The 115,343-nt window shown below is 60.4% G+C and carries 102 protein-coding genes and 1 tRNA gene (1 of these 103 cut by a window edge); 42 read left to right on the top strand and 61 right to left on the bottom strand.

Translation table 11 applies throughout. The features are described from left to right. The 5 genes from pssA to ilvB form a co-directional block, all read right to left on the bottom strand. Window positions 1-149 carry the beginning of a CDP-diacylglycerol--serine O-phosphatidyltransferase gene (gene pssA / locus HQL98_01905; GenBank protein ID MBF0270816.1) on the bottom strand. 589 nt of this gene lie to the left of the window's left edge, so only the first 149 of its 738 coding nucleotides appear in the window; it begins with the start codon at window positions 147-149; the stop codon falls past the left edge of the window. A 119-nt stretch (window positions 150-268) separates the two neighbouring features. Further along, a complete protein-coding gene (locus HQL98_01910; protein ID MBF0270817.1) occupies window positions 269-907 on the bottom strand; it encodes a phosphatidylserine decarboxylase family protein in 639 nt (212 codons plus the stop codon). A gap of 158 nt (window positions 908-1,065) precedes the next feature. Next, window positions 1,066-2,082 (bottom strand): ketol-acid reductoisomerase, encoded by a 1,017-nt coding sequence (ilvC, locus tag HQL98_01915; protein MBF0270818.1) that lies wholly within the window; start codon window positions 2,080-2,082, stop codon window positions 1,066-1,068. 90 nt (window positions 2,083-2,172) lie between these two features. Next, window positions 2,173-2,679 (bottom strand): acetolactate synthase small subunit, encoded by a 507-nt coding sequence (gene ilvN, locus HQL98_01920; protein ID MBF0270819.1) that lies wholly within the window; start codon window positions 2,677-2,679, stop codon window positions 2,173-2,175. A 51-nt stretch (window positions 2,680-2,730) separates the two neighbouring features. Further along, a complete protein-coding gene (gene ilvB / locus HQL98_01925) occupies window positions 2,731-4,422 on the bottom strand; it encodes a biosynthetic-type acetolactate synthase large subunit (protein MBF0270820.1) in 1,692 nt (563 codons plus the stop codon). Window positions 4,423-4,790: 368 nt separating this feature from the next. On the opposite strand from ilvB, the gene HQL98_01930 reads away from it, so the two are divergent. The 10 genes from HQL98_01930 (at window position 4,791) to HQL98_01975 (ending at window position 17,136) form a co-directional block, all read left to right on the top strand. Continuing rightward, window positions 4,791-6,272 carry a dynamin family protein gene (locus HQL98_01930; protein ID MBF0270821.1) on the top strand — a complete coding sequence of 494 codons (1,482 nt, stop codon included), beginning with the start codon at window positions 4,791-4,793 and terminating at the stop codon, window positions 6,270-6,272. A 136-nt stretch (window positions 6,273-6,408) separates the two neighbouring features. Continuing rightward, window positions 6,409-9,099 carry a PAS domain S-box protein gene (locus tag HQL98_01935; GenBank protein ID MBF0270822.1) on the top strand — a complete coding sequence of 897 codons (2,691 nt, stop codon included), beginning with the start codon at window positions 6,409-6,411 and terminating at the stop codon, window positions 9,097-9,099. 119 nt (window positions 9,100-9,218) lie between these two features. After that, entirely contained in the window at window positions 9,219-10,514 is a 1,296-nt protein-coding gene (gene purD, locus HQL98_01940; GenBank protein ID MBF0270823.1) for a phosphoribosylamine--glycine ligase, read from the top strand. A 16-nt stretch (window positions 10,515-10,530) separates the two neighbouring features. Continuing rightward, entirely contained in the window at window positions 10,531-11,055 is a 525-nt protein-coding gene (gene purE / locus HQL98_01945) for a 5-(carboxyamino)imidazole ribonucleotide mutase (GenBank protein MBF0270824.1), read from the top strand. Window positions 11,056-11,145: 90 nt separating this feature from the next. Then, window positions 11,146-11,748 carry a threonylcarbamoyl-AMP synthase gene (locus tag HQL98_01950; GenBank protein ID MBF0270825.1) on the top strand — a complete coding sequence of 201 codons (603 nt, stop codon included), beginning with the start codon at window positions 11,146-11,148 and terminating at the stop codon, window positions 11,746-11,748. Beyond that, window positions 11,745-12,161 (top strand): nucleotidyltransferase substrate binding protein, encoded by a 417-nt coding sequence (locus HQL98_01955; GenBank protein ID MBF0270826.1) that lies wholly within the window; start codon window positions 11,745-11,747, stop codon window positions 12,159-12,161. The genes HQL98_01950 and HQL98_01955 overlap by 4 nt, the downstream gene beginning before the upstream one ends. Next, on the top strand, window positions 12,158-12,499 hold the full coding sequence (locus HQL98_01960) for a nucleotidyltransferase domain-containing protein (protein ID MBF0270827.1): 342 nt from the start codon (window positions 12,158-12,160) through the stop codon (window positions 12,497-12,499). Before HQL98_01955 ends, HQL98_01960 begins: the two co-directional genes overlap by 4 nt. 121 nt (window positions 12,500-12,620) lie before the next feature. Beyond that, window positions 12,621-14,462 carry a diguanylate cyclase gene (locus HQL98_01965; GenBank protein MBF0270828.1) on the top strand — a complete coding sequence of 614 codons (1,842 nt, stop codon included), beginning with the start codon at window positions 12,621-12,623 and terminating at the stop codon, window positions 14,460-14,462. Between the two features lie 130 nt (window positions 14,463-14,592). Continuing rightward, window positions 14,593-15,519: an SPASM domain-containing protein gene (locus HQL98_01970; GenBank protein ID MBF0270829.1), complete on the top strand. Its 927-nt coding sequence runs from the start codon at window positions 14,593-14,595 to the stop codon at window positions 15,517-15,519. Between the two features lie 36 nt (window positions 15,520-15,555). Then, entirely contained in the window at window positions 15,556-17,136 is a 1,581-nt protein-coding gene (locus tag HQL98_01975) for a B12-binding domain-containing radical SAM protein (GenBank protein MBF0270830.1), read from the top strand. An 82-nt stretch (window positions 17,137-17,218) separates the two neighbouring features. On the opposite strand, the gene glmS is transcribed toward HQL98_01975, so the two are convergent. From glmS to atpH, 7 genes are all read right to left on the bottom strand, one after another. Then, window positions 17,219-19,048, bottom strand: a complete 1,830-nt coding sequence (gene glmS, locus HQL98_01980) for a glutamine--fructose-6-phosphate transaminase (isomerizing) (GenBank protein MBF0270831.1) — start codon at window positions 19,046-19,048, stop codon at window positions 17,219-17,221. Between the two features lie 80 nt (window positions 19,049-19,128). Beyond that, a complete protein-coding gene (gene glmU, locus HQL98_01985) occupies window positions 19,129-20,505 on the bottom strand; it encodes a bifunctional UDP-N-acetylglucosamine diphosphorylase/glucosamine-1-phosphate N-acetyltransferase GlmU (protein MBF0270832.1) in 1,377 nt (458 codons plus the stop codon). A gap of 47 nt (window positions 20,506-20,552) precedes the next feature. Beyond that, the gene (atpC, locus tag HQL98_01990) at window positions 20,553-20,966 is read right to left on the bottom strand and encodes an ATP synthase F1 subunit epsilon (protein MBF0270833.1); all 414 of its coding nucleotides are present in this window, start codon (window positions 20,964-20,966) and stop codon (window positions 20,553-20,555) included. Between the two features lie 12 nt (window positions 20,967-20,978). Further along, the gene (atpD, locus tag HQL98_01995; protein ID MBF0270834.1) at window positions 20,979-22,400 is read right to left on the bottom strand and encodes a F0F1 ATP synthase subunit beta; all 1,422 of its coding nucleotides are present in this window, start codon (window positions 22,398-22,400) and stop codon (window positions 20,979-20,981) included. A 79-nt stretch (window positions 22,401-22,479) separates the two neighbouring features. Beyond that, window positions 22,480-23,370, bottom strand: a complete 891-nt coding sequence (locus HQL98_02000; protein ID MBF0270835.1) for a F0F1 ATP synthase subunit gamma — start codon at window positions 23,368-23,370, stop codon at window positions 22,480-22,482. Window positions 23,371-23,390: 20 nt separating this feature from the next. After that, window positions 23,391-24,926, bottom strand: a complete 1,536-nt coding sequence (locus HQL98_02005) for a F0F1 ATP synthase subunit alpha (protein ID MBF0270836.1) — start codon at window positions 24,924-24,926, stop codon at window positions 23,391-23,393. 6 nt (window positions 24,927-24,932) lie between these two features. Further along, complete coding sequence (gene atpH / locus HQL98_02010; GenBank protein MBF0270837.1) at window positions 24,933-25,472, bottom strand: ATP synthase F1 subunit delta; 540 nt, start codon at window positions 25,470-25,472, stop codon at window positions 24,933-24,935. A 242-nt stretch (window positions 25,473-25,714) separates the two neighbouring features. Between atpH and HQL98_02015 the strand changes: the two genes are divergently transcribed. Further along, window positions 25,715-26,182: an FxsA family protein gene (locus HQL98_02015; GenBank protein ID MBF0270838.1), complete on the top strand. Its 468-nt coding sequence runs from the start codon at window positions 25,715-25,717 to the stop codon at window positions 26,180-26,182. Window positions 26,183-26,257: 75 nt separating this feature from the next. Further along, window positions 26,258-27,364, top strand: coding sequence for a hypothetical protein (locus HQL98_02020; protein MBF0270839.1), 1,107 nt, complete (start codon window positions 26,258-26,260; stop codon window positions 27,362-27,364). A gap of 8 nt (window positions 27,365-27,372) precedes the next feature. Here HQL98_02020 and HQL98_02025 read toward each other — a convergent pair whose 3' ends face one another. From HQL98_02025 to HQL98_02050, 6 genes are all read right to left on the bottom strand, one after another. Continuing rightward, window positions 27,373-28,653 (bottom strand): DUF4325 domain-containing protein, encoded by a 1,281-nt coding sequence (locus tag HQL98_02025; GenBank protein ID MBF0270840.1) that lies wholly within the window; start codon window positions 28,651-28,653, stop codon window positions 27,373-27,375. Between the two features lie 61 nt (window positions 28,654-28,714). Continuing rightward, a complete protein-coding gene (locus HQL98_02030; protein ID MBF0270841.1) occupies window positions 28,715-29,011 on the bottom strand; it encodes a hypothetical protein in 297 nt (98 codons plus the stop codon). Beyond that, the gene (gene alaS, locus HQL98_02035) at window positions 29,008-31,662 is read right to left on the bottom strand and encodes an alanine--tRNA ligase (protein ID MBF0270842.1); all 2,655 of its coding nucleotides are present in this window, start codon (window positions 31,660-31,662) and stop codon (window positions 29,008-29,010) included. Before alaS ends, HQL98_02030 begins: the two co-directional genes overlap by 4 nt. 63 nt (window positions 31,663-31,725) lie before the next feature. Beyond that, window positions 31,726-32,187, bottom strand: a complete 462-nt coding sequence (locus HQL98_02040) for a regulatory protein RecX (protein ID MBF0270843.1) — start codon at window positions 32,185-32,187, stop codon at window positions 31,726-31,728. Between the two features lie 17 nt (window positions 32,188-32,204). Next, window positions 32,205-33,275: a flagellar biosynthesis protein FlhB gene (flhB, locus tag HQL98_02045; GenBank protein ID MBF0270844.1), complete on the bottom strand. Its 1,071-nt coding sequence runs from the start codon at window positions 33,273-33,275 to the stop codon at window positions 32,205-32,207. 248 nt (window positions 33,276-33,523) lie between these two features. Beyond that, on the bottom strand, window positions 33,524-34,066 hold the full coding sequence (locus HQL98_02050) for a YbhB/YbcL family Raf kinase inhibitor-like protein (GenBank protein ID MBF0270845.1): 543 nt from the start codon (window positions 34,064-34,066) through the stop codon (window positions 33,524-33,526). Between the two features lie 153 nt (window positions 34,067-34,219). On the opposite strand from HQL98_02050, the gene larE reads away from it, so the two are divergent. Further along, the gene (gene larE, locus HQL98_02055) at window positions 34,220-35,056 is read left to right on the top strand and encodes an ATP-dependent sacrificial sulfur transferase LarE (protein ID MBF0270846.1); all 837 of its coding nucleotides are present in this window, start codon (window positions 34,220-34,222) and stop codon (window positions 35,054-35,056) included. A gap of 15 nt (window positions 35,057-35,071) precedes the next feature. Here larE and HQL98_02060 read toward each other — a convergent pair whose 3' ends face one another. Both HQL98_02060 and HQL98_02065 read right to left on the bottom strand, forming a co-directional pair. Further along, complete coding sequence (locus HQL98_02060; protein ID MBF0270847.1) at window positions 35,072-35,749, bottom strand: TSCPD domain-containing protein; 678 nt, start codon at window positions 35,747-35,749, stop codon at window positions 35,072-35,074. Window positions 35,750-36,042: 293 nt separating this feature from the next. Further along, entirely contained in the window at window positions 36,043-38,169 is a 2,127-nt protein-coding gene (locus HQL98_02065; GenBank protein MBF0270848.1) for an adenosylcobalamin-dependent ribonucleoside-diphosphate reductase, read from the bottom strand. Window positions 38,170-38,524: 355 nt separating this feature from the next. Between HQL98_02065 and HQL98_02070 the strand changes: the two genes are divergently transcribed. Continuing rightward, on the top strand, window positions 38,525-39,190 hold the full coding sequence (locus HQL98_02070) for a rhodanese-like domain-containing protein (protein ID MBF0270849.1): 666 nt from the start codon (window positions 38,525-38,527) through the stop codon (window positions 39,188-39,190). A gap of 189 nt (window positions 39,191-39,379) precedes the next feature. On the opposite strand, the gene HQL98_02075 is transcribed toward HQL98_02070, so the two are convergent. The 3 genes from HQL98_02075 to HQL98_02085 are packed head-to-tail and all read right to left on the bottom strand — an operon-like array spanning window position 39,380 to window position 45,629. Next, entirely contained in the window at window positions 39,380-40,063 is a 684-nt protein-coding gene (locus HQL98_02075; protein MBF0270850.1) for a hypothetical protein, read from the bottom strand. Window positions 40,064-40,101: 38 nt separating this feature from the next. After that, complete coding sequence (locus HQL98_02080; GenBank protein ID MBF0270851.1) at window positions 40,102-41,346, bottom strand: glyceraldehyde-3-phosphate dehydrogenase; 1,245 nt, start codon at window positions 41,344-41,346, stop codon at window positions 40,102-40,104. 26 nt (window positions 41,347-41,372) lie between these two features. Then, window positions 41,373-45,629 (bottom strand): phosphoenolpyruvate synthase, encoded by a 4,257-nt coding sequence (locus HQL98_02085; protein ID MBF0270852.1) that lies wholly within the window; start codon window positions 45,627-45,629, stop codon window positions 41,373-41,375. A 208-nt stretch (window positions 45,630-45,837) separates the two neighbouring features. Between HQL98_02085 and HQL98_02090 the strand changes: the two genes are divergently transcribed. From HQL98_02090 to HQL98_02100, 3 genes are read left to right on the top strand one after another with little or no spacing between them, the layout of a single operon-like run. Continuing rightward, complete coding sequence (locus tag HQL98_02090; GenBank protein ID MBF0270853.1) at window positions 45,838-46,266, top strand: type II toxin-antitoxin system RatA family toxin; 429 nt, start codon at window positions 45,838-45,840, stop codon at window positions 46,264-46,266. Window positions 46,267-46,297: 31 nt separating this feature from the next. Further along, window positions 46,298-46,729 (top strand): type II toxin-antitoxin system RatA family toxin, encoded by a 432-nt coding sequence (locus HQL98_02095; GenBank protein MBF0270854.1) that lies wholly within the window; start codon window positions 46,298-46,300, stop codon window positions 46,727-46,729. Further along, window positions 46,726-47,724 (top strand): DsbA family protein, encoded by a 999-nt coding sequence (locus HQL98_02100; GenBank protein MBF0270855.1) that lies wholly within the window; start codon window positions 46,726-46,728, stop codon window positions 47,722-47,724. The genes HQL98_02095 and HQL98_02100 overlap by 4 nt, the downstream gene beginning before the upstream one ends. A 238-nt stretch (window positions 47,725-47,962) precedes the next feature. Here the strand turns inward: HQL98_02100 and HQL98_02105 are convergent, their stop codons facing one another. The 9 genes from HQL98_02105 to HQL98_02145 all read right to left on the bottom strand — a co-directional run bounded on the left by HQL98_02105 (window position 47,963) and on the right by HQL98_02145 (window position 56,502). After that, the gene (locus HQL98_02105) at window positions 47,963-48,424 is read right to left on the bottom strand and encodes a tRNA (cytidine(34)-2'-O)-methyltransferase (GenBank protein ID MBF0270856.1); all 462 of its coding nucleotides are present in this window, start codon (window positions 48,422-48,424) and stop codon (window positions 47,963-47,965) included. A gap of 332 nt (window positions 48,425-48,756) precedes the next feature. After that, window positions 48,757-48,832 (bottom strand) — tRNA-Asn (locus HQL98_02110). Window positions 48,833-48,913: 81 nt separating this feature from the next. Next, window positions 48,914-50,353: a sigma-54-dependent Fis family transcriptional regulator gene (locus HQL98_02115; protein ID MBF0270857.1), complete on the bottom strand. Its 1,440-nt coding sequence runs from the start codon at window positions 50,351-50,353 to the stop codon at window positions 48,914-48,916. Then, window positions 50,350-51,546: a PAS domain-containing protein gene (locus HQL98_02120; GenBank protein MBF0270858.1), complete on the bottom strand. Its 1,197-nt coding sequence runs from the start codon at window positions 51,544-51,546 to the stop codon at window positions 50,350-50,352. Before HQL98_02120 ends, HQL98_02115 begins: the two co-directional genes overlap by 4 nt. A gap of 16 nt (window positions 51,547-51,562) precedes the next feature. Further along, window positions 51,563-52,300 (bottom strand): hypothetical protein, encoded by a 738-nt coding sequence (locus HQL98_02125; GenBank protein MBF0270859.1) that lies wholly within the window; start codon window positions 52,298-52,300, stop codon window positions 51,563-51,565. Window positions 52,301-52,321: 21 nt separating this feature from the next. Further along, the gene (locus tag HQL98_02130; protein MBF0270860.1) at window positions 52,322-53,533 is read right to left on the bottom strand and encodes an NnrS family protein; all 1,212 of its coding nucleotides are present in this window, start codon (window positions 53,531-53,533) and stop codon (window positions 52,322-52,324) included. Window positions 53,534-53,625: 92 nt separating this feature from the next. Then, entirely contained in the window at window positions 53,626-53,859 is a 234-nt protein-coding gene (locus HQL98_02135) for a hypothetical protein (GenBank protein ID MBF0270861.1), read from the bottom strand. A 506-nt stretch (window positions 53,860-54,365) separates the two neighbouring features. Further along, window positions 54,366-55,847 carry a putative DNA binding domain-containing protein gene (locus HQL98_02140; GenBank protein ID MBF0270862.1) on the bottom strand — a complete coding sequence of 494 codons (1,482 nt, stop codon included), beginning with the start codon at window positions 55,845-55,847 and terminating at the stop codon, window positions 54,366-54,368. Then, window positions 55,843-56,502, bottom strand: coding sequence for a ribonuclease D (locus HQL98_02145; protein MBF0270863.1), 660 nt, complete (start codon window positions 56,500-56,502; stop codon window positions 55,843-55,845). The genes HQL98_02140 and HQL98_02145 overlap by 5 nt, the downstream gene beginning before the upstream one ends. A 138-nt stretch (window positions 56,503-56,640) precedes the next feature. Here HQL98_02145 and HQL98_02150 point away from each other — a divergent pair, with 138 nt between their 5' ends. Continuing rightward, window positions 56,641-57,930, top strand: a complete 1,290-nt coding sequence (locus tag HQL98_02150; GenBank protein MBF0270864.1) for a hypothetical protein — start codon at window positions 56,641-56,643, stop codon at window positions 57,928-57,930. 46 nt (window positions 57,931-57,976) lie between these two features. Here HQL98_02150 and HQL98_02155 read toward each other — a convergent pair whose 3' ends face one another. Further along, a complete protein-coding gene (locus HQL98_02155; GenBank protein MBF0270865.1) occupies window positions 57,977-58,777 on the bottom strand; it encodes a tryptophan synthase subunit alpha in 801 nt (266 codons plus the stop codon). Between the two features lie 8 nt (window positions 58,778-58,785). After that, the gene (trpB, locus tag HQL98_02160) at window positions 58,786-60,018 is read right to left on the bottom strand and encodes a tryptophan synthase subunit beta (GenBank protein ID MBF0270866.1); all 1,233 of its coding nucleotides are present in this window, start codon (window positions 60,016-60,018) and stop codon (window positions 58,786-58,788) included. 96 nt (window positions 60,019-60,114) lie between these two features. Here trpB and HQL98_02165 point away from each other — a divergent pair, with 96 nt between their 5' ends. Further along, window positions 60,115-60,816: a M48 family metallopeptidase gene (locus HQL98_02165; protein MBF0270867.1), complete on the top strand. Its 702-nt coding sequence runs from the start codon at window positions 60,115-60,117 to the stop codon at window positions 60,814-60,816. Here HQL98_02165 and HQL98_02170 read toward each other — a convergent pair. Further along, window positions 60,811-61,359, bottom strand: a complete 549-nt coding sequence (locus HQL98_02170) for a hypothetical protein (GenBank protein ID MBF0270868.1) — start codon at window positions 61,357-61,359, stop codon at window positions 60,811-60,813. The two genes, HQL98_02165 and HQL98_02170, sit on opposite strands and share 6 nt — an antisense overlap. Then, window positions 61,356-62,753: an ATP-binding protein gene (locus HQL98_02175; protein ID MBF0270869.1), complete on the bottom strand. Its 1,398-nt coding sequence runs from the start codon at window positions 62,751-62,753 to the stop codon at window positions 61,356-61,358. Before HQL98_02175 ends, HQL98_02170 begins: the two co-directional genes overlap by 4 nt. A gap of 129 nt (window positions 62,754-62,882) precedes the next feature. On the opposite strand from HQL98_02175, the gene HQL98_02180 reads away from it, so the two are divergent. The 8 genes from HQL98_02180 to HQL98_02215 all read left to right on the top strand — a co-directional run bounded on the left by HQL98_02180 (window position 62,883) and on the right by HQL98_02215 (window position 71,831). Then, the gene (locus HQL98_02180) at window positions 62,883-64,094 is read left to right on the top strand and encodes a TIGR03087 family PEP-CTERM/XrtA system glycosyltransferase (protein MBF0270870.1); all 1,212 of its coding nucleotides are present in this window, start codon (window positions 62,883-62,885) and stop codon (window positions 64,092-64,094) included. Between the two features lie 3 nt (window positions 64,095-64,097). Further along, window positions 64,098-65,210, top strand: a complete 1,113-nt coding sequence (locus HQL98_02185; protein MBF0270871.1) for a TIGR03088 family PEP-CTERM/XrtA system glycosyltransferase — start codon at window positions 64,098-64,100, stop codon at window positions 65,208-65,210. Window positions 65,211-65,316: 106 nt separating this feature from the next. Further along, on the top strand, window positions 65,317-65,826 hold the full coding sequence (locus tag HQL98_02190) for a hypothetical protein (protein MBF0270872.1): 510 nt from the start codon (window positions 65,317-65,319) through the stop codon (window positions 65,824-65,826). Further along, window positions 65,823-66,116 (top strand): HPr-rel-A system PqqD family peptide chaperone, encoded by a 294-nt coding sequence (locus tag HQL98_02195; GenBank protein MBF0270873.1) that lies wholly within the window; start codon window positions 65,823-65,825, stop codon window positions 66,114-66,116. The genes HQL98_02190 and HQL98_02195 overlap by 4 nt, the downstream gene beginning before the upstream one ends. Beyond that, the gene (locus tag HQL98_02200; protein MBF0270874.1) at window positions 66,113-67,039 is read left to right on the top strand and encodes an HprK-related kinase A; all 927 of its coding nucleotides are present in this window, start codon (window positions 66,113-66,115) and stop codon (window positions 67,037-67,039) included. Before HQL98_02195 ends, HQL98_02200 begins: the two co-directional genes overlap by 4 nt. After that, window positions 67,036-68,160, top strand: a complete 1,125-nt coding sequence (locus tag HQL98_02205; GenBank protein MBF0270875.1) for a nucleotidyltransferase family protein — start codon at window positions 67,036-67,038, stop codon at window positions 68,158-68,160. The genes HQL98_02200 and HQL98_02205 overlap by 4 nt, the downstream gene beginning before the upstream one ends. Further along, window positions 68,135-70,042: an amidotransferase 1, exosortase A system-associated gene (locus tag HQL98_02210; protein ID MBF0270876.1), complete on the top strand. Its 1,908-nt coding sequence runs from the start codon at window positions 68,135-68,137 to the stop codon at window positions 70,040-70,042. The genes HQL98_02205 and HQL98_02210 overlap by 26 nt, the downstream gene beginning before the upstream one ends. Window positions 70,043-70,157: 115 nt before the next feature. Continuing rightward, the gene (locus tag HQL98_02215) at window positions 70,158-71,831 is read left to right on the top strand and encodes a GGDEF domain-containing protein (GenBank protein MBF0270877.1); all 1,674 of its coding nucleotides are present in this window, start codon (window positions 70,158-70,160) and stop codon (window positions 71,829-71,831) included. A gap of 11 nt (window positions 71,832-71,842) precedes the next feature. Here the strand turns inward: HQL98_02215 and HQL98_02220 are convergent, their stop codons facing one another. Next, window positions 71,843-72,415 carry a DUF1804 family protein gene (locus HQL98_02220; GenBank protein ID MBF0270878.1) on the bottom strand — a complete coding sequence of 191 codons (573 nt, stop codon included), beginning with the start codon at window positions 72,413-72,415 and terminating at the stop codon, window positions 71,843-71,845. Between the two features lie 324 nt (window positions 72,416-72,739). Between HQL98_02220 and HQL98_02225 the strand changes: the two genes are divergently transcribed. Next, the gene (locus HQL98_02225; GenBank protein ID MBF0270879.1) at window positions 72,740-73,387 is read left to right on the top strand and encodes a hypothetical protein; all 648 of its coding nucleotides are present in this window, start codon (window positions 72,740-72,742) and stop codon (window positions 73,385-73,387) included. Between the two features lie 39 nt (window positions 73,388-73,426). On the opposite strand, the gene HQL98_02230 is transcribed toward HQL98_02225, so the two are convergent. Beyond that, window positions 73,427-73,795, bottom strand: a complete 369-nt coding sequence (locus HQL98_02230) for a hypothetical protein (GenBank protein MBF0270880.1) — start codon at window positions 73,793-73,795, stop codon at window positions 73,427-73,429. Continuing rightward, entirely contained in the window at window positions 73,795-74,364 is a 570-nt protein-coding gene (locus tag HQL98_02235; protein ID MBF0270881.1) for a host-nuclease inhibitor Gam family protein, read from the bottom strand. Before HQL98_02235 ends, HQL98_02230 begins: the two co-directional genes overlap by 1 nt. Window positions 74,365-74,593: 229 nt before the next feature. Between HQL98_02235 and HQL98_02240 the strand changes: the two genes are divergently transcribed. After that, window positions 74,594-75,193, top strand: a complete 600-nt coding sequence (locus HQL98_02240; GenBank protein MBF0270882.1) for a helix-turn-helix transcriptional regulator — start codon at window positions 74,594-74,596, stop codon at window positions 75,191-75,193. 79 nt (window positions 75,194-75,272) lie between these two features. On the opposite strand, the gene HQL98_02245 is transcribed toward HQL98_02240, so the two are convergent. Then, window positions 75,273-75,563: a septum formation initiator family protein gene (locus HQL98_02245; GenBank protein MBF0270883.1), complete on the bottom strand. Its 291-nt coding sequence runs from the start codon at window positions 75,561-75,563 to the stop codon at window positions 75,273-75,275. A 54-nt stretch (window positions 75,564-75,617) separates the two neighbouring features. On the opposite strand from HQL98_02245, the gene pyrE reads away from it, so the two are divergent. Beyond that, window positions 75,618-76,274: an orotate phosphoribosyltransferase gene (pyrE, locus tag HQL98_02250; protein MBF0270884.1), complete on the top strand. Its 657-nt coding sequence runs from the start codon at window positions 75,618-75,620 to the stop codon at window positions 76,272-76,274. A gap of 7 nt (window positions 76,275-76,281) precedes the next feature. Here the strand turns inward: pyrE and HQL98_02255 are convergent, their stop codons facing one another. Next, window positions 76,282-76,776 carry a hypothetical protein gene (locus HQL98_02255; protein ID MBF0270885.1) on the bottom strand — a complete coding sequence of 165 codons (495 nt, stop codon included), beginning with the start codon at window positions 76,774-76,776 and terminating at the stop codon, window positions 76,282-76,284. 224 nt (window positions 76,777-77,000) lie between these two features. Here HQL98_02255 and metH point away from each other — a divergent pair, with 224 nt between their 5' ends. Then, a complete protein-coding gene (metH, locus tag HQL98_02260) occupies window positions 77,001-80,711 on the top strand; it encodes a methionine synthase (GenBank protein MBF0270886.1) in 3,711 nt (1,236 codons plus the stop codon). A gap of 196 nt (window positions 80,712-80,907) precedes the next feature. Here the strand turns inward: metH and HQL98_02265 are convergent, their stop codons facing one another. Beyond that, on the bottom strand, window positions 80,908-81,705 hold the full coding sequence (locus HQL98_02265; protein ID MBF0270887.1) for a sulfite exporter TauE/SafE family protein: 798 nt from the start codon (window positions 81,703-81,705) through the stop codon (window positions 80,908-80,910). 206 nt (window positions 81,706-81,911) lie between these two features. On the opposite strand from HQL98_02265, the gene htpX reads away from it, so the two are divergent. From htpX to rsmB, 3 genes are read left to right on the top strand one after another with little or no spacing between them, the layout of a single operon-like run. Then, window positions 81,912-82,766 carry a zinc metalloprotease HtpX gene (gene htpX / locus HQL98_02270; GenBank protein MBF0270888.1) on the top strand — a complete coding sequence of 285 codons (855 nt, stop codon included), beginning with the start codon at window positions 81,912-81,914 and terminating at the stop codon, window positions 82,764-82,766. Continuing rightward, the gene (locus tag HQL98_02275; GenBank protein ID MBF0270889.1) at window positions 82,763-83,419 is read left to right on the top strand and encodes a ribulose-phosphate 3-epimerase; all 657 of its coding nucleotides are present in this window, start codon (window positions 82,763-82,765) and stop codon (window positions 83,417-83,419) included. Before htpX ends, HQL98_02275 begins: the two co-directional genes overlap by 4 nt. After that, window positions 83,416-84,870, top strand: a complete 1,455-nt coding sequence (rsmB, locus tag HQL98_02280) for a 16S rRNA (cytosine(967)-C(5))-methyltransferase RsmB (GenBank protein MBF0270890.1) — start codon at window positions 83,416-83,418, stop codon at window positions 84,868-84,870. Before HQL98_02275 ends, rsmB begins: the two co-directional genes overlap by 4 nt. A 160-nt stretch (window positions 84,871-85,030) precedes the next feature. On the opposite strand, the gene HQL98_02285 is transcribed toward rsmB, so the two are convergent. From HQL98_02285 to HQL98_02370, 18 genes are all read right to left on the bottom strand, one after another. Next, window positions 85,031-85,402 carry a hypothetical protein gene (locus HQL98_02285; protein ID MBF0270891.1) on the bottom strand — a complete coding sequence of 124 codons (372 nt, stop codon included), beginning with the start codon at window positions 85,400-85,402 and terminating at the stop codon, window positions 85,031-85,033. A 132-nt stretch (window positions 85,403-85,534) separates the two neighbouring features. Next, window positions 85,535-87,610, bottom strand: a complete 2,076-nt coding sequence (gene pnp, locus HQL98_02290) for a polyribonucleotide nucleotidyltransferase (protein ID MBF0270892.1) — start codon at window positions 87,608-87,610, stop codon at window positions 85,535-85,537. A gap of 139 nt (window positions 87,611-87,749) precedes the next feature. Continuing rightward, window positions 87,750-88,019 carry a 30S ribosomal protein S15 gene (rpsO, locus tag HQL98_02295; GenBank protein MBF0270893.1) on the bottom strand — a complete coding sequence of 90 codons (270 nt, stop codon included), beginning with the start codon at window positions 88,017-88,019 and terminating at the stop codon, window positions 87,750-87,752. 46 nt (window positions 88,020-88,065) lie between these two features. Further along, window positions 88,066-88,998 (bottom strand): tRNA pseudouridine(55) synthase TruB, encoded by a 933-nt coding sequence (gene truB, locus HQL98_02300; protein ID MBF0270894.1) that lies wholly within the window; start codon window positions 88,996-88,998, stop codon window positions 88,066-88,068. A 6-nt stretch (window positions 88,999-89,004) separates the two neighbouring features. Continuing rightward, the gene (gene rbfA, locus HQL98_02305) at window positions 89,005-89,388 is read right to left on the bottom strand and encodes a 30S ribosome-binding factor RbfA (GenBank protein MBF0270895.1); all 384 of its coding nucleotides are present in this window, start codon (window positions 89,386-89,388) and stop codon (window positions 89,005-89,007) included. Continuing rightward, window positions 89,385-89,672 (bottom strand): DUF503 domain-containing protein, encoded by a 288-nt coding sequence (locus HQL98_02310; GenBank protein MBF0270896.1) that lies wholly within the window; start codon window positions 89,670-89,672, stop codon window positions 89,385-89,387. The genes rbfA and HQL98_02310 overlap by 4 nt, the downstream gene beginning before the upstream one ends. 46 nt (window positions 89,673-89,718) lie before the next feature. Next, window positions 89,719-92,763 (bottom strand): translation initiation factor IF-2, encoded by a 3,045-nt coding sequence (gene infB, locus HQL98_02315; GenBank protein MBF0270897.1) that lies wholly within the window; start codon window positions 92,761-92,763, stop codon window positions 89,719-89,721. Window positions 92,764-92,835: 72 nt separating this feature from the next. Further along, complete coding sequence (locus HQL98_02320) at window positions 92,836-93,516, bottom strand: DUF448 domain-containing protein (GenBank protein ID MBF0270898.1); 681 nt, start codon at window positions 93,514-93,516, stop codon at window positions 92,836-92,838. 1 nt (window position 93,517) lies between these two features. Continuing rightward, window positions 93,518-95,020 carry a transcription termination/antitermination protein NusA gene (gene nusA, locus HQL98_02325; GenBank protein ID MBF0270899.1) on the bottom strand — a complete coding sequence of 501 codons (1,503 nt, stop codon included), beginning with the start codon at window positions 95,018-95,020 and terminating at the stop codon, window positions 93,518-93,520. Between the two features lie 21 nt (window positions 95,021-95,041). After that, on the bottom strand, window positions 95,042-95,722 hold the full coding sequence (locus HQL98_02330) for a ribosome maturation factor RimP (protein ID MBF0270900.1): 681 nt from the start codon (window positions 95,720-95,722) through the stop codon (window positions 95,042-95,044). Between the two features lie 76 nt (window positions 95,723-95,798). Next, window positions 95,799-96,098, bottom strand: coding sequence for a nucleotidyltransferase domain-containing protein (locus HQL98_02335; protein MBF0270901.1), 300 nt, complete (start codon window positions 96,096-96,098; stop codon window positions 95,799-95,801). Further along, window positions 96,095-96,508 carry a nucleotidyltransferase substrate binding protein gene (locus HQL98_02340; protein MBF0270902.1) on the bottom strand — a complete coding sequence of 138 codons (414 nt, stop codon included), beginning with the start codon at window positions 96,506-96,508 and terminating at the stop codon, window positions 96,095-96,097. Before HQL98_02340 ends, HQL98_02335 begins: the two co-directional genes overlap by 4 nt. Window positions 96,509-96,534: 26 nt before the next feature. Beyond that, complete coding sequence (locus tag HQL98_02345; GenBank protein ID MBF0270903.1) at window positions 96,535-97,959, bottom strand: amidophosphoribosyltransferase; 1,425 nt, start codon at window positions 97,957-97,959, stop codon at window positions 96,535-96,537. 290 nt (window positions 97,960-98,249) lie between these two features. Next, on the bottom strand, window positions 98,250-99,623 hold the full coding sequence (radA, locus tag HQL98_02350; protein MBF0270904.1) for a DNA repair protein RadA: 1,374 nt from the start codon (window positions 99,621-99,623) through the stop codon (window positions 98,250-98,252). A gap of 14 nt (window positions 99,624-99,637) precedes the next feature. Continuing rightward, window positions 99,638-100,168, bottom strand: a complete 531-nt coding sequence (locus HQL98_02355; protein ID MBF0270905.1) for a hypothetical protein — start codon at window positions 100,166-100,168, stop codon at window positions 99,638-99,640. An 8-nt stretch (window positions 100,169-100,176) separates the two neighbouring features. Further along, window positions 100,177-100,995 (bottom strand): TerB family tellurite resistance protein, encoded by an 819-nt coding sequence (locus HQL98_02360; GenBank protein ID MBF0270906.1) that lies wholly within the window; start codon window positions 100,993-100,995, stop codon window positions 100,177-100,179. A 101-nt stretch (window positions 100,996-101,096) separates the two neighbouring features. Further along, on the bottom strand, window positions 101,097-101,675 hold the full coding sequence (locus HQL98_02365; protein MBF0270907.1) for a TerD family protein: 579 nt from the start codon (window positions 101,673-101,675) through the stop codon (window positions 101,097-101,099). Window positions 101,676-101,720: 45 nt separating this feature from the next. After that, window positions 101,721-102,314, bottom strand: coding sequence for a TerD family protein (locus tag HQL98_02370; GenBank protein MBF0270908.1), 594 nt, complete (start codon window positions 102,312-102,314; stop codon window positions 101,721-101,723). Between the two features lie 196 nt (window positions 102,315-102,510). Between HQL98_02370 and HQL98_02375 the strand changes: the two genes are divergently transcribed. From HQL98_02375 to HQL98_02410, 8 genes are all read left to right on the top strand, one after another. Further along, on the top strand, window positions 102,511-104,100 hold the full coding sequence (locus HQL98_02375) for a 2,3-bisphosphoglycerate-independent phosphoglycerate mutase (GenBank protein MBF0270909.1): 1,590 nt from the start codon (window positions 102,511-102,513) through the stop codon (window positions 104,098-104,100). Then, the gene (locus tag HQL98_02380; protein MBF0270910.1) at window positions 104,097-105,284 is read left to right on the top strand and encodes a peptidoglycan DD-metalloendopeptidase family protein; all 1,188 of its coding nucleotides are present in this window, start codon (window positions 104,097-104,099) and stop codon (window positions 105,282-105,284) included. Before HQL98_02375 ends, HQL98_02380 begins: the two co-directional genes overlap by 4 nt. A 102-nt stretch (window positions 105,285-105,386) precedes the next feature. Beyond that, on the top strand, window positions 105,387-106,931 hold the full coding sequence (locus HQL98_02385) for a PDZ domain-containing protein (GenBank protein MBF0270911.1): 1,545 nt from the start codon (window positions 105,387-105,389) through the stop codon (window positions 106,929-106,931). Further along, entirely contained in the window at window positions 106,928-110,026 is a 3,099-nt protein-coding gene (locus HQL98_02390) for a divergent polysaccharide deacetylase family protein (GenBank protein ID MBF0270912.1), read from the top strand. The genes HQL98_02385 and HQL98_02390 overlap by 4 nt, the downstream gene beginning before the upstream one ends. 16 nt (window positions 110,027-110,042) lie before the next feature. Further along, on the top strand, window positions 110,043-111,335 hold the full coding sequence (locus tag HQL98_02395; protein ID MBF0270913.1) for a diguanylate cyclase: 1,293 nt from the start codon (window positions 110,043-110,045) through the stop codon (window positions 111,333-111,335). 13 nt (window positions 111,336-111,348) lie between these two features. Next, window positions 111,349-112,692: a diguanylate cyclase gene (locus HQL98_02400; GenBank protein MBF0270914.1), complete on the top strand. Its 1,344-nt coding sequence runs from the start codon at window positions 111,349-111,351 to the stop codon at window positions 112,690-112,692. A gap of 25 nt (window positions 112,693-112,717) precedes the next feature. After that, complete coding sequence (locus HQL98_02405) at window positions 112,718-113,758, top strand: AAA family ATPase (protein ID MBF0270915.1); 1,041 nt, start codon at window positions 112,718-112,720, stop codon at window positions 113,756-113,758. After that, entirely contained in the window at window positions 113,755-114,285 is a 531-nt protein-coding gene (locus HQL98_02410) for a hypothetical protein (GenBank protein MBF0270916.1), read from the top strand. Before HQL98_02405 ends, HQL98_02410 begins: the two co-directional genes overlap by 4 nt. 15 nt (window positions 114,286-114,300) lie before the next feature. Here the strand turns inward: HQL98_02410 and HQL98_02415 are convergent, their stop codons facing one another. Next, window positions 114,301-115,221 (bottom strand): diguanylate cyclase, encoded by a 921-nt coding sequence (locus HQL98_02415; protein MBF0270917.1) that lies wholly within the window; start codon window positions 115,219-115,221, stop codon window positions 114,301-114,303. Window positions 115,222-115,343: the final 122 nt, after the last annotated feature.

The following is a 115,343-nucleotide window of genomic DNA, read 5'->3' on the forward strand; positions in this document are numbered from 1 at the left end:
TACTCCTTGCCGAACGCCGAAGTGGCGTTCATGGCCCGGGCCACGCGACCGTCCAGGCCATCGAACACCCCGGCCACCAGGATGGCCAAGGCGCCGTTCTTGTAGTCTCCGGTCAAAGCCGCCATGATGGCGTAAAATCCGAAGAACATCCCGCCGGTGGTCAACAGACACGGAAAGATGAAAGCCCCTTTTTTCTGGGGGGGGGTGGTTTTGATTTCGCTCACGTTCGCTATGCTCCCCACGGATCACGTTGCCAAAGAGACAAAGTCTACAACCGGGCGATCACCGTCTCCCCGGCCCGGGTCTGATCTCCCAGAACCGGCTCGATCCGGGCCGAAAGCGGCAGATAGACATCCACCCGCGAGCCAAAACGGATCAGTCCGAACCGTTGTCCCGCCGGCATGGCGTCTCCGGGTTTGAGGTAACAGACAATGCGCCGAGCCACCAGACCCGCCACCTGCACGAACGAAATCCGTTCCCCCGCGGCGGTCACGACACACACCTCCATGCGTTCGTTTTCCACCGAGGCCTTATCCAGCGCCGCGTTCAAAAACTTGCCCGGATGATAGGCCACCTGTTCCACCCGACCCGCGATGGGAAAGCGGTTCACATGCACGCTGAAGACATTCATGAAGATCGAAAACTTGCGCGCCGGCAATCCCGACAACGGCGCGATGGTCTCTTCGATGGCCACCACCTTGCCATCCGCCGGGGCGATCACCAAGCCATCCCCGCTGGGGGTTTGCCGTTCCGGATCCCGGAAGAACCACACGCACCACCCGGCTAAAATCCACAACACGGCCTGGAGGGGACGATAGGGCAGCCAGGCGGTTCCGGCCAGGGCCACCAGTACGAATATCCCGATAAACGGCAGACCTTCCTTGGCCACCGGCGAACGCATCGCCATAACGATCTCCTTGATATTGCTTAAACTATTGAAAGAAGAGAGGGGGTCTGGGGGATTCATCCCCCAGGGTTTTGATTTTTTGTTTTTAAAAGACAAAAAGCAAAGTCCTGGGGGGATGAATCCCCCCAGACCCCTCTCTTTTTTTTTACCAGTGGTCCTTAGTTTCTGGACTTGTCCACCAATTTGCCCTTGCGGATCCAGGGCATCATGTCACGCAGGCCCGCACCCACCTGCTCGATCTGGTGTTCGGTCCCACGCCGGCGCAACGCCTGAAAACGGGGCCGACCCGCCATGTTCTCCACAATCCACTCCCGGGCGAATTCACCGGTCTGGATCTCGTCGAGAATCTTTTTCATCTCCTGCTTGGTCCGCGCATCCACCACCCGCGGACCACGGGTCAAATCCCCGTACTCGGCGGTGTTGGAGATGGAATAACGCATATTGGCGATACCGCCTTCGTAGATCAGATCCACGATCAGCTTGGTTTCGTGCAGACACTCGAAATAAGCCATCTCCGGCGCATATCCCGCTTCCACCAAAGTCTCGAAACCCGCCTGGATCAAAGCGGTGACACCCCCGCACAACACCGCCTGTTCACCGAACAAATCGGTTTCGGTCTCTTCGCGGAACGAAGTCTCGATGATCCCCGCCCGCCCGCCGCCATTGGCCGAGGCATAAGCCAACGCAATGGCCTTGGCCTTGCCGGTGGCGTCTTGATGAATGGCGATGAGACTGGGCACCCCACCACCTTTCAGGTATTCGGCGCGCACCAGATGGCCGGGGCCTTTGGGGGCCACCAGAAACACATCCACACCCTTGGGAGGATCGATCTGACCGAAATGAATGTTGAAACCATGGGCAAACACCAGCGCGGCGCCGGTCTTGAGACGGGGAGCGACCTCTTCGCGCCAGACACGGGCCTGATGCTCGTCCGGAACCAGGATCATCACCACGTCGGCTCCGGCCACGGCCTCGGAGACCTCCTTGACCTTCAGGCCGGCGGCTTCGGCCTTGGCCCAGGAAGAAGAACCGCTCCGCAAACCCACGGTGACATCCACCCCGGAGTCCTTGAGGTTCTGGGAGTGGGCATGGCCCTGGGAGCCGTAACCGACAATCGCCACCTTGCGGGAGCGGATCTCGTTCAAATCGGCGTCACTGTCGTAATAGACTTTCATGGATGCTTTCCTGATGGATGATTAAGTTCTCAAGCGCGCGCACGCGCCACGACCCGAAACCCACTATGATGGCGGCAAATCCGCCCCGATTCAAGGATGGCTCGCTTTGTTGACCATGCCTTTTTCGCCCCGGGACAAGGCGACCAGCCCGGTGCGCACCATTTCCGTCACCCCCAGGGGGGTCAACAGGGCCAGACAGGCATCCAGCTTGCTGCTGTCGCCGGTGACCTCGATCATGAAAGAAGATGTGGTGGCATCCACCACCCGGGAACGGAAGATGTCGGCGATGCGCAACACCTCGGCCCGGGTATCCCGGTCCGTGGCCACCTTGACGAGCATTAGTTCCCGTTCCACATGGGGCCCTTCGGTCAAATCCGCGACCTGGATCACCGGCACCAGTTTGTTGAGCTGCTTCAAGATCTGCTCGATGATCCCTTCCTCACCCCGTGTGACCAGGGTGATCCGGGAGGTCTCCCCATCCCCGACCGGGGCGACGGTCAACGTCTCGATGTTGAATCCCCGCGCGGAAAACAATCCCACCACACGGGACAAAACTCCGGATTCGTTTTCCACCAATACTGAAATGACGTGGCGCATCGCGCTCTCCTGGCAAACTTTCTGGTTCAATACCGATCAAACCATTTGATTTCAGATCAAGATCATCTCACTCAACCCCGCCCCGGCGGGCACCATGGGATAGACGTTGGCCTCCCGGTTGACATGGAAGTCCATGATCACGGTACCCGGATACGCCAGTCCCTTTTCCAAGGTGGCGGTCACGTCGGCCACCTTGTCGCAGCGCAGACCCAGCGCGCCGTAGGCTTCGGCCAGCTTGACGAAATCCGGGGTCACGTCCATGTCGGACTCGGCGTAGCGGCGTTGATAGAAGAACTCCTGCCACTGGCGCACCATGCCCAGATAGCCATTGTTCAGGATCACCACCTTCACCGGCAGGTGATACTGGAGGCAGGTGGCGAACTCCTGGATATTCATCTGGAGGGAGCCTTCGCCGGTGATCACCACCACCTGGGCGTCGGGCATGGCCACCTGGGCGCCCATGCCGGCGGGCAGACCATAACCCATGGTGCCCAGTCCACCGGAGGTGAGCCAGCGCCGTGGCTTCTGGAAGCCGTAGAACTGGGCGGCCCACATCTGATGCTGTCCCACGTCGGTGGCGATGATGGCTTCGCCCTTGGTGACGGTGTGCAGACATTGCAGCACATATTGAGGCTCGATCACATCCGGCCCCTGGGTGTAGCGCAGACACTCCCGCTTGCGCCAGCCGTTGATATCCTCCCACCAATCGGAGACATCCGGTCTGGCGGACTGGAATTCCGGAGCGTGTACCAGTTCGTTGAGCTGACCCAGCACCTGTTTGACATCCCCCACGATGGGCAGATCCACCTTGACGTTCTTGGAGATGGAGGTGGGATCCACGTCGATGTGGATGATGGTGGCATGGGGGGCGAAGACCGAAATCTTGCCGGTCACCCGATCGTCGAAACGGGCGCCGATGGCCACCAGCAGGTCGCAATGGGAGACCGCCATGTTGGCTTCGTAGGTGCCATGCATGCCCAGCATGCCGATGAAACGCTCATCCGCCGCCGGGAAGGAACCGAGGCCCATCAGGGTGTTGGTGACCGGGAATCCCAGCCCTTCCACCAGACGGAACAGCTCGTCGGAGGCATTGGACAGCACCGCACCGCCGCCCACGTACAGCACCGGCTTTTTGGCCTGCTGGAGCATGCGGGCGCCCCGGCGGATCTGGCCGATGTGACCGATCTGGGTGGGACGATAGGAACGGATTTTCGGTTCGGCGGCGGAGTGGACATATTCCGCCTCGGCCACGGTCACGTCCTTGGGGATGTCCACCAGCACCGGACCGGGACGACCGGTGCGGGCGATGTAGTGGGCCTCCCGCAGCACCCGCGCCAGATCGTTGACATCCCGCACCAGGAAGTTGTGTTTGGTGCAAGAGCGGGTGATACCCACGGTATCCGCCTCCTGGAAGGCGTCGTTGCCGATGAGGGCCACCGGCACCTGTCCGGAGATGCACAACAAGGGAATGGAGTCCATGTGGGCCGTGGCCAGACCGGTGACGGCGTTGGTGGCTCCGGGGCCGGAGGTGACGATGGCCACTCCCACCCGTCCGGTAACCCGCGCGTAGCCGTCGGCGGCGTGGACCGCGCCCTGCTCGTGGCGGGTGAGATAGTGATGGATTCGATGTTTGTTTTTATACAATTCGTCATAGATGTACAATACGGTCCCGCCGGGGTAGCCGAACAGGGTATCGACCCCCAAATCCAACAGGGTTTGAATGACGATTTGCGCGCCCGTCATTTTCACGTTCGTTCACTCCTTGAATTGCAGGAAAGATGTTCCCCTGATGCCTGTGACATGAAAAGAAACTATGAAGTTCCGCGCCATCCGTGTCAACCGACGTGTAAAAAATTTACCGCGACACCCGGCACAAAGGCCACACCACCAACTCCGCTACGCCATGCCCGCCAGGGAAACGCCCCATCCCTCGGGGCGGGATGGTGGCGAATGGTCAATGTGTTGGCAACCATGGCTTTTCACCCTGTTTTGGTCTACAAATGCATACCAAGACATACAGCGCGTCCCCCCCTCCCGCACCGGTTCGAGGGGCATGTTATCATGGACGAAGCCTTTGGCGTAACTTAATCATTTCGGATCGGAGTGAGTTCATGTTCAACAATGCCAGCAGTCAGGTGGATCGCCGTCTCAACAGCCTTGAAGCCCATCTCCAACAAGAAAATCCAGTGCTGCTTCAGGTGGTCCAAAGTTTCCGGGAACTGGACAAGGTAGCCTACCGCATGGGACTGCTCAGTCGGGACGACTCTTTCGCGACCCGCGTGCCCTGGTGGCCGATGGTGTCGATCCTGGGTACTTTTTCTTCCGGGAAATCGAGCTTCATCAACAGCTTCGTCGGACAAAAGCTCCAACGCACCGGCAATCAGGCGGTGGACGACAAGTTCACGGTGATCTGCTACAGCAAGGAAGAACAGGTGCGCACCCTCCCCGGACTGGCCCTGGACGCAGACCCCCGCTTTCCCTTCTACCAGATCAGCCAGCAGATCGAACACGTGGTCAAAGGCGAAGGCAAACGCATCGACGCCTATCTGCAACTCAAAACCTGCATGACCGAAAAACTGCGGGGCAAAATCCTGATCGACTCCCCCGGCTTCGACGCCGACGCCCAGCGCACCTCCACCCTGCGCATCACCGAACACATCATGAACCTATCGGATCTGGTGCTGGTCTTCTTCGACGCCCGCCATCCGGAACCCGGCGCCATGAAAGATACCCTGGACCATCTGGTCAAGAATACCATCAACCGTTCCGATTCCAACAAGTTTCTGTTCATCCTCAACCAGGTGGACTGCACGGTGCGGGAAGACAACCTGGAAGATGTCACCGCCGCCTGGCAGCGCTCCCTGGCCCAGTCGGGTCTGACCGCCGGTCATTTCTATCAGATCTACAATCTCGACGCCGCCATGCCCATCGATGACGCCACCCTCAAGGCCCGCTACGAAAACAAACGCGAAGAGGACATGAACGAAATCGACGAACGCATCCGGCGCGTGGAGGTGGAACGGGTCTATCGCATCATCGGCGTGCTGGAACACACCGCCAAACTCATGATGAATCAGGTCGCGCCCCTGACCCGGGGTCTGCTGCAACGCTGGCGCAAATACACCCTGGTGCTGGACGCGGTGCTGATCGGACTGCTGGCCATGGGGGTCACCGCCTTGATCTCCGCGGGACTGCCGGTCAGTTCCTGGCTCGACATCAACGCCTGGGCCACCCAGCCCACCTGGATCCAGGTGGTGGCGGGCACCCTGGCGGTGGCCGGGGTCTCCACGGTGGGTTTCTTGCATCTGATGCTGCGCAAATTCACCGCCAATCTGCTCATCAGGCGTCTTGACAAAGAGATCCCGGAAACCGACTTGCAAGAATATGTCCGCAACGCCTTCCGCAAGAATACCCATCCCCTGCGTCCCCTGCTCCACGCCCAACCCGCCGGATGGGGCAGACTGGCCCAGATGCGCATCGAAAAGGTGCTCAAACACACCGACACCTACGTGCAAAACCTCAACGACCAGTTCACCAACCCCTCGGGTCGCGCGGATGCTTCCAATCCCACGATCCAACCGGAAACGAAATAACACCCAAGGGTATTCTTATCGCAGATCACGACCGCCAACCTTGCAAGATTCCAAAGATGGCGGTCGTGATCCAGACTTGACGACGGCGTGACGGTTTTCGATGCTCAACCGAATCCCTTTGACCTGGAAAGCCCTCGTGGCCACGGTTTTGGTGGCCACCGCCACCTGGAACCTCCTGGATGTCATTCAAACCGATCATCTGCGCGCCATTTTCCAATCCCGACTCTCCGCGGTCCTCGGAGAAAAAGCCTCGGCCAACCGGATTCTCTTCGACAACCACATACGCGCCTATCACCAATCGGTCCGGCTGCTGGCCGCCCAGAAAAACTTTCTCGACTATATCGCCGAATGGTCCACCGGGGATGAATCGGTCCCCCGTCTGCTCCACCACGACCGTCCCCCCTCGTGGCTGCCCCGGGCCTCGGTGTTGCGGGGATTCACCCCCTTGCCGATTCTGCTGCTGCTGGATCAAAACGGCACGGTACGGGAGATCTATCAGGGACAGACCGCTCCACCCCCGGCGGCCCTGCTGGAACCCACACCGCTGCTCATGGAGTTGAGCCACAATCAGACCTTTCTCACCGCCATCGCCGACGCCCCCTATCTGATCACCTCGGAAACGATCCTCGACAAACAGGGAGACCCCAAGGCCACCCTTATGCTGGCCGCGCCGCTGAACGACGAATTCCTCTCCCGGTTTCAAGGTCCGGTGGGACGCTATACCGGTCTGGTGGCCCTGCTGGAAGGCGAAAACCAGACCATCATCGCCAGCAATCAACCGGATGTACTCCCTTCGGGGGTGCCTTTGGCCAAGACCTCGGAACGGTTTCTGGTTTCGGGTCATTCGTTCTTCGATTACGGCTCTTCGGATCTGCTGTTGCAACTGGTCACCTTAGAGTCCACCGAAACCCTGGAATCCCTGTTGCGTTCGATCCTGTCCACCGAGCGGCGCCAACGGTTCATCACCGCGGCGGCCCTGATCATCTCCTGTCTGCTGATCATGCTCTGGATCACCCGCAACATCGAACAGATCACCAGAGACATCGTGGATTTCTCCCGCAACGTCCTGGACTCCAAAACCCGGGACACCCATCCCCATCAGGATGAATTGCAAACCCTGCGCACCCGCTTCGTCCAGTTCACCGAAGAGATCATCTCCACCCGCGACACCCTCAAAACCGAACTCGAAGAGCGCAAACGCATCGAAAGCGCCATCCGCAAGCTCTCCCGCGCCGTGGAACAAAGCCCGGCTGCGGTGATGATCACCAATCCCCAGGGGCTGATCGAATACGTCAATCCCCAGTTCACCATCTTGACCGGTTATGCGTCCGAAGAGAGCCTGGGACGGGATCCGGGCTTCCTGAAATCCGGCAAGACCCCGGCGACCACCTACAAAAACCTCTGGGAGACCATCTCCGCCGGTCAGGTGTGGCGCGGGGAACTTCACAACCGGCGCAAGGACGGCACCACCTATTGGGAATTGAACGCCATCTCCACCATTCACGACCGGGAGCTGGGCACCACCCACTATGTGGCCATCAAGGAGGATGTCTCCTTGCGCATCGAGATGGAAAAAGCCCTGGAACAGGCCCGAGCCGCCGCCGAAGCGGCCATTCAGGTCAAAAACGACTTCATGGCCAACATCAGCCACGAACTGCGCACCCCTTTGAACACCATCATCGGCTGCGCCAATCTGGTGCTGGAAAAAACCTGCGGCGAACTCAACAAAACGCAGCGCAAATACCTCAAGGAGGTGCTCACCGGCGCGGATCGCCTCACGGTGATGATCGACGACCTGCTGGACATCTCCCGGGTGGACACCAAACAGTTCATCCTCGAAAAGCAGATGTTCGAGCTGCGGGGACTGGTGGAAGGGGCGGCGGCCATGGTGGTGGCCGAAGCCCGGGCCAAATCCCTGGATTTTTCCTGCCACATCCACCCGGACGCCCCGGCCCGGTTGCGGGGGGATCCGGTGCGGCTGCGGCACGCGTTGTTGCATCTGCTGGGCAATGCCATCAAGTTCACCCCCCACGGCAAGGTGAGCTTGAGCGTGGATCCGGCCCCGGCTCCGGCGGATGGGGGCACCATCATCGTCACCATCGCCGACACCGGCATCGGCATTCCGGAAGAGTTGCACACCACCATTTTCGACCCCTTCACCCAGGCCGACTCCTCCTTGTCCCGCCCCTACGGCGGATCCGGACTGGGATTGGCCATCACCAAGCGCATCATCGAACTGATGGGGGGCAACATACGGGTCTCCAGCCGGGTGAACGAAGGCAGTATTTTCGTCATCACCTTGCCTTTGGAAATCCCCAGACAGGATCTGCCGGCCCTGGTGGATCCGAGCCTGACCCCGGCCAGCTTCCTGCCGGGTCGCAAGGCGCTGGTGGCGGGCAAACATCCGGTCAACCGATTGATCCTGAAAAAACTGCTGCTGGCACGGGGCATGGAGGTGATCGAGGCCAGTCAATGTCAGGTGGTGGAGGCCATGGCCGAAGAGACCGGCCCGGCGGAGTTCGATCTGATCTGTCTGGACTGCTCCCTCTCCCCCACCGGCGGCGTGGAGGAGACCCGACGCCTGCGGGCCATTCCCGGCATGGCCACGGCACCGCTTCTGCTGTTCGGCGGCGACGATCTACGGGTGCCCGGCGATCCCCCGGCGATCCAGATCCTGCCCAAGCCGATCCGCCGTTCCCAGGTGTATCAGGCGATCAATCTGGCCTTCAAGCTCCCCCTGGATGACACCACGGATCCCCTGCCCCCGGTCAACGGCGCAACAGAACCCGGAGAAACCGGCGACCCCGGAGAAACCGGCAACGCCTGAAGACAAAGACTGGACTTCCTGGATTGATTTTGCTTCAATTTCAGATCCACTTCCCAACGCCGCTTCCAAAAAGCACGCGGGAGGCGTTCCAACCGAGAAGAGGGCCACGAATCATGGGCATGAAAGTATTGCTGGTCGGTAGTGGTGGCAGGGAACACGCCCTGGCGTGGAAAATCGCCCAATCCCCGCTGGTGGAAACACTCTGGTGCGCGCCGGGCAATCCGGGCATCGCGGCCCACGCGATCTGCGTGAACATCCAGGCCGACGCCCTGGAAGCACTGGTGGCCTTCGCGGTGGATCAGGCCATCGATCTGGTGGTGATCGGCCCCGAAGCCCCCTTGACCCTGGGATTGGCCGACTTGCTGCACGGAGTGGGCATTGCGGCCTTCGGCCCTTCCAAAGCGGCGGCGGCCCTGGAAGGCTCCAAGGCCTTCATGAAGGATCTGCTCGCCCGTCACGCCATTCCCACCGCCGCCTATCGCACCTTCCGGGATCCGGAAGCGGCCTGGGCCTATATCCAGGCACAAGGCGCGCCCATCGTGCTCAAGACCTCGGGCTTGGCCGCGGGCAAGGGGGCCATCGTCTGCCAGACCCTGGCAGAAGCCAAAGAGGCCCTGGAGCGCATCATGATCCAGCGGGAGTTCGGATCCGCCGGCGACGAAATGGTGGTGGAAGGATTCTTGCGGGGGGAAGAGGCGTCGCTGCTGGCCTTCGTGGACGGGGAACGGGTGATCCCATTGGCAGGCGCCCAGGACCACAAGGCGATCCGGGACGGGGATACCGGTCCCAACACCGGCGGCATGGGGGCCTACTCCCCGGCCCCGGCCCTGACCGACGCCCTGGTGAACCGGGCGGTGGAGGAGATCATCCTGCCCACGGTGCGGGCCATGGCCGCCGAGGGTTATCCCTACCGGGGGATCCTCTACGCGGGCCTGATGATCGACGGGGATGACCTGCAAACCCTGGAATACAACGTGCGCTTCGGCGACCCGGAGTGTCAGCCGCTGCTGATGCGCATGCGTTCGGACATCGTGCCCTTCCTGATGGCCTGCGCCACCGGATCCCTGGCCGGCATGGCCATCGACTGGGATCCCCGCGCCGCCTTGTGCGTGGTCATGGCGGCGGAGGGCTATCCGGGCCACTATCCCAAGGGCGATGCGATCCAGGGACTGGATCAGGCCGCCGGGTTGGCTGGCGCATCCGCCGACAGCATGGTCTTTCACGCCGGCACCCGCCTGGAAAACAATCAAGTGGTCACCGCCGGAGGACGGGTGCTGGGGGTCACGGCCCTGGGACAAGGCGTGGCCGAGGCCCAACGCCGGGCCTATGAGGTGGTGCGGAGAATATCCTGGAAAGGGGTCCAGTTCCGCAGTGACATTGGCTATCGGGCCGTGGCCCGGGAACAGCAAGCTTGAGGGCAACAAAAGAAACATGAACGCAGCGACTACCCCTCTGGTGGGGATTCTGATGGGATCCGACTCGGACTGGGAGGTGATGAAGGAGGCGGGCAAGGTGCTGCGCGACTTCGGCATTCCGTTTGAAATGAGCGTCACCTCCGCCCACCGCACCCCGGAACGCACCCACGACTACGCCCATTCCGCCTCTCAACGGGGGGTGCGGGTGTTGATCGTCGGGGCCGGAGCCGCCGCCCATCTGGCCGGGGTGGTGGCCTCCATCACCGATCTGCCGGTGATCGGCGTGCCCCTGTCGGCCACGGAACTGCAAGGCATGGACGCCCTGCTGGCCACGGTGCAGATGCCCGGAGGCATCCCGGTGGCCACCATGGCCATCGGCAAGGCCGGCGCCAAAAACGCGGCCCTGCTGGCGGCGCGAATTCTGGCCCTCTCCGATCCGGTTCTGGCGGAACGCTATCAGGCTTTCAAAAACCAAATGGCCGCCGAAGTGACCGCCAAACACGACGCCTTGCAAAACCGCTTGAAAGAAATCCATTTTTGAAAAAAAAGAGGGGGTCTAGGGGATTCATCCCCCAGGGTTTTGACTTTCAAACCTAACATTTCCAATTTGATCACATCATCAGATCGCGCCATGCTCGACGCCATCGCCGCCTTGCACCAAGGAGAGGTGATCGGTCTGCCCACCGAAACCCTGTTCGGTCTGGCAGCCGACCCTTGGCACCCGGAAGCCGTGGCCCGTTTGACCCGCCTGAAGGCCCGCCCCACAGACAAGGGCTTCATCCTGCTGGTGGCCAGACAAGAAGATCTGGCCTCCCTGGTGGAACCCCCCTCCCCGTTGGCGCGCTCCCTCATGGCCCGATTCTGGCCCGGCCCCCTGACCCTGGTGCTGCCGGCGCGTTCCGGCCTGCCCGACCCCATCACCGGAGGCAGTGGATCTGTGGCGGTGCGTCACTCGCCGGCCCCGGCGGTGCAAGAACTGCTCGCCCTGTGGCGTGGTCCCCTCATCTCCACCAGCGCCAACCGCGCCGGAGAGCCTCCCCCGGCCACCTCCCAAGAGGTGCGGGAGATCTGGCATTCCGAGGGGATGCTGGTCCTCGACGGCACCATCCGCCCCGACGCCCTCCCTTCCACCCTGCTCAAAATCACCGCAAACCGGGCCACGCTGTTGCGCCACGGCGCCATCCCGCTGGAACAACTGCGGTCCTGGATTCCCGACCTGGAGGAGGCGGTGTGATCGACCATGAACAATTCCGCCTCGCGCTGATCCATCTGGAAAAACAGCTCATCAACCATCTGCATCTGCCCGACGATCAACCACCACTGATCCGGGAGGCGGTGGCCGAATCGGTGATTCACCGCTTTGAAACCTGTTACGACGCCTTGTGGAAGGTGCTGAAACGCCATTTGCATGAAGAACTCGGCGTGCCGGACGTGCCCAACAGTCCCAAACCGATCTTGCGATTGGCCCATAAAAACGCCCTGCTCCCCTCTCCGATCGAGCAGTGGCTGCGCTACGCCGATGCCCGCACCGCCACCTCCCATGATTACAGTGATACCAAGGCCCAACACGCCCTCACCCTGACCGGGCCGTTCCTGCGGGATGCCATCCGTCTTTACCAGACCCTAAGCGGACAAACCTGGAGATGACCACCAGCACCGCACCCCGCCTGGATCTGACCCACGACCAGCGCACCTTGCTGTTGAGCCTGCTGGCGCAGCATCTGCCCGGCGTCGAGGTCTGGGCCCACGGCTCCCGGGTCCAAAACCGGACCCGTCCCCACTCCGATCTGGATTTGATCCTCTTTGCCCAGCCGGAACAATACGATGCCGTCTCCCGCCTGATCGAAGCCTGCGAGGAGAGCCAACGGCCCTTTCGCGTCGATGCTTTGATCTGGGACCACCTGCCCCCGCGCTTCCACCCGCCGATCCTGGCCCGACACGTCATCCTGCAATCCGGATCCTCTCCCACACTGAAAAATCTGTAGAACAAACCCGGAAAAAACATTGAATTCCGGGAGTCCCACATGGCACATTATCCGCATATTGGACAACAGGCGTACAGTTGATGCCAGTTTTTCAAGAACGACCGCCATCCCAGGGTATCACATGTCGATTCCGCTGCCTCCGTCACACGCCCCGCACCCCCAGGAACCCGACGAATCGGCGCTGGAACACGCCATCAGGGTCGCCGATCACGTCTGGTGGGTGGGTCATCATTTTGTCGATGATCCGTTTCAATGCCATCCCTATCTGATCGAGCACGGGGATCAATCGGTGCTGCTGGATCCCGGATCGGTGCTCACCTTTCCCACCACGTTGCGAAAAATCCAGGAGGTGGTACCCCTCTCCGCGATCCGCTACATCATCTGTCACCATCAGGATCCGGACATCACCGGCATTTTGCCCCATCTCGACACCCTGATCACCCGGGATGACGCGGTGATCCTCAGCCACTGGCGCGCCAATGCCCTGATCAAACACCTCGGACTCCAACACCTGCCCCTGGTGTGCGTGGAGGAAATGGGCTGGAAACTGGATCTGGGGGGACGGTTGCTGCAATTCGTATTCACGCCGTATCTGCACTTCAGCGGCGCGTTCTGCACCTTTGATCCGGCCACCGGCACCTTGTTTTCCAGCGATCTGTTCGGGGGACTGTCCAGGGATACCCCTTTGTTCGCCCAGGACGAACAGGCCTTCGAGGCGATCCAGTTCTTTCACGAACACTACATGCCCAGCCAGGAGATTCTGCGCCACGGCTTGGCCAACCTGGAAACCCTCCCCATCCGCCTGATCGCCCCCCAACACGGCTCCTTGATTCCGGAGCATCTGGTCTCTTTTGTCTTCGACCGTCTCAAGAATCTGGATTGTGGACTGTTTCTGCTCACCCGCACCAATTCCAACTTTCAGCGGCTGTCCAATCTCAACCGCATGCTGCGGGAGATGATGCAAACCCTGATGGTCCAACGGGACTTCAGCGCCGTATCCAACCGCATTCTGGAACTGGCCAAACCCTTGATCCCGGTGATCGGACTGGAGTTCTACGCCCAGACGGAATCCGGGGATACCCTGTATCTGGCCCCGGAAAACAACTATCGGGGCACCCTGGTGGCCGCGATCCCCGCGGAGTGTCGGGTTTTTCTGGGCATGTCGCGTCACCATTGGCAGCAGGATCATGTGGGGCCCTATCTGGTGGCCCCCTATCCCGGCAGCTCCCTCGCGCCAAGCAGAGAACCCATCGAACAGGGATTGATCCTGCCCCTGTTTTCGCCCCAGAACGACTTGGTGCAGGCCGTGGTGCTGTTCCGTCTGGCGGAAAAACTGGTGATCGATGACGAAATGGCCAATATCCTCACCCAGTTGAGCATTCCCCTGGGGGTGGCCGTGGAGCGGGAAATCATCCTGCACATCATGGACCTGGAAAAGAAAAAAGCCTACGAACGTTCCATCCGGGATCCTTTGACCGGACTGTTCACCCGCTATTACATGCAAGAGGCGATGAATCGGCTCTGTCGCATCCACGACCGGGATCCCCACGCCTCCATTGCCCTGCTGGCCTTCGACATCGACCATTTCAAATCGGTCAACGACACCTATGGTCACGCCATGGGGGATGTCACCTTGAAAAAGGTGGCCAACATTCTCATCGACAGCATTCGGAGCGTGGATGTGCCGGTGCGGCTGGGGGGAGAGGAGTTCGTGATCTTTCTCATCGGCGCCCCGGAACACGTTTGCCTCGCGGTGGCGGAACGGATCCGGATGCGGGTGTCGCAACTCACCTTCGCGCCTCCGATGCACGAACGCACCATCACCATCAGTTGCGGCATTGCCCACCGCCAGACCGACGAAGCCATCGCCCACACCATGGAACGGGCCGATCTGGCCTTGTATCAAGCCAAAACCACCGGACGCAACAAAGTGGTGGTGGATCACATCGCTGCCTTGTCATAATCGACAACAGGCCGCATCATGAACACACCCGAGGGCACCTTGTGCCGGTTGCCCCAACCTTTGACCAACACGCCCACTCCCCAGGCAACGGGATACCTCACGCCACCTCACTCCTTGGAAAAGCCCGGCCATGTTGCAAAAATTGCGCAATCTGTTCCGTTCCCAACCCGCCCCCCCACGGGCCACCGCTTCCCTGGACCAGGCCATCCCCCTTCTCAAGGAACGGCTGCAACGACAAGAACCTTTTCAGCCCCGCATCATTCAGTTGGAAACCCGCTCCCGCTGCACCGGCCACTGTTCCTTTTGTCTGGCCTCGGTGGGCCGGGATCCCCGACCGGATCTGCTGATGAGCGAGACTCTGTTCGACAAAATCCTGGGGGAACTGGTCCAATGGGAATTCGTCAATCGTTTGTCCTTGTACAACAACAACGAACCCCTCATGGACAAACGCATCACGGATTGGCTGCGCAAGGCCAGAAAGGCCCTGCCCCTGGCCTATCTGGAGCTGAAATCCAATGGCACCATCCTCTCCATGGACAAGATCATCGACCTGTTCGACGCGGGTCTGGACATGCTCTACATCAACGATTACCGGGACGCGGAAGCCTTCGCCAAAGGGGAACACCGTCCCAATGTGGCCCGCATCTTGAAAGAACTGGAAGCCAGCCGCCGCTTCAAGGGTCACTTTGAGCGCAACCATCATTTCCGACGGGTGATCGTCTCCTTGCGCAAGCAGGAAGAACACCTCAACACCCGGGCCGGCAGTTCCCCCAACCGGGATCCCCTGCCCGCGCCCTTGAACCTGCCCTGTCTGCGCCCCTTTGAACAACTGGCCATCAATCCCGCCGGACTGGTGACCCTGTGTTGCGACGATCTGCTGTTCCAGGAGCCTCTGGGGGACTTGAACCAGCAAACCCTGCCGGAAATCTGGCTTTCCAGCCCCTACGACCGGCTGCGCCTAGCCCTGCTGGAGGGCCAACGGGGCGTAAGGGTCACTTGCTCTCACTGTGATTTTCGGGGATACTCCCACGAAATGCTGGCGGAATTGGGTGTCTGACCTCAAGCATTCCCTCCCGCAACGGTAAACATAACCATGGATATACTGCTCCTCAATCCCGAATACCGCACCCGCAACAACTATCCCTGGGGCATTCTCAATGTGGCCAGCCACCTCAAACGGGTGGAAGGGTGCGACGTGCGACTGATCGACGCCTCCCTGGACGGGGCCGATGCGGCCATGCGTCAGACGCTGGCCCTGCTGCCCCGGGTGGATGTGGTGGGAGTGGGGGCGATGTCCATCGATACCCCGTGGCTGAAAACCGTGGTGGATACAATCAAGGCGGAAAAGCCCTCCTGCCATGTCGTGGTGGGGGGTCCCCATGCCATGCTCTGCCCGGAACAGACCTGCGCTTATCCCAACATCGATTCCGTGGTCTACGGCGAAGGGGAAGCGGCCACCGCCGCCTTGCTGCGGGAACTGTCCAGCGAACAGCACGATCTGGTACGGGTGCCCGGCCTCATCCATAAAAAAAACGGCGCACTGATCCGCAATCCAGCCGCGCCACCCGCCGGATTTTGCGATACCGCCTATGAACTCCTGGACGAACGCATTCAGGAGACCTTTGCCGATTACATTCAAGTGTTCGCCGGTCGCGGCTGCTCCTACAAGTGTTCTTTCTGCTTCAACTCCATCTGCGGCCTGAAAAAAGAAGAACGCCCCATGCCAGAAATCATGGAGGAGATCCGCGTCCTGAAACAGACTTACGGCATCAAGACCATCTATTTCCGGGACGAAAACTTCTTCTCCGACAAGAAACGCGTCCTGGAGATGATCCGGTTGTATCGGGAGGGGGGATTCGATTTCCGCTGGCGGGCGCTGTGCCGGGCCAACTACTTTCACAAAAACTATATCGGCGAATCCCTGTTGCGGGAAATGGCGGGAATCGGCTGCGAATGTCTCAAGTTCGGCTTTGAATCCGGTTCCGAACGGATGCTCAAGGCCATCAAGAAAGGCATCAAACTGCAAAGCATCCACACCACCATCCAGGCTTTCACCCGCGTGCCGGAAGTCTCGCTGGTGACCAACTTCCTGATCGGCATGCCCGGCGAAACCCTCGAAGACTACAAACAGACCCTGGCCATGGTGGAATGGATCTACGACGTGCTGCCCTCCGCGGAAATCGTCGGTCCCCACTACTATCGCATCTATCCGGGGGGAGAGTTGTACAATCAGATCGTCCAGATGGGCTACGCCTCCCCCGACAGTCTGGAGGGATGGGTGGCCCGTTACGAAGATCCGGACAACCGGGGTCAGGCGGAAGGATTCGCGGATTTAGGGTTGAACTATCCCTGGATCGATCCGCGGTATCTGGACATCGCCCAGAACGCCCACTACATGGCCAAACTGGCCAACAAACGCCAGTTGCTGGAATGGCCCCTCTACAAACGCATCCTGATGTGGCCGTTTTATTTCTCATCCCGCATGCGCATGCGTCATGGATGGTTCAAAGGGCTGCTGTGGGAAATCACCCTGGCCCGCAAGCTCGAAAAATTCTCCATCTGGACCCTGCTGGCGGACAATGCCCTCTACGCCCGCCTGCAAGGAGCCGGATGGTATCAAAGCCTCAAAAAAACCCGTGGATTTCGTTATATGGTCAGCCGGGTGTTTCAGTGAGGGGAGGGGAACAAAAAAACGCGCACGTCAGATCCCCTGATCGGATCATGGCGTGCGCGTTTTTTTAAATCGCGGATCCTGCCTACTCCACCGTCACACTCTTGGCCAGATTGCGGGGTTGATCCACGTCGGTCCCCTTCAGAACCGCGATGTGATAGGCCAAAAGCTGCAACGGTACCACATACAGAATCGGTGCGGCCAACATGCCGCACTCCGGCATGGAGATGACATAATCGGCCTTGAACGGGGTCTCCTCGGGACCGGTGGTGCCGGTGATCACCACCAGACGCCCCCCTCTGGCCCGCGCCTCTTCCAGATTGCTCACCAGTTTGTCGAACAACGGATCCCGCGGGGCCACGGCGACCACCGGCAGATGGGCGTCGATCAAGGCGATGGGACCATGTTTCATTTCGCCGGCAGCGTAACCTTCGGCGTGGATGTAGGAGATTTCCTTGAGCTTCAAGGCCCCTTCCAACGCAATGGGATAACAGGTGCCCCGCCCCATGAACAAAAATCCCTTGGCATTCATGAAACGACCGGCAATACGATGCAGGAAGGCATCGTGGAGCAGTACCTGTTCCAGCCGGGCCGGCAGTCGCGTCAACTCCTCGACACTCTTTTGCTCCTCCTCCCGATCCAGACGACCCTGGGCCTTGGCCAAGGCCAGCGCCAGACAGGCCAGCACCATCAGTTGCGTGGTGAAGGCCTTGGTGGAAGCCACACCGATCTCCGGACCGGCCTGGGTATAAAGCACGCCATCGGCCTCCCGGGCGATGGAGGATTCGGGCACGTTGACGATGGCCAGCACCTTTTGTCCCTGGGCCCGGCAAAACCGCAACGCCGCCAGGGTATCGGCGGTCTCACCGCTTTGGGAGATGACCACGGTCACCGCGTCCGGCAAAGACGGGGGTTCCCGATAACGGAATTCGGAGGCGATGTTGACCGTCACCGGCAGACGGGCGAGACGCTCGATCCAGTAGCCGGCCACCATTCCCGAATGATAGGAGGTGCCGCAGGCGATGATGTTGACCGCCTTCACCGCGCTCAGATCCAGTTCCCCGTCCAGGTCGTGGAGATCCACCTTCTGATCCGCCGCGTTGATCAACCCCTTGAGGGTCTCCCCCAGCACGGTGGGCTGTTCAAAAATCTCTTTTTGCATGAAGTGGCGATAGGGCCATTTGTCCGTCAGGTCGGCGCTCACATGGGACAGCTTGACCGCCCGATCCACCTGCAACCCGTTCAGATCGGTGATCCGAACCGACGTGCGGGTCAACACCGCCAGATCGTCATCGTTCAGATAGATCATGCGACGGGTGTAGGGAACCAGCGGGGTGGCGTCGGAGGCGATAAAGTTCTCCCCCTCCCCGACCCCCAGAATCAACGGACTGCCGCGACGCACCGCAATCAGCAAGTCGCAGCCCCGGATCAGGATACCCAGGGCATAAGCGCCTTGCAAACGGCGGATGGCGGCACGCACCGCATCCGCCGGCTCCAGGCCCCGGTCCAGTTCCTGATCGATCAGATAGGGAATCACCTCGGTATCGGTATCCGACGCAAACACCACCCCCTGAGCGGTCAACTCCCGGCGCAACTCCTGGTAATTTTCGATGATGCCGTTGTGCACCACGGCGGTACGGCGGGACATGTGGGGATGGGCGTTTTGTTCCGTGGGGGGGCCGTGGGTGGCCCAACGGGTATGACCGATGCCCACCAGACCGGTACGAGGGGTCTCCGCCAGCCGTGTTTCCAGATGGACCAGTTTGCCTTTGGAGCGGGTGATCTGGATCTCCCCATCCCGGCTCAAGATGGCGATACCCGCCGAATCATAGCCCCGATACTCCAGCCGCTTGAGACCTTCCACTAAAATGGGCGTGGCGTTGCGTTCACCAATGACACCGATAATGCCGCACATGGCTTCTCTCCCCTGTCGAACAATGAACAAAAAAAGAGGGGAACCCCCTCTTTTATTTTCAAGCGTCTCAAAAAAACGTATCAGGAACGGGGCTTTCTCTTTTCCGACCAGCCCATGACATGAGTCTGATGGGAACGTGAGATGGCCAGGGAATCAGCGGGCACATCCTTGGTCACCGTGGTGCCCGCGCCGATGGTGGCCCCGGTTCCCACCTGCACCGGTGCGACGAACTGCACATCCGATCCCACGAACACATGATCGCCGATCACGGTACGGTGTTTATGCACCCCATCGTAATTGCAAGTGATGGTGCCCGCGCCGACATTGACCCCGCTGCCCACCTGGGCATCGCCGATATAGCTCAGATGGTTGATCTTGGAACCCGCCCCGATGACGGACTTTTTGATCTCGCAGAAGTTGCCCACCTTGACCTTGCGGGCCAGACGGCTTCCGGGTCGCAGACGGGCATAAGGACCGATATCACAATCCGCCTCGATATCAGCCCCATCCAGATGGGAAAAAGAAAGAATCCGGCAATCCGCGCCGATCACGCTCTCCTGGATGTGACAATACGGGCCAATGGCGCACCCTGGTCCCACCACGGTTCCGGGGCCCAGCACCACATGAGGCTCGATGACCGTATCCATGCCGATGACCGCATCCGCCGCCACCCAACACGACGCCGGATCCACGAAGGTCACCCCTTGGTTCATCCAGTGGGCAATGCGCCGATCCCGGAAGGCCCGTTCCAACTCGGCGAGTTGGGCCCGGTCATTGACCCCGGAAAGGGCCAAGGCATCCTCGAACAGCAGCGCCGAAGCGCCACCCGAGGCGATGGCCATGGGCACAATATCCGGCAGATAGTATTCGTTCTGAGCGTTGTCGTTACCGAGAGCGCCGATCCAGGCGGGCAGTCGCTCCAGGGAGACACAATAAAAGCCGCTGTTGACTTCACGAATGGTCCGCTCTGGAGGCGAAGCATCCTTGTGTTCGACGATGCGCGACAGCGTTCCTGCCGCATCCCGCACCACGCGACCGTATCCGGCGGGATTGTCCAGCAGGGTGGACAGCACCGTCAACGCCACGCCCTGGCTGCGGTGATGGGTCAGCAAAGTTTCCAGAATCGGGGTGGTGATCAGGGGATGGTCGCCGTTGAGAATCAGCAACTCGCCGGTGAGGTTGTGCAGCACCGGCAGAGCGCACTGGACCGCGTGTCCCGTGCCCTTGCGTTCGTACTGCCGGACCCAGTGGATATCCGGAGCGGCCAGACTTTGTTCCACGGCCTCGGCCTGGAAACCGGTGACCACGATGATGCGTTCGGGCCTGAGCCCCCGGACAGCCTGAAGGATATGCCACAACAAGGGACGACCGGCCAGGGAATGGAGCACCTTGGGAAGACGGGAGCGCATCCGGGTTCCCTGACCAGCGGCCAAGACCAAGACAGTACAGCGGTTCATGGACACCAAGCTCCCCTGTTGTTGTCAGCCAATCATCGACAGGGGGACTAGGCCTTCTGCCTGTGGAGAAGTTCCAGACAGGCTTGAGCAAAATCGATACGGGATTGCCAATAAGCGGTGACGGACTCATCCACCCCCGCGGCAGCCATATGGTTCTGGGCCTCGGAGCGTTCGAGTTTGATGGCTGGCTCGGAGATCTGCTCCCGGGAGAGCGCCCGTTCGGTGAGGATGGTCACCTTTTCGGGCATGACATCGGCAAAACCACCCGCCACGACGAAATGCTTGGCGTCATCCCCATCGCCCACCGTGAGAATGCCGGGCTTGAGCAGGGTCACGAACGGGGCGTGACCCGCCATGACCCCGAAATATCCCTCGGCTCCCGGGGCGGTGACCAACAGGGACTCCTCGGAGAACAACAGCGCCTCCGGGGTGACGAGTTCCATTTGAATGACGATGGACATGGAATCTCCCTATTACTGCTTGGCCAAGCGACGGCCTTTCTCGATGGCGCTGTCGATATCGCCCACCATGTAGAAGGCAGCCTCGGGCAGGCTATCGTGTTTGCCTTCGATGATTTCCTTGAAGCCCCGGACCGTCTCTTTGAGGGAGACATAGACGCCCTTCTGACCGGTGAAGGCCTCGGCGACATGGAAGGACTGGGAGAGGAAGCGCTGAATCTTGCGCGCCCGGAAAACCGTGAGCTTGTCTTCCTCGGAGAGTTCGTCCATGCCCAGGATGGCGATGATGTCCTGGAGGGATTTATAGGTTTGCAGCACGCGTTGGACTTCACGGGCGACGGTGTAGTGTTCCAGTCCCACCACTTGGGGATCGAGCATCCGGGAGGTGGAGTCCAGGGGATCCACCGCCGGATAGATGCCGATTTCGGCGATCTGACGGGAGAGCACGGTGGTGGCGTCCAGATGGGAGAACGCGGTGGCCGGAGCCGGGTCGGTCAAGTCGTCCGCCGGCACGTAGATGGCCTGCACCGAGGTGATGGACCCGCTGGTGGTGGAGGTGATCCGCTCCTGCAAGGCCCCCATGTCGGTGGCCAGGGTGGGCTGATAACCCACGGCGGAGGGGATGCGACCCAACAGGGCCGACACTTCGGAACCCGCCTGGGTGAAACGGAAAATGTTGTCGATGAACAACAACACGTCCTGTTTGGCCACGTCGCGGAAATACTCGGCCACGGTCAATCCGGTGAGGGCGACGCGGGCACGGGCTCCGGGGGGCTCGTTCATCTGGCCGTAGACCAACGCGGCTTTGGAATTCTTGTAATCGTGGGGATCGATCACCTTGGAGGCGATCATTTCGTGGTAGAGGTCGTTGCCCTCGCGGGTCCGCTCACCCACCCCGGCGAAGACCGAATACCCACCATGTCCCATGGCCACGTTGTTGATCAATTCCATGATCAACACGGTCTTGCCCACGCCGGCACCGCCGAAGAGGCCGATCTTGCCACCCTTGGCATAGGGGGCGAGGAGATCCACCACCTTGATGCCGGTTTCGAGGATTTCGGACTCGGTAGACTGTTCGGCAAACGTGGGAGCCGAGCGGTGCATGGAAAAGGTCTGTCCGGTATTGATCGGGCCGAGTTGATCCTGGGGATCACCCACCACGTTCATGATGCGGCCCAAGGTGGCCTCGCCGACCGGAACCTGGATCGGGGCACCGGTGTCCACAACCTCTTGACCGCGCACCATACCATCGGTGGAGTGCATGGAGATGGTCCGAACCGTATTTTCGCCCAGATGCTGGGAGACTTCCAACACCAGACGACCTTCCTTCTCCCGCTCCATGTGCAGGGCGTTGAGAATGGCTGGAAGTTCGCCGTCGAAGCGGACATCCACCACTGGCCCGACCACCTGAATCACCCGTCCTACATTTTTGCTCATTGATCGCTCCGTCTTGCGCTTGAATGGATCGCCGTGCCCGCGCCGTCCGTCGCGGTCGCGGTGGGAGTATGCTGGATAATCATCCCTTCAAAGATTCAGACCCGCCGATGATTTCCATCAGTTCGGTGGTGATGGCGGCCTGGCGCGTTCTGTTGTATTTGATACTGAGTTTTTTCAACATTTCTCCGGCGTTACGCACGGCATTGTCCATGGCGGTCATGCGGGCGGCGTGTTCGGCGGCATTGGATTCAGCCAACGCCTGAAACACCTGCACCGCGATGTTCCGGGGCAGCAGGGCGGCCAGGACGGTCTCCTCGTCGGGCTCGAAGAGGGGACTTGCCACCGCATCCCCCGTATCGGAGGTATCCACGGAATCCACCGGGGCCGGGATGAGCTGCCGCCAGGTGAGTTCCTGAGTCATGGCCGACTTGAAGGCATTGTAAAGCAAATGACACTCGTCGAACAAACCGGCCTCGAAATCCGAAAGCAGCTTGTTGGCCACGATCCGTTCCGCAGACTCGAAGGTGAGCTGACGGGTCAACCCCACATGGACATCCCGGGTCATGGCGCCGTATTGACGCTTCAAGACATCGTGGGCCTTGCGACCGACAAAGGTCAAGGAGACGGTATGTCCCTGCTGGGTCAGTTGAGCAATCCGGGCCCGTGTGGCCCGGATGATGCCGCTGTTGAAGCTGCCGCACAATCCCCGATCCGCCGTATAGACCACCAACTGGATCTTTCTCGGTCCTTCCGGAGGACGGGCGAGGAGCGGTGGAGCGTTTTCCGCCGGGATCAAGGTTGCCAGCCCCTGGATCATGGCACGGATACGGATGCTGTAGGGTCGGGTGGCCAGAGCGCGTTCCTGGGAACGGCGCAGCTTGGCAGCCGAGACCATTTTCATGGCCTTGGTGATCTGCCGGGTATTGTTGACCGACCGAATCCGGTTGCGGAGACTCTTGAGATTGGCCATGCGCCCGCCCCTTTATCGTGTCAGACCTGCGCCCGTTCCACGAACCCGGCAATGCAGCGGGTCAGGACCGAGGTCAGGTTCTCTTCCATCTCCTTGGAGAGTTTTTCCTCCTTTTTGATGGTTTCCAGGATGGCCTTCTGCTGGTTACGCATGTGATCCAGGATGGCCTGTTCCGCCTCCGTGATCTTTTTGACTTCGACCGCGTCCAGCAAACCACGGGTACCGGCGAACAGCACCACCGCCTGCTCTTCCATGGAGAGAGGCTGATACTGGGCTTGTTTCAGCAGTTCCATGAGCCGCTCGCCCCGGTGCAGCAACTTCTGGGTGGAGGCGTCCAGGTCCGAGCCGAACTGGGCGAAAGCCGCCATTTCCCGGTACTGGGCCAGATCGAGACGCAAGGAACCGGCCACCTGTTTGGTGGCTTTCACCTGGGCCGAACCACCCACCCGGGAGACCGACAGACCCACGGAGATGGCGGGACGCATGCCGGAGTAGAAGAGTTCCGATTCCAAAAAGATCTGGCCATCGGTGATGGAGATCACGTTGGTCGGGATGTAGGCCGACACGTCACCGCCCTGGGTTTCGATGATGGGCAGGGCCGTGAGCGAACCGGCGCCATTGGCATCATTGAATTTGCAGGCCCGTTCCAGCAAACGCGAATGGATGTAGAACACGTCGCCCGGATAGGCCTCGCGTCCCGGAGGACGGCGCAGGATCAAGGACATCTGACGATAGGCCACCGCCTGTTTGGACAGATCGTCGTAAACGATCAGGGCGTGCATGCCGTTGTCGCGGAAATATTCACCCATGGCGCACCCGGAATAGGGGGCGAGGAACTGCATGGGCGCCGGATCCGAAGCGGTGGCCGCCACCACGATGGTATAGGCCAGGGCGCCGTGTTTTTCCAAGGTTTTGACCACCTTGGCCACGGTGGAACGCTTCTGGCCGATGGCCACGTAGACGCAATAGACCGGTTTGTCGGTCTGATGGGTGCGCTGCTGATTGATGATGGCGTCGATGGCCACGGCGGTTTTGCCGGTCTGACGGTCGCCGATGATCAATTCCCGCTGTCCCCGTCCGATGGGCACCAGGGCGTCGAGGGCCTTCAAGCCAGTGTAGAGGGGTTCGTGAACCGATTTCCGGGGAATGATACCCGGCGCCACCACCTCGACCAGGGAACGATGGGGGGTATTGATGGCACCCTTGCCGTCGATGGGCACTCCCAGAGCATCGACCACGCGACCCAGCAACGCCTTGCCCACGGGCACGTCCACGATTCGCTGGGTACGCTTGACCGTGCTGCCTTCCTTGATGTTGCGGTCGTCGCCAAAGATCACGACACCGACATTGTCCTCTTCCAGATTGAGGGCCATGCCTTGCGTGCCATCCTGGAAGACGACCATCTCGCTGGCCATGACTTTGTCGAGTCCGTGGACACGGGCAATACCGTCTCCCACAGCGATCACCTGTCCCACCTCGGAGACCTCGGCCTCAATGCCGTAGTTGGCGATCTGTTTTTTCAGGATTCCACTGATTTCGGCGACGCTGATCTGCATCGGCTGTTATCCTCTCAATTGTGCTTTTAGCCGGTTCAAATGGTTGCGTACGGAGTAATCCATCATCAGGCTTCCGATTCGCACTACGATGCCGCCAAGAAGATCGGGATCCACTCGGCTCTCCAAACGGACCTTTTTGCCCGTCAATCTGGAAAGCGTGGTTTGCAGATCCTTGGCTTGGTGGGTGTCCAGGGGCGTGGCCGACTGGAGTTCGACGGTGATGCGTCCGCCACGGGCTTCCATTTCCTGATGATACGCGTCGGCAATGGAATCAACAATGTCCATCCGCCGTTTGTCCACGAGCAGCTTCAGAAAATTGCCCAGGATGCGGACCGGGGCCGCATGGGTGATGAAGGCATCCAGAGCGGCATGCTTGTGTGACGCGGATGCCGTCGGACTGGTGAGAAGAAGACGCAAGTCGGGAGTGGCGTTCAAAGTCTGCACAAAGTGTGCGAGACTCTCGCCTACGGTTTCCAATTGTTTTTCTTCGGAAGCCAGAGCCGCCAAAGCGGTTGCGTATCTTTTGGTCAAGGCAGAATTCAACACGTTGGTTCCTCAAACTATTGAATATTTTGGTTGGAAAAATCGTATTGCCTCGAATGCAGGATTGAATACCATACCTTGGCGAGCGGTTCAACGGTTTCCGATGGATCGAATGTCGATTTCGCACATGCAGCAAAAAATTCGTCTGCCGTGGCGCCAAAATGGCCTTCCGGTGTACTCTAGTAGCCCTGTTGCCCAAAGTCACCTTATGAGCTTGGCCCACTCTTTGGAGCCGGAATACGATTATGATGCACATCCCGATTTTGTTGTTCGTGATTCTGCCCTTTGTCGAGATCTGGCTGCTGATCTGGGTGGGCCATACCATCGGCGGCGGTCTGGTTTTTGTGTCGATTCTGGCCTCTGCCCTGCTGGGGGTGCAAATGATGCGCCACGCCGGCACCAGCACCCTGGCGTCTGCCCGGGAACACCTGATCCGGGGAGAGATCCCCGGCGAGGCGCTCCTGGATGGAGCCATGCGTCTGCTGGGGGGGGTGCTGCTGATCTTTCCCGGCTATTTAACCGACCTGATCGCCATGCCCCTGATTCTGCCTGTCACCCGCGCCGGGTTGCGCCGCTGGATTCTGTCGCTGCTGGAACGCCGCTTTTACGCCCCCCCGACCCATCCGGACCCGGCATCCGTGATCATCGAGGGGGAGGTGCTGTCCCATTCGGAGCCATCCCCGCGCCCGACGGACACACATCATTCTTCATAACGGACGCACCGGCAACACCCCACGGCACGTGGGTTACCCTCTTTAACCCCCGCAGAAGCAACGGAAATCCAATCCATGGCGTCAAACCCAAAAAGAGTCTGGTGTGCGGTATCGGGGCACGGGTTTGGACACTGGGCGCAATTGGGACCGGTGATCAAGGCGCTCCTGGACCAAAAAGCCGATCTGACGATTCATGTCACCGGGGGCGTGCCCAGTCGCCTGATCGCCAACACCCTCCAGCACCCCTTCACCCACGATCCCCGCAACCGGGATGTGGGGCTGGTTCAGCCCGATCCGCTGCGGGTCGACCTCAACGGCACCACCCATGCCCTCCACGCCCTCCACCACCCGTGGTCCCGGCGCGTGGCCGAAGAACAACAACTCATGAAAGCATGGCGACCGGACCTGATCCTGGGCAATATCCCCTATCTGCCCATGGAGGCGGGAAACCGTCTGGGAATCCCCACCGTAGCCCTCACCTCCCTCACCTGGGATCAGGTGCTGATAGCCTACTATCCCCCGGACGATCCGCAAGCCGCCGACTGGATTGGCACCATGCAAGCCGCCTACCGGCGCACCACCCTGGCCCTGCGCATCACCCCGCCCTTGCCGGTTCACCCGTTTGCCGAAACCCTCACCATCCCCCCCATCACCACGCTAGGCACCCGCCGCCCCGTGGCGCTGCGGGAAGCCCTGGGGATCGACCCTGGGGACTCCCGACCTCTGGTGCTGGTCACTCTGGGTGGCATTCCGGCAGACAGTCTGCCCATCGCCGCCCTGACCATCCAGGCAGATTATCACTGGCTGGTGGACCAACCCCTCGCTCCGGACGCCGCCCCCCATCTCCACGCCTTGCAGCGGGTGGAAAGCTGGCCTTTCGCCGATCTGACCGCCTCGGTGGAGGCCATTGTCAGCAAACCCGGCTATGGCATGGCCATCTCGGCCACGGCCAATCGCGTGCCGTTTTTGTATGTGCGCCGGGGCACCTTTCCCGACGAACGCCCCATCGCCCAGTGGTGCGCCCGGCATGGCCGCGCCGCGGAAATCACTCCGGAAGCCTTCCGATCCGGCGCGTTCACCGCCCAACTCGCCACCCTGCTCCAACACCCGGCCCCCCCGGCCCCCGAGGTCAACGGGGCGACGGTCGCGGCGGAGTTGCTGGAGAAACGGTTTCTCGGATAACCCGCATCTCAATCCCCCTCCGAATCCGGAACATTCTCATCGATGATGAAATCGATGGTCTCACGGATCGCCGTGGTGGTGTTGCGGAACTTGAGTCGCTTGAACGCCTTGATCCCCAACTCCCGCACCACCTCGGCCAACAGGGCGTTCAGAAAACTGTGGGGCGCGGACTCTACGTCGGCAAAATCAAAAATGACCACCTTGCCCTCGCGGGTCGCGGGCAAAAGTCGCCGGTTGCGGAATTGAATGGCCTCCTGCTTGTCTTCGGCGTACCGCCCGAAATAGTTGCTGAACTGGATAGGGTACTCATTGGAGACGCCATTGACCGGTCCATTGCCGCCTTCTTTCGCCGCCGCTTCCCGGAATTCACTCATCATGCGTTGCAGGCTCAGATTTTCCGAAAAATGACCCAACCGCAGCAGAATCAGCACAACCGTACCCGGCCAGAAAAATCCCAGCGTGCGTTTCGTCACATCCATGGGCGAAACGTGAACCAATCCATTCCCGGATAACAAATACATATCCGCATGCAACTTGCGGATGATATTGCTGGAAATGAACAGACCCACTCCCGCATTGTTCTTGGCATCATAGGGACGATTCATCCCGAATGTGCCAGACACTTGAGGCTTCAACGCATATTCAATGGCGCTGGCATGATCCTCGAATGCGGGATAGGTCTGCTCCAGATGTTTCTTGATTCCGATCCCGAGATCGGCAATGACACAATGCAATTCATTGCGATCCTTGTACCAGGTCAACTGGACGATGGAAGGAATGGTACGCACCCTGTGACCGGTTCGATTGGCAAGGCTGAAGGGTCCATGCTCAATAGTATTGTACAACAATTCCGAAACAATGTATCTTAGAGTGTTCTCATATTCAATATTGAAACCTTTCAAATAACTTCCGATGCTGGACATGGCCAGAAGAAAATCTCTCTGATTGCGAATAGCGATCAAAGGTTTGAATGGATCCCCTCTGAAATTCTCATTTTCATTATACAAGACTTGCGACCACCCGCGCGCGCCCATGAGTGACCACATATGTCCAGGCGTCCCTTTGATGAATTGGGATTGGATGGTCAGCTTCTTTCCAAGCAGTTTCTGTTTCCAGATGTAGGGCACAAGCAGGGCAAGCGACTGATAATTCGCTTTGCGACAGGTATCCAGATCAACCACCAACTCGTGGTCCGGAAATTCCCACACAAAGCGACTCAGGACCGCATCAAAATCGACAATTCCTTGATTCCTGAACGAAAAATATTCAGGAAGTTTCAAGATCTGCATTCTTTATCCCGCGCTTGGCGATTGCCTGTCATAGACAATCGCCAAACGGCCTCCTCATGATTCAATCCTCGATGATATCCCCGCGCATCGCATCCTTGTGCGCCACGGGCAACACCCCTTCGTCGCCGTCATCTGGATTGTAAAACGCCCGCACCGAGCCGACCCGGCCCATGGAGTTGAACAGCGAATTCCACCCCTTCACATACATGGGACACTCGTCATTGAAACAAACGAACATGAAATCACTGACAAATCCCATTCCGTCCCCACAGAAATTATGTCCGGCGGCAGCCCATTTCCGCATGGCCACACCACAATGGGGACAGTCGTACTGGGTGGCTCCAATCACCTTGCTCATACCAATTTCTCCTCGATCCAGGCCGTAGCCACGGCCAATGCCTCATTGAGCGCCTCGGGACGGGTACCGCCCCCCATCGCCATATCCGGACGGCCTCCTCCCTTGCCACCCACCACAGGAGCCACGGCCTGCATCCACTCTCCGGCCTTGCAACGCCCCGTCATATCCTTGGTGACCCCGGCCAACAAGCTCACCTTGCCCTCTTCGGGCAGTCCCAGAAAAATCGCGCCGGAACCAAGCTTATCCCGGATCCGATCCGCCAGATCCCGCAACCCCTTGGCATCCACCCCGGAAACCCCGGCCACCAAGTAGCGCAGGCCACCCTTTTCTCGGACACGACCCAGCAACTCGTCCACCGTGGAACCGGCCAGGGCGGATTTGGATTTCTCCAGTTCCCGCTCCAACTCGGCGCGTCGGGTCAGGAGTTTCTCCACACCCGCCAGCGCCTCGGCAGGGGGCAGTTTCAACAAGCCCGCCACCCGTTGCAACAGCCGGGCATCCGTCAGAAAGCTCTGTCTGGCCCGCTCGCCGCACACCGCCTCCAAACGTCGCACCCCCGCCGCCACCGCCGCCTCGGAGACGATGCGCATCAGGCCGATATCCCCGGTGCGGGCCACATGGGTGCCGCCACACAACTCCAACGACGGCCCCAGCCGCACCACCCGCACCCGATCCCCGTATTTTTCGCCGAACAGGGCCATGGCTCCGGCGCGGATCGCCTCATCCGGGGTCATCACCTCCGTGATCTGGGCCGCATTGTCCAGAATCGCCCCGTTCACCAGGGATTCGACCCGTTCCAGCTCTTCGGGGGTCACCGCCTGATAGTGGGAGAAGTCGAAACGCAACCGCTCCGGTCCCACCTGGGATCCGGCCTGTTTCACATGCTCGCCCAGCACCTGCTTGAGGGCCCAGTGCAGCAGATGGGTGGCGGAGTGGTGCCAACGCACCGCGCGCCGCCGGGTTGCGTCCACGGTCAAAGTGACCGCATCCCCCACCGCCAAGGTGCCCGAGGCCACCCGCACCTGATGCACGATCAGATCCGCCACAGGCCGACGGGTATCCGTCACCTCGCAACGGGTCTCCCCGGCCACGATCCAGCCCGCATCCCCCACCTGTCCCCCGGATTCGCCATAAAAGGGGGTCTGATCACACACCACTCCCCCCTCCTCGCCAGCATTCAGGGACAACACCAATCCCCGCCCGCTCACCAGCGCCCGCACCCGGGCCGTGGCGCTCTCGTCCCCGTAACCCACGAAGGAGACCGCTCCCCCATCGGCCAGAATTTCGTGATAAACCGCCGCGATCCCCTCATCCCCGGAGCCGGACCAAGCGGCCCGGGCCATGGCCTTCTGACGGGCCATGCGTTGCTCGAACCCTTCCATGTCCAGTTCGATGCCCCGATCCCGCAGAATGTCGGCGGTCAGATCCACCGGGAAGCCGTAGGTGTCGTAGAGGGTGAACACCACCTCCCCATCCAGACGATCCCCGGCCTTGAGGGTGGCGGTGGCCCCATCCAGGAGCTTCATGCCGGAACCCAGGGTGGTGACGAAACGACGCTCCTCGTTTTCCACCACCGTGCTGATCGCCTGTTGCTGGGCGACCAGTTCCGGGTAGACCCGACCCATCTTGTCCACCAGGGTCGGCACCAGACGAAACAGAAACGGCTCCTCCGTGCCCAACAGCCGACCATGACGCATGGCCCGACGCATGATGCGCCGCAGCACATACCCCCGTCCCTCGTTGGAGGGCAACACCCCGTCGGCGATCAGAAAACCCACCGCCCGGATGTGATCGGCGATCACCTGCAACGAGATGGTCTCCCGGGACATCCCTCCCCCGCTGTCCGTGGCACGGGTCACATCCGGCTGTCCGGTCCAACGGGCCGCCGCCTGCATCAAAGGCTGGAACAGATCCGAATCGTAGTTGTTGGTGCGTCCCTGCAACACCACGGCGAGCCGTTCCAGACCCGCTCCGGTATCGATGCAGGGTCTGGGCAAGGGGGTCAGGGTGCCGTCGGCGCTGCGGTCGTATTGCATGAAGACCAGATTCCAGATCTCCACGAAGCGGTCCCCGTCCTGATCCGGGGTGCCGGGGGGGCCACCGGGAATGGCGGGTCCGTGATCATAGAAGATTTCGGAACAGGGACCGCAGGGACCAGTCGGACCCATGGACCAAAAATTGTCGCTGGTGGCGATACGGATGATCCGCTCCGCGGGCAGTCCGAGGGTGTTGTGCCAGATGTCGTAGGCTTCCTGATCTTCGGCGTAGACCGTCACCAGCAGCCGATCGAGGGGCAGACCCAGTTCACGGGTCACGAACTCCCAGGCCAGAGGGATGGCCTGCTCCTTGAAATAATCCCCGAAGGAGAAATTTCCCAGCATCTCGAAAAAGGTGTGATGGCGCGCGGTGCGACCCACGTTTTCCAGATCGTTGTGTTTGCCCCCGGCGCGCACGCATTTTTGCACACTCACCGCTCTGGGATTGACACGACGCTCCCGACCGAGAAACACCCCCTTGAACTGGTTCATGCCCGCGTTGGTGAACAGCAGGGTGGGATCGTTGTCGGGCACCAGACTGGAGGAGGTTACCGCCTCATGTCCCTTGCTTTGGAAAAACGACACAAAACGGTCGCGAATGTCATCAGCCGTCATGATCACCTCGATGCGGCCCGCGCCGTCCATGCGGAGCGGGCTTGATAAAAGATATCCTGAAAATCAATGAATGCCTCCATCCAGGGCAGCCTGGATCACCTCCGGATCAAATCCCCGCCGCGCCAGAAACGCATAACGTCTGCGGCGTTCCCGAAAATCCGACGGTTCCCATACACCCTCCGCGCCATAGTGGCGACGCAACGCCTCTTTGGCCCGCGATACCGAATCCGATTCCTCTCCGGCCTCCCGCAACGCCTGGGTGACAAGCGCCGCGTCCAGACCCAAAGAGCGCAATTCGGCCCGGATCCGCCCTTCTCCCCATCCCCGTTCCAGCCGCACCCGCACCCGGGAGGCGGCGAAGGCCGAATCGTTCAGATAACCCAACTCCCGACAGCGGGCCAACACGCCGTTTATCTGCGCTTCGGTGGCGCCCTGACTTTTCAGTCGCCAAGCCAACTCCTGCTCTCCATAGCTGCGCCGGGCCAGCCAGCGGAGCGCCTGGGCATAACAGGTTTCAGCCGTCATGCCTTCCGCGGTCTCCATCACCGCCGCATGCCCCGCAGACCGTACACATAGGCCAGCACCTCGGCCACGGCCTTGAACAGCTCATGGGGAATCGCCCGATCCAGATCCACATCCTTGAACAAGGTACGCGCCAATGGTGGATTCTCGACAATCGGCACCCGATTGCCCCGGGCGGTTTCCCGGATCCGTTCGGCCACCCGCCCCCGACCTTTGGCGATCAGCTTGGGAGCGGCCATCTTGCCCTGCTGATACAGCAAGGCCACCGCCACATGGGTCGGGTTGGTGATCACCACATCCGCCTTGGGCACTTCGGCCATCATGCGTCGCTGGGCCATCTCCCGCTGGATCTGGCGAATGCGGCTTTTGACCAGCGGATCGCCTTCCATCTGTTTGAGCTCATCCTTGACCTCCTGCTTGGTCATGCGCAAGGCTTTGGTATGCTCGAACTTCTGGTAGATGTAATCGAACAGCGCAAAGGCCAAAAAAGCCAGAGTCACTTTCCACAACACAGCCAGGGAGTCTTTTCCCAAGGCCATGGTCACCTGCTCGATGGAGGTGGCCGTCCAGCCCATAATCTCCGGCAGACTCCCGCTGATGGACTGGTAGACCACCAGGGAAATGATGGACATCTTGAGGACGGACTTGAACAGATCCACCAAAGAACGGGTGGAAAACAAACGCTTGAGTCCGGTCCAGGGATTGAGCTTGGAAAATTTTGGGGTCAGGGGTTCCAGGCTGAACAAAAATCCGTGCTGAACCACCGAACCGAAAAACGCCATCGCAACAAAGACCAACAAGAACGGCGCCATATCCACAAGCATACTCAGCAAGACCCCGTCCATCAACACCGCGACCCCCTGTTCGGTCAAGTCGTCGCTGATGGCTCCGCCCAGAAAAAACCGCATTTTCTCCTGAAGGGCATTCCAGAACGCCCCGCCGTGAAAATAAAAGACCCCCGTGGCCCCGAGCAGCAACAAAGCGGTGCCCACTTCCCGGGAGTTGGCCACCTGTCCCTTGTTGCGGGCATCCCCCAGCCGCTTGCCCGTGGGGTCTTCGGTCTTGGAATCGTTGTCGGCGTCTTCGGCCATGACGCGGCGTCTCCCTCGAACGCGGCCCAACCATTAAGAGAAACCTTTCATCCTTTCGACACGGTTGCTGCCCTTAAAATAACCAGCAGACCCGTGTCCAGCGGATTATTGTAACTCCTTTGCCGCATTATCGAAAGGGCAGCCGTCCAGCCATCTTGCAAAACCCGATCCCCGGCACCCCGGCTGATCACATCCAGCGCAACGGTACCGCGAATCGGGTCAGCCCCCGTGACGTGATCCGGTTTTGATCAGCGCCCGTAATGGCCTGTGAGTCTGGCATGGGCCAACGAGTTGGCATTCACCAGATAGCCCACCAGGGAGGCGGTGGCTCCCGACGGGACCTCCAACTTTTCGACCTTGAGGGCATGCAGGGTGAAATGATACGGGTGTTGGCCATGTCCCACCGGAGGACAGGGACCGCCCCAACCCGGCGCTCCGAAGTCGGTTCCACTCTGTTTGGCGCCCGGAACCATGGCGGAGCCATCCCCCTTGCCCGCACCCTGGGGCAAGGCCGTCACCGAGGCCGGCAGGTCATACACCACCCAATGCCACCATCCGGCCCCGCCCGTGGGGGCGTTCGGATCATGGACCAGCAGGGCGAAACTTTTGGTCTCCGGAGGTGCGCCCTTCCAGGCCAAAGCCGGGGAGATGTTCCCGCCGTCGCAGCCAAATCCCTTGAAAATAAACTTCTGGTCAAAAGTCCCCCCGTCTGGCAGGTCGGCGCTGGTCAATTCCATGGCTCCGGCCCCGCCGACCATTCCCCACACCAGACCCGACACCATCCACCCCATCCACCACTTTTTCATGCCGCTCTCCTTGGTTTTCGATTCCTGACGATTCGGTCACCCAGCCCCCAGGCTGCTTCCACCCCATGAAAAATATGGTACACTCAACCGAATGTACACGCCATCCACAACCCGAACGGCCACTTTTCGCGTGCAGCCATGACCGAATCCGACTCCGATCACACCCACCGCAAATATCTGGCCCTTCAGGAACACCTGAAAACCCTGGGAACGGTTCTGGTGGCCTTTTCCGGCGGGGTGGACAGCACCTTCTTGGTGCGGGCCGTGCAGGAGGCGGGAATCGCCCATCTGGCGGTCACGGCCCGTTCCCCCACCATGCCGGCGCGGGATCTGGCGGATGTCCTGAATCTGGTGCAACAGTGGAATGTCCAGCATCGACTGATCGACAGCGACGAAATCAACGATCCGAACTTCGCACGCAACGCGCCGGATCGCTGTTTCCACTGCAAAAGTGATCTGTTTGGACGATTGACCGAACTGGCCAAAGAGGAAGGATATGCCCACGTTCTCGACGGCAGCACCACCGACGACTTGAACGATTACCGACCCGGCATGCAGGCCAAAAAACGCTTCGGGGTCTCAAGCCCCCTGCTGGAAGCCGGACTGACCAAAGCGGAAATCCGTCAACTCTCCCAAAAAAAGGGGCTGACGACCTGGAACAAGCCCGCCTCCCCCTGTCTGTCGTCGCGGATTGTCTACGGCGAACCGATCCGGGTGGAGTCCCTGCGCATGGTGGAACAGGCGGAAAACGGTCTGCGCGCCCTGGGATTCACCACGCTGCGGGTACGCAAACAAGGTGAGACCGCCCGCATCGAACTCACCGAACCGGAGATGTCCCGACTGTTGGAGACAGGCTTGCGCCAGCAGGTGAGTCAAATCGTGCGCGCCTGCGGTTTTCAGTTCGTCACCCTGGATCTGGAAGGGTTCCAGAGTGGCAAACTCAACCGTTCCCTTCCGGTGATATCGGCGGGATAGCCGGTTTCCCCCGGATCAGCCGCACTTGGAATAGCCGCACTCCAGACAGGTATCGCAGCCGTCGAGACGGGTCACGGAAAGCTGACCGCATTTGGGACACTGGGCATTGCCCAATCCACCCCGTTCCACCACCGCCTGACGCTTGGCCGCCAATTCCGGGGATATTTCAGGGGGTTGCATCATGCCGATTTTCATCAAATGGCGTTCGATGCACTCGCCGATCTCCGCCACCAGACTGGGCATATACTTGCCGCCGGGCTTGAAATAGCCACCTCTGGGATCGAAAACCGAACGCATCTCCTCCACCAGAAACGTGGCGTCCCCCCCATGCCGAAACACGGCGGACATCACCCGGGTCAGGGCCACGATCCAGGCAAAGTTGTCCATGTTCTTGGAATTGATAAAAATCTCAAATGGACGCCTTCTGCCGTTGACCACAATATCGTTGATGGTCACGTAAAAGGCATGCTCGAACAGCGGCGTCTTGATCTTGTAGGTGCTTCCCTCCAGATCCTCCGGGCGTCGCAGCACCGGCTGCAACTGGATCACCTCCGCCATCGGCTTGGAGGCCTGGGTGGTGGGTTCGGGTTCCGGCTCGGGGGCGGGCGCCGGGGTCGGTGTCGAAACCGCCTCCTCATTTTTTTTGGCCGCCACCTCGAATCCCACAATCTTTTTCTGGATCTTGACCGTCATCGAAAATTCCTCGTCAAAAATACCCACGCCAAGCCACACCGGATTCCTGAAATCGACCGGCAGGGCTCTTCCGCCCGATTGTCGACCAGATCACAGCAAGATTTACGCCGGAACGCGCCACGTTAACCCGTGCCCCAAACAATCAAACCATTGAAAAACAAAGAAGGGGTCTGGGGAATTCTTTCCCCAGGAATTTGAATTTAATCTTTAAAAAACAATTTTTTCTTTTAAAGTCAAATTCCTGGGGGATGAATCCCCCAGACCCCCTCTTTTTTTTCAATAGTGGGTGCAACTTACAGCTTGCCGTAATAGCCCTCCTTCAAGGCATCATAGAGATTGGCGGCGGTGTGCAGTTCGCCGTCGTACTCCACCTCCTCATCCCCCCGCAGTTCCACGGTTTCACCGTTTTCCAACGTAAAACGATAGGTGGTGTTGGCCAGATCCTGATTCTTGACCAAAACCCCCTGAAACGCCTCGGGATTGAAACGGAACGTGGTGCAACCCTTCAAGCCGCTCTCATAAGCTTTGAGATAGATATCCTTGAAGCGGTCAAACGGAAAATCCGTCGGCACGTTGATGGTCTTGGAGATGGACGAATCGATCCATTTCTGGGCGGCGGCCTGAATTTCCACATGATCTTCCGGCGCGATGGCGCTGGCATCCACGAAATTCTCCGGCAGTCGCGCCGCCTCATCGTTGACATACGGATCCGCCAACGGATTGATCAAGGTGCGATAGGCGAGCAACTCATAGGAGAAGACATCGATTTTTTCTTTGGTTTTTCTCCCCGCCACAATCACATTGCGGGAATATTTATGGGAAAAACTCGGCTCGATGCCATTGGAACAGTTGTTGCCCAGGGACAAGGCGATGGTCCCGGTGGGGGCGATGGAGGTGTGATGGGTGAAACGACAGCCGTGTTCGGCAATCCGCTGACGCAACGCCGCCGGAAACTGGGCCATGTAATGGCTGTATTGGGCCAGCAACACCCGCCCCGGCACCCGATCCCCCACACGAATGCCATCCTTGACCATATGGGGACGCTTGGCCATCATCACCTCGTCCACGGTGAACAACTCCTCCATGATCGGGGCCGGACCCTTTTCCAGCGCCAACTCCACCCCGGCCTCCCAACCGACGATGGCCATCTCCCGGGCCACCTGCTCGGTGAAACGGACCGACGCCCCATCCCCATAGATCATGTTCAACATCACGATGGCCGAACCCAATCCCATGAAGCCCATGCCATGACGCCGCTTGTGGGCGATTTCGGCGGCCTGGGGGGCCAAAGGCAGACCGTGGATCTCCACCACGTTGTCGAGCATGCGGGTGAACACCCGCACCACCTCCCGAAACCGGGGCCAGTCGAACCCGGCCTGGGGGGTGAAGGGATGATCCACGAACCGGGTCAGGTTGATCGAACCCAGCAGACAGGCTCCATGGGGGGGCAAAGGCTGTTCGCCACACGGATTGGTGGAACGGATCTCCTCGCAAAACCAGTTGTTGTTCATCTCGTTGACCTTGTCGATGAGAATGAACCCCGGTTCGGCGTAGTCGTAGGTGGAGGTCATGATCAGATCCCACAACCGCCTGGCGGGCAGCCGGCGATAGACCCGACAGGCCACCTCTCCCCGATCGTTGGTGCGGTAGGGCGGAGTGGTCACCGGCCAGGGGCGATAGACCAGCTTCACCTGCGGATCCTCCAGTTCGCTGGGATTGGCGGGAAAGATCAAATCCCACTCCCGATCCTGTTTCACCGCCTCGATGAACGGCGCGGTGATCAGACAGGAGAGATTGAACTGACGCAAACGGCCATCCTCCCGCTTGGCGCGGATGAAATCCAGCACGTCGGGATGGGAGATGTCGAAAGTGGCCATCTGGGCCCCCCGTCGTCCCCCCGCCGAGGAGATGGTCTTGCACATGGCGTCGAAGATATCCATGAACGACAACGGCCCCGAGGTGCTGGAGCCGGCCCCGGCCACATAGGCCCCCCGGGGACGCAGGGTGGAAAACTCATAGCCGATGCCGCATCCGGCCTTGAGGGTCAAACCCGCCTCCCGCACCATGTCGAGGATATCCACCATGGAGTCCCGGACCGTCCCGGACACGGTACAATTGATGGTGCTGGTGGCCGGTTTGTGGGCGCCGGCTCCGGCGTTGGAGACGATCCGCCCTCCCGGAATCGCCCCCTGCCGCAAGGCGTCGAGGAATTGCGCCTCCCACCGGCCCCGACTCTCCGGACTCTCCACGCTGGCCAAGGTCGCGGCCACCCGTTGCCAGGTCTCCTCCACAGAGGCATCCACCGGCTCGCCGCTGGAACGCTTCAGGCGATATTTGCTGTCCCAGATGGACAACGAAGCAGGTTGCATGGCGATCCCTTCCCGGGAAACCCCATGATTGTCGGCAGCACGATTGGACATAAGACCATCCTTAAGAGAATAATAATATTCTGACATTCTAAAACCACTAACAAACGGAATGCTTCTCAGCCTATCATCAAACCCGCCCCATGGGACAAGAGAACCCTTGCAGGCCAGAAGCCATCAGTCCATGCCCCCCTGGACAGAAATACCGCAAACGGGGGCAACGATTCCTCCCCTTATGGGAAACATCCATTTTGAAACATACCTTTGTATTAACGAAAATCACGCAAACCGATCAATTTTTAATTGCATCCAAGAAAACTGATGGTACCATACAATCTTTCGATAAATAAACTCCCGGTTCCCCAGCGACCCTGCCGCACTCCAAACATCAAGAAGGAAACGCCCAGAAATGAACATGCCCCACATCATGAAGTTACTGTTCGTGGTTATGGCACTGGTGCTGGTCTCCCCACAAGCAGGCGAGGCAGGGCCTGTCAACATCACCAAGGATCTGGCCAAGTTCACGGTTCAGCACGGCAAACAGCAGGTGACGGTCCAACGCAACCAGGATACCCGTGCGGTCATCGAACCGGATTTCGCCAAGACCTCCCGCAACTGTCCGCCGTTTTGCATTCAGTCCATCGATGCGGCCCCCGGGGTCAAGACCATCGGCGAGTTGGAACTGATCCAGTTCATGATGCAGGAAGTCAACAAGGGGACCGGTCTGCTGATCGACGCCCGCACCCCGGACTGGCACGCCCAGGGCGTGATTCCCGGTTCGATCAACATCCCCTACACGGAACTGGCCCCCTCTTTGGGCTCCAATCCCATCGAAACCGAAAACGCGCTGAAACGAACCGGAGCCGTCCACTCTCCGGACGGGGGATGGGATTTCACCAAGGCGAAAAAACTGGCCATTTGGTGCAACGGTCCCTGGTGCGGACAATCCCACGCGGCCATCCAGGGTCTGATGGAGCTGAACTATCCCGCCGACAAGGTCTTTTACTACCGGGGAGGTATGCAGATGTGGAAAATGTTCGGCTTCCCGGTGGTACCGCCAGCCGACGAAAAATGATCCGCAACCGGATCCGGCGCGCCGACGAAACACTGACGCCTCCGCCAGGGCGCATCAACGCATCAAACAAAACCCGTACCAAAAGCAAAAATCTCCCCCCGGGACGACAGACCCAGGGGGAGACTTATCCCGAACAGGGAAGCCGGCGCCAAGCGACGCCCAAACCAACCGGACTCCCCCGCACCACGCTCACCACAACTCCACAGCCCCCTCCTCCTGAAGGCGGGGATCCCGCAATCCGCCGGGAAGCTGCAATTTACGCCGTTCCCCCTCCCGCAGTTCCAGACAGGGATAACGGCCATACATTTTTTCCAAGGACTCGATCACCCGCTCCTCGGCGGAAAAAATGCGCACCGCCCACGCCAACTCCCACAACCGCCAATACTCCTGACGGCATGAACTCTGACGCCGCCGGGACTCTCCGGCCAAGGCGCAACGGGATTCCAGACTGAGCATGTCCCGGGAGAGCTGATCCACCGCATCCGACTGGGCGATCAGGTGTTCGGCGGCCCGGGCCTTGGGCTCCCGTTCCTTCATGGCCTGAATGGTGTGCAGCAAAGCCTGTTTCACGAAGGGACCGAAAGGCTCCACGGCCAGACGGGCATCGTTGGTCGCCTCTCCGAGCTGACGGCGGGCATCGATGAACCGCTCCAGCCCGATGTTGCCGAACACCTCGCACAACGGATGAAACAGCCCCCGTTCCGCCAGTTCCATCATCACCCGCACCGCGGGATCCTGATGCAAGGAGACAGGCAACACCCCGACCAGGGACTTGCCGCACACAATGTCGTAACGCAACGACCCATCCCCCCTCATGAGCGGTGCCAGTTCCACCGGCACCGTTTCACCCGCGTCTCCTTGCGCTGCTTCCATGTTCAACCCTCCCTCTTGAAAGTGCGGATTGCCGGTATTCAAATCATCTGGCTGGCGACATGATCCGTCAAGTCTCCCAGCATGTTGGCGTAGCTGCCCAATTCGTTGTCATACCATCCATAGACCACCACCTGGGTCACCGGAGCCTCCAGGGTATGTCTGGGGAGGCTGGCCAGCATTTCCAGGATCTCCGGCGACAGACCCGGCACCCGATCCAGATTCAGCCGGATGAAGGCGGTACGGGTATGGGTCTCCTGACCTTCGATCACCGTGGCCGCCTTGGGAAAACCGATCATGTCCGACGAGACGTTTTGCATCTCCGAATAGGCCAGATAGTTCCGGTACGCCCCCTGGGCGGCCTCCTGGTAGATGCCGTTGATGTCGGAGCGGTTGATGGGACGCTCCCGGCTTTCGGACTGGAGATTCAAGGTGAGGATGGTCAGGGAGCCGGTGGTGGTGGGGACACGGACCGATTCGGCCATGAAACCCACATCCCCCATTTCCGGCAATACCAGCCGCAACGCCTTGGCCGCGCCGGTGGTGGTCAGGATGATGTTGTTCATGATGCTGCGGCTTTTGCGCAGATCCTTGGCTCCCGCCGCCGGCACCGCGTCCAGCACGGTCTGACTGCTGGTGGAGGCGTGGACCGTCACCATGGAGGCGGACAGAATCCGGTCCACCCCGAAATGATCCATGATCGGCTTCATCATGAACGAAAGACAGGTAGTGGTACACGAAGCCGCCGAAATCAAGGCGTGACGGGCGGGATCATAGGCCTCTTCGTTGATGCCCATCACCGTGGTCACGGCGTCGTCGGGCATACCGAGTCCCTGGCTTTTCACCTTGAAGGGCGCGGACAGCACCACCTTGCGGGCGCCCGCCTGCAGATGACCCCGCAACGCCCCTTCCGGCGCGTCGAAAGAGCGGGTGGGATCGATGAACACGCCGGTGCAATCCACCACCAGTTGCACATCGTTTTCCCGCCAGGCAATCTCTCTGGGGTTGCGTCCGGCCCGCAGAAACCGTACCGGCACGCCGTCGATGGTCATGGTTCCGGTGGCCTCATCGAGATTCTCGATGACCCGTTGGCCGCGCACACCGTGCAGATACTGGGTCAAGCGACCATACGTGCTGTCCTTTTCGACCGTTTCCGCCAGATCTTGAAGATTTGCGCCCACTTCGCGGCCCAGATTGACCACGATTCCGGAAAAGCGCTTGCGCGCCACATGGGTCCACAAGGAGAGCTTGCCGATGCGACCCATGCCATTGATACCCAATTTCATGACTGATTCTCCCGATAAGAATTGACTCACAAACCCACATCACCCGCCCAGACCGTGGCCACCGGATGCCACCCCTTGTACAACAACCCCCGGTTGCCGTCGATGCTGATGGGGTCTCCATATTGAATGACTTCGCCATCGATTTCGCAGCGGCTGGAACTTTCCCGCACCACCAGCAACTCGCATCCCACCACACAGGTCTTCTCCAGACGGGCCGCGACGATGGCCGCGTGGGAGGTCTGGCCGCCCCGGGCGGTCAACAGGCCATCCGCGGTGGAGATCTCCCGTATATCCTCCGGCACCGTATCATAACGGATCAGGATCAAAGGCGCATCCGGATCCTTGGCGTGCATGCGTTCGATCTCTTGCATGTTGAACACCGCCAATCCGCACAGCACGCCGCCGCTGGCGCCGATCCCCTGGGTCAGCAGGCTGGAGCGCAGCTCCGGGGAGTCCAGAAACACCGCCCGCACCGCGTTGCGTCCCTTGGCGGTGACCATATCCCGGGTCTGGAGGAAAAAAAGATTTTCCACCCCCGGACCATCAAATGTAAACTCCATTTCCTGATGGTTCCAGCCCCTCTGGAGGATCAACCTTCTCGCAGCGCAACGCAAGGCGTCATAAATCTCCGGGAATCGGGTTTCCAGACAGGTTTCCGGATCCCGGCGGTCATAACGGCACTGTTCCAAGGAGATGGCATCCGTGGAGACCAATCCACCCACGATATCCTCCCCCTGATCCCCGGTGGCGTAATCCCCCCACAACACCACCCGATCCAGTTTGCGGTGGGGATGGGCGGTGAAAAACACGCCGGAGCCGGATTGACGATGTAAATTGCCGTAGACCATGCGTTGCAGCACCACGGCGGTACCCCAGTCGTCGGAGATGTTCATGATGCGCCGGTACTCTCTGGCCTTGGGGAGGTTCCAGGAGTCCATCACCTGATTGATGGCGGCCTGCAACTGTTCCCAGGGATCTTCCGGGATCTCGATGCCGATCCGGCGGGAGGTGCGGTGGTATTCCCGGGCCAGATCGGCCATTTGTTCCGGGGTGAACTCCCGTTTCTTGCGCACCCCGCAACGCCGTTTGGCCTGACGCATCAAGTCGGTGAACAATCCCCGGTTGACATCGAAGGTCATGCTCCAGGACTGGACGAAGCGCCGATAGTTGTCCCAGGCGAAAAAGGCATTGCCCGACCACTCCGCCAACCCCTGGACGATGGATTCGTTGATGCCCACGTTGTGGATGGTCTGCATCATGCCCGGCATGGAGATCAACGCGCCGCTGCGCACCGACAGCAGCAGGGGATTGCACTCCCCGCCGAAGCGCAGACCGGTCTCTTCTTCGATGTCGTGGACCCGTTCCCGCAGACGCTGGGTGAAGTCCCGACCCGCCAGGGAATACGAACGCACCACCTCTTGACAGCGGAAATATTCGGTGGTGGTGATCACGCCGGCGGGCACCGGCAGACCCATGGCGGCCAGTTCGGTGAGGTTGAATCCCTTGTTGCCCAGATGGATCAGATCCCGCACCCGGGGATCCGGATCGTGGATGGGACAAAACAGCTTGGCCGGGTCATAGGTCATCAACTTGTTCATCAACTCGCCGGGCAGTTTCCCCTCCTGGCGGGTCAGAATGCGTAGAATGCGCGACACGAAACGATCGAATGCCTGCAAGCCGAAGGTTTCGGCGATCAGATCCCGCATGAAGGATTCGGTGATCCGTTCCAGGGTGACCGCGCCTTCGGCATCTTTCAAGGCGGCATAACGGGGCACCATGGCCAGATCCGGAATCATGGGCACGATCACCGCCAGATTGTCCCGGTGGTGGATCACGTAGTAGGCGTGGATGATCTCCTTGATGGCGTCGGAGAAGTTGCGGAAGATGTCCAGGTACTGGTGAAAGGAGAACTGGTTGAGCTCCAGAAAACGCATCAGCACCGCCCGCAGGTTTTCCAGCCGCCGCGAGGAGACCCCATCCAGTTCCAAGGCCCGCAGATAAAACTGCATGTACTTGTCGATCCTGAAAAAGGCCGCCCGGGTGATGAACCCTTCCGGGATCCGGTCCACCAGCCGTTCCAGGTGGACATTGGCCATATCCTCCAGTCGGAACAGCAACGACAGGGAGTCGAACTTGCGTTCCTGGTAGCGTCCGTAGACCGAGGGGATATCCACGGCGATGTGGCGCTTTTGATAGATCTCCTCCATGGCCGGAAAGGTTTCCCGGCTCAAGATCACCAGTTTCAAGGATTCCATGGCCCCCAGCAGGGCGTTGAGCCGGATGTCGTCCCGGGTTTCGCCGGCTTCCAGCACCTCCGCCAGCCGCTCCATGCCCTCGATTTCCGACTCTCCGGCCTTGCGCACCAGGGCCAGCACCCCGTGACGGCTGGGATGGTATTTGTGATCGAGCAGGCGATACAGACGGGTCAGCAGGAACACCCGACGCCGTTCTCCCTCCGGGGTGTCGGTCAACTCCAGGATGGTGCGTTCGATGGTCTCCAGGGGCAGGGTGAGCAGACTGGCGGGATCCTCGATGGCCAGGGTCAAGAAGAGATGGCGCGTCACCTGGTGAACCCCGTCGAACCAGGGTCCGGGGGCCTGGATCGCCTCCAGGGCCGGGGCGGAGACCAGTCCCGCCAGACGCGACTTCTCCCCGGAACGCCAAAAGTCCAGAATGGCCCGCACCAGATCCACCATCAGGTTGGTGCTTTCCACGTGGCAGGCCTTGCGCAGGAAGTGGATCAGCCGATCCTGACGTTTGGACAGTTCATCGAGTTCGGTGGAGACCACCCGCAATTCGCCTTCGGCACCGATTTCGTTGTAATAGACCGGCAGCAGACGGGCAAACTGCTTGACCAGATTGAACACCGGGGCCACATCCCCGTTGAGCAGGCGGGTGACCTCCTTCTGGAACAGGTCCGTATCCCGGATCAAGGTGCCGGAGAGCTTGAGATTGATGATCAGGGCCGACAGCAGGGTGGAGCACCATCTGGGGTTCAAGTTGATCAGGTTGAGCCAGACGCGGATGTTGTTCAGGTGGGCGGGATTGCAGATGGGTTGCCAATCGCTGCCCACCCCGGTGACGGAACGGTATTGAAAGCCGAAGCGGACCGCCTGTTCCAGAAAGGCTTCCACCAGTCGGCTGTTGTCCCGCTTGAACACCTCGATGCCCAGCGCCTCGATGCACTGCAAGGCGGTGTGGGGATATTTGACCACATTGGCCTTGAGAAAGGCGAAGGTCTTGAGAAACGACTCCCGCAGCTCCTCATAACTTTGTTTGAGTTCCACCAGATGGGCCAAAGCGCGATTGATCTCCCGCAAGGTCTCCTCGTGGATCATGGAAAGTCCATCGGTCTCCAGGATGTGGAACAGAAAGCGCAGTTTGCGTCCTTCGGCGAGTTGTTCGGAGTCGGTGGTGTGTTCCACGCCGATCTGGAAGCGTCCCAGGGCGTCCGCCGCCTCCCGGTAGCCCCGCACGATATCGAGATAGGAGGGCAACAGGGCCAGTCGGGCGATCAGGGAGGCATCCGGCTGCTCTTTGGCCAGGGTGTACAGCTCCTCGCGGGCGGTACGCAGGGCGCGATGGGAAATGGCGTCGCATTCGTGATGCCCCCGCACCGTGTACCAGAGGGGATCGGCCTGGTCGAGCCACAGATCATAGGTGGCCGAAAGGGAACGGATGGCCAGCAATCGGCACAATTCGGAGTCGAAGGGCACGGCCCGGTCATTGGCCAAGGCCCGTTCCAACAGACGGATCAGGGTGCGTCTCAGGGGGTGATGGCTTTGGGAGAGGATCAGCAGGCGATCCGTGGAGAGTCCCGCCAGTCTGGCGAGCATGCGGTTCATGGCCGGGGCGTACTCGGAGAACCGTTCCGGCGCGATCAGGTTGGCCTGTTTTTCCAGATAGGCGGTCAGTCCGTCGAAGGCCATGCGGGTGACGTTGGGCTTGTTGACCTCCTCCACCGCCTGCAAAAAAAACTCCCCGAACAAAGAAAAGCTCTCCGGACCCCGGGGATGGGTGCTGTAGCGAATGGCGTTCTTGAGGACGAACCCCTTGAGTTCCGGAAGAATCAGCAGCCAGTTGCGAAACGGATGGTTGAGTTCCCGCAACAGCCGTTCCAGATCCTTGAGGATCCCGGCAAACCCCTGAACCACCTCCAGCAGCAGGCTGAACCGGGGATCGATGACCACCCGATCCACCGCCGTGAGGGCGAGATTGGCGCGCAGGGCATTGGATTCCGGCCAGGATTGACCAGCCGTATCCTGTCGGGTCACCATGGTCATCTCCCCGACTCCGCAAGGAGTGGCTGGAAGAACGGGAATTTCCTTTTCATAACGCCTCCGAGTTGTCATACTTGACGGTGGTGGCTGTAATCGCGGTCACCGGCAGGGTGGTTCGGCTTTGGGAACATCATGGATCTTTTTTCTGGAGCGAGCATATTGGAATCTCCCCTCAACCACAACTCGGATCCCGGAAAATCGGTGTCAAGCCATGCCCCGCATACGCATCAGTGAAACGGTCCGTTTTGCCCCGGAGCAAATGTACGCCCTGGTGGTGGATGTGGAGCGGTATCCGGATTTTCTCCCCTGGTGCGCCACAACCCGGGTCTGGGACCGGACCCCCACTCAGTTCATGGCCGAAATGACGGTCTCTTTCAAGGGCATCCGGGAGACCTTCCGCACTCTGGACATCGTGGATCCGGGCAAACGCATCGAAATCAACCTCAAGGATGGACCTTTCAAATATCTGGCCAGCATTTGGACCTTCGCGCCGGACCCCAAGGGAACCCGAGTGGATTTTTTCATCGATTTCAGCTTTCAGAGCCGCATGAAGGAAATGATCATGGGGCCGGTCTTTTCCGAAGCCTCCAGACGCATGCTTGAGGCCTTCAAAGCCCGTGCGGCTGTCGTTTACCGTTAACCCTTCCAGCCCATAAAGATCCACGACGCTCATGGCCCGACATACTTCCACCACCCTGGTCCCGTTCACGCCGGAACAGATGTACACTCTGGTCGCGGACATGAACCGTTACCCCGAGTTTATTCCCTGGATTGTCAAATCCCGCAAATACGATGAACGCGATGATCATTTTATGTCAGAAATGACTTTCGCCTTCAAGGGGTTGCGAGAAACCTTCCACACCGAGGACCGGATCGTGCCCAACGAGCGGATCACGATTCAACTGGTATCCGGTCCTTTCCGCGATCTGGAGAGCGAGTGGCGTTTCTCGCCGGCGGACGAGGGGACGCGGATTGATTTTTTCATTGCCTTTTCATTCAAGAACCGTCTGTTGGATTTGACCCTCGGACCTTTGTTCGGGGAGGCCTCCAAGCGGATGGTGGAAGCATTCAAACAACGAGCCATGGAGATCTATCGGAAATGAACCTCTTGAAAAGTCGTATCCACCCACGTTGGTCTTTGGCGCCTTTGGGAGCGGTGTGTCTGATGCTGCTCGCGCCGGCGGTCCAGGCCGAACCTGTGGCCAAGGTGGGGAGTTGGTCGCTCTCCTTGGAGGAGGTGGATCGCGCTCTGGCTGTCAAGATTCACGAGTTGCGGGAGACCAAGATCCGGGAGATGGTTTTGGAGCACATTCTCACGGTGAAGGGTGCGGCGGACAAGGTCGCGCCGGAGCAGGTGGTGGAGAAGTTGATGGGCAACGTGCCCGCGCCGAGCGACGCCGAGGTGAAAGCGTTCATCGAGAAAAACAAGGATCAGTTGCCCAACAACGGTGCCGGTTTGGAAGAGCAGGTCAAGGAGCATCTGTTGGACGAGGCCAAGAAGGAGGCCGAGGGCAAGGTTCTGAGCAAATTGTTGCAGCAGTATGAGCCGGAGATTCTGCTCAAGGCGCCGCGTTTCACGGTGACGGGGCCGGAGGATTTATCCAAGGGTGATGTGAAGGCGCCGATCACCATCATTGAGTTTTCCGATTTCGAGTGTCCTTATTGTCGGCGTGCGCAAGCCACCTTGAAAAAGGTGCAGGAAGCGTATGGTGACAAGATCCGGATGGTCTTCCGTCATTATCCGTTGCCGTTCCACACCAAGGCGCCCAAGGCTTCGGAAGCGGCCCAGTGTGCGGCGGATCAGGGCAAGTTCTGGCCCATGCATGATTTGTTGTTCGAGGACAAGACCAATCTGGACGTTCCGGATCTCAAGAAGGCGGCCAAGAGTGTCGGGTTGGATCAAGCGGCGTTTGACAAGTGTTTGGAGAGTGGCAAGCACAATGCGCGGATCACCACGGATTTGACCGAGGGCAAGAAGTTGGGTGTCACGGGTACGCCGACCTTTTTCATCAATGGGGTGCGGGTGGTGGGAGCTCAGCCTTTTGACAAGTTCAAGAGTGTGATCGACGAAGAATTAAAAGAAAAAGAGAAAAAGTAAGCACTTACTATTGAAAAAAAAGAGCGGGTCTGGGAGATTCCTCTCCCAGGGTTTTGCCTTTGCCTTTCAAGCGCGCTTTACAAACAAGCTTTTTTCGCGCCGTTTGCGAAAAAAGCGCAGCGCGCAGCCTTGGCGGCATCCGTTTTTCGCTTTTTGAAAAACGGATGCCGCGTATCGCCAAATCCCAAACCGCCCCCCAAAAAACCGCCCCCAAAACCCACCAATCCCCCGCTCCCTCTCACACCAGCCCCCCAAACCCCACCTGCCTGGAAGCCTCATACAATACCACCGCCACACTCTGAGCCAGATTCAAACTCCGCGCCCTGGGATGCATGGGAATGCGCAACAGACGGTCAGGAAACGCCGCCAGCAACTCCGGCGGCAAACCGCTCCCCTCGGAACCAAACAAAAACCAATCCCCCGGTGCAAACGCATACTCCACATGAGTCCGGGTCGCCTTGGTGGTGGCCGCAAACAGGCGTGCGTCCGGAGGCAATTGCCCCTGAAAGCCACTCCAGTCGTTCCAGCGTCGCACCGTGGCCCACTCCCGGTAGTCCATGCCCGCACGCCGCACCCCCGCCGCGTCCAGACGAAATCCCAAGGGGCCAATCAAATGCAACTCCGCCCCCGCCGCCGCGCAGGTACGCAACACCGCTCCGGCGTTCTGGGGTATTTCGGGTTGGTGCAGGACGATACGCAAGGGTAACACAGGCGGATCCAGAATCGTTGAGGGGGATGGAGGCCAGGAAGTTCGCACGCTTTGGTTGGGGGGCAAGGTACGGTCTGGTCTGTTTTTCAAAAAACGAAAAACAGACCAGACCTGCAAGGCTGCGCGCTGCGCTTTTTTCGCAAACGGCGCGAAAAAAGCTTGTTTGTAAAGCGCGCTTGAAAAGCAAAGGCAAAACCCTGGGAGAGGAATCTCCCAGACCCGCTCTTTTTTTTTAATAGTTTTAACAGGTTTAACAGGTTAATAGTTGGAAAATGGACAAAAAAAAGCACTCGACCGAATGGGCCAAGTGCTTTTTTTGAATCTGGCTCCCCGGCCCGGACTCGAACCAGGGACAAGGTGGTTAACAGCCACCTGCTCTACCAACTGAGCTACCGGGGAATGAGCTCGAAAAAATAATGGATCACGCAGTGCAAGTCAAGCACTATTTTCAAAAGGATTCATTTTTGATCCGCAAACGCCTCACTCCTCCAACTCCTCCTTCTTCTTGCGCAACCGCTGATTCAACGCCTGACGGGAAATCCCAAGAAAATTGGCCGCCACCCCCTGATTGCCTCCCGCACGCCGCATGGACTCGACAATCAAATCAAACTCCACCTCCTTCAACGTAGGCAAACGACCCGTCACCCCGCGAAACCATCCACTCCCCTCCATCACCATCGGCTCGGAAACCAACGCCACACCCCCCACATTGGCCCGAATCGACTTGCGCAACGCCTCCATGGGCAAAACCTCCCCCGGACCAGCCCGCGCCACCGCATCAAAAATCATGGCGCGCAACTGCCGGGCATTGCCCGGATAATGCCCCGAAGCCAACAAGGCAAACAAACCAGCCGGAGTCTCGGGAATCTCCCGACCCAGACTCTGAGCCGCCTCGGCCAGAAAATGACGCGCCAAAGGCACGATATCCTCCAACCGCTCCCGCAACGACGGCACCTCGATCCGATGCACCTGCAACCGGAAATACAAATCCGAACGAAACCGCCCCTCGGCCATCATCCCTTCCAGATCCCGATGGGTGGCACACAAAATCCGGGCATCGCTGACCCGCGGCACGTCGGAACCCAAAGGATAATATTTCCGCTCCTGCAACAGACGCAACAACTTCACCTGGGAACCCTGCCCCAGATCACCGATCTCGTCCAGAAACAACGTCCCCCGGGTCGCCTTGGCGATCAATCCGGTACGGTTCTCCTCGGCCCCCGAATAGGCCCCCTTCTTGTGACCGAACAAGGTATCGGAAAACAACGCGTCATCCAACCCGGCAGCGTTGACCGGTACCAATTCTCCACTCCGACCACTGACCCGATGGATCGCCTCGGCGATCAACTCCTTGCCCACCCCGGTCTCACCGGTGATCAACACCGGCTCGGTGGTGGGCGCGATGGACTCCACATACTGAAAGACCGCCCGCATCTTGGGACTGACCGTCACAATGGATGCAAATGCGTCGGCATGCTCCAACCGTCCGGAAAGCAACGAACGCTTCAACGCCCCCACCTGACGCCGCAAGCCCCGCCACTCCAACGCCTTGCGCACACACGCCACAAACCGGTTCTCCTCCACCGGCTTCACCAGAAAATCAAAAGCCCCATCCTTCATGCACCCGACCGCCGTGGATACCTCGTCGGTGGCGGTCATCACGATCACCGGCGTCTCGGGATGACGCTGCACAAGACGCGGCAACAACACATCCCCGGACAAATGCGGCATGACCAGATCCAACACCACGGCACAAACCTCCTGCCGCTCCATCAAAGGCAACAACGCACGACTGTCTTCCAACGTGACAATCCGCCCCACCCCGGCGCCACGCAACACAAAAGAGGCGGATATCAGGATCGACGGATCATCGTCCACCAAAACGATCAAAGGCTCTTCCGGCAAGGCGAGGGCGTTCATGGGACAGCTCCGGGAGGACGATGACGGGGCAGATGGATCGTGACCGTGGTGCCCTGGTCCGCGTTGGCGGCAAAATGAATCGTGCCACCATGATTGCGCACAATCAACGCCGAAATGGACAACCCCAGTCCCGTACCCCCGTTGGCCCCACGGGTGGTGAAAAACGGCTCGGTCAACTGGGATAAATGCTCGGGGGCGATGCCGCTCCCCTGATCTGCCACCGTGACCACCACCCGCTCCGCATCCGGCGCGTCGTTTTCCAAACCGGCGCGAATCCGTACCTGACGACTCCGCGCCGGCAACGACTGCAACGCGTTGAGAATCACATTGATGAACACCTGCTCCAACTGACGGGAGTTGCCCTGCACCGTCACCCCGCCCTTGACGCACCACAACTCACAATGATCCGTATGCTTGCGGATCTTGTGGTTGAGGATCATCAACGCCGCCTGCAACGGTTCCTGAAGGTCGAAAACTTCGTGCAGACTCTCTGCATCCCGTCGCGCCAGATGTTTGAGATTCTCGACAATGCTTTTGACCCGCAACGTGTTGAGACGAATCTCCTCGATCAAGCCGGGCAAGGCGGCGCGGGCCTCGTCAAAAGGCAACCCCCCCAGGGCATACTCCCCGTTGTTCAGACGATACTCGTCGAGAATCGGCGTGGCGTCTTGCCAGCTTCGGGCCAGCAACGAGGCGTTGAACAGGATGGCATTGTTGGGATTGTTGATTTCGTGAGCAATGCTGGTGGCCAACACGCCGATGGTGGCGAGTCGGGCATGACGGATCGTCCGGGCCTGGAGAATGCGCGCCTCGGTGACTTCGGTGGCGATGATCAACGCCTCGTCCACCCGCTGCCGACCCGGACGGGGAATCAAACGCATCTCCCACCAGACCGCGTCCTCGGTGGGGTATTGAAACCGGCTCCCCTCACCGGCACGAAACGCCCCCCGAATGGCCCGACGAAACCAGGGACGCACCAACAGCGGCACCAGCAGCGTGACATCCCGTCCGATCATCTCCGCCGGAGCAGGACCATTCATGGGACGACTCATGAACAAAATACGGCGCTTGCGATCCACAGTCAGGATCACATCCGGGGAATCCTGAAAAATATGCTCCGGTTGTTTGCCCCCCCGCGGAGACTTCCGTTTGCCGGAAGCGTCTCCCCCCGGATGACGCGCCCCCGGTTTCATGATCGGCTCTCCCCGCCTATTCCCCGACCGGAGGCTTCAACAGCGTGAACAGATGAGCCGTCTGCCAAGCCCGCTCGGCGTTCAGGGTGGCCGCGGAGACACCATTGGCGGTACGCTCCGCGTCCCGGGGATGAATCCCCTGCGCCTTGGCCTCGGCCATGGCGCTCTCCCAGGCCGCCGCGGCCAGGGCCGAACGGGCCGATCCCGCAGCCGCCCAGGCAGCCATGCCCGCGCTGTTCCAGGCAAGCGCGCCATAAGCGGCAATGGCCGCATCCCGGGCCGCCCCGTCCACCAGACGGGAGGCACTCCAGGCGCCGGCGGCGATCCATTGGGCCTCCGCCACATTCCCGCTGTTTTCCAGCAGTTCCCGGGCCTTGGCCAACGCCTCACCCACCCGGGTCTCTTCAGGCAGCGCCATTTCCAACACCGGCAAGGCGCGCTCCGCGCACACCACCGCGAACTCCCGCGCCACGGTCGGGTTCCATCCTTCCATGGGATGGACCAGCCGGGCCTCCTGGAAGATCTGATACTGCCCGGAAAGAAACGACTTGCCCCTGCCTTCGGCCACCCAGATCACCGGCCCGAGCCACTCCACCAGATCCGCGGCGCGACACAGATGATAGCCGCGCACACACGGCGACAATCCACCATGGACAACCGGCATCCAGGAGCCGTCGGTATTCCAGCGACCCGACCCCCCGTGACAACAGACGCCATCGTCCCCCAAAACTTTATAGTATACCTGATCGCTCATGAGCATTCACCTTGATCCGGATCATCCGGCCTGGCCATCCGGTCGCGGCGCGGACAGAATGGGTAAAATGATCCTGCAGAATAACAGATAAGCAACGATCCACAACCCCCCGGCAAGCCAAATCCCGGTTTCGGGCGCCCCGGACACCCAAAAAACCCGCGCCAGAGCGGCTCCGGTCATGATCAGGAACGCCCCAGTCAAAACCCGGGATGGATTATTCAAGGGACGACCGGTATGGGCCAACGCGATGCGGGCCATGATCCCCAGGGTGAACAGTCCCATGGCGCCGACCGTCAAGGCGTGTACGGCGGTGGTGTCGTTCAACAGACCGGTGAGCCGGGCCACACCCCGCAACAGCAATCCCGCCACCAACCAAAGGTATCCCAGATGCAACACCCAAAGCAATGGTGTTCCGAGGGTCTTGTGTCCATGCCAGCGGGCCAGACGCACCCCCTGCACGCTTCCGGCGGCCAGAAAGATCCAGCCTGCGCCGTTTTCGACGGGCCAGAACAGATCCGCCAGCACCACCAGGGTCAGGGTAACGGCTCCAGCGATTTCCAAAGGGGGGGAAATGGCGAAAGAGGGATCCTCGCCACGGGCTTTCAGGGCGTCCCGGGTGAACATGGGCATGATGTGGCCACCGGTCATGGCCAGAAAGAAAACGATGGCATTCACCCCGAGCATCACCCCGGTCCGGGCGCTCTCCCGGGTCCAGGCCAACGCTTCCAGATGGGTCAGCAGGTCACCGACAGCCATCAGCGCCACCAGCACCGGAAAAATGCGATGGACCCGATTGCCGGTAAACCACAAGGTGGGCGTCAGGAAATAAAGAAAACCGGCAAAAAAACCCACATCGGCCACAGCCTGGACCCAGGGAGGGAGGCAGCAACCCAGGAGCGCGGCCCCCCGCCCCAGCAGCCAAGCGATGACCAACGCATTCAGGGGCAATCCGGTCAAAGGAGGAGTTTTCGACCATACTGGCGTGGCGGAGAGCAGAAAACCCGCCGCCGCCGCGGACGTGAAGCCGAACAGCATCTCATGGCCATGCAGCTGGATCACGGACCAGGGGCTGTGCAGAGGGATCCACCCGGCCAGAAAGGCCAACCAAGCGGCCATGGCCGTCACGGACCAGATTCCGGCCAGGGTGAAAAAAATCCGGAACCCCTGGAGCAACAGGATCCCCAAGGGGGTCATGGGTTCCGTTCCACCGGCCAGACGGGGAAAAAGTTTCAAGCATCTCTCCCACGTGGGTCATTTTTGCCCGGGAAACCCGGCATATCATTCCAGGGGTCCGGAAGGTCATCCGGTAGCCCCCGTTGGAACGATCAGGCCGCGGTATTCATGGAGAGACGTTGCTGGGCCGCTGCGGAGAGGGTGACCCGATAGGCCGAGGAACGCACCTGGGAAACCACGGGATCACCGATGCTCGCGCCACTCTTTTCCCCCCGGCTCTGGGCTGCGACGGTTCTGGCTTCCTTTTCGCGGTTTTGTTGTTGCAGTTGGGTGGCGGTTTGCACGGCCCGTTGAATCAAGAATCCGGCGGCGCTCAGAATGTCCATGGTGCGACTCCTCACGATCAGGAGGTTGGGTTTCAAGTTCACCATCGGCCCGGAAAATCCGACGACCGATGGATATACTCAAAGCAACATGCATGCCAATGGAGATTCCAACCAAACATTCACTGCAAACAACCCGACTTGACAAGAATGCGGCAGATGGGGTTGTCAAAATTCCAAGATCACACCTGGACCCCCATACCCGCCATCCGCACAACGCCAAAACCACACCAGGCGCAACCAATCAAAACCCGATCAAGAAAAAATCCCGCTCCAGATCAAAAGCATCTATTTGATATCAAAACAATAAACATACACATATGCCATCCTGCCCGCACGTCAATCAAAACCCGATCAAGAAATATCCAACCAAGCAGGCGATCGGGACGGAGGCCATGACGCTTTTTGAAATCCCAAACAGCCCGGTTGCCATCACCAACCGCCCGGACAGCCCACTTCCCAACGCAACCCTAAAAACGCCATCACAACCCGCACCAGAAATCGGCATATTATGCCCACCAGGCCGGAACATATCCGGCTCTGGGGTGCTCGGGATCAGCCGGCTTGATCAGTCCGGCCGCCAAGGCTTTCTGGAGCACCCCGGATGCCATGGCGGCATTCTTCTTGTCGATGCCAAACCGCTCACACAAGGTGGCGTTCTTCATGCGATCACCGCTGAGACACTTCAATACGGCATGGTGATAACAGGCCCGAATCCGTTCATCCTGGGTCATGTCGGCAAAAGAACGCGGTCCATAAAGAACGACCTGCATGGAATCCTCGCCGACACGAAACAATGGCGGCGGCAATTGAAACAGCTCGACTTGCGCGATCACCTTGTCCAAACCACTCCCCTGCTCCTCGCACAGACGCATGCGACGCATCAAGGCAGCCAAACTCTCGTTCCGGGATCTGGGAGGCAGATCAATCATGCGATCGGCTTGCATGAGCGGCTTGCCCGGATTGGTGATTTCGATTCGATCCGAAAACAACTCAATCGACGGTCCGGTTCCACTCACGGTCATGTCTTGGTGGATCAAGGCGTTCACCAGCAATTCCCGGATGGCCAACGCGGGAAACAAAGGATGCTCCTCCCGAAATGCCTGACCGATATGCTCGTTTTGGGGCAGCAATCCATTAAGGTATCCTACCCACTCCTCAAAACCGGCCGCATAACCCTGAATCCAATCCCGCCTGTGGGTGACGGTCCTGGTTCTGTCACGCCCGTCATACGCCACGAAACGCACCGCTTTGCGCGCCAACGAAGGATCGAATTTCCTCATATCCCGTGCAAACAGAATAGCACCAAGATTGGTGATATTCCAACGCGCGCCCGCATCCCGACCGATCAGGCGATCGGCTTCCAATCGCTCTAAGATTCCAGCGCGACTGTCTGGACGCGGTTGACCGGTCAATTGCAGGTATTTGGAATCATCCAGAAGATCCAGAACCTCCTCAGACGTGACATACCCTTGAGCCATCCCATGCTCCCAGGTATATGGACGCAAACGCTCAATCAAGGCGTGATAATGAACCGGATGATCCGTCAGATTCGTCGTGGCGCTGCCGATACGAATAAAAGGTGTCCCTTTGAACATCACCGGGGCCAGCAAAGCGGGCGGGATCTCCAGAATGACCACCCGTCCATCCGGATGGTCCACAACCCGAAACTGAAAAGCGACACTGGACTGCAACGCCTGATTCAGCCAAATCGCCAGCCCCTGGTTGCCCACCTTGCCACCATCGGGATCAAACGCAGAACCCACCACCCGATGGGTTGAATCGTCGATTCCCCACAGCACATAAGCGCGCTCCCGATCCTCCAGCCGACAGGAGTTGGCAAGAGCGGAGGCAAGCCTGCCGATCATCTCGGGATGGGTATTGTCCTGCTTGAATTCGACCCAGGGGGTTTCGTTCGGCAAGGCCCGCAGATCGTTGATCAGGTCGATGTCACGTTCCCGACCCGCGTCTGGCCTGTTTGCGTTTTCAATGGTGGGCAAAAATATCCTCCTCCTCCCAGCCCGCCAGATCCAACGCCACCCGCTGGGGCAGAAAACGCATGCAGGCCAAGGCCAGTTCCAGCCGGCCTTCCCGTTGCAGCATGGCCTCCAGACGCGCCTTGAGGGCCACCAGATGGATCACATCCGACGCGGCGTAGGCGATCTGTTTGTCCGACAGGTGTTCGGCGGCCCAGTCCGAGGATTGTTGTTCCTTGTTCATCTCGATGCCGAGCAGCTCGGAGGCCAAATCCTTGAGGCCGTGACGATCCGTGAAAGTGCGGGTCAGCCGCGAGGCGATCTTGGTGCAAAAGACCGGTTGGATCTCCACCCCCAGCCAATGTTTCACAGCGGCCACGTCGAAACGGGCGAAATGGGCAATTTTTTCCACCCGGTCGGACTCCAAAACCTCCTTGAGGCGCGGCGCCTGGAAAGAACGGGTCTGCACCAGGGTGATCACTCCCGCCTCGTTGCACATCTGCACCAGACACAGACGATCCCGCCGGGTTTTCAATCCCATGGTTTCGGTGTCGATGGCCAGATAACGGCTCTCCAGGTAACAACGTTGACGCTCGGGATCCAGATCATCGAGCAATACCACGGCCTGGCCGGGCAACGGACCCGCATTCGGGGCGTGTTGGGTGGTCATGTGATTCAAGCTCCGTGGAAAAAATGATGGAGTGGGTATCCTCGGGAAACGATATGATGTTAGAATAACGCAAGCGGTTGGTCGGAATCCAGGTGTGCGTGTCAAAATTTGCAAATCAAAAAAAGAGGATACGACAAAATGGCGGAACGGGATCTTTACACAAACGAACAGTTGGCGAAAATCCGCGCAACCTTGTCGGACGCCTTGGGAGACAACGCGCGTCAAGCCCTGGACAACCTGGACCATCGCTTCGTCGCAGCCAGCGACACACCCGTCAACGCCCCGAACCAAAAAGGCGGCACCGGGGGACGGCGAGGCGGAGGCATGTCCTCCGACTACGAAGAGGAAAAAAAACCCTCCGTGGATGTGGAAGGGGTGATCCAGGAAGGCCGCCTGAAAAAAATGCTCGAAACCCTGGGAAAAATCCAGGAGGAACCGGCTCAGGTACGCACCATGGTCGCCGAAATTCTGCGTCACAAGGAAGTCAAAGCCTTCCACATGGTGGACGCCATGTCCAAAGTGACCAACGATGTGGAACTGGTCAACGCCCTGGCCCATGGCATCGTCTCCCACAAGGGGGTCAATCCGCTGATCGACGGTCTGCGTCACGCCACCATCAGCCCGGAAGCGATGAAATCACTGGCCATGGGCGTGGCGGAACAAGGCACCATCAACCATGTGATCCGGGCCATCGCCACGGCGCCCCCCAACCAGCCCGAGGCGGAAATCATCTGGGCCATGGAAGTGATGGGACGCGGCACCATGGAACAAATGCTCGAAGCCATCAAGCTCATGGCCAACGACTCCCCGGGCACCACCATTCTGGCCACCGGAATCGTCAACCGCAAAGAAATCGCCATCGAACCCCTGGTTCGTTCCCTCACGGCCACCAAGGGCAACGCCAAAGCCACGGCGATCCTGGCCGTGGCCCTCACCAAACTGGCGGATACCGCCTCCCTGGTGACCCTGCTGGAAAAATATGTCACCGACGACACCGACGCCGGCGAAATCCTGACCGCCAAACTGGTACAACGCAGCCTGGACGAAAAAGACAAAAACCGTCCCAAACTCATGGCCAAGGCCGCCCGCATGATGCGCGCCAACTCCATGGCCGGAAAAATCCTCACTTGGGGCATTGTCCAGCAGGGGGATCCCATGCAACTGGAGGCCTCCTACCAACGCATCAACCACCCTGTCGGCAAACAGATTCTGGCCTGCGGCATCGCCAAGAAGCTGTCGGCCATTCAGGCTCTGCGGCTGCTGGGGGGGGATTATTTCAAGCTCTCGAAGATGCAGGCCACGGCGGACACGGCCATACGCGAGGCCAAACAACGCTACGAGTGGATCATCTACAACATGCTCGGCGAAGTGCCGGAGTCGCAAAAACCGGCCATGTCGGCCCGGGAAGCCCTGGCCAAGGGGTTGTAAGGCCATCCAGACTCTCTGCTGGGCAAGTCTCGGCCCGCGGACGGTCTCACCCCGAACGCAACCCCTTGAAAAAATCACCGACCGCCTCGGCTCCGTCTTGCAGATGGATCTCCAAGGCGGCGGTGCCGACCACGGCAATCTCCGCCTGACCCGTCAGGGAACGAACATCCTCCGGGGTACGCACTCCGAATCCCACCGCCAGAGGGGCGGTGGTGGCCATGCGGCAACGCCCCAGAAAATGATTCAATGCGCTGTTGAAATCGGTACGGGTACCCGTCACCCCCTTGCGGGCCACGCAATAACACAGCCCTGCGGCCCATTGACCGATCTGGTTCAACCGTTCATCCGTGGAGGTGGGGGTGAACAACTGGATCCAGTCCAAAGACTCCAGACGACACCAAGCCATGGGTTCCGCGGCCTCCTGGGGGGGCCAGTCCGGAATGATCAATCCCCGCGCCCCCAGTTCGGCGGCCCGCCGGATGAACCGTTCCACCCCGTAGGCCATGAGAATATTCCCATAGGTCATGATCAAAAACGCCACATCAGGATGACGCTGCACGCATTCGGCGGCGAAGGCCAATCCTTCGGCCACCTGAAAGCCCTGATCCAAGGCCGCCTGATTGGCGCGGGCAATGACCGGTCCATCGGCGATGGGTTCGGAAAAGGGGATTTGCAGCTCCATCAATTCCACCCCTGCGGCGGCCATGGCATCGATCACCCGCCGGTTTTCGTCCAGGGAGGGATAACCCAGCACCAGATGGGACATGAGCAGAATGGGCAGTTGCCCGTCGGCGGTCCGCCGGGCAAGGCGCTGACGGATGAAGGGTTCCAGGGTGGTATGAGACATCCGGGTGTTCACTCCTCGATGGTGGAATAGCTGGCAGCCTTGTGACGGATGAAGCGGCGCCAACCCGGATCGTCGAGGGCGTCGGCGATGGTGAAGATGTCCTTGTCGCCCCGTCCGGAAAGATTGATGATCACCACCGCCTCATCCGGCAGGGTGGGCAGTTCCTTGAGGGCCTGGGCCACCGCATGACTGGACTCCAAAGCCGGAATCAGCCCTTCGGCCCGCATCAACTCTTGCAACGCGGCCACCACTTCGACGTCGGTGGCCGCCTCGAAGCGTACCCGGCCCGTGGTGTGCAGATGGGCCAGAATCGGCGAGACGCCCACATAGTCCAGACCCGCGGCCACGGAGTGGGTATCGCGCATCTGGCCATCGGCGTTCTGGAGGAAGAAGGTCTTGTAACCCTGGGCCATGCCGACGGTGCCCGCCCCGGAAGCCAGACGGGCGGCGTGACGACCGGTTGCCAGTCCCTGTCCACCGGCCTCGACTCCCACCAAGTTGACCTCCGGATGGTCCAAAAACCCCTGAAAGATCCCCATGGCATTGGAGCCGCCCCCGACGCAGGCATAGACATGGGTGGGCAGACGCCCTTCGGCGGCCAGGATCTGACCGCGGGCTTCGCTGCCGATGATGGATTGAAACCAGGAGACCATGGCGGGAAACGGATGGGCGCCGCAGGCGGTGCCGAGCAGATAATGGGTATCGTCCATACTGCCGACCCAATCCCGCAACGCCTCGTTGACCGCGTCCTTGAGGGTTTGGGAACCCGAGGTGACCGGCACCACCTTGGCGCCAAGCCGTTCCATCCAGAAGACGTTGGAACGTTGTCGTTCCACATCCTCGGCCCCCATGTAGATCACGCAGTCGAAGCCCATGCGGGCGGCCATGGTGGCGGTGGCCATGCCGTGTTGACCGGCTCCGGTTTCGGCGATGACCCGACGTTTGCCCATGCGTTTCATGAGCAGTCCCTGGCCCATGACGTTGTTGGCCTTGTGGGCGCCGGTCTGGTTGAGGTCTTCGCGTTTGATGTAGACCCGCCGTCCATACCGTTGCGACAGGTTCTCCGCGAAGGTCAACGGCGTGGGGCGTCCCGAGTAGTTTTCCATGAGGCGGACGTAGGCGTTCCAGAACTCCGGATCCCCCCGGGCCGCTTCGTAGGCCGTGGTCAGACGCTGAAACGTCTCGTGGAGGATTTCCGGGATAAAAGCCCCGCCGAAGTCGCCAAAATAGCCGGTTTTCATGCATTGCTCCCAAGTGACACGTCACGCCGAGTGGGCTACTATAGCGGTTCGACGGTTGGTGCGGAAGTGTTCCAGAACGGTGGACGACATAAATCCATGGCCCCTGCAACCGGCATCCTGCATCTTGGCGACCACGCCATGCCCTACACCCTGGTGCGCCATCCCCTGCGCACGCGCCTGAGTCTGCGCGTGACCGCCGCGGGTGTCATCGAGGCCCGCGCCCCGTTACGCATGGGCACGCCCCTGGTGGAGCGGTTCATTCGGGAGCAGGCCGACTGGCTGCTGTCCACCCGGCATGCGGCCCTGGAAAAACGTCCCGCCTTGGCGGACGGCGCCCTGTTGACCCTGCTGAACGAACAACTGACCCTGCGGGTGGTCGCCGACGGCACCCGGGTGCGACGGGCAGGCTCCATCCTGCACGTCCCCGCCCCCCTGACCCCGGACGGGCTGGAGGCCACCTTGGAACGGTGGTATCGCCAACAGGCCCATACCCATCTGACCACCCGTCTGCGCCTCTGGGCCGAGGGGATGGGGGTCACGGTCCACAAACTGACCATTCGCGGCCAATCCACCCGCTGGGGAAGCTGTTCGTCCAAAGGGGCCATCAGTCTCAACTGGCAATTGATGCTGCTGCCCGCCCGGGTGGTGGACTACGTGATCGTCCATGAACTGTGCCACCGCCACGAGATGAACCACTCCCCGGCCTTCTGGGCCAGGGTGGGAGCGGTGCTGCCGGAGTATGAACGGTTGCGGGGGGAGCTGAAGCGGGCACGGATTGGGCATCATCAGATCTTATAAGAGCTTTTTGATTGCAACCCGCTCACCAGACTGTGTACACTCGATTTCTCTATATTCTTGAGGAGTATGATTGGGTTTTCGAGGTGTTGCGACAAGAGGCCGTGTCGGCTTTTTAGGAAGAAGTGGTTCCCTTGCCAAACAAAAGACAACGAATCTCCTCTTCAGACCATCCAGAACCGATGCATCATAAAACCGCTTTAAAATACAATGGCAATAGTCTAAAAAACAGGATGAACTTACAAATTTATTCACAATATCACCATTATCAAAAGATGTCGATTTCAATTCGACAAAAACCAAATAATCTTCTCCATTATAAGTTGTCATAATAACAGCATCACAAACTTTCTGATGAGTACCATCCAACAGATATTGGGTAAATCTTTTGCCAACATCTGCAAAAAACAGAATCGACTCATCGGTCTGCAAACCTTCAATAACTACCTTTTTCATCAGAGTTGATACATCCATTTCAAACACTTCAAGGCAACGTTGATGCGCTCGCTCAATCTTGCAGATTTTACCAAGAGCCTCAAATTTCATGCGAGATCCACTCCAAATTCCAGGATTTCCTCCTGAATTCGGTTCATCTTCAAAATGCTTTCATCAAAATCTTTCACCTCAATACCAAGCATCGCGCTGACATCAGCAGCAGTAAAGGTATTCACACGACTTCTTTTAGAATTACCCGGTAGCAACGTCAATGCCGGACCGGCATTGTAAACCCGTATCTGATCCACAGATAAAAGCTCATCGCGATGATAACCATGTTTCGTCATCACCAGCACCCGCAACGACTCTTCAAGATGATTCATCATGATCAATGTATTCAACTCCTTAATCAAATAATCACTGTGCGTGGTCACGAATACCTTGATCCCGCAATTCACGAGGCGCACAAACAAACGCGCCAACAGACGCTGATTTTCGGGATGAAGATTGATTTCCGGCTCGTCCACCATAAGCATTTCACCAGGCTGGGCCAAATGGCGCAAATACAGGCCAATGGAAAGCAGGGATCGAACCGCGCTGGAGCTTTCGTTCATAGTCAATCGGCTGGCACGATTTTTCTGCGGCACAAAGTATAATTCGCTTGACACGACACGATACTCACCACCAATCAACGCATGAAAATCCGCCAACAGATCAGGATGCTTCTCTACCAAAAAACTGTCATTCTTGACAATACTCTCAAAATCTCTTGTAAAATCGACATTATCTGTAACCGGAAATGGATAATAATTATACGCTTTCTTCATCAATTCAAACACATCCAAATCCTTTCCCATATTACCCATCTGTTCCAAAAGCCGATTGCGGGCAAAATCCAACTCTCTCAAGAAAATGGCCGCCCCGGTTCGTTCCGCACTGGCCATGAAGACCGATGGCAACACAGGAGAAAGAAACAGATCCAACAGCGCATCGTTGATCATGCCCTGCATCGCTTGAACAGAAATAGTTTTCTGCTCCCCTTCTTGCAACCAGAAAATCTCAAGAGTGGTTTCATTGGACTTTTTCCAAAAACGGATCAAATCTTTCGTACTGGATTTAAAATTTTTCTCAAAGGCCCGGTCCAACCGGATTGCACTCTCCGCAATCTCCAACCTAAACTGAGAACCTAAAAAACGCTCAGGACGAGAAGCAAAGACCTTGTGAAGACTGTTCGAATAACCCTGGCATCCATTCTGAATCGCCACTCCGACATTTTTACTGATCTTCTGCAAATCAATCTTTGTTGAACCTTGCTTCATTAACAAATCGATATGACGCGTGTCGAAGGTTATTTTTATGAATTGGCGCCACAGTTTCAGAAATCCATAGAAAGCATAGACCGCATAGGTCTTCCCTGTATTGTTCTTTCCACAAATAATGGTCAGATCGCCAATCTCAAAATCAGCAATTTTCAGCACACCCAAATCATTCAAAAAAATCTTCATGGCGCATCACCCCTGCAAATCAACCATTACCCAGGAAACCAGTATAATAAAACAAGAAAGCCATGTCCACACAAACTCTTGAAGACCACCCCTTCCCCCCACCGGATTTTTTGGGCAAACTCTGTCGTCATGGACGATCTGCTCTTTCTGGCCCACCGCATCCCCTATCCGCCGCGCAAGGGGGACAAGATCCGCTCGTATCATCTGTTGCGGGCGCTGTCTGCGCGCTATCGGGTGCATCTGGGGGCCTTCGTGGACGACGCCGCGGATGAAACCCACGCCGCCACCGTGGCCGGAATGTGTCGCGGGGAGACCCGACTGGTGCGGCTGGATCCCTGGCGGGCCAAACTGCGCGCCCTGCGGGGCCTGGTGACCGGCGAGGCGCTGACGCTGCCCTACTATGACCATCCCGACATGCGGGGCTGGGTGGCGGAGATGCTTCACAGGCATCCGATCCGTCGGGTGGTGGTCTATTCGGCGGCCCCGGCCCAGTTCGTGGAGGAGATCGATCCGACCATCCGCCGGGTGATGGATTTCGTGGATGTGGACTCGGCCAAATGGGCCCAGTACGCCAAACGACGCTCCGGGCTGGCCCGCTGGCTCTACCGACGGGAGGCCCGCACCCTGCTGGCAGCCGAACAGGCCATCACCGCCCGTTTCGATGCCGTCCTCTTTGTCAGCGAGCCGGAAGCCGGACTGTTCCGGGAACAGGCTCCCGAGTACGCCGCGAAGATCGGATTCTGGGAAAACGGCGTGGATCTGGACTATTTTTCCCCGGACACACCCTATCCGGATCCCTACCAGCCCGGCGATCTGCCTCTGGTCTTCACCGGGGCCATGGACTACTGGCCCAATGTGGACGCGGTGTGCTGGTTCGCCCGCGAGGTGTTCGCCCCCCTGACGCGCACCCTGCCCCGGGCCCGTTTCGTGATCGTGGGAGGACGCCCCACTCCGGAGGTGATGCAGTTGCAATCCATTCCGGGCGTAACGGTCACGGGCAATGTGCCGGATGTGCGCCCCTGGATCTTCTGGGCCAAAGCGGCGGTGGCCCCCCTGCGCATCGCCCAGGGAATCCAGAACAAAGTGCTGGAAGCCATGGCCCTGGGCAAACCGGTGCTGGCCACCTCCAAGGCCATGGAGGGGATCCGTCACGATCCGCCCCTGGCCCGCTGGGTGGCGGACACGCCGGAAGCGCTCCGGGCCAAAGCCGCGGATCTGCTCTCCGGCGGGGACGAAGACGGCACCCATCCTCCCTGCGGTCCCCTCGGACGGGAAACGATGCAACGCAACTACCACTGGGAACACAATCTGGCCCGCGCCCTGGCCGCGGTGGCGGGTTGAGCCGTGCGCATCGCCCATCTGGTCCATCGCCTCGACATCGGCGGACTGGAGACCGTGGTGGCCAATCTGGTCAACGGTCTGCCACAGGAGCGGTTCGAGCACGCAGTGATCAGCCTGACGGAAATCACCTCCTTTCGCCATCGGATCCACCATCCCCGGGTCACGTTTCACGCCCTGCATAAAAAACCGGGAAAGGATCTGGCGGTTTGGGTCCGGCTCTGGCGGTTTTTGAGGGCGTGGCGACCGGATCTGGTCCACGCCTGCAATCTCGCCACGTTGGAAGCGGCCATTCCCGCCCGACTGGCGGGAGTACCCGGTTTCATCCACGCCGAACATGGCCGCGACACCCACGATCCGGATGGCACCAAAGCCAAATATCTGCTGCTGCGCCGCCTGCTCACCCCCTGGGTGGATGCCTTTGTGCCGGTCTCCGGGGATCTGGAACGCTGGATGCGTCACACGGTCAAAATTCCCCCCCGCAAGATCCATCCGATTCTCAACGGGGTGCCGCTGCCCCCGCCCCGACCGGATCAGCCGGAAGAGACCCGCTCCGGCCCTTTCACCATCGGCACCGTGGGACGGATGTGGCCCATCAAGGATCATCTCAACCTGATGAGGGCCTTTCAGCGGTTGTGTCAACGTCTGCCTGAAGCGCCGGTGCGTCTGGTGATCGTGGGGGATGGTCCGGAACGTCCGGCGGTGGAAGCCCTGGCCGCCCGCTGCCACCTGACGGATCGGTTGCAAATCACCGGCTGGCAAACCGACGTGCTGCCCTTTTTGCATGGCTTCGACCTGTTCGTCCTGCCCTCCAAGGCGGAAGGAACCCCCTTGACCCTGCTGGAAGCCATGGCGGTGGCGCTGCCGGTGGTGGCCACCCGGGTGGGGGGGGTGCCGGATCTGGTGATCGAAAACCACACCGGCCATCTCGTCCCCCCCAACGACCCGGAGGCCCTGGCGGAAGCGATGCTGGACTATCTTTTGCATCCGACCCAAGGCCGCCTCCATGGCTTGGCCGGACGCCAACGGGTGGCCACCCGCTTCTCCCTGGAAGGGATGATCGGGGCCTATCAAAAATTGTTCGAGGGGTTCCTGGTTACGAAAGATCAAGATTCTTGACAATTCTCTTTTTGATTTTTACCGTCGGTGGGGCTATTCTCAAAAGAACCCTGAACCATCCCGCATGAACCCATTGTCGCTGCCCGCACGGGCAGGAGAGTTTGACATGTCCCAATCTTCCGACCCGATCCCGCACAGCCCGCCACCCGAGGGCGCGGATCCGGATGCCAACGCGGCAAACCAGACCCCTCCCGGTGATCTCCGGCGACGGCGTTTGCTCAAGGGGCTGATCGGTGTCGGGGTCTCGGTTCCGGTCATTCTCACGCTGCAACGGGATGCCCTGGCCAAATTCGGCAGTCAGCAGGCCTGCATGGACGAAATGCCCGATGCCACCACCATCGGCGACCCCTGCCAATCCGCCGCGGATGACTGGATCCGGGCCAGTCGCAGCACCTTTTTCGACTATACCAACCAAACCGGCGTCCTCACCGGCGGCTCCGGCGGAACCAGCGATCAGTGTCTGGTCTATTTCGATCCGGACAACGGCTGGTTCGACCACACCGCCAGCGCCACCAACTCCTATGGCAAAACCGCCGGATACAAGGCGGTCACAAGCTCTTGTTGGTTCTCTTTCCACAACTCGGGCAACACCTCCGGCATCACAGGGCATCCTTGAACACCCCATTCAACGCGCCGTGGCGTTGGATGGCTCCCCACGCCGCCCATTGGCTCCGGGAGCCGTTCGGAACAAGCCATCTGCTGTTCAATCCCGCCTCCAACGAAACCCATATTCTCAACGACTTGGCCATTGCCACCTTGGAACAGTTGCAGCAGGCGCCGGCGAACGGGTCGGAACTCCTGGAACGCCTCGGCCTCGACCCGCAGGATCCACAGACCATCCAACCCTACGCCCGCCTGTTGCGGGATCTGGATCTGCTCGGTTTGATCATCCCCGTGGACTCATGAGAATTGGTGACCTGACCCCGGATGCACTGGCCCATCGGCTCCTCACAACCGGAGTGCGTTGGCAGGCCGGACCGTTCGTGACCCGGCTCCACAGCGACGCCCGGGATTTTTTCGATCCGTTTCACCGGTTGTATGGCGCCCATCGTCTGGTGGAAGCCGACTCCGGCGAGGTCACGGATTTTCACATCGGTCTGCGGCGCAGTCGGGGGGTGCGCCGCTGGTGGCGTCCCCAGGTCTTCTTCGATTTGGATGGCCCCACGGAACTGGCTCCCTTTCCCCTGGATCACGCCCTGCCCCTGTTCGAATGGGGCTTCAACTACGGCATCGCCCGTCGCTCCAATCAATATCTGATGCTCCATTCGGCGGTGGTGGCCCGGGGGGATCGGGCGTTGATCCTGCCGGGTCTGCCGGGATCCGGCAAAAGCACCTTGTGCGCGGCGCTGGTCTCCCGGGGATGGCGGCTGTTTTCCGACGAGTTCGCCCTGGTGCGTCCCGAAACCGGCAGGGTCCATCCGTTGCCCCGTCCCATCGCCTTGAAAAACGCCTCCATCGGCGTCATTCGCGCTTTCAACCCCGAGGCGCTCATCGGCCCGGAGTTTCCCAAAACCCGCAAGGGACGCGTGGCCCACATGCAACCTCCGGCAGCCAGCGTCCACGCGGAAATGGAAACCGCCCGCCCCACCTGGGTGATCACCCCGAAATTCCAACCCCTGGCCCCGGCGGAACTGGATCCCATGGCGTCGGATCACGGTTTCATGCGTCTGGCGAGCCACTCCTTCAACTACGAGCTGCTGGGGGCGCGGGGATTTGCCACCGTGGCGGCGCTGACCCGGGCCTGTCGATTTTTCGAGCTGACCTATGGGGATCTCGCCGAAGCCGTGGCCCTGCTGGATGCACAGACCCTCCCCGGAGAGACCCCATGACCATCGATGGACACCCTCCGGCGGAATGGCTGTTGCGGGCATGGCGCACGCCCGGCTCTTTGGCCGCCATGGGGGTGGAAACCCAGGATCTGGTGCTGCGTCTGGCTCGACGCAGCGGTCTGCTGGCCGGATTGGGTGCCAGGATGGAACAAAGGGCCAATCTGGAAACCCTCCCCCCCCGGATCCGGGATATCTTTGAAGGGGCGCGGGTGATCGGGGCGGATCGGGAGCGGTCGGTGCGCTGGGAGGTCAACCGCATCCAGCGGGCCTTTCACGGCAGCGGATTGCCGGTGATCCTGCTCAAAGGAGCGGCCTATCATCTGCGGGAGCTGCCCATGGCCAAAGGCCGACTCACCGCCGATGTGGACATTTTGCTTCCGGAAACCGATCTGCCCCTGGCGGAACAACGGCTGCGGGCCCACGGTTGGGTCACGGCCACCCAGGATGCCTACGATCAACGCTATTATCGGGAGTGGATGCACGAACTGCCCCCCATGCGTCATCGGCTGCGTCTGAGCGAACTGGATCTGCATCACGCCATTCTGCCTCGCACCGCCCGACTCCATCCGGACTCCGCCCGACTCTTCGAACGGGTGCAACCCGTGGCGGATCACCCCGGAGTCTGGACCCTGTGCCCGGAGGATCTGGTGCTGCACGCGGTGGTGCATCAGTTCCACGACGGGGATTTCAGCCGCATGGGGCTGCGGGATCTGTTGGATCTGGATGGGCTGTTGGACTACTATGGCCAACAGGAGGGATTCTGGGAGCGGCTGGTGTCCCGGGCGGTGGTGCTGAATCTGACCCGCCCTCTGGATCACGCCCTGCGTTGCGCGGCGCGATTGTGCCACACCCCGGTTCCGGATGGGGTGCTGTGGGCGGCGCGTCAGGCTTCTCCGGCCTCCTGGCCGGTGCGATTCCTGCTGGATCCCCTGGTGAAACAGACCATCCTGCCCCGCCACCCGGATCAACGCCGATCCGATCCCTTCACGGCCCTGGCGGCATGGTGCCTGTACATCCGTTCCCACTGGCTGCGGATGCCCCCTCAACTTCTGCTTCCCCATCTGGCCCGCAAATGGGCCAGACGATGGCATCCCGATGTGTGGCATCGCCGGACTGTTTGATCGGGTCGCGACGCGACCCCTGGACGCGGCCCGTCTGGACCGCATGAACCACGCCCACAGCCACCGGGGTCCGGATGGCGCGGGGAGCTGGAGCGGACCCGGTGTGGGTCTGGCCCATCGACGACTGGCGATCATCGACCTGGAAGGCGGCAGGCAACCCTTGACCAACGAAGACGGCTCGGCATGGCTGGTCTTCAACGGAGAGATCTACAATTTCCAGGAACTGCGCCAGGAACTGCTCCACCTCGGACACCGGTTCACCACCCGCTCGGATTCGGAGGTGATTCTGCACGCCTGGGAGTCCTGGGGGGTGAACTGTGTGCAGCGACTGCGGGGCATGTTCGCCTTCGCGGTGTGGGATCAGGCCAGTCACAGCCTGTTTCTGGCCCGGGACCGCCTGGGGATGAAACCCCTGTACTACGCCGAACTGGCGGACGGCTGGGTGGGCTTCGCCTCGGAACTGGGGGGCCTCACCGCCGCGAGCGATACCCGGCGGCCTTTGTCCATGCCGGCGGTGGAAAGTTTTTTCGCCCTGGGCTACGTGCCGGATCCCCTCACGATCTATCCGGGCATCCACAAGCTTCCCCCCGCCTGTCATTTGTGGATCCGCAACGGCGCCCCCCTGCCCCAGCCGGCGCGTTACTGGGAACCGCGTTTCGAGTGTGATCCCGCTTCCCGTCTCACCCCGGAAAGCGCGGCCCGAGAACTGCTGGAACGATTGCGGGAGTCGGTGCGGTCGCATCTGGTTTCGGATGTGCCGGTGGCCACCTTTTTATCCGGCGGGATCGACTCGTCGGCGGTTTCGGCCCTGATGGCCCAGGCCTCCGCCACCCCCCCGGAAGCCTGTACCGTCTCTTTCGCCGATCCCCGCCACGACGAAAGCGGCTACGCCACCCTGGTGGCCCAACGTCACGGCCTGCGCCATCATCTGTCGCAAGCCGACCCGGCCCGCTTCGATCTGCTGGACCGGCTGGCGCGTCACTTCGGGGAACCCTTCGCCGATCCTTCCGCGCTGCCCACTTGGCTGGTGTGCGCTCTGGCCCGTCAACACGCCAAGGTGGTCCTCTCCGGGGATGGGGGGGACGAAAACCTCGCCGGTTACAGCCGCTATCGTTTTCTCATGGCCGAAGAGGCCATTCGCAGCCGTCTGCCTCTGGGGCTGCGACGGTTGATCTTCGGTCTGCCGGGGCGCTGGTATCCCAAACTGGATCGGGCGCCCCGCTGGCTGAGGGCCCGTTCGACCCTGCGCTCGTTGGGCAAGGGGTGGGTGGAGGCGGCCTTCCAGTCGGTGGAAATCCTGCCGGAAGATCTGCGCCGGGAGCTGTTCAGCCCCCAGGCCCGACGGGAGTTGCAAGGCTTTCGCGCCGAGGAGACCTGGCATCAATACGCCGAAAACGCCCCGGAACACCCCTTGTCCCGGTTGCAGTATCTGGACCTCAAGGGATTTCTGGCCGGACGGGTGCTGGTGAAGGTGGATCGCACCAGCATGGCCCATGGCCTGGAAGTCCGGGCGCCGCTGCTGGACTATCCCCTGGTGGAGTGGCTGGCCAGCCTGCCGCCCGAATGGAAACTGCATCACGGGGTGGGCAAACATCTGTTCAAGGAGGCGCTGCGTCCCTTGCTGCCTGCGGAGATTCTGTTCCGACCCAAGCAGGGCTTCAATCTCCCCCTGGCCACTTGGCTGCGGGGGCCGTTGGCCCAACCGCTGCGGGAACGGCTGCTGGGACCGACCCTGGCGGCCACAGGGTTGTTCGAGCCCAAAACCTTGCGGCGACTGGTGACCAGCCATCTATCCGGCAGTCATGACTTCTCCGCTCCGCTCTGGGCGCTACTGATGTTTGAATCGTTCACGCGCCAGCACACACACAACAACCAATATTAACACTCATTCACACATTATTTTACGCGCAGTTTTCTTGCAAACCCTCCCCAAAGCACGTATCCTCCTTCGGGTTTGCATGCCAGTCACTCTGAACGGGAGGGGGAATCGTTCCAGCATGGACGAGGCGGAGATAGGCATTCCAACATCCATTCCAATCACGACAGGATCCCGCATTCTGCGCGGACGCAGCCTGTTGTTTCCAATCGTGGGACTGTTGATTCTGACGGTCCTGGTCACCATGGGTGTGGGATATTTCATCAATTATCCCTTCCTCTACGAATCCTTGCACAACAAAGCCCGCATCGAAAACGAGGCCCGGGCCGCCCAGATCGGCTTTCATGTGGATCACGAGGCCGGGGGGCTGATGCAACTGGCCCATGTGGTCTCCCGGGATGGAGAACTGCAAGAAGCCCTCACCCTCCACGCCCAGGACTTCAACCGTCTGATGCGCAAAGTGCTGTTTCTGGCCGAAACCATTCATGGGGTGGATCTGGTCGGGGTGATCGATCCGGAGGGCAAAACCCTGTTCAGCACCGAAGGCTCGGACACGGACGACGCCTTCCCCAAAGAAACCCTGCAAAAAAGCCTCAAAAGCGGTGGCCATCTGCTGGCCACCACCATCAACCAACGCTGGTCCATCGTGGCCATGACCCCCATCATGGTGCAACGCAAAACCGTTGGCATTCTGCTGTTGGGTCGCTGGATCCATCCGGATCTGGCGCGACGCTCCAGCACCGAAGGCTCGGTCAATATCGCCATCGGCGGACCAGCCGACATGCTGGCCAGCACCTTGGACGCCACGGAATGGCCGGTCCCGGATCCCGCCCGGATCCGCACCTGCCTGAATACCACCACCCCCATCACCCAACTGATCGAAGAGTATCGGGGACTCTACTACTCCCCCATGCTGATCGTGGGCAAACCCTTCTGTCTGATCCTGCCTCTGGATACCGGTTCCATCCGCATCACCTTGCAAGATCACGGGGTGCGTCTGGCCTGGTCCTCCCTGATCATCATTTTGATGATTCTGGCCTTGGGATTGACCGTCCACTTCCTGATTTTGCAACCCCTGAACCGCCTGCGCAACAAGGCGTTGATCCTGGTGGAGGTGTGCTCCAACCAGAAATTGCAGGTTCCCCAGTTGGTCAACGTGGAAAAAGGCAACGAAATCCAAATCCTCGATCAAGCCTTCGAGACCGCATCCACCGCCATCTACTCCTACATCGGAGAGTTGCACCACCAAAAGGAACGTTTCGAGGACATGGCCATCCGGGATCCCCTCACGGGTCTGGGCAACCGGAGACTGTTCACCCAACTGGTGGAAAAATCCCTGGCCGTCTGTCATCGCTATCAGCGGCGCATGGCGGTGATGTATCTGGATCTGGATCATTTCAAGCCGGTCAACGACACCCTGGGACACGACATCGGCGATCTGTTGCTCAAGGAGGTTTCCGGTCGACTGAAGCACGCCCTGCGGGATTCCGATGTGGTGTTTCGTTTGGGCGGGGACGAATTCGCCGCCTTGTTGCCGGAGTGCGCCGAAGGGGAGACCGCCCGTCTGCTGGGAGAGCGACTCATTCAGGATGTGGCGCGTCCGTATCTGCTCAAGGGACATGATTGTGTCATCGGGGTCAGTGTGGGGGTTTCCATCTATCCGGATCACGCCACCACACTGGAAACCTTGCTCAAACACGCCGACGTGGCGTTGTATGCCGCCAAGGAGGCAGGACGGGGTGTCTGCCGTCTGCACGGCGACCCCCCCAACCAATCCCCCACCAGCCACCACTAAAAAAAGGGGGGTCACCCCTTATCCATCTCCCGCACCAGTTCCGCGCCGAAAGGCTCCAAAATCTCCACCAGCACGCCGAGATGCTCCGGATACCGCAGCCGGACAAATTCGGCCTGACGCTCCAAAACCCAACGGGCCACCGCCAGACGTGACAACTCCGGACTGGCCTTGCCCAGGGCGCGCAAGGTGCGGTCCAGGGCCTGGGAGAGTCGGGACAAGGCTTCCACCCGTTCCAACGGCTTGACCTCTCCCCCCTTCACCGCCTCCACCGCCTCTTTGTGCAATCCCAAATAATCCTCCAGCAAGGCGCTCACCAGCCGCTCCCGCCGATTGCCCACCAGGCAGGCCGCCGCCTGATCCCATGGCCCGGAAGACGGGTTCACCTCCCAGTCCACACCCTGTTCCCGATCCCCGGCACGCCACCGGCGGGCGGTGCTTTCGGCAATGCCATGTTCCCGCGCCGCCTTGGCCAGATTGCCGCCGTTGTCCCGGTAGGCCATGCGCACGGCATGACGCATCGTCTCGCCGGATCCTGAACTTCTGATTTCGTCCGCGACATTTTCAACACAGGTATTATTTTTCATGGATCCTGTTCCGTATCAAGGTCATTTACAGTCTCCTCTGCACGATAAATCCTTGATGATCCTATGAAAAAAAATACCCGCCCAAAAGGTGAAGGAGTTCGGCGCGCCATCCCCCCCACGCAAGAATCCGTGTCTTTTGCAACAAACCCCGTTACCTTTCAACACAATCTTATGCTATTCTAAAAAAGCATCTTCAATCGGTCTGTCAACCGCGTCCCACCACCGTTCACGACAGCATCAACCCGCTGTCAAACTCCGGAGGAACGTTCGCGACCTGAAACGACCGCAACACACAGTGATCCGGCACCACGGGGTGGAACGACAATGGCAACCAGTGAAAATGGCAAGAAAATCGGCATCATGGGTGCCGACAAGGATGGATGCGAAATCCTGGAACTCTTCTCCCATAACAAAAGCGTGGAAATCCTGTTCGTGGCCGATACCGACTCTGCGGCACCGGGCTTGGCCATGGCCAAAAAACTGGGCATCAAAACCTTGACCAAGCCCGAGGTCGCCTTGAAAAATTTCAAAACCGACCTGATCATCGACTGCACAGGCTCCCCGGAAACCCTGCGCATGATCACCGATCTGGTTGGGCAAGCCGGTGTCATCCCCGGTTCCGTGATGCTGATGCTGCACAAGGTCTTCAGCGAACAACGGGGTCAGGCCAATCATCAGGTTTTCTCCGATCTGGCCGGTGTCCGCCAGGAGATCGACCGCAACACCCGTGACGTTTCCAAAACCCTGCACGGCATCGAAAAAATCTCCAACGAACTGGAAGTCTTGGCCATCAATGCCGGCATTCAGGCCTCCCGGGCCGGCGAGTTCGGCAAGGGGTTCGCGGTGGTGGCGGGGGAAGTCAAAAGCACCGCCCGGGTGGCGCGGGATCTGGCCGGAGACATCGACCGGGTCATCAGCGAAATCTCTTCCATGTCCAAAAAGATCGATCAATCCCTCAAGAAAGTGCTGTGAGTACGGATCACGGCCCCTTGCTTTCAGGCAGGGGCCTGGTCACGCCACACTGGACAAAATCGCGTAGATCTGACGCTCGGTGAGGGCATTGTCCCGCGCCAACTGTCGCACCCCCGTACCCGCGTCGTAGCGTCGGACGATCTCCCGGTTGCGGGTACGGCGCAACAGTTCCGCGGCCCGCACCACGGTCAAGGTTTCCCCGCCGAAATGATGGGACAGTCTGCGGGCCTGTTCAAATCCCAGCATGGTCACCAGTTTGTGTTGCACCCGCAGTTTGCGCGGCACGAAAATCCGGGTGCCCCCGCAGGCATTCACCAACTGCAACGCTCCTTCCCGCCCGATCACCTCGGCGATCTCCTCCAAAGAACCCGGCAGATCCTCTTTCAAGATCAACTCCAGACCACTCATCACGCCACCTCCTCCACGCCGACCGCTGACGAGCCTGTTCCTGGCAGATCCATTTCCGGATTCAGGCTTTCCATTTTGAGTTCGTACCAGAACAGATCCTTTTCCACCCGACGCACGCCCAGCACTCCCAGGCGTTCATCGGTCCAAGCGCGCATCGCCTCCCGGTTGACATCCTCTCTGACCCGGATTCCCTCCACCACGCCCAATTCCTTGATCCTGCCCAAAACCTGTGCCCAGGTACCCCGGCCTTGGGGTTTCAATTCGCTGGATTTGCGAAAGCCCAGCACGCCAAATGACAATTCGATTCCCCGTCGTTTGGCGAACAGTGCTTCCTTGTTGAATTCGGCGAAGGCCAGCAGTCCATTGGCCAGGGATTCCAGACGGGCGCGACGGGGCGCGGAAAAGGCCGCCGCCGACCGTTTGATCCGATCGATACTGGCGTTCATATCCGCCTCGATGGCGTCGATGCTGCGTTTGAGTTGCGCGATCTCCCCCAGCACCCCATTGGCTTCCTTCAGATCCCGCACCACCACAAGGTTGTCCGGTTTGCTGCGTTTGCTGACTGTCATCCTCGCCTCCTGTCCTTGATTGGTTCGGTTTTTGATTAATCCCTGCCAGAAATACTCGGATTTTGCATGCGCATTGTCAAGAAAAAAGATTTAAAAAATTACTGTTGCTTACAATCATGAATCATTTATAATCCTTATTGAATTGCATGACAGGCATTATTGAAATATAAGATGTTCAACCCGCAGGATACCAGAGTTCGGTTTTTGATTTTCAGCGAGGAGCGCAGCCATGAACCACAAACAATCCATCCCCGGATTCACCCAACGTCTGTTGTCGCTGATCGGCAACGATCCCCCTTATGCCTGGGCGATTCGCATGGGTATTCCCAAGGCCACCATGCATGGGTTGTTACGGCAGGCATCCCCTTCCACGGCCACGTTGTTGAGGATTGCGGAGGGGACGGATGTTTCCATCAATTGGCTTTTGACCGGACGGGAGCGGGTGTCGGGGGGATCGAGGGGGAGGGTCGAAGCGGTGGAGGAGTCGGAAAGATGGTTGGCGCCGGAGATTTGGGGGGAGGAGGAAGGGGCGGATGGGGGATCGATGCCGGGTATGTGGGTGATGGTGGATGGGGATGGCATGGAGCCGTTGTTGCGTTGCGGGGATTGGATGCGGGTGGATCCGCGGGAGAATGCGGTTGGCGGGGATGGGATTTATCTGTTGGAGGTGGAGGGGAAGAGGATTCCCAAGCGGTTGCAGCGGGGGTTGGGTGGGGAGGTGCGGGTGGGGTGTGACAATCCGGCTTATGAGGATGTTGTCATACCTCCGGAACGGCGGTCACAACTGGTGATTATCGGTCGTGTGGTCTGGATCAGTCGCAGAATTTGAAGTCAGGAAAAAATCCCGAGTCAATCGCCCCTCCACTATTGGAGGCTGTCGTCAAAACGGGGATGGGAATTGGGAAAATTCAATTGGGAACAATAAAAATAATCTCATCAGGATACACCAAACCCAAATCACGACGCGCCACCCCCTCAACCGCCGTGGGATCCTTCTCCAAAAGCCGAATCTCCTCCTTCAACTCATGAATGCGATTCTCCACCTCGTTGACCTCCGAACGCACGGAAATCAACTCCTTCTCCGTCTGCCGCCACCGCACCAACCCCTGCCCGCCAAACCATAACAAATACTGCGCCCAGGCATTGGCCACCAAAAGCGCCAAACCCAACAACACCCCCTTGGATGTTCCCTGACTCATGTCGTACACTCCCTCACATCATCCACCAACCACCATTCCAAGAATGAACCGATCATGACCATCGAACACACCACCACCGCCGAAAAATTTCTCGACTTCGCCATCCAGGCCGATGTGCTGCGCTTCGGCACCTTCCAAACCAAAGCCGGACGATCCAGCCCCTATTTTTTCAACGCGGGACTCTTCCACGATGGACGCCTGCTGGCCCAACTGGGCAGCTTCTACGCCGAAACCCTCATGAACGCTCAAACCCCGTTCGATATGCTCTTCGGCCCGGCCTACAAAGGCATCCCCCTGGCAGCGGCCACAGCCATCAGCCTGGCACGGGATCATGACAAAAACCTGCCCTTTGCCTACAACCGCAAGGAAACCAAAGACCATGGCGAAGGGGGCAACATTATCGGCGCACCGCTGCAAGGCAAGGTGCTGATCGTGGATGATGTCATCAGCGCCGGAACCTCGATCCGCGAATCGGTGGAGTGGATCCAACAGGCCAAAGCCACCCTGGCGGGCGTGGTGATCGCCCTGGACCGACAAGAACGTGGCACCGGCTCCACCAGCGCCACACAGGAAATTCAAACCACCTATCAGGTTCCGGTCATCGCCATCGCCCGACTGGAAGACCTGATCCGGCTGCTGGCGCGCAAACCCGATCACACACAACAACTGCAATCGATTCTGTCCTACCGGGAACAGTGGGGTGTGGCCTGAGACGCCCTCAACGGCAACCGCGCAACGCCGCCACAGCCTTGCCGCTCCCCTTCAAGGGGACGGCAAAATCAAAGGTCTTGGTACCGTTGGAAAAACTGATACGCATCTCGCCCCGCTTCTGGATCATGGCCAAAAGCTCCTGGGTATCCTCCAGATACTGCCATCGCCAATAGCTGTCCTTGGCATCGGCGTCCGGGACGAAAGGTATGCTGCGCGGCTTGCTGTTGTCGAAGGAGATCAACACTTTGTCACGTGCCAATCCCACTTTTTCACGTTCCGTGAACAGCTCGCCGTAATAATCCTCGGAAGGAAACAAAGCCAAGATCGCCTGATGATCCCGTTCGTTCTTGGCCAGCAGGATCTCCAGCTTGCAAGCCCCCTCGACCTTGCGCACCGTGAACCGACCGTTCTTGTAGACCTCCTTGTAGGAGTTCTCTGCGCCATGGCCCGTCCATGGTAATAAAAGAATCAACGCCGCCGCGAAAATCCGGGAAACCCCCATGCCACCGACCTCCTTTCAACCCGCGATGAACGCCCAGGCGCTACGCCATGAGCCCGCTCTGCCCGACGATCCATGATGCCGTTTTCGACGCGACACGATTCCACGTCCAGGCGTCACCAAAGACATTCGCCCGTCAGGGCAACTGGCGGTGACCAGCTAATCATGATAGAAAGATACGTTTTTCACAAGGCCCAGATCACCAAAAAAGCAAAAAAGGAAACACCATGGCCACGAACCGTTCCGCGCTTTTCCAGAAACAGATGCAACAACGCATCCTGGTACTGGATGGCGCCATGGGCACCATGATCCAGGGTCACGACTTGAGCGAAACCGATTTTCGCGGCAGTCGCTTCTCCGCGTACCCCTCGGAACTCAAAGGCAACAACGATCTGCTCTGCCTGACCCGACCGGATGTAATCCAGGGCATCCATGCCGCCTACCTGGACGCCGGAGCCGATCTCCTGGAAACCAATTCGTTCAACGCCAACGCCATCTCCCTGAACGATTACGGCATGTCGGAGTTGGCCTTCGAGATCAATCTCGCCGCCGCGCGTCTGGCCCGGGAAGCCGCCGACCGGGCCACGGCAGTCACCCCCGACCGCCCCCGCTTCGTGGCGGGAATTCTCGGTCCCACCAACCGCACCGCCTCGATTTCGCCGGATGTCAACCAGCCGGGATACCGCAACGTCACCTTTCGGGAACTGGTCAGCGCCTACGACACCGCCATCCGGGGACTGGTGGAAGGGGGCGTGGACGCGCTGATGGTGGAAACGGTCTTCGACGCCCTCAACTGCAAGGCGGCGCTGTTTGCCATTCTGGCCTTCAACGAGGGACGGGCCGATCCATTGCCCATCATGATCTCCGGCACCATCTCCGACCGCAGTGGCCGGATCCTCTCGGGTCAGACCATGGAGGCGTTCGTCCACGCCACCGCCCACGCCAATCCGGTGACCATGGGACTCAACTGCGCCCTGGGAGCCGAACAACTCCGACCCCATCTGGCCAATCTGGCCCGGGTTTCCGACGCCTGGATCTCGATTCATCCCAACGCCGGCCTGCCCAACGAAATGGGCGGCTACGACGAAACCCCGGCAGCCATGGCGGCCACCATCCGGGAGTTCGCCCAGGCGGGATGGATCAATCTGGCGGGCGGCTGCTGTGGCACCTCGCCGGCATTCATCCGCGCCATCGCCGAGGCCGTGGCGGATCTGCCCCCCCGTGTGCGTCCCACCCCTTCCCGGTTATGTCGGCTCTCCGGCCTGGAGCCTTTGGAAATCGGCGGAGAGGAGACCTTGTTCGTCAACGTGGGGGAGCGCACCAATGTCTCCGGATCCCGCAAGTTCGCCCGTCTGATCCGGGACGGCAACGACGAAGAGGCGGTGGAAGTGGCCCGCCAACAGGTGGAAGACGGCGCGCAGATCATCGATGTCAACATGGATGACGCCATGCTGGACGCTCCGGCGGCCATGACCCGTTTTCTCAACCGTCTGGCGGCGGAACCCGACATCTGTCGCGTGCCGGTGATGATCGACTCCTCCCGCTGGGAGGCCATCGAGGCGGGATTGCAGTGTCTGCAAGGCCGTGGGGTGGTCAACTCCTTGAGTCTCAAGGAAGGAGAGGAACGTTTCCTGGAACAGGCCCGCCTCACCAAAAAATATGGCGCCGCCGCCGTGGTCATGGCCTTCGACGAACAGGGTCAGGCCGACACCCTGGAGCGGCGTGTGGCCATCTGTCGTCGCGCCCACGATCTGTTGATCACCCAGGCGGGCTTTCGGCCCGAAGAGATCATCTTCGATCCCAATATTTTTGCCGTGGGCACGGGCATTCCGGCCCATGACCGGTACGCGGTGGACTACATCGAGGCGGTACGCCGCATCAAGACCGAGATGCCGGGGGTGTTGACCAGTGGCGGCGTGAGCAATGTCTCGTTTTCCTTCCGGGGCAACGAGGTGATCCGGGAGGCGATGCATGCGGTATTTCTGTATCACGCGGTGGCCGCCGGGTTGGACATGGGGATCGTCAACGCCGGGCAACTGGCGATTCTCGAAGAGATCGAGCCGGAGTTGAAAAGCCGCGTCGAGGATTTATTGCTGGCCCGACGGGAGGACGCCTCCGAGCGGTTGCTGGAACTGGCCCAGGGTCTGAAAGAGCGGGAGAGCGGCGGCACCCGGGAGCGGATCGAAGAGCAGGCTTGGCGCGAACTGCCGGTGACGGAGCGGTTGATTCACGCCATGGTCAAGGGGTTGGACGCGTTCATCGAGGCGGATGTGGAAGAAGCGCGTTTGGCGATCGCCGATCCTCTGGCCGTGGTGGAAGGGCCGCTGATGGCGGGCATGAACCGGGTGGGAGAGTTGTTCGGCGCGGGCAAGATGTTTTTGCCCCAGGTGGTGAAAAGCGCACGGGTGATGAAAAAGGCGGTGGCCCATCTCACCCCGTACATCGAGGCGGCCAAAAGGGCGGGGGGCGCCACGGCGACCGCCAAGGGACGGATTCTGCTGGCCACGGTCAAAGGGGATGTCCACGACATCGGCAAGAACATCGTCAAGGTGGTGTTGCAGTGCAACCATTACGAGGTGATCGACGCCGGAGTGATGGTGCCGGGGGAAGTGATTCTCGATCAGGCCCGGGAGCATGGGGTGGACATCATCGGTCTGTCGGGTCTGATCACCCCTTCTTTGGAGCAGATGGCCCTGATCGCCACCGAAATGGAGCGGCGGGGGTTGAAGCTGCCCTTGATGGTGGGCGGTGCAACCACGTCACCGTTGCATGCGGCGGTCAAGATCGCGCCCCACTATTCCGGGGCGGTGATTCAGGCGCGGGACGCCTCCCAGGCCGCTTCGGTGGCGGCCCGTCTGCTGCATCCGGAAAAGTGTCTCGCCTTCGTGGCCGAGGTGCGGGCCCAGCAGGCGGAGTTGCGTGAACAGTACCGGCAGAAGAAGAGTCCCCGCGCCATTTTGCCGTTGAGTGTGGCCCGGGAGCGTCGTTTTGTGTGGAACTGGCAAAAAAATCCTCCGGTTCCGGCCCGATTTTACGGAGTGCGGGTGATTGCGGATCAGCCCCTTGAGGATTTGGTGCCGTTCATCGATTGGACGCCCTTTTTTCAGGTTTGGGATCTGCCGGGGCGTTTTCCCGACATTCTCAACCATCCGGAGCGTGGAGAGGAGGCCAGAAAGCTCTTCGAGGATGCGCAACGGAGTCTGGAGGGGATTTTGACCCATCGAACCATTCGCGCCAGTGGCGTTTTTGGACTTTTCAGGGCCAACGTGCTGGAAAACGAAACCATCGCCCTTTACGGGGAGGATGCCGCCGACGGACCGCTGGGGGTGGTGCGCATGGTGCGTCAGCAGGCGGCGCGTGCCGAGGGTCAGCCGCAGCTCTCTTTGGCGGATTTCATCGCCCCGCGAGAAAGCGGAATCCAAGACACGTTGGGTCTGTTTGCCGTGACCGCCGGGTTGGGATTGGATGAGGTGGCGAATCGGTTGGAGGCGAGCGGGGACGATTACGAATCCATCATGCTCAAGGCGTTGGCGGATCGGTTGGCCGAGGCGTTCGCCGAGCAGTTGCATCAGCGGGTACGGCGGGAGTTCTGGGGGTATGCGGCGGATGAGGCGTTGACCCATGCGGAGTTGATCCGGGAGAAATATCGGGGCATTCGTCCGGCTCCGGGCTATCCCGCCTGTCCGGATCATGGGCAAAAGAGGGTGATTTTCGATTTGTTGAATGTGGAGGCTGAAACCGGGATCCGCTTGACCGAGAGTTTTGCCATGCATCCAGGGGCGGCGGTGAGTGGTTTTTATTTCGCCCATCCGGAGGCGGATTATTTCCGGGCGGACGGGTTGGGGCGGGATCAGATCGTCGCGTATGCGCAAGCGTCAAACGAGGACGTGTCACAGGTCGAAATGCGACTGGTGAATCATCTGGGATACGCCCCCTGACACGTGCCACGCTCCACACGCCCCCACCATTGAAAAAAAAGCGGGGGTCTGGGGAATTCCTCCCCCAGGAATGTGACTTTCGCCTTTGACTGTCGCGCACTTTTACAAAAATCAAAATATTAACGTCAAAATCCTGGGGAAGGAATTCCCCAGACCCCTTCTTTTTTTCAATGGGTGTCGGGTCCGGAGAACATCTTCAGCGCCACAACAGCTTGACCCCGACGATCAACAAGAAAAAACCAAATCCCTTCTTCAACCGCGCCGGATCCAACGCATGCGCCAAATGCACCCCAACCGGGGTGGTCACCAACGTCCCCGCCACAATCCCCAAAAACGCCACCGGCACCAAAAACCCCAAAGATCCCTCCGGCAACGACGGATCATGCCACCCGGCCTGAATGAATCCCAAACTCCCGGCCAACGCCAAAGGCACCCCAATGGCCGAAGACGTACCGACCGCCTCTTGCATGGAAATCCCGGAAAGCAACGTCAAAGCCGGCACCGACAACGTTCCCCCCCCAATCCCGAACAGACTGCTCAATCCTCCGATTCCCACCCCGATCCAAGGCGCCACCGATTCCGAAAGCGCCACCCTCTCCACTTCCCCCCCATTCCGGGAACGGAGCATCTTCAACCCGACGAAAATCTCGAACAGACCAAAAAGCATAATCAAAATCTTGCCGGACATGGCCGCCGCCAACTGGGAGCCAAGCCACGCTCCCAACAAACAACCTGGGGTATACTGACGCACCAATCGCCAATGCACCGCACCACGCCGATGATGACCCCAGGTGGACGACACATTGGTGATCACAATGGTCGCCAACGACGTACCCACCGCCAACTGCATGGAGATGACCGGATTGATACCATCCAGATAAAACAAGAACAACAAAACCGGCACAATCAAGATCCCCCCGCCCACACCGAACATGCCGGCGATCACCCCCGAGGCCAACCCGCACACCACAGAACCCAAAAAAAGAAAAGACATGGCACAATCCGCAACCATCCAAGGGTGAACACGAACACCCGAAAATTCTATCCCATTCTTTCCACCGGAACCATTGCCATTCGACAAAAAAAGAGCCACGCTCCCGGTTGAACTTCCCGATCATGCGCCTTATCTATTGAAACGACACCAACCCAAAAAGAGCGGCCCCAATCGCCCTCCACAGCCCCCCAGGAGGAAAGACCACCATGCATACTCTGCGCTTTCTTCTCTTGATGGCAGGACTCACCGGCCTGTTTCTCGCCATCGGTCAAATCATCGGCGGTCACAACGGCATGCTGATGGCCCTGCTGCTCGCGGCGGGAATGAATTTCTGGGCCTGGTGGAACTCGGATCAGGCGGTTTTGTCCATGTACAACGCCATGGAGGTCGGCCCCCAACAGGCCCCGGAACTGTATGGCATCGTCCGGGAACTGGCACGCCGTGGCAATCTGCCCATGCCCCGGGTCTACATCATCGACGACCCCTCCCCCAACGCCTTCGCCACCGGACGGGATCCGGAACACGCCGCCGTCGCGGCCACGACCGGCATCCTCAGCATTCTCAACCGGGAAGAACTGGCCGGAGTGATGGCCCATGAACTGGCTCACGTGCAACACCGGGATATCCTGATCGGCACCGTCACCGCCACTCTGGCGGGAGCCATCACCACCCTGGCCAATTTTGCCGGACTCTTCTCCTCGGGCCGCTCCGAAGACGGAGAAAGCGAAGGTCGCGGCTGGATCGGTGAAATCCTGATGCTGATTTTGGCGCCACTGGCGGCCATGCTGATTCAGATGGCGGTCTCCCGCTCCCGCGAGTACGGCGCGGACGAAGGCGGCGCCCAACTGTGCGGCAATCCCTTGTGGCTGGCTTCGGCCCTGCACAAACTGGAAATCGGCAGCCAACGGATTCCTTTGAACGGTGCGGAGGAAAATCCGGCCACTGCCCATCTGTTCATCGTCTCGCCCCTTTCCGGTGGTCTGGTGGCGGGACTCTTTTCCACCCATCCTCCGATGGAGGAACGCATCGCGCGTCTGCAAAGAATGGCCCACTCCCGATGATCAAAATCGCTCCTTCGATTCTTTCCGCCGACTTCTCCCGTCTGGGTGAAGAGATCCGCGCCGTGGAACAAGCCGGCGCGGATTACATTCATGTGGATGTCATGGATGGACACTTCGTGCCCAATCTCACCATCGGACCTCTGGTGGTCGAGGCCATTGGCCGGGTGGCCACCCAACCTCTGGATGTCCACCTGATGATTTCTCCGGTGGATGTATACATTCCGGCCTTTGTCAAAGCCGGAGCCAACATTCTCACGGTCCACGCCGAAGCCACCCTCCACCTGGATCGCACCTTGAACCTGATCCGCGAATCCGGTTGCAAGGTGGGACTGGCTCTCAATCCGGCCACGCCCCTGTGCAATCTCGGCAACGTGCTGCATCTGCTGGACATGGTGGTGCTGATGAGCGTCAATCCCGGCTTCGGCGGCCAATCCTTCATTCCCCACGCCCTCAACCGCATCCAGACCGTGCGCCGCATGATCACCGACCGGGGATTGAACATCGAACTGGAGGTGGATGGCGGCATCAAACCCGACAACATCCACGCCGCCGCCCAGGCCGGAGCCAACGTGTTCGTAGCCGGCAGCGCGGTCTTCACCCAGCCCGATTACGCCGCCGTGATCCAGGCTTTGCGGGCGAACGCCTCGGCATGAAATCCACCCTCACCCCACCACGCGCCACCAACCCCCGCCGTCTGGCCGTCCAGGCCGGGACACGCGACAAGCCGGTCCCGACGCATGAACGCCCCGACCTGCCAGCCGTCGCCGCCCCGCCGCCGCGTGCCACCAACCCCCGCCGTCTGGCCGCGGAAGCCGTCACCCGGGTGACCCGGGATGGTCTGGCCCTCTCCCTCGACGACTCCCGACTGGCCGGACTCGATCCCAGAGACCGGGGACTGGCCCTGGAGATCGCCGCCGGCACATTGCGACATCTGAACTTGCTGGATGCCATTCTGGATTCCTGCATGCCCCGCCCCTTGGCCAAGGGCAGACATTTCCTGCGGGCCGTGCTGCGTACCGCCTTGTATCAGGCCCGATTTCTGCGGGTTCCGGCCCGGGCCGCGATCCACGAGGCGGTGGAACTGGTGAAGGACTCCCCGGATCGACCCAAAGCCGGATTCGTCAACGCCCTGCTGCGCACCGCCACCAACGTGGAACCGGCCACCATCCTCGATCGCCAAACCGATCCCGTGGACCGCCTAGCCCTGGAACACGCCCATCCCCCCTGGCTGACCCGCCGCTGGTGGCACAGCCTGGGCGAGGAGGCCACCAGAGCGCGCTTGCTGGCCAACAACACCCCGCCACCCCTGGTACTGCGGGTCAACAGGCTGAAAAGCGACCGGAACGCCCTGCTCGCCGCCCTGGGCACCCGGGGCGCTCCCCACCCCTTTGCCCCGGATGGGATGATCGTCACGCCATCCGGTCCGGTGGAAGCCTTGCCCGGTTATCGGGAAGGATGGTTCGCGGTGCAAGACGCCGCCGCCCAATGGCCAGCCCGTCTGCTCGGTCCCCAACCCGGCGAGGAGATTCTGGATCTGTGCGCCGCCCCCGGTGGCAAAACCGCCCAACTCGCGGACCTCACCGGCAATCAGGCCCGCATCCACGCCGTGGACAACAGCCCCTCCCGCCTGAAAACCCTGACGGAAAACCTCACCCGCCTCGGCATCCAACAGGTGACCATCACCGCAGGCGACGCCACCCAGCCGGACCTGCTGGCCGGTGAAACGTTTGACAAGATCCTCGCCGATCTTCCCTGCACCGGGACCGGCGTGATCCGCCGCCATCCGGAGATCAAATGGCGCCGCCAGGAGGAAGATCCCCGCCGCATGGCCGCCATCCAACAAACCATCCTGGAAAACTGCGCCCATCGCCTGCGCCCCGGCGGCCTGCTGGTCTACGCCGTCTGCTCCCTGGAACCGGAAGAAGGCGCGGAACGGATCCGGGAATTCCTGTCCACCCATCCCCACTGGCACCGCCTGCCCATCACCCCCCTCGAACACCCCGCACTGCCCCCCGCCGCCATCACCCCGGATGGCGACCTGCGCTTTGAACCGGCCCGAGATGTCATGGATGGCTTTTTTATCGCACGATTGAAGAGGGATTGAAAAGATTGAAAGGCAAAACCCTGGGGGATGAATCCCCCAGACCCCCTCTTTTTTTTCAATAGTTTGAAAGAAAAAATCTTTAATTATAACCATACCGAAAAAAAATGCGGGGGAAACCATCTCCCCCGCATGAACCAAACCGGCCTTCAAACCATCCGGATTATTTGCACTTGTTGAAATCGGGTCTGTCACCGGCGCAGAAGTTGGCACCCTTGGGATCGGCGGCCCCCGCGTCGTTGAAACCACCGGTCAAAGCCGCGCCCTTGAACGTGGCGGCGATCTTCTTGGACTTGGTGATATCGGTGCGATCGTTGGCACAGGCTTTTTTGGCGGCTTCCACACAGGCTTCCTGGGTGGCGGCGGCGTTATCCTTGTCACACGCCTGCTTGCCGTCGCACTTGGCGTAGGCTGTGGCCTCCTGACCCGCGCAAGCAGTCCGATGATAGCTGACGACACAATCCGCAGCAGCGGCGCTGCCGACAAAGCCGAAGACAGCCAGGAACAGGGGCAGGGAGAAAGCAGCCTTTTTCATATCAAACTCCTTGTGCAAGATGGTGTGACGAAAGGGTGTGGGTGAATGGGCCTCATTGTGAAACAGGCCCATCCACTCCACAAGGATTCAACCCCCTTTCAACACGATCTTAACACAATCTTCATGAAGGCTTTAAAAATCCTTCATGGTCAGCTTGACACGACCTTGCCGATCGATGTCCAACACCTTGACCTTGACCACATCCCCTTCCTTGATCACATCCGAAACCTTGGCCACCCGCTGGCTGGAAAGCTGGGAGATATGCACCAAGCCATCCTTGTTGGGCAGGATGTTGACGAAGGCGCCGAAGTCGGTGATGCGCACCACTTTGCCCTCGTAGACCGCATCTTTTTCCACGTCCGAGACAATGCCCCGGATGATGCGTTCGGCGGCCTTGGCGCTTTCGCCATTGGCCGAGGCGATGTTGATGGTGCCGTCATCGCTGATGTCGATCTGGCAGCCTGTCTCCTCGGTGATGCCCCGGATCACCTTGCCACCGGTACCGATGACATCGCGGATCTTGTCGGGATGGATTTTCATGGTGAAAATCCGGGGAGCGTGGGGCGACAAATCGCCACGGGTGGCGGAGATGGTTTTTTGCATCTCGCCGAGGATGTGCAACCGGCCTTCCCGGGCCTGACGCAGAGCCACGGCCATGATCTCCCGGTTGATGCCGGTGATTTTGATATCCATCTGCAACGCCGTGATGCCCTGGGCATTGCCGGTCACCTTGAAATCCATGTCGCCGAAGTGGTCTTCGTCACCGAGGATGTCGGACAGAATCGCGAACCGCTCGCCCTCTTTGACCAGACCCATGGCGATCCCCGCCACCATGGATTTCACCGGCACGCCGGCATCCAGCATGGCCAGGACCGAACCGCACACCGTGGCCATGGAGGACGAACCATTGGACTCGGTGATTTCGGAAGTGACCCGCAGGGTATAGGGGAACTCTTCCAGTTCGGGCAGGATGGCGGTCAAGGCACGGGCGGCCAGTTTGCCATGGCCGATCTCCCGGCGTCCCGGAGCGCCCAGACGACCGGTTTCACCCACGCAGTAGGGGGGGAAGGTATAGTTGAGATAGAACCGTTCACGGGTTTCGCCGAGGAGGCCTTCGACGATCTGCTCGTCGCGGCGGGATCCCAGGGTGACCGTGGCCAAAGCCTGGGTCTCGCCGCGGGTGAACAGGGCCGAACCGTGAACCCGGGGCAGCACCCCCACCTGACAGTCGATGGGACGGATCTGGGTCAGGGAGCGACCATCGATGCGGGAGCCACCGGAGAGGATCCGTTCCCGGATCACTTCGGATTCCAGATGCTTGCAGGCGATTTTGACTTCGGCGGCGCGATTTTTGTCACCCTCGCTCAGGGCCTCGGCGGCCTCTTGTTTGAGGAGACTGACGCTCTTTTGGCGTTCCATCTTGTCGGCGATCTCGTAGACCGCCCGCATCCGATCCCGATAGCCGGAACGCAACGCGGCGACCAGATCCACATCCTCGACCACCGCCGGGGCTTCCCAGCGGGGTTTGCCACATTCGGCGGCCAGTTCGCGAATCGCGGCCACCACCGGCTGATAGCCCTCGAAACCGAACATCACCGCGCCGAGCATTTCGTCTTCGGTGAGGAAGTTGGCTTCGGACTCCACCATGGTCACGGCGTCGCCGGTCCCGGCCACCACCAAGTCGAGCTGGGAAGCGGCCATCTGTTCGGTACTGGGATTCAATACGTATTGACCATCCACGAACGCCACCCGGGCGCCAGCCATGGGGCCTTCAAAGGGCAGACCCGAGATGGCCAAAGCCGCCGAAGCACCCACCATGGCGGGAATGTCGGCACTGTTCACGCCGTCGAAGGAAAGCACGGTCGCCACCACCTGGGTATCCAGGGTGAAGCTCTTGGGGAACAGGGGACGCAACGGACGATCGATCAGGCGGGAGGTGAGGGTCTCCCGGTCGGAAGGACGAGTCTCCCGCTTGATGAAACCACCGGGAATGCGACCGGCCGCCCAATATTTTTCCTGATAATGCACCCCCAGGGGCAGAAAATCCACGCCAGGACGGCCCTCTTTTTCGGCGGTGACCGCCACCAGCACCATGGTTTCGCCATAGGTGACCAGCACGGCGCCATCCGCCTGACGGGCGATGCGCCCGGTCTCCATGGTGAGGGTCTCCGAACCAAAGCGAACGCTTTTTTTATGTATGTCAAACATATTTTTTGATATCCATCGGTATGGGGTGAATCCCGCCGGGAGTATGCGCCAAAAGAAAGGATCCCGGCGGCTCGCGGACATTGTTTGCCCGCGACGCCGCCCGTCGGGAGGCGGCGTCGCGATTCCGGTCATGCGCGAACTATTTGCGCAGATTCAACCGCTTGATCAAGGTCTGATAACGCTCATTGCTCTGGGACTTGACATAGGTCAGCAGACGACGACGCAATCCGACCATTTTCAGCAGGCCGCGCCGGGAGTGATGATCCTTGATGTTGCCGCGCAGATGCTCGGTCAGATTGTTGATGCGTTCGGTCAGCAAGGCTACCTGCACCTCCGGGGAACCCGTATCCCCTTCCTTGATGGCATATTCGAGGATGAGTACCTGCTTGCGCTCCTGGGTGATCGACATCGGTTAACTCCTTATAGAATGACGGATTGATCCAAATGGGCCGGATTCACGCCAGGTTGAACAGCCGTTTCGGCGTACATGGCCGCCGACCCGAGGCGTCAAGCCCCTGGCCGAGGGTGCCGGTGGCGCCGAAGCGCCCCTCGGGTGACAGCAGACGCACCGGTCCCGGTGCCACCCCGTCCGCCTCGATCCATGCCGCCTGACCGTTCATGACCCGGCTCCAGGCCTCCAAACGCAGTCGCAACGCCGGGATGTCGTCCAGCGCCCGATCCACGGGTAACAAAAGTTCGTTCAAGCGTCCCGCTTCCACACCCTGGCTCAAGGCGTCCAGGGTGACGCACTCCGCCAGGGAAAATCCCAGGGTACGGGTCCGCAGCAGTCGTTCCAGATGGGCCAGACATCCCAGCTCCCGACCCAGATCCCGGGCCAGGGAACGCATGTAGGTGCCTTTGCCGCAACGCACGTCGAGGGTGATCAGCCCGTCGGCGTACTCTACCAGAGTCAATTCGTGGAAGGTGACCCGACGGGAGGGCAATTCGACGGTTTCGCCCCGTCTGGCCCGTTCATAGGCCCGCTCTCCGTCCACGTGAATGGCCGAATAGATCGGTGGCACCTGATCCTGTTCCCCGAGATAACGGGTCAGCAGTGCCAAGACGGTCTCCCGATCGGGAAAATCCTGATGGCCCGGGGTGAATTGACCGGTGGGATCTCCGGTATCGGTTTCCGAACCCAGACGGATCCAGCAGCGGTAGGCCTTGTCCCCTTCCAGCACATAGGCCAGGGTTTTGGTGGCCTCTCCCAAGGCGATGGGCAGCACGCCTTCGGAAAACGGATCCAGCGTGCCTCCATGTCCCGCCTTGCCGGCGCGGATGATCCGTTTGACCCGTTCCACCACCCGTGTGGAGGTATATCCGGCCTCTTTGTGAATGGCCAGCCAACCGTGTGGACCTTCGGTGTCCCGGCGACGCGACTTGCCCATGATGCGTTACGCTCCTGATCCAAGACGGTGTTCGTCCCCGTCGACGGACGGAATTTCGATGGTTTTCAGCAGGGTTTCGATCTGTTCGGCACGTGTGAAGGAGAGATCCGGCTCGAAGCGCAGTTCGGGAGCCAGACGCAATCCCAGGGCGCGGCCCACCCGGGCGCGCATGAATCCCGCAGCCCGTCTGAGACCGGAATGGACTTCGGCCAACTCCTGTCCCATGGCCGTGAAATGGACAACCGCATAATGCAGATCCCGACTCAAGGTGACATCGGTGATCGAAATCATGCTCATGGCTACTTTGGGGTCATGAATGTCGCCACGCTGCAACATGGCGGCCAATTCCTTGCGGATCTCTCCCCGGACCCGATCCACCCGCACGCTCACGTCACAATCTCCACCCGATAATCCACCATGACCCCCTCGCTCTCGGTCTCGATATAGTTCGCGACCTTCTGCAACCGGCTCTGGACCACTGCCACTTCGTTGCCGACAGCGGCAAACCCCAAACCGGCACCATCCCAGCGATCCAACGCATCCACCTCGGCGGCGGCCACCTCGAAACGATGACGAATCCGTTCCAGCAATCCCTTGACGATGCCACGTTTTTCCTTCAGGGAGCGCACACCCGGCAGTTCCAGACGCACTTCCAGCAGGCCGACACGGGTCATGGGCATTCTCCCTGGCCCGTGTCGGCCTGACTGGCAGTGTTTTTCATCAACCGATGGTCGCCTTGACCTCTTCGCGGGAGAAGGCTTCCAGGACATCTCCGACCCTCAAGTCGGTGTACCGATCCAGACTGATGCCGCACTCGGTGCCGTCCCGGACTTCCCGCACATCGTCCTTGAAACGCTTCAGGGCATGGATCGTCCCCACATACAGCACCACCTCGTCGCGCAACAGGCGGATATGGTTGGTTTTTTGTATCAGGCCATCCAGCACCATGCACCCGGCCACCAGACCCACCTTGGAGATGCGGAACAGCTCCCGCACCACCGCACGGCCCAGGGTGACCTCCTTGAGGATCGGCGAAAGCTTGCCCTCCATGGCGCTGGTCACGTCGTCCACCAGATCGTAGATCACGGAGTAAAACCGCATGTCCGCCCGTTCCCGCTTGACCAGTTCCCGGGCCTTGGCGTCGGCGCGCACATTGAAGCCCACCACCAGCGCCTGGGAGGCCACAGCCAGCATGACATCCGACTCGGTGATGCCACCCACGGCGGTATGGATGATATTGACGCGGATCTTGTCGTGGGTGATCTTGAGCAGGGCGTCGGAAACCGCTTCCAGGGAGCCTTGCACATCGGCCTTGATCACCACCTTCACTTCGTCCATCTCGCCTTGCTTGATCTGGTCGAACAGGTCGTCGAGCTTGGTGGTGGGCAACTGTTTGGCCAGTTCCTGTTCTTTGTTCTTGCGCATGCGGAAGGCGGCGATCTCTTTGGCGCGCCGTTCGTCCGGCACGGTGATGAGGTCATCCCCAGCCGCCGGCACACCCGACAGACCGATCACCTCCACCGGCATGGCGGGAGGCGCTTCCAGGACCGGCATGCCCTTGTCGTTGAGCAGGCCACGGATCTTGCCCCACTCGGACCCGACCACGAAGATGTCTCCCACCCGCAAGACACCATTGGCCACCAGACAGGTGGCCACGGCGCCACGTCCCTTGTCGAGTTTGGCCTCGATGATGAATCCACGGGCTTTCTTGCCGAAGTTGGCCCGCAGGTTCAGGACTTCCGCCTGCAACAGGATCATTTCCTTGAGGGCTTCGATGCCGATGCCGGCCTTGGCCGACACATTCAGGAAAATCGAATCCCCGCCCCAGGCCTCGGGCAGCAGCCCCTGATCCGCCAGTTGCTGCATCACCCGGTCGGGATTGGCGTTGGGACGGTCGATCTTGTTGATGGCCACGATGATCGGCACATTGGCCGCCTTGGCGTGGTTGAGGGCTTCCAGGGTCTGGGGCATGACGCCGTCATCGGCGGCCACCACCAGCACCACGATGTCCGTCACCTTGGCGCCACGGGCACGCATGGCCGTGAAGGCCGCATGACCCGGAGTATCCAGGAAAGTGATGGAGGATCCATCTTCCATGGTCACCTGATAGGCGCCGATGTGCTGGGTGATGCCCCCGAACTCCCGGGCCGCCACATCGGTTTTGCGAATGGCGTCCAGCAAGGAGGTCTTGCCATGATCCACGTGACCCATGATGGTCACCACCGGAGCGCGGATGGTCAGATCCTTGTCCAGGTCGTTGCTGTCCGCCAGTTCGGCCTCGATGGCCGCCCCTTCGGAGATGGTCTTGGGCCGGTGTCCCAGCTCTTCCACCACCAGCACGGCGGTATCCTGATCCAGCACCTGGTTGATGGTGACCATCATGCCCTGGGCCATCAGGCGTTTGATCACCTCCGAGGACTTGATCGCCATGCGGCTGGCCAGTTCGCCCACGGTGATCACCTCCGGGATGATCACATCCCGCAGCACCGGCTGTTGGGCCTGGGGTTCAAAGCGTCCGCCACCGCGCCGCGCCCCGGGCTTGAGGCCCAGGGTGGTCTTGCGGGCCGGCAGTTGCTTCTCCTGCGGGGCCACCGTCACCGCGGATTTCTTGCCCTTGCGCTTGCTCTTGCTCTTGAGGGTTTCCCGGGCGGCTGCCGGGTCGGCGGCGACCCCGGGGGTTTCCGCCGCTTCGACGGAACGGCGTTCGTCGATCTTGCGTTTTTGTTCCCGCAACTCGTTGAGCTGGGTCAGCCGTTTGGCCACCAGGATTTCGGTCTTCTTGCGGGCCAGATCCTCCCGTTGCGCCCGGGTCAGATTCTTGGCCGGCTCTTCCTTGCTGTTCACCACCACGCCCACGGCCTGGGTAATCTCTTCCGACACCACCGGTGCCGGAGACGCCACCGGTGCGGGGGTCGGGGCCGGACGCGCCACCTGGGAACGCACCAGGGTCTCCCGGGACGCGGTTCGGCTCGGAGCCGGATGGGAAGCCGCCTGGGGCGGGGTCTCGGTCCGTTGCGGCGCAGAGGCTGCGGCAGAGGTCCGGGAAGGATCGATCCGTACCGAAGCCGCCACGCCCTGGGGCTTGGCATCCGTGGCCCGGGACTTGTCGGCGGGGGGCTTGATCACCAAACGGGGCTCGGGGGTCGGAGGAGCCACCGGCACAACCGGAGGCGGCGGAGGGGGAGGCGGTGCCTCCGGCACGCTGCGGGCTTTTTCCGCCGCGAGGCGTTCGGCTTCCAGGCGTTCTTGTTCGCGCCGCTCGGCTTCCCGACGTTCGGCCTCCAACCGTTGCTGTTCCTGCCGTTCGGCCTCCAGTCGTTCGGCCTCCTGGCGACGCCGTTCGGCCTCCTGGCGTTCCCGCTCCAGCCGTTCGAGTTCTTCCTTCTCGCGCACCAGCCGTTCCCGTTCCTGCTTCTCCTGGAACGACTGACGCTCGGCAGGGGTCATGGGAGTCAGGATCTGCTGTTTGCGATCCCGGGCCGGCTCCACAGCCGCGCTCACCTGGGAGGCTCCGACGCGGGACTTGTCCCGGGCCTGACCCTGATCCTCCCGGACCGCGTCCAGGGATTCCCCCTCTTCTCCGGCGCTCTTCACGAAGGTCTTTTTCTTGCGCACCTCCACGACCACGCTCTTGCTGCGACCATGGGAGAAGTTTTGCTTGATCGATCCTCCCTCCACGGTCTTGCGCAGCACAATGCGTCGTGGGGCCTTGAGTTTCAGCCGCGCGCCGTCGCCGTCTTCACCTTCGCCGTCACTGTCTTTCAAATCGCTCAAAAGAACCTTCTCCACCGGTTGAATACCCTGCCGGTATTGTTGTTGGGGTTGTCACCATCCCGATCACACGCGCCCGCTCTCCGGTTCCCGCGTAAAACTCCACCAACGGGCGGCATCGGCACGAATTCTCTCTCCCACACCAGGATGGGTCACGGCGACCAGCACCACCGGACGTCCGGACCATATCGATCCCAAACGCTCCTGATTCGGCACAGTCACGATCTCCACCCCTTCGACTTCCTGGAGCCAAGGCTCCAGCCGCGTGCGCAGGGAACTGGCATCCTCGGCCAGCAGCAACAAAGGCCGCATCCCCCGCTTGATCAGCTCCTCCACTTCCCGCAGACCCTTCCGGCATCCCCCGGTTCTGCGGGCCAGCCCGACACCGTCCAGCAGACGTTGCTCCAGGCTCTGTCCCAGACGCGTCAACAGAAGCTCTCTCTCTTCTGGCGCCATTTTATGCCGTGTCAGCAGGGCCGTCACCCGTTTTCGATCCGGCATCACATGAATCCCGCGTCCTGGCAGCCGTCCAGCCACATCTTCCACCAGACGCCCTCCCGGATCCACCACAAAACGCAACAAAAACGCCTTGGGTCGCCGGTTGCGGGTAATGGCGCAACGCCGCCAGGGGCTGGCCTCCTCCTCTTTCGCCTGGGAGCGAGCCGATGGGACCAAAGGCACCGTGGCTGGCGCGCCCTCACCCGGATCGGTTGCCGGACCCCGGCCCCGGCCCCGTGCTTTGGTCACGTTACTCCTCAAACCAGCCCGCCACTTCACGCGCCTGAAGGATCACCCGTTCCACCTCTTTGCGGCTCAACGCATTGTCCAGCATCTCCAAAAGCTCATCCGCCGCCAGATCCGCCAAGTCATCCAACTGATTGACCCCCTTTTCGGCCATGGCGATCACCATGGAGTCGGTCAGGCCACGCAACTGGGAAATACGTGGATCGATGGAAAGGGCGGCTTTGCGCTCTTCGTTCTCCAAAGCCGAGTGCAACAACTGATCCCGGGCACGGGTGCGCAGTTCCCGGGCGATCTCTTCGTCGAAGCCCTCGATGCCCGCCAACTCCTCCAAAGGCACGTAGGCCACCTCTTCCAGAGTGGTGAACCCCTCTTGAACCAGGGACGTGGCCACATCCTCGTCCAGATCCAGCCGGTTCATGAACTCCCGGGCAATGGCGCCAAACTCTTCGACCCGACTTTCCGCCTCTTCCCGTTCGGTGATGATGTCGATCTTCCAGCCGGTCAATTCGGAAGCCAGACGCACGTTTTGTCCGCGACGACCGATGGCCAGGGAGAGTTGATCTTCGTCCACGATCACCTTGATGCGGGTTTCGTCTTCGTCCATCACCACCTTGACCACCTCCGCCGGGGCCAGGGCGTTGCAGACGAAGACCGCCGGATCCGGGGACCATTCGATGATGTCGATCCGTTCTCCCTGGAGTTCCGTCACCACCCCCTGGACACGGGAGCCGCGAATGCCGACACAGGCTCCCACGGGATCCACATGGGCGTCGTTGGAGCGGACCGCGATCTTGCTGCGGAATCCCGGATCCCGGGCCACGGCGCGGATTTCCACGATGCCGTCATAGATTTCCGGCACTTCCATTTCAAACAGCTTGGGCACCATCTCCGGGGCGGTACGGGAGAGAATGATCTGCGGACCCCGTTGCACATCCCGCACTTCGTGGATGTAGGCGCGGATCCGGTCTCCCGGACGGTAGTGTTCCCGGAACAGTTGATGTTCGTGGGGCAGAAAAGCCGCGGCCCGGCCCAGATCCACATAGATGTTGTTGCGCTCGACCCGTTTGACCAAGCCGTTGACCAAAGTACCCTTGCGATCGATGTATTCCCGGTAGACGCTGTCGCGTTCGGCTTCCCGCACCTTCTGGACGATCACCTGTTTGGCGGTCTGGGCCGCGATGCGTCCGAACTCGATGGGGGGCAGGGATTCGGCGAGAAAATCACCCACCTTCACCGACGGATTGAGCCGCATGGCGTCGGTCAGAAGCATATGGGTATCCGGCCCCTCGTATCCGGGGGCATCCTCGTTCTCCACCACTTCCCGCAATTGATTGAGCCGAAACTCGCCGGACTTGCCATCGAAGGTGACCTGGATGTTCTTGTGGGCACCGTATTTTCTTTTGGAGGCCGTGCGAATGGCGTCTTCCATGGCCTCGATGACGATATCCCTGGGGATCCCCTTTTCCCTGGCGAGTTGTTCGGCGATCTGTACGATTTCAACACTCATGAATGACACCCGGTGTCTTGGCTAAAATTCAAAATCCAGATGGGCCTTGCCGATCAGGCGGAAGGGGACGCGGATCACCGTGTTGTCCTTGAGGCGAATCAGCACATCGTCCTCTTCCATGCCTTGCAGGATCCCTTTGACCATTTTCCGGTTCGCGCCAGACGCGGACTTGCGCGCGGCCGACTTTCCGGGGCCGACCGGTTGTGATTCGGGCGGCGGCTCCGCAGACAGGGCCGCGAACACATGCACCACGGCCAACCTGCCCTGAAAGCGGATAAAATCTTCTCGTTTCTTCACAGGGCGCGTCAGGCCCGGCGAGGAGACCTCCAACCGGTATTCCCCTGTGATCGGGTCGTGGAGATCCAGCAGGGCCGAAAGCCGATCACTCACCGCGGCGCAGTGGTCGAGTTGCAGCGGACCATCCAGCCGATCCAGAAACACCCGGACCACCCGCGATCCCCCTTCCGGAACGATGGCCACTTCCACAAGTTGACACCCTTCGGCAACGGCGGCCTCGTTGGCCAGTTGTTCAAGCCGCGTCGGTGTCGCGGAGGGGTGGATTTCAGGTGAGTCGGTCAAGCGAACGTCGCCTCGGCAAATGGAAAAATCGGTTGAATCTGATCCGTTGGAAACCCACTCCCCGGCGGAACAAACTAAAAAAGCCGGCAAAGCCGACTTTTCCCACACTCGCGAATCAGTCATCCGCTACTATAGGACCAATTTCGCCAAAAGCCAAGGGAAACCGAAAAAATTGTGCGCCCCCATCCAGCCGACAAACTCACGTTTCATGGACGATTATCCCCACCCGGCGGATGTGTTCCAGCAAAGGGGGATGGCGGATGGCGTCGTAGGCTTTGACATCGAACCGATAGGGCGTGGGCAGGGACTCCAGGGCCTCGGCAACGGCTTCTGCCAACCGTTCGTCCCCGACTCCGACCAAGGCCAGATCGATATCGGAATTCGGACGATGCGACCCCTTGGCGCGGGAACCGAACAAAAGCGCAGCCCGGATCTGGGGAAATTGTCGCATCACCCCGCGCATCAACGCCAGTTCCTGATCGCTCAACCCGGTATTCACCGTGGCATGCTTCTCAACAGAAAAAATTCATGCAGCCGATCGAAGGCCTCGAAATAACGGGATTCCAGTTCTCGGAGCACCCGGTCGAACTGGTGGAAATCATAGGTATGGGACATCAGATTCCGGTGCAGCATGATGTCGATCCAGACCTGCGCGTCCTCCAGAAAACCGGCGGCAAACGCCTCCTGGATCACCTTGCGGGGCGTGGCCTCCCGGATCACGATCCCCTGCTCTTCCAAAAAATCCTTGAGGGTCTTCCAGGCCAGCTCAAACGCGAACTCCAAACGTTGTACCGCCCCTTCCCGCTCCAGTTGCGACAAGGAGTCCACCCCCCGCTCCCGCACCTCCCGCAGCAAGACGAACGCCCGGTCGAAATTGTCAAAACGCTGTTTCCAACGGATGTCGTGCATCCCACCCCTGTCCGGAACCACGACGTTCACGTCTCATGCAACAACGAAAGCTGGGCGTTTTCTTCGTGGCGGGGGAACGGAATCGGATAGCGGCCCGAAAAACAGGCGTCGCAATAGCCGTTGTTGTGACCGTTCACCGCGGCGTACATGCCATCCAGGGACAAAAAAGCCAGGGAATCGGCGGTGACATAGGTGCGCATCTCTTCCACGGTATGGCTGGAAGCCAACAATTCGCTCTGGGTGGGGGTGTCGATGCCGTAGTAGCAAGGATGGGTGGTGGGAGGCGAGGAGATGCGCAGATGGACCGATTTGGCCCCGGCGGCCCGCACCATCTTGACGATCTTGCGACTGGTGGTGCCCCGCACGATGGAGTCGTCCACCAGCACCACGTGTTTGCCCTGGATGATGTCCCGGTTGGCGTTGAGTTTGATCTTTACCCCGAAATGGCGGATCGCCTGTTGGGGTTCGATGAAGGTACGCCCCACATAGTGGTTGCGGATGATGCCCAGTTCAAAAGGCAGACCCGAGGTGTGGGCGAATCCCAACGCCGCCGGCACGCCCGAATCCGGCACCGGCATCACCAGATCGGCGCCGGGCACCGGATGTTCCTGGGCCAGTCGCATGCCGATCCGTTTGCGGGAGGCGTAAACGTTCACCCCGTCGATGTTGGAGTCCGGACGGGCGAAATAGATGTACTCGAACACACACAGGCACCGTTTTTCCCGCGGGAACGGAAAAAACGACTCCAGACCATCCGGACCGATCACCACCACCTCACCGGGTTCCACGTCCCGCACGAATTCGGCTTCGATGAGATTCAGCGCGCAGGTCTCCGAGGAGAAGACATATCCTTGGTTTCCCACCCGTCCCAGCACCAGGGGACGCAATCCATGGGGATCCCGGGCGCCGATGATGCATTGTTCGTTCATGGCCAGCAGGGCATAGGAGCCTTGCACCTGACCCAGGGCTTCCACCAACCGTTCGGCGAAGGTCTTGCGACGCGACAGGGCGGTCAGGTGGACGATCACCTCGGTATCCATGGTGGATTGGAAAATCGAACCCCGTCGTTCCAGGGCGCGACGCATCTCCACGCCGTTGACCAGGTTGCCGTTGTGGGCCATGGCCATGCCCCCGTGGGCCGTATCCACCATCAACGGCTGACGGTTGCGGGAGTTGACGCTTCCTCCGGAGGTGGAATAACGGACATGGCCGATGGCCTGAGTCCCTTTCAATCCATCCAGTTCGTTGCGGCGGAACACATCGGCCACCAGTCCGTGTCCACGGGTGGCGAAAAACATGCGTTCCTCCACGGAGACGATCCCCGCCGATTCCTGCCCGCGGTGTTGCAGCGCGTACAATCCCAGATAGGTGAGATTGGACGCCTCGGGGTGATTGAAGACGCCGAAAACACCACACTCGTCGTGGAAATGATCTTGGTGATTAAGGTCCAATGTCGAAGATCCAGTTTGCGTGGAAAGGCTTGGGGAGTCGTTCTACTAGGATAGTGCTTCCTGACCGGGATGTCAAAAGCGACGATTGCATGGAGCGCATCATTGCCATCAATATCAAAACATCCCCCATTATTGAAAGAAAAGAAGAGGTCTGGGGGATTCATTTCTCAGGGTTTTGATTTTTAATTTATTTCACATTCATTGATTTTTGAATTAAATTGTTAATTTTTAAAGTCAAAGTCAAATTCCTGGGGAATGAATTCCCCAGACCCCTTCTTTTTTTTCAATAATCAGGAAGAGAGGGTTTCGACCATTTCGGCCAGGGTGGCCACGGGATGCGGGGTGATGTTCAGGCCACGGGGGGGATTCTTCAGGCTCTGGGCTGGCACCAGACAGCGGGTGAAACCCAGTTTATCCGCCTCCCGCATGCGCGCCGCCACATGGGACACCGCCCGCACCTCGCCCCCCAATCCCACCTCGCCCAGAATCACCAACCCCGGATCCACGGTCAGATTGCGATACGAGGCGTAAATCGACGCCACCACCGCCAGATCCGCCGCCGGTTCCGTGACCCGGAATCCTCCCGCCACATTCAAGAACAGATCATGATTGAACAATCCCAACCCCAACCGCTTTTCCAGCACCGCGGCCAGCATGGCCAGACGGTTGGGATCAAACCCCAAGGTGGCCCGTCTCGGCTGGGCCAGCAAAGAGGACGCCGCCAGGGATTGAATCTCCACCAACACCGGTCTGGTCCCTTCCATGCCCGCGAACACCACGCTGCCCGCAGACCCCACCCCCCGCTCGGACAAAAACAGCTCCGAAGGGTTGGACACCTCCACCAGTCCGGTTTCCCGCATCTCGAAGACACCAATCTCGTTGGCCGGGCCGAAACGGTTCTTGATGGCCCGCAGAATGCGGTAATCGTGTCCCCGCTCCCCCTCGAAATACAAAACGGTATCCACCATGTGTTCCAGCACCCGGGGACCGGCGATCTGCCCATCCTTGGTGACGTGGCCCACTAAAAACAACGCCATGCCACGCTGCTTGGCCAACTGGATCAGACGCGCGGCGCACTCCCGCACCTGGGAGACCGCTCCGGCTCCGGCGGGCATGGCATCGGTGGCCAGAGTCTGGATGGAGTCCACCGCCACCACATCGGGAGAAACCGCCAAAATGGCGTCGATGGTGGCCTCCAGCCGGTTTTCCATCAGCACCAGCAACCGATCTCCGGCAATGGCCAACCGGTCGCTGCGTTGTCGGATCTGCTGGGGGGACTCCTCGCCGGAGACATACAACACGGTGCCACGGGTCGACAGGGCGCTCAGGGCGGTCATCAAAAGGGTGGACTTGCCGATGCCCGGATCCCCGGCGATCAACACCGCCGAACCCGGAGTCAATCCGCCCCCCAAGGCCCGATCCAGTTCCGCCACCCCGGTGGCCAGACGGGCCCGGTTGTCCCCGGTGATGGAGGCCAAAGGCACCGGGACCGTTCCTGGCGTACCCGTCGATGGGGCGACGCTCCGCCCACTCCGGGAGGAACCCGCTTCCACGGCAAAGGCCTTCAGGGTATTCCACGCCCCGCAGGCCAGACACCGCCCCTCCCAGCGACCATAATCCGCACCACAATCCTGACAGACAAACCGTTGTTTTTCCTTGCTCACGGGAGAAGGTCTTTTCAGTCCACCAGCCGCAGCTTGGGCCGGGGACGTTTGACAGCGGCACTGCCGGGGGGATGATCCGCCGAGCCATCTCCCTCGATCACCCGCAGGGCCACCCGTGGGGGGGATGGAGTTTTGGCGGTCTCGGCCACCGGCGCCGGACTTCCTGGCGCCGGAGTGGGTTCGGGCAGATGCACCGCCGCCTCTTCCAGGCCGTGACGGGCGCGGATCTCGTCGGGCATGGACTCGCTCCAGAACATGCCGTGTCGGGTATCCGGATTGAACACCCCCCACACCGCCTCATAGGGAATCACGCAATAATGGGGAATGCCTCCGAAACGCAGCTCCGACTCGATGGTCAACGGGCCGATGTCGATGGGCTGGGGCATGTTGCGGTTCAAGACCAGCCGCAAACCGTTGTCGGAAGAAAAACGCCTGGGAACCGCCACCCCCGGATGGCTGGCATCCAGACACAGCATCACCCGCCCCTCGGTTTCGAGCAGCAGACGGACCACATCGGCCTTCTGGAGGAGATGTTCGGCGGTCATGGGCGGTTTCACCCTTTGTAGCCGGTCTGATTGCAAAACACGCACCCCTTGCCCTGGCAGAGCGTACAGATCGATCCCCCTGCGGGTCGGGCCGCCGGAGCGGGGGGGGGAGGTGGCGCAGCCTGCGGGGGTGGAGGCGGTGGCGCGTAGGGCTGCTGCTGGGGAGCCGGAGCAGGTGGTGGCGGGGCGTAGGACTGCTGGGGAGCCGAATAGGGTGGTGGCTCCGGGGCCGCCGGAGGAGGCGACGGCATGGCCGTGGCGGAACGGGCGAAGGGGGAAAGATAGGGCGAAGCGGATTGCCGGGTGGGAGCGGGCAGGATCACGCCCATTTTCCGCGCCATGACCTCGGTATTGACCCCCAGACGATTGGCCAACTGTTCCAGTTGCATCCGTTCGTTTTCGTCGCAATGGCCATCGGCATAAATGACGTTCAGGCATCCGGTGATGATCAGCCGGGCCTCTTCGGAGTCCTGGGGAATCGGATTGAGAACGGTATAAAAGATGTCGGTTTCCTCCAGAAAGGCCTTGATGGCGTAATTTCTGAATTTATCGATCAGCTCTTCCAAAGGGAAGCCACCGAAAATCGGATGTTCGCGATTCTGCATCAAAAAATTGCGGAATCCATCGAGTTCGGTGCGTTGCAGGCGTCCATGCTGGGCGGCCATCAAGCCGCTCCAGGCGCAAAACGCCTCGACGATGGGTTTGTACTGCGCGGCCTGGATGCGGGGACCGATGTTCTGCAAGCCCCGGAACAGACCCGTCGCCAGATCGGTCGCCGCGCCCACGGCACGTTGACCCCGTTCCTTCCACTCGTTTTGCGTGCTCATGTTTCGTGAATCCCGGCTCTTTTTTGGGGATCGAGGGATTCACGTCCCGCCGGCGCACCCGGACACCGGGGGACGTGAACCCGACTGATGGGGAGAAGCGGTCAGCCCACGTCCACCCCGTAGCTGCGGGCCAGCGGCCCCAGGCCACCGGCAAAACCCTGGCCCACGGCACGGAATTTCCATTCGCCGTTGCGCTTGTAGATTTCGCCGAAAATCATGGCCGCCTCGGTGGAAGCGTCTTCGCTCAGGTCGTAACGGGCGATCTCCGCGCCGCCATCGGCGTTGAGCACCCGCATGTAGGCGTTGTTGACCTGACCAAAGCTTTGCCTGCGCACATCGGCTTCGTGGATGGTGACGGCGATGACCACCTTGTCCACGTCGGCGGGGATCCCTTCGAGATTCATCAGGATCTGTTCGTCATCCCCGGCGCCGGCGCCGGTGCGATTGTCGCCTTGGTGCTGAACCGAGCCATTGGCGCCTTTGGGATTATTGTAAAAGACAAAATCGCTGTCGGAACGGACCTTGCCGTTGGCGCCGAGAATGAACACCACGCCATCCAGGTCGAAAGCCTGACCATCGGTGGCGCGGGCATCCCAACCCAGGCCGACCATGGCGGCCTTCATGCCGGGGGCTTCCTTGGACAACGAGACATTACCACCTTTTGTGAGGGAAACGGGCATCGGACAACCTCCTTACATAAATTTTGGCAGATGTTGATTAAGATTTCAGACGAATTGACGCATTTTTTCCGTCAGGTCGGCGATGGTGCGACCCTGGGCCGGATCACCCACCGCCCGCACCGACCAGCCATTGTCCTTGCGGTAGAGGCTCACCATGATCATGGCCGTATGGGATCCCTGACCGCTCAGTTGATAGCGCAGGATCTCCTGCCCGGTGCTGGCATCCACCATGCGACAAAAGGCGTTGTCGATGGCGTCGAAGGTATCGTTGGAATAGGAGCTGACGATGAACACCATGGCCTGAACCTTGGGAGGCACCCGATTCAAGGCGACGATGATCTGTTCGTCATCCCCGTCACCCTTGCCGGTCAGGTTGTCGCCGGTGTGCTCCACCGAGCCATCCAGGCTGCGGAGCTGACGAAACCAGACCTGATCCACCAACACCCCCTGACTGTCGAACAGTCCCACCGAGGCGTCCAGATCGATCTCCTTGTCGGCGCTTGAACTCAAAAAACCGAAGATTCCCTTCTTGACCTGGGGACGGGCATCCCAACCCAAACCCATGATCACTTTCTCATAACTTTTACCGGTATCTTTTTCCAGGGAGACCCGCTGGCCCTTGGACAAGGAAATGGGCATATTGACCTCGTTGGCTCGCTTCCGTTTTTAAGTGAATGGTGTGAAATGTCATCTTACAAGATGGGGCCGGACATGTCATCCGTCAAGGTCAAGCTTTTTTTAATAATTGGTGCCAGACGCAAGAGAGTGATAAAATCCCGGCCCGAAGGATTTTACCCCATCGAGCACGCCCGACCCGAGGAGTCCCAACAGAACCATGCAACCCAAACCCCTGCTTCTGATCGTGCTGGACGGCTGGGGCATACGCGGCCAAACCCGCCAGAATGCCATCCATCACGCCCGCACACCTTGTTTCGACCGGTGGTGGCACACCCGTCCCCACGCGCTGCTGCACACTTCGGGTGAGGAGGTCGGTCTGCCGGAAGGCCAGATGGGCAACTCCGAGGTGGGACACGCCAATCTGGGAGCGGGTCGGATTCTGTATCAGGATTTCACCCGGGTGGATCGGGCGGTACGGGCCGGCGCCTTGAAAGAAACTCCGGCGCTGGTGGAAACCGTGCAACGGGCCACGCAACAGGGAGGGGCGGTCCACATTCTCGGATTGTTGTCCCCCGGCGGGGTCCATTCCCATCAAAAACACCTGATCGGCGCGGTGCAGGCGGCCCGTGATCTGGGGGCGCAAAACATTTTCGTCCACGCCTTCCTCGACGGACGGGATACCCCACCCCGTTCGGCCCCGGAGTTTCTGGAAGCGTTCGAGGCGGATCTGGCCACCCTGGGGGCCGGACGGATCGCCTCGGTGTGCGGACGCTACTGGGCCATGGACCGGGACAAACGCTGGGATCGGGTGGCCCGGGCCTACGCCATGCTGGTGCAAGGGGAAGGCCATCGGGCCTCATCCGCCCTGGAGGCGGTCCGGCAGGCCCACGCCCGGGGCGAAGACGACGAATTCGTGCAACCCTGTCTCATTCCGGACCCCCAGGGCCGCATCGCCGTGCTGGCGGACCACGACGGCGTGCTGATGATGAATTTCCGGGCGGACCGGGCCAGGGAACTGGCCCACGCCCTGCTGGATCCGGATCCGGACCCGGCGCAGGGGATCGGCGGGTTCGCCCATTTTCCCCGTCCGTCCCGTCCGCGGCTGGCCGGATACCTGTGTCTGACCGAACACGATCCCACCCTGCCGGGGGTGATGGTGGCCTTTCCGCCGCACACCCCGACCATGACCCTGGGGGAAGTGTTGTCCCTGCGGGGAGTGCGTCAACTCCGGGCGGCGGAAACCGAAAAATATGCCCATGTCACCTATTTTTTCAACGGCGGACAGGAGGTCTGCTTTCCCGGCGAGGATCGGTTGCTGGTGCCCTCGCCCCGGGTGGCCACCTATGATCTGCAACCCGAAATGTCGGCTGAAGAGCTGACCGACCGGATCGTGGAACGGATCGAATCCGGGACGTATGATTTCATGGTGATCAACTACGCCAATCCGGACATGGTGGGTCACACCGGCCGGTTCGACGCGGCGGTCATCGCCATCGAGACCGTGGATCGATGTCTGGGTCGGGTGGCGGAGGCGGTTCTGGCCCGGGGGGGAGAACTGCTGATCACCGCCGATCACGGCAACGCGGATTGCATGGAAGACGAGGACAACGGCGGCCCCCACACGGCCCATACCCTCAATCCGGCCCCGCTGCTCCATGTGGGCACCCGCTCCCTGGAACTGGCCGATGGCCGCTTGTGCGACGTGGCTCCCACCATTCTGACGCTCATGGGTCTGCCCGTGCCCTCGGAAATGACAGGCCGGTCGCTGGTGTCCAACCTGACCACCGACGGGGATCCCACCCCTTGAGCACCCGTCATCACGGACTCATCCTGGCCGTGGCCTGGGCTCTGCTGCTGATCCCCAGTCTCCTGCCGGCGGCCAGCGAAATCGACAATCAGGAGCATGTCACCCTGGAACGGGGACGCCTGCAACTCAACCGCACGGTGCGGGAACTGGTGCGGGAACAACAGGCTCTGGGACAGGCCAAGGGGGAAACCCTGTCGCTTCTGGAGGAGTTGGAACAACTGGATCGTTCCCTTTCCGACGGGGAGCGGCGCCAAAGCGAACTGCTGGCCCGTCAGGGGGAGGCGCTGCGGCTGCAACCGGAACTGGAAGCCCGCATCCGCACCAACCGGGAACAACTGGTGAAACAGCGCCAGCGTTTGGCCCGTCATTTGCGGCTGATGTACGTTCTGGGGGAGCAGGGGCTGGCCCGGACCATTCTGTCCCAGAAGAGTCTGGCCATGGGACGGCGGGGCATGCTCTATTACAGCCGTCTGATCAAGGCCCGCAATCAGGAGTTCATCGATTTCCGCATCGCCACGGCCCGCCTGCGCAACGACATCGACAAAAGCAAGGAGCTGGCCGCCACCCTGGACGGGCTCACCGCCAACCTGACCGAAGAACAGAAAATCCGTCAGATCGAACGGGCCAAACGGGCCGAACTGCTGCGCCGCGCCAAAGACGAAGAGCAGCTCCACCAACGCAAGGTGGAAGAGCTGACCCAGGCCAAAACCCATCTGGCGGCCTTTCTGGAAAAATTGAGCGGCTATTTCGATCTGGATCCCGGTGACGACGCTTCCGCCGGGGAACACGGCGACGACGACGCCAGCGGCGGTCGCATCCAGAGCCGTCGCGGCCAACTGCCCAATCCGGTACGGGGCAAGTGGGAAAAACGTCCTCCCGGACTGTTCTATCGGGTGGCGTCCAACACCCCGGTGACCGCCATCCACGGGGGAGAAGTGGTTTATGCCGACTGGTTCCGGGGTTACGGATTGCTGTTGATTCTCAAGCACGGGGATCAGGTCTACTCCCTGTACGGCCACAATCACCGGATTCTGGTGGCCCAGGGGGATCGGGTCAAGGCCGGCGAGACCATCGCCGAAAGCGGGGATACCGGTGCGCTGGATGGCGTTCCGGGTCTGTATTTCGAGATGCGGGTCCAGGGCAAGACCATCAATCCGGCTGGCTGGCTGGCGGGAACAGGATAAAAAAAACAGGGGCCGGTTGGGTCTGATTCTTGTATACAACCGGATGGCAACGTGGACGTGTCATGCGTGCCACGCAGAATCATCAAAAATTTGGGAGACTCCATGAACAATCCAAAACGAGGCGGACGCCCCTGGATCTTTGGCGGCGTGCTGGCCACCATCCTGGTGGGTGCCAATCTGATGGCCGAAAACGTGATGGCGGTCAGCCAGGTCACTTACGAGAAGTTGCGGGTCTTCTCGGAGGTCTTCTCGCTGATCAAACAGAACTACGTCGAGGAGGTGGACGAAAAATCCATTCTTTACGGCGCGATACAAGGCATGCTCAAAACCCTGGATCCCCATTCCTCCTTCCTGACCCCGGAACATTTCAAGGAAATGCGTGTGGATACCCGGGGGGAATTCGGCGGTCTGGGCATCGAAATCTCCCGGGACGACCGGGGCATCCGGGTGGTCTCCCCCATCGAAGACACCCCGGCTTTCCGGGTGGGCATGAAGTCCGGTGACATCATCGTCAAGATCGACGATGTCAATACCGTGGACATGGACCTCCTGGAAGCCGTCAAAAAGATGCGGGGCAAACCCGGCTCCAAGATCAACCTGCAAGTGATCCGCAAAGGCGAGAACAAACCGCTGAACTTCACCCTGGTGCGGGCGATCATCAAGATCCGCAGCGTCAAATGGCGGGAAGAGTCCGGCGGCATCGGCTATGTGCGCATCATCCAGTTCAACGAGCAGACCCAGCCCCTGCTGGAAACCGCCATGGCCGAACTGACCAAAAAAGCCGAAGGAGGCAAACTCAAGGGCGTGGTGCTGGATCTGCGCAACGATCCCGGCGGATTGCTGGATCAGGCGGTGGCGGTATCCGACGCCTTCTTGGAAGATGGCCGCATCGTCTACACCAAAGGCCGCATCGCCGGCAAGGATATGTCCTTCGACGCCCAGGCCGGAGACTTGGCCAATGGCGCCCCCATCGTGGTGTTGATCAACGGCGGATCCGCGTCGGCTTCGGAGATTGTCGCCGGGGCGTTGCAGGACCATCGACGCGCGGTGATCATGGGCACCCAGTCCTTCGGCAAGGGATCGGTGCAGACCATCATCCCCTTGAACGACGGCTCCGGACTGCGACTGACCACCGCCCAGTACTACACCCCCAATGGACGCTCCATCCAGGCCAAGGGCATCGCCCCGGATATTCTGGTGGAAGACATCGATGTCAAGGACAAAGACAAGAAAGGTCAAGCCCGTCCCAAGGAAGCGGATCTGAAAGGACATCTGCAAAACGCCGACGCCGCGACGGAAAAACCCACTCCCGCCGAACCCAACGGAGAAGAGGGCAAATCCGACGCCGATCCCAAAGCCGCACCGGCCAAGACTCCCGACAAGGACAAAGACAACGCCCCGGAGAAAAAACCCGAAAAGGATTCCTCCTCCCCGGATCAATCCCCGGACAAAGGCTCCAAAAAGGATGACGGCTCCAAAAAAGACGAAGGCGATGGGGAAACAACCCCCACCGAAGAGGAAAACATCGATCGGGTCACCGGTCACGGCAAACAGGACTACCAGTTGCAACGCGCCCTGGATCTCCTGAAGGGATTCCAGGTGCTGGAAAGCCGGATCAAAAACAAACCGGCAGGCAGCCGACATTGATTGACACACCTTCCCCGAAGCCGGAGACCGACGCGGCAGCGACCCCGGAAGCCACTCCGGCGACGGCGAACCCTGCGGCAACCCCCACCCCGCCGGAACCCCTTCCGGCGGCGGTGAACCGCCAGACGGCCACCCCGGAAGCCCTGCCGGAGGCAGAGCGCGACACGGACCTCATTCCGGAAGAGATTCCGGACGAGGCGTTCGACGCCGCCTTCATTCCGGAAGAGATTCCGGATGAGGCGTTCGATGCCGCCTTCATTCCGGAAGAGATTCCGGACGCAGCGTCCGACCCGGCCTTCAGGCCGGAAGCGTTTCCGGTGACGGCGCGCCAGGAGATTCCCCTGACCGCGCCGCCACCGGCTCCCGACCCGGCTGAAGACGCGGGACTCCCGGAAGAGAGTTTGGAGGCGGTCAGCCATGCGGCGCGCCTGCTGGCGTCGATGCCGGAATCCGGCTCCGAGGCCGACGAGCCTCTATCCGACCCACTTCCGGAAGCGACGGACCCCCCGTTTCCGCTCCCGGAACCGATCCCGAATCCGGCAGACGGCCTGCTGACGCCATCCGATCCGATGACCGACTGGATCCACGCCCCGGAGCCGACTGCCGCACCCATGGCGCATGGGGAGGGAACCATCGACCCGGTGTCGCCCCTGGCCCGGGAGCTGTCCAGCGCGACCCCATCTTCTCCCCTGGGGGAGATCCGGGATCCCCAGGCAGCCGACGATTTCCTCTCCCTGGATCTTGCGGTCCGGCCAACCCCATTTCCGGAAGCCGACCCCTACCCCCGACACGTCGAACCGCCTCCCCCTCGGGAAGAGGTGATGGAGATGCTGGAAGAGGATCTGGAACCCGATCCCCCCTCCCGGGAGTGGTGGATCATTCCCCTGGTGGCGGCGCTGCTGCTGTTTTTGGCGGGGATCGGGGCGGGTCGTTATCTGATTCCCCCTTGGGCCCGGGACACCACCCCCCAGACCGGCGTCAAACCCACGGTGGTGACCATGGCCGGTCCCATGGCCCCCTCGCCGGAGGCCCAATCCGGCAACTCCGACAAATCCGCCACCATGACGGATGCCGGCTCCCCCCTGTCGGTCAACCCGTCATCCGCCAAACCGGAAAACACCCCGACTCCGGCGGTCAAAGCCGAAGAGTCCCCGGCCCCGTCCGGCCCCCCTGGCACCGACGCCGACCTCCAGAATCCGCCCACGGACCCGGCCAAAACAACCACCGCTCCGGGGGAGACCTCCCCCCCGACCGACTCCGCCACCGCCCAGCCCACATCGGACAACGACGGGGAGATCGATCTGCAATACGAGGAGAGCCTGCCCCATGAGCCGGTCACCCTGCCCCCTCCCCAGCCCGCCCAGCAGAAGCGCGAAGGGGCGCGGGTGGCGGTGGTGATCGATGATCTGGGCTACAATGTTCCAGTTTCCCTGGCCATCGCCCGCCTGCCCCACGCCGTCACCCTGGCGATCCTCCCGGGTGGGGACGGCTCCCGTCAGGTGGCGACCATCGGCAAATCGACCCACAAGGATATCATTCTCCATCAACCCATGGAGCCCATGGGCTATCCCCGCATCAAACCGGGTCCGGGAGCGCTGCTCATGGGCATGGGGGCGGACGAAATCCGCCCGGTGCTGAAGCACAATCTGGACAAATTCCCGGAAGCGATCGGGATCAACAACCATATGGGTTCCCGCATCACCCAGTACCGCCCGGCCATGGACACGGTGATGGAGGTCTTGAAAGAGCGGGGACTGTTCTTCCTGGACAGCCGCACCAGCCAGACCAGCGTGGCCTTCGCCCGGGCCAAGAATATCGGGATTCCCGCCGCCCGTCGGGATGTGTTTCTGGACAACATCCAGCGGGTATCCGCCATCGAGGCCCGACTGGCGGAACTCGAACACATCGCCCGGGTGACGGGTCAGGCCATCGGCATCGGTCATCCCTACCGGGAGACCCTGACCGCCTTGCAGCACTGGTTGCCCGCCGCCACGAAACGGGGCATCCAGGTGGAAGGCCTCTCCCATTTTCTCACTCCCGGAGAAAGCCGCCCCCGGACCGCTCCGGAAACCCGCCGGGAACAGCCGGACAAGGCCACCGAAACCGACAAGTCCTTCAAACTCAAAAGCGAAACCTCCCTGGTCAAGCCAACCCCGTCCGGTGGAAGCCCGGCGGCCCACCCCCGTTCGGAACCCCCCCTGCCGATTCCGACGACACCGCCGCAGCCCGAACCTTCCACGGCCAGCCCACAGCCCAGCATCCCGGCTCCGACGCCCCCCAACGAAAGCCCGGCCCCGGTTTCCATGCCCCTCAACCCGGTCCCGCCGCCCCCCCACGCAAGCCCCATCCCGGCGGCGGCGTCCACCCATACCAGCCCGGCCCCGGCGATGGGGACCAACAGTCCGGCTCCGGTACCTCTGTCCCCGACCCTGGCTCCGGCCCCGTCTTCGACTCCAGGCACCACCCCGGTGGCGGGGAGCAGCAGCCCGACCCCGGCGCCTCTGTCCCCGATCCTGGCTCCGGCCCCGTCTTCGACTCCAGGCACCACCCCGGCGATGGGGAGCAACAGCCCGGCACCGGTACCTCTGTCACCGATCCTGGCTCCGGCCCCATCTTCGACTCCAGGCACCACCCCGGCGGCGGGGAGCAGAAGCCCGACCCCGGCACCCTCCAGCCCGGCCCTGATCCCGCCGATCACAAGTCCGATTGTGGCCCCGGCGATCCACGCGCCCGCCGAACCGCCCCAAAGCGCCAACCCGGTGGCCTCCCCGCAAGCGGCGCCATCCGCCCCGGTGAAAGCGCCCCCTTCGGCCTCCCACGCCAAGAGTCCGCCCCAGACGCCGACCGCCAAAAAACCTGCCGCGACCCCGACCAGCAAAAAACCGGCTCCGGTGGCCGCCCAGGCCAAAAAGCCGGCTCCGGCTCCCACCCAGACCAAAAAACCGGCTGTGGTGAACACCTCCTCCCCCTCCCGGACTCCGGCGGTGGGACACAAACCGGCCACGGCGCCAGGGGATAACGATCAAACCTGGACCGCTCCCCCCGTGCTCCACGATCCGCTGGAGTATGTGTTGCCGGTGGATCCGAACCCTTGAACAGGAGTTCTCACCCATGAGCGCCACCACCGAACGGGTTCTGGAACGGGTTCTGGTCCTGCTGGGGGCCCATCCCCCCCACTTGGCCACGGCCCGCAAGCAGCTCGACGAATTGATCGCCAAGCCGGCCTGCGCCGACGAGACCGCCGCGGCCCGCAAGGCGGTGGTACGGCTATTGGATCGTCTGGCCATGCCGGTGCTGACGGGTCATCCGGAGACCCGGATGGTGGCCGAAGGATTGCGGGAGCGACTCCAGCAGACCGGTTCCTTGAGCGGCGCCCGCGCCCAGTTGGACAAGGCCGCCACCTGGATCATCCGTCCCCCCGCCACGGACCCGGGACGGGATCCTTTGCCTTCGACCCTTTCCGGACGGCTGCTGACCGCCATACGCCTGCATGGGGAATCGATGCACGAAGTGGCCGGAGAGGCCAACCGCTTGCAAGACAGCACCGCCGGGGATCCCCCCTGGAACGAAATCGCGACGCTGTTGCAACGGGTGGTGGCCAATCCGGAGCCTCCCCCCCCGTTGCGTCTGGAACACGAACGCCAACAGTTGCGACAAGCCCTGCAACAGGGTCTGGAAAGCCTGAACACCCTGCATCCGGTCCCCATCGAAGAGCCGGAATCCAACCACCGGGGGGAATCCGAAATCGCCACCACGTTGCGTCAGCGGGGCAAAGAGGCCCGTCAGCGCGCCCGTTCCCTGGCGGCGCGCATCGAAGACAGCAAAGCCATGGCGGAACGGCTGAAAAGCCGTCTGCGTCAACTGGAAGAGGCGGTGGGTCAGGCCCGGATCGAAGGCTTCATGGATCCCCTCACCGGACTGCCGGACCGTTTCGCCTTCACGGCCCAGCTCAAGCGCCATCTGGAACGGGCCGCCCATCTGCACGAACCGTTTTCGCTGGCCTTGCTGCATCTGCATGATTTCGTGCCCCTGGTCAAGCGTCTGGGCCACGAGGGGGAAACCCGGCTGCTGGATGGACTGGTGCGGGAGATCCGTCATCATCTGCGGGACGAGGAGTATCTGGCCCGTTTGAGCGTGGAGCGCTTGGTGATTCTGTTTCCCCGTTCGGATCAGAGCCGGGCCGATGTGGCGGTGCGGGAGATCGAACGCATGCTGGGTCAGACCCGTTTTCTGCTGGATGAACAAGGCATCGATCTGGATGCCTATTGTGGTACCGTGGCCCTGGGTCCGGGGATGAGCGGTCATGAGATGCTGGAGTTGACCAATCGGGTGGCGGCGGTATCCCGTCGCGAAACCGGAACCCGCGAACCCCGGTTGAATCCGGCGCGGATCTGTCCATGTTGAGGGGAGACGGGACATGAGATCGGAACGGTTGACCACCGAATTGACCCGCATCCGGGCGTTGCTGGAAGAGCCTCAACCCGATTTGCGGGGTGCCTTCATGGCGGCCCGGGAGCTGCTGACCCGAGGTCCATGCCTGCGGGAGCTGGCGGAAGTGAAAGAGGCGGCCATGCTGATTCTGGAGCGTCTGACCCTGCCGGCCCTGGCCGGAGAGCGGGAAAAACAGCTTCAGGTGAGCAAACTGATTCGCGCCGTGCGCCGGGCCGAACGTCTGGAGTCCGAGGAGTTGGAACCTTTGGTGGCGGAGCTGGCCCCCTGGATCGAGGAGGCGGCCACCCGTGGACGACATCGGGAGCCGTTGCCGACCTTTGCCCCGGAGTTGGCCATTCAGGCTCTGCAGGCACTGGAAGCCTGGGACAAGGGGGAAGAGGAGGAGGCTCCTGTGGTGGTGTTGTCCTCGGGAGGGGGACAGACTCCGGCCAATCTCCAGTGGCACGACCTCTACCGCCGCCTGGGACGGATCATCACCACCGAGCATCGCCGACGGGCCTCCTGGGCGCGGGAGCGCAAGGGAATGACCGACGCGGTGGCGGTATTGGGCGCGGATCTGGTGGAAGCTTCGGCGTTGATCGGTCGCAAGGACGGGGCGAACGCCAGTTGGGCACACGGCCTGAGCGACGAGGTGTTGACCCGCCCCGACACGGTGATGGCGGCATTGCTGGCCGAGGAAAAAGGCTACTGGGCCCGGGTCACGGAGTTGGAAACCGCTCTGGCCCGGAGTCAGGAGGTGGTGGGACAGTTTCAGAATCTGCTGCGCCGGGCGGAAAACGCCCTGATGGCCTCCCGGGACGAAACCCTGGTGGATACCTCCACCGGTCTGCCCAACCGTTTCGCCTTTCTGGCACGGCTGGCCCGGGTCATGGAACCCCTCCCCGGAGAGAAACGACCACCCCGCCTATTTTCGGTGATGTTCATCCGGGTGGACGAATACGACGAGATGACCCGCTCCCTGGGTCGGGAACGGGTCACCCAGGTAATGTCCGCCCTGGCGGCCCGCATGACCACCCTGCCGGGACCGGAAGAGTATCTGGCCCGCTGGAGCGAAGAGTGTTTCGCCCTACTGTGCCCCGGCTCCGACGGTGCCGCGGCCATGGCCCTGGCCCATTCCATGCACGCGAGCCTGGGCCGGGAACGCTACGAACTCAACGACGCCCTGGTGATCCTGCGTCTGGGCTTCGGGGTGGTGCCCTGGATCGACGGCCTCACCGACGAGCGACTGCTGGGACTGGCGGAACTGGAGTCCAAATCGGCCCTGGCAGAGGAGTCCCAACCCGTGCGACTGGCGGATCCGCGGGTGTGATCCCAAGGGAGGATCCAAAAAAAACATGTTACACAAAATCAAACTGGAAAAATTCACGGCTTTTGAACATCTTGAAGTCACATTTTCCAGCGGCCTCAATATTCTGATCGGCGCCAACGGCACGGGCAAAACCCATATCCTCAAAGTACTCTATGCCGCGTGCGACATCACCAAGAGCAAAAAAAGTCTCGCCGAGAAAATCAACAAGGTCTTTCTGCCCTCCGGAGAACAGATCGGTCGCTTGGCCAAACGCAAGACCGTGAGTACGGAAGGATCTGTGGAAGTGGTCCGCCATGTCAATACGCCACCCAAGCCGATCGCGATCCGCTTGAGACTCTCCAATCACACCAAGACACCCGACAAGGCAACCGTTTCCGGGGCCTCCAAACAGTGGTTGGCCCATCCTTTGGAGTCGGTCTATATTCCGGTGAAGGATATGATGGCCAACGCTCCCGGTTTTCGCTCCTTGTATGAATTGAGAGATATTCATTTTGAAGAAATTTATGCGGATATCATCAGTCGCGCCTCGCTTCCCCTGCTCCGGGGCGGCGTGGATACCCCGCGCAAGAGTCTGCTGGAAATCTTGCAAAAGGCCATGAATGGCAAGGTCATTCAAAAGAACGAAGAATTTTTCCTCAAGAATGAACAAGGGGAGTTGGAGTTCACGTTGCTGGCCGAGGGGATGCGCAAACTGGCCCTGCTTTGGCTCCTGATTCAAAATGGCACGCTGCTGCAAGGTTCGGTGCTGTTCTGGGATGAACCGGAAACCAATCTGAACCCGCGCATCATGAAAACCATCGTGGCAATCCTGCTGGAACTGCAACGCATGGGGGTGCAAATTTTCCTGACCACCCATGACTACATTATTCTCAAAGAAGTGGATCTGCAAACCCGTCCCGGTGACGCAATCCTGTATCACAGCCTCTACCGGGATCCGGAAACTCATGAAATCCAGGCAACCCAGGCCAACCACTATCTGGAGATCGCCCACAATACCATCGATGAAGCCTTTGGCGACATGATGGATCGGGATATCGTCAAGTCCATGGGCACACTGGGCCGATGAAGATCACGGCGGATGGGTTCGATTTTGATTTTACAGATGCCATCGACGTGTTTGTCTTTGACGAAAAAGATAAAACAAAACCCGGTTATCACGATGCGCAGATGATGAAGGCGGTCGATCTGATTGTGGAGTTGCAGGAGTGTTATCTGTTTGTCGAAATGAAAGATATTTTCGATACAGACCGCTATACCCAATCACAAGAAAGGAATCCCTGCCCCAGAGACCCCTGCCAGTGCCCCCAGGAGTCAAGTCCGTTCAAGCGGTTGAAAGAACTATTAAAATACAAATTTCGCGACACTTATCTGTTTCGCCATGCCGAACAGAAAGTGGACAAGCCGATTCGCTATATTTGTCTGCTGACCTTTGAAAATGCCTTCAACCTCCATATGCAAAAAACGCTTCAGCAGGAGTTGCCGGTGGGCCGGGTCTCCCGCCGCTGGCAATTGGGATTTGCTGAAAGTTGTGCAGTCGTTCATGTGGCCGCATGGAATCGCCTTTTTCCCAAGTGGCCGGTGCGTCACGCCTGAAACCGGGTCCGGGCCTCACGCCACCTCCAGAAACGCCACCCGGTTGCGACCGCCGCGTTTGGCTAGGTACAGCGCCTGATCGGCCTGACCGATCAAATCCACGGACTGTCTTTCCAAAGTGGGAGTCATGCAGGCGATGCCGATGCTCAAGGTGACATGCCCGGCGGCTTTGGAGGCCGCATGGGGGATGGCCAAGTCGCTGACGGCCTTCAGGATGCGTTCGGCCACGGCGCGTCCGCCGGCCAGAGTGGTTTCCGGCAGGACACAGGCAAACTCCTCGCCGCCATAACGGGCCGCCAGATCGATGGTCCGGGGCATGGCCCGCACAATGGCTCCCGCCACCTGACGCAAACAGTGATCCCCGTGGGTGTGACCGTAATAATCGTTGAAAAGCTTGAAAAAATCGATATCCATCAACAGCAGGGAAAACGGGTGACCGTAGCGCATGGAACGGAACCACTCGTACTCCAGAAACTGATCGAAGCGCCGTCGGTTGGGAATGCTGGTCAGACCATCCAGAATCGCCAACCGCTCCAGCATGTCCCCGCGGCGTTTCAGTTCGATGTGGGTCTTGACCCGGGCCAACACGATCGCCGGACGGTAGGGCTTGGCGATGTAATCCACCGCGCCAGCGGCAAATCCCCGGATCTCGTCCGACTCGCTGATGCTGGCGGTGATGAAAATCACCGGAATATCACGGGTGCGGGGCTGGTTCTTGAGACTTTCACACACCTCGAAACCGTTCATTCCCGGCATCACCACATCCAGCAGGATCAAATCCGGCAACGGTTGACTCTCCAATCGCTGGAGGGCCATTTCACCGCTCTTGGCCGCCACCACCCGGTAATGCGGTTTGAGCAATCCGGACAACACATCGATATTGACCGTCTCGTCGTCCACGATCAACACCTTGGGACGACTCTCTTCCTGCTGCATGTCCTACCCCCATCATCGGCCTTTCCGATTTTTCAATTCTCAAATCATTATCACTCCCACCATTGAAAAAAAAGCGGGGGTCTGGGGGATTCATCCCCCAGGGTTTTGCTTTTGATCCTTTG

The organism is Magnetococcales bacterium (genome assembly GCA_015231755.1).
Taxonomy (GTDB): domain Bacteria; phylum Pseudomonadota; class Magnetococcia; order Magnetococcales; family Magnetaquicoccaceae; genus Magnetaquiglobus.

Coding starts and splice junctions, on each gene's coding strand:
- HQL98_01910 (MBF0270817.1), bottom strand. CDS start 907: ATGGCGATGCGTTCGCCGGTGGCCAAGGAAGGTCTGCCGTTTATCGGG.
- ilvC (MBF0270818.1), bottom strand. CDS start 2,082: ATGAAAGTCTATTACGACAGTGACGCCGATTTGAACGAGATCCGCTCC.
- ilvN (MBF0270819.1), bottom strand. CDS start 2,679: ATGCGCCACGTCATTTCAGTATTGGTGGAAAACGAATCCGGAGTTTTG.
- ilvB (MBF0270820.1), bottom strand. CDS start 4,422: ATGACGGGCGCGCAAATCGTCATTCAAACCCTGTTGGATTTGGGGGTC.
- HQL98_01930 (MBF0270821.1), top strand. CDS start 4,791: ATGTTCAACAATGCCAGCAGTCAGGTGGATCGCCGTCTCAACAGCCTT.
- purD (MBF0270823.1), top strand. CDS start 9,219: ATGAAAGTATTGCTGGTCGGTAGTGGTGGCAGGGAACACGCCCTGGCG.
- purE (MBF0270824.1), top strand. CDS start 10,531: ATGAACGCAGCGACTACCCCTCTGGTGGGGATTCTGATGGGATCCGAC.
- HQL98_01950 (MBF0270825.1), top strand. CDS start 11,146: ATGCTCGACGCCATCGCCGCCTTGCACCAAGGAGAGGTGATCGGTCTG.
- HQL98_01960 (MBF0270827.1), top strand. CDS start 12,158: ATGACCACCAGCACCGCACCCCGCCTGGATCTGACCCACGACCAGCGC.
- HQL98_01965 (MBF0270828.1), top strand. CDS start 12,621: ATGTCGATTCCGCTGCCTCCGTCACACGCCCCGCACCCCCAGGAACCC.
- HQL98_01970 (MBF0270829.1), top strand. CDS start 14,593: ATGTTGCAAAAATTGCGCAATCTGTTCCGTTCCCAACCCGCCCCCCCA.
- HQL98_01975 (MBF0270830.1), top strand. CDS start 15,556: ATGGATATACTGCTCCTCAATCCCGAATACCGCACCCGCAACAACTAT.
- glmS (MBF0270831.1), bottom strand. CDS start 19,048: ATGTGCGGCATTATCGGTGTCATTGGTGAACGCAACGCCACGCCCATT.
- glmU (MBF0270832.1), bottom strand. CDS start 20,505: ATGAACCGCTGTACTGTCTTGGTCTTGGCCGCTGGTCAGGGAACCCGG.
- atpC (MBF0270833.1), bottom strand. CDS start 20,966: ATGTCCATCGTCATTCAAATGGAACTCGTCACCCCGGAGGCGCTGTTG.
- atpD (MBF0270834.1), bottom strand. CDS start 22,400: ATGAGCAAAAATGTAGGACGGGTGATTCAGGTGGTCGGGCCAGTGGTG.
- HQL98_02000 (MBF0270835.1), bottom strand. CDS start 23,370: ATGGCCAATCTCAAGAGTCTCCGCAACCGGATTCGGTCGGTCAACAAT.
- HQL98_02005 (MBF0270836.1), bottom strand. CDS start 24,926: ATGCAGATCAGCGTCGCCGAAATCAGTGGAATCCTGAAAAAACAGATC.
- HQL98_02015 (MBF0270838.1), top strand. CDS start 25,715: ATGATGCACATCCCGATTTTGTTGTTCGTGATTCTGCCCTTTGTCGAG.
- HQL98_02020 (MBF0270839.1), top strand. CDS start 26,258: ATGGCGTCAAACCCAAAAAGAGTCTGGTGTGCGGTATCGGGGCACGGG.
- HQL98_02025 (MBF0270840.1), bottom strand. CDS start 28,653: ATGCAGATCTTGAAACTTCCTGAATATTTTTCGTTCAGGAATCAAGGA.
- HQL98_02030 (MBF0270841.1), bottom strand. CDS start 29,011: ATGAGCAAGGTGATTGGAGCCACCCAGTACGACTGTCCCCATTGTGGT.
- alaS (MBF0270842.1), bottom strand. CDS start 31,662: ATGACGGCTGATGACATTCGCGACCGTTTTGTGTCGTTTTTCCAAAGC.
- HQL98_02040 (MBF0270843.1), bottom strand. CDS start 32,187: ATGACGGCTGAAACCTGTTATGCCCAGGCGCTCCGCTGGCTGGCCCGG.
- flhB (MBF0270844.1), bottom strand. CDS start 33,275: ATGGCCGAAGACGCCGACAACGATTCCAAGACCGAAGACCCCACGGGC.
- HQL98_02050 (MBF0270845.1), bottom strand. CDS start 34,066: ATGGGGTGGATGGTGTCGGGTCTGGTGTGGGGAATGGTCGGCGGGGCC.
- larE (MBF0270846.1), top strand. CDS start 34,220: ATGACCGAATCCGACTCCGATCACACCCACCGCAAATATCTGGCCCTT.
- HQL98_02060 (MBF0270847.1), bottom strand. CDS start 35,749: ATGACGGTCAAGATCCAGAAAAAGATTGTGGGATTCGAGGTGGCGGCC.
- HQL98_02065 (MBF0270848.1), bottom strand. CDS start 38,169: ATGTCCAATCGTGCTGCCGACAATCATGGGGTTTCCCGGGAAGGGATC.
- HQL98_02070 (MBF0270849.1), top strand. CDS start 38,525: ATGAACATGCCCCACATCATGAAGTTACTGTTCGTGGTTATGGCACTG.
- HQL98_02075 (MBF0270850.1), bottom strand. CDS start 40,063: ATGGAAGCAGCGCAAGGAGACGCGGGTGAAACGGTGCCGGTGGAACTG.
- HQL98_02080 (MBF0270851.1), bottom strand. CDS start 41,346: ATGAAATTGGGTATCAATGGCATGGGTCGCATCGGCAAGCTCTCCTTG.
- HQL98_02085 (MBF0270852.1), bottom strand. CDS start 45,629: ATGACCATGGTGACCCGACAGGATACGGCTGGTCAATCCTGGCCGGAA.
- HQL98_02090 (MBF0270853.1), top strand. CDS start 45,838: ATGCCCCGCATACGCATCAGTGAAACGGTCCGTTTTGCCCCGGAGCAA.
- HQL98_02095 (MBF0270854.1), top strand. CDS start 46,298: ATGGCCCGACATACTTCCACCACCCTGGTCCCGTTCACGCCGGAACAG.
- HQL98_02100 (MBF0270855.1), top strand. CDS start 46,726: ATGAACCTCTTGAAAAGTCGTATCCACCCACGTTGGTCTTTGGCGCCT.
- HQL98_02115 (MBF0270857.1), bottom strand. CDS start 50,353: ATGAACGCCCTCGCCTTGCCGGAAGAGCCTTTGATCGTTTTGGTGGAC.
- HQL98_02120 (MBF0270858.1), bottom strand. CDS start 51,546: ATGAAACCGGGGGCGCGTCATCCGGGGGGAGACGCTTCCGGCAAACGG.
- HQL98_02125 (MBF0270859.1), bottom strand. CDS start 52,300: ATGAGCGATCAGGTATACTATAAAGTTTTGGGGGACGATGGCGTCTGT.
- HQL98_02135 (MBF0270861.1), bottom strand. CDS start 53,859: ATGGACATTCTGAGCGCCGCCGGATTCTTGATTCAACGGGCCGTGCAA.
- HQL98_02145 (MBF0270863.1), bottom strand. CDS start 56,502: ATGACCACCCAACACGCCCCGAATGCGGGTCCGTTGCCCGGCCAGGCC.
- HQL98_02150 (MBF0270864.1), top strand. CDS start 56,641: ATGGCGGAACGGGATCTTTACACAAACGAACAGTTGGCGAAAATCCGC.
- HQL98_02155 (MBF0270865.1), bottom strand. CDS start 58,777: ATGTCTCATACCACCCTGGAACCCTTCATCCGTCAGCGCCTTGCCCGG.
- trpB (MBF0270866.1), bottom strand. CDS start 60,018: ATGAAAACCGGCTATTTTGGCGACTTCGGCGGGGCTTTTATCCCGGAA.
- HQL98_02165 (MBF0270867.1), top strand. CDS start 60,115: ATGGCCCCTGCAACCGGCATCCTGCATCTTGGCGACCACGCCATGCCC.
- HQL98_02170 (MBF0270868.1), bottom strand. CDS start 61,359: ATGAAATTTGAGGCTCTTGGTAAAATCTGCAAGATTGAGCGAGCGCAT.
- HQL98_02175 (MBF0270869.1), bottom strand. CDS start 62,753: ATGAAGATTTTTTTGAATGATTTGGGTGTGCTGAAAATTGCTGATTTT.
- HQL98_02180 (MBF0270870.1), top strand. CDS start 62,883: ATGGACGATCTGCTCTTTCTGGCCCACCGCATCCCCTATCCGCCGCGC.
- HQL98_02190 (MBF0270872.1), top strand. CDS start 65,317: ATGTCCCAATCTTCCGACCCGATCCCGCACAGCCCGCCACCCGAGGGC.
- HQL98_02200 (MBF0270874.1), top strand. CDS start 66,113: ATGAGAATTGGTGACCTGACCCCGGATGCACTGGCCCATCGGCTCCTC.
- HQL98_02205 (MBF0270875.1), top strand. CDS start 67,036: ATGACCATCGATGGACACCCTCCGGCGGAATGGCTGTTGCGGGCATGG.
- HQL98_02210 (MBF0270876.1), top strand. CDS start 68,135: ATGTGTGGCATCGCCGGACTGTTTGATCGGGTCGCGACGCGACCCCTG.
- HQL98_02215 (MBF0270877.1), top strand. CDS start 70,158: ATGGACGAGGCGGAGATAGGCATTCCAACATCCATTCCAATCACGACA.
- HQL98_02220 (MBF0270878.1), bottom strand. CDS start 72,415: ATGAAAAATAATACCTGTGTTGAAAATGTCGCGGACGAAATCAGAAGT.
- HQL98_02225 (MBF0270879.1), top strand. CDS start 72,740: ATGGCAACCAGTGAAAATGGCAAGAAAATCGGCATCATGGGTGCCGAC.
- HQL98_02230 (MBF0270880.1), bottom strand. CDS start 73,795: ATGAGTGGTCTGGAGTTGATCTTGAAAGAGGATCTGCCGGGTTCTTTG.
- HQL98_02235 (MBF0270881.1), bottom strand. CDS start 74,364: ATGACAGTCAGCAAACGCAGCAAACCGGACAACCTTGTGGTGGTGCGG.
- HQL98_02240 (MBF0270882.1), top strand. CDS start 74,594: ATGAACCACAAACAATCCATCCCCGGATTCACCCAACGTCTGTTGTCG.
- HQL98_02245 (MBF0270883.1), bottom strand. CDS start 75,563: ATGAGTCAGGGAACATCCAAGGGGGTGTTGTTGGGTTTGGCGCTTTTG.
- pyrE (MBF0270884.1), top strand. CDS start 75,618: ATGACCATCGAACACACCACCACCGCCGAAAAATTTCTCGACTTCGCC.
- HQL98_02255 (MBF0270885.1), bottom strand. CDS start 76,776: ATGGGGGTTTCCCGGATTTTCGCGGCGGCGTTGATTCTTTTATTACCA.
- metH (MBF0270886.1), top strand. CDS start 77,001: ATGGCCACGAACCGTTCCGCGCTTTTCCAGAAACAGATGCAACAACGC.
- HQL98_02265 (MBF0270887.1), bottom strand. CDS start 81,705: ATGTCTTTTCTTTTTTTGGGTTCTGTGGTGTGCGGGTTGGCCTCGGGG.
- htpX (MBF0270888.1), top strand. CDS start 81,912: ATGCATACTCTGCGCTTTCTTCTCTTGATGGCAGGACTCACCGGCCTG.
- HQL98_02275 (MBF0270889.1), top strand. CDS start 82,763: ATGATCAAAATCGCTCCTTCGATTCTTTCCGCCGACTTCTCCCGTCTG.
- rsmB (MBF0270890.1), top strand. CDS start 83,416: ATGAAATCCACCCTCACCCCACCACGCGCCACCAACCCCCGCCGTCTG.
- HQL98_02285 (MBF0270891.1), bottom strand. CDS start 85,402: ATGAAAAAGGCTGCTTTCTCCCTGCCCCTGTTCCTGGCTGTCTTCGGC.
- pnp (MBF0270892.1), bottom strand. CDS start 87,610: ATGTTTGACATACATAAAAAAAGCGTTCGCTTTGGTTCGGAGACCCTC.
- rpsO (MBF0270893.1), bottom strand. CDS start 88,019: ATGTCGATCACCCAGGAGCGCAAGCAGGTACTCATCCTCGAATATGCC.
- truB (MBF0270894.1), bottom strand. CDS start 88,998: ATGGGCAAGTCGCGTCGCCGGGACACCGAAGGTCCACACGGTTGGCTG.
- HQL98_02310 (MBF0270896.1), bottom strand. CDS start 89,672: ATGACCCGTGTCGGCCTGCTGGAAGTGCGTCTGGAACTGCCGGGTGTG.
- nusA (MBF0270899.1), bottom strand. CDS start 95,020: ATGAGTGTTGAAATCGTACAGATCGCCGAACAACTCGCCAGGGAAAAG.
- HQL98_02330 (MBF0270900.1), bottom strand. CDS start 95,722: ATGACTGATTCGCGAGTGTGGGAAAAGTCGGCTTTGCCGGCTTTTTTA.
- HQL98_02340 (MBF0270902.1), bottom strand. CDS start 96,508: ATGCACGACATCCGTTGGAAACAGCGTTTTGACAATTTCGACCGGGCG.
- HQL98_02355 (MBF0270905.1), bottom strand. CDS start 100,168: ATGACCGCCGAACATCTCCTCCAGAAGGCCGATGTGGTCCGTCTGCTG.
- HQL98_02360 (MBF0270906.1), bottom strand. CDS start 100,995: ATGAGCACGCAAAACGAGTGGAAGGAACGGGGTCAACGTGCCGTGGGC.
- HQL98_02365 (MBF0270907.1), bottom strand. CDS start 101,675: ATGCCCGTTTCCCTCACAAAAGGTGGTAATGTCTCGTTGTCCAAGGAA.
- HQL98_02370 (MBF0270908.1), bottom strand. CDS start 102,314: ATGCCCATTTCCTTGTCCAAGGGCCAGCGGGTCTCCCTGGAAAAAGAT.
- HQL98_02375 (MBF0270909.1), top strand. CDS start 102,511: ATGCAACCCAAACCCCTGCTTCTGATCGTGCTGGACGGCTGGGGCATA.
- HQL98_02385 (MBF0270911.1), top strand. CDS start 105,387: ATGAACAATCCAAAACGAGGCGGACGCCCCTGGATCTTTGGCGGCGTG.
- HQL98_02395 (MBF0270913.1), top strand. CDS start 110,043: ATGAGCGCCACCACCGAACGGGTTCTGGAACGGGTTCTGGTCCTGCTG.
- HQL98_02400 (MBF0270914.1), top strand. CDS start 111,349: ATGAGATCGGAACGGTTGACCACCGAATTGACCCGCATCCGGGCGTTG.
- HQL98_02405 (MBF0270915.1), top strand. CDS start 112,718: ATGTTACACAAAATCAAACTGGAAAAATTCACGGCTTTTGAACATCTT.
- HQL98_02410 (MBF0270916.1), top strand. CDS start 113,755: ATGAAGATCACGGCGGATGGGTTCGATTTTGATTTTACAGATGCCATC.
- HQL98_02415 (MBF0270917.1), bottom strand. CDS start 115,221: ATGCAGCAGGAAGAGAGTCGTCCCAAGGTGTTGATCGTGGACGACGAG.